At 71.2% G+C, this 94319-nt stretch carries 71 protein-coding genes and 6 pseudogenes (1 of these 77 cut by a window edge); 36 read left to right on the top strand and 41 right to left on the bottom strand.

The features are described 5' to 3' along the window. Window positions 1-409: 409 nt before the first annotated feature. Together ACFYM2_RS26455 and ACFYM2_RS26450 are read right to left on the bottom strand one after the other, a co-directional pair. Window positions 410-1801, bottom strand: a complete 1392-nt coding sequence (locus tag ACFYM2_RS26455) for a sensor histidine kinase (RefSeq protein WP_388839647.1) — start codon at window positions 1799-1801, stop codon at window positions 410-412. A 103-nt stretch (window positions 1802-1904) separates the two neighbouring features. Then, window positions 1905-2600 carry a response regulator transcription factor gene (locus ACFYM2_RS26450; protein WP_358999179.1) on the bottom strand — a complete coding sequence of 232 codons (696 nt, stop codon included), beginning with the start codon at window positions 2598-2600 and terminating at the stop codon, window positions 1905-1907. A 63-nt stretch (window positions 2601-2663) separates the two neighbouring features. Between ACFYM2_RS26450 and ACFYM2_RS26445 the strand changes: the two genes are divergently transcribed. Both ACFYM2_RS26445 and ACFYM2_RS26440 read left to right on the top strand, forming a co-directional pair. After that, window positions 2664-3809: a glycosyltransferase gene (locus ACFYM2_RS26445; RefSeq protein ID WP_388839644.1), complete on the top strand. Its 1146-nt coding sequence runs from the start codon at window positions 2664-2666 to the stop codon at window positions 3807-3809. Continuing rightward, complete coding sequence (locus ACFYM2_RS26440) at window positions 3806-4804, top strand: SDR family NAD(P)-dependent oxidoreductase (protein WP_358999185.1); 999 nt, start codon at window positions 3806-3808, stop codon at window positions 4802-4804. Before ACFYM2_RS26445 ends, ACFYM2_RS26440 begins: the two co-directional genes overlap by 4 nt. Window positions 4805-4808: 4 nt before the next feature. Here ACFYM2_RS26440 and ACFYM2_RS26435 read toward each other — a convergent pair whose 3' ends face one another. Further along, on the bottom strand, window positions 4809-4976 hold the full coding sequence (locus tag ACFYM2_RS26435; RefSeq protein WP_350232721.1) for a hypothetical protein: 168 nt from the start codon (window positions 4974-4976) through the stop codon (window positions 4809-4811). Between the two features lie 114 nt (window positions 4977-5090). Next, window positions 5091-5738 carry a TetR/AcrR family transcriptional regulator gene (locus ACFYM2_RS26430; RefSeq protein WP_388839641.1) on the bottom strand — a complete coding sequence of 216 codons (648 nt, stop codon included), beginning with the start codon at window positions 5736-5738 and terminating at the stop codon, window positions 5091-5093. 295 nt (window positions 5739-6033) lie between these two features. Here ACFYM2_RS26430 and ACFYM2_RS26425 point away from each other — a divergent pair, with 295 nt between their 5' ends. The 4 genes from ACFYM2_RS26425 to ACFYM2_RS26410 all read left to right on the top strand — a co-directional run bounded on the left by ACFYM2_RS26425 (window position 6034) and on the right by ACFYM2_RS26410 (window position 10423). Then, window positions 6034-7002: a tetratricopeptide repeat protein gene (locus tag ACFYM2_RS26425; protein ID WP_358999189.1), complete on the top strand. Its 969-nt coding sequence runs from the start codon at window positions 6034-6036 to the stop codon at window positions 7000-7002. 645 nt (window positions 7003-7647) lie between these two features. Beyond that, window positions 7648-8349, top strand: coding sequence for a DUF6230 family protein (locus tag ACFYM2_RS26420; protein WP_358999192.1), 702 nt, complete (start codon window positions 7648-7650; stop codon window positions 8347-8349). 114 nt (window positions 8350-8463) lie between these two features. Continuing rightward, window positions 8464-8991, top strand: a complete 528-nt coding sequence (locus ACFYM2_RS26415) for a DUF6114 domain-containing protein (RefSeq protein ID WP_358999195.1) — start codon at window positions 8464-8466, stop codon at window positions 8989-8991. Then, window positions 8981-10423, top strand: a complete 1443-nt coding sequence (locus ACFYM2_RS26410) for a hypothetical protein (protein ID WP_388839637.1) — start codon at window positions 8981-8983, stop codon at window positions 10421-10423. The genes ACFYM2_RS26415 and ACFYM2_RS26410 overlap by 11 nt, the downstream gene beginning before the upstream one ends. 71 nt (window positions 10424-10494) lie before the next feature. Here the strand turns inward: ACFYM2_RS26410 and ACFYM2_RS26405 are convergent, their stop codons facing one another. From ACFYM2_RS26405 to pta, 4 genes are all read right to left on the bottom strand, one after another. Further along, a complete protein-coding gene (locus ACFYM2_RS26405; protein ID WP_358999201.1) occupies window positions 10495-11727 on the bottom strand; it encodes a D-alanyl-D-alanine carboxypeptidase in 1233 nt (410 codons plus the stop codon). A gap of 236 nt (window positions 11728-11963) precedes the next feature. Next, window positions 11964-13394, bottom strand: a complete 1431-nt coding sequence (gene pyk, locus ACFYM2_RS26400; protein ID WP_350232728.1) for a pyruvate kinase — start codon at window positions 13392-13394, stop codon at window positions 11964-11966. Between the two features lie 122 nt (window positions 13395-13516). Beyond that, the gene (locus ACFYM2_RS26395) at window positions 13517-14734 is read right to left on the bottom strand and encodes an acetate kinase (RefSeq protein WP_388839634.1); all 1218 of its coding nucleotides are present in this window, start codon (window positions 14732-14734) and stop codon (window positions 13517-13519) included. Beyond that, entirely contained in the window at window positions 14731-16818 is a 2088-nt protein-coding gene (gene pta, locus ACFYM2_RS26390; protein WP_358999206.1) for a phosphate acetyltransferase, read from the bottom strand. The genes ACFYM2_RS26395 and pta overlap by 4 nt, the downstream gene beginning before the upstream one ends. Before the next feature lie 295 nt (window positions 16819-17113). Between pta and ACFYM2_RS26385 the strand changes: the two genes are divergently transcribed. Then, window positions 17114-18139 carry an ATP-dependent 6-phosphofructokinase gene (locus tag ACFYM2_RS26385; RefSeq protein WP_350232731.1) on the top strand — a complete coding sequence of 342 codons (1026 nt, stop codon included), beginning with the start codon at window positions 17114-17116 and terminating at the stop codon, window positions 18137-18139. Between the two features lie 78 nt (window positions 18140-18217). Here the strand turns inward: ACFYM2_RS26385 and ACFYM2_RS26380 are convergent, their stop codons facing one another. The 6 genes and pseudogenes from ACFYM2_RS26380 to ACFYM2_RS26355 all read right to left on the bottom strand — a co-directional run bounded on the left by ACFYM2_RS26380 (window position 18218) and on the right by ACFYM2_RS26355 (window position 24543). Next, a complete protein-coding gene (locus ACFYM2_RS26380; RefSeq protein WP_358999209.1) occupies window positions 18218-18892 on the bottom strand; it encodes a helix-turn-helix domain-containing protein in 675 nt (224 codons plus the stop codon). Window positions 18893-19016: 124 nt separating this feature from the next. Then, window positions 19017-19853, bottom strand: a complete 837-nt coding sequence (locus tag ACFYM2_RS26375) for a carbohydrate ABC transporter permease (protein WP_388839631.1) — start codon at window positions 19851-19853, stop codon at window positions 19017-19019. Beyond that, a complete protein-coding gene (locus ACFYM2_RS26370; protein WP_358999214.1) occupies window positions 19850-20746 on the bottom strand; it encodes a sugar ABC transporter permease in 897 nt (298 codons plus the stop codon). Before ACFYM2_RS26370 ends, ACFYM2_RS26375 begins: the two co-directional genes overlap by 4 nt. After that, window positions 20743-22134, bottom strand: a complete 1392-nt coding sequence (locus ACFYM2_RS26365; RefSeq protein WP_388461106.1) for an extracellular solute-binding protein — start codon at window positions 22132-22134, stop codon at window positions 20743-20745. Before ACFYM2_RS26365 ends, ACFYM2_RS26370 begins: the two co-directional genes overlap by 4 nt. 119 nt (window positions 22135-22253) lie before the next feature. Further along, window positions 22254-22939, bottom strand: a pseudogene (locus ACFYM2_RS26360) (response regulator). After that, window positions 22936-24543 (bottom strand): ATP-binding protein, encoded by a 1608-nt coding sequence (locus tag ACFYM2_RS26355; protein ID WP_388839628.1) that lies wholly within the window; start codon window positions 24541-24543, stop codon window positions 22936-22938. Before ACFYM2_RS26355 ends, ACFYM2_RS26360 begins: the two are co-directional and overlap by 4 nt. Before the next feature lie 309 nt (window positions 24544-24852). Here ACFYM2_RS26355 and ACFYM2_RS26350 point away from each other — a divergent pair, with 309 nt between their 5' ends. Continuing rightward, window positions 24853-26160 carry a cation:dicarboxylate symporter family transporter gene (locus tag ACFYM2_RS26350; RefSeq protein ID WP_358999451.1) on the top strand — a complete coding sequence of 436 codons (1308 nt, stop codon included), beginning with the start codon at window positions 24853-24855 and terminating at the stop codon, window positions 26158-26160. On the opposite strand, the gene ACFYM2_RS26345 is transcribed toward ACFYM2_RS26350, so the two are convergent. Further along, complete coding sequence (locus ACFYM2_RS26345) at window positions 26153-26866, bottom strand: hypothetical protein (RefSeq protein ID WP_358999223.1); 714 nt, start codon at window positions 26864-26866, stop codon at window positions 26153-26155. The genes ACFYM2_RS26350 and ACFYM2_RS26345 overlap by 8 nt on opposite strands. Before the next feature lie 119 nt (window positions 26867-26985). After that, window positions 26986-27306, bottom strand: a pseudogene (locus ACFYM2_RS26340) (transposase family protein); the annotation flags it as partial. A 99-nt stretch (window positions 27307-27405) separates the two neighbouring features. Here ACFYM2_RS26340 and ACFYM2_RS26335 point away from each other — a divergent pair. After that, a pseudogene (locus ACFYM2_RS26335) lies at window positions 27406-28322 on the top strand (transposase); the annotation flags it as partial. 18 nt (window positions 28323-28340) lie between these two features. Here the strand turns inward: ACFYM2_RS26335 and ACFYM2_RS26330 are convergent. Further along, complete coding sequence (locus ACFYM2_RS26330; protein WP_388839665.1) at window positions 28341-29111, bottom strand: hypothetical protein; 771 nt, start codon at window positions 29109-29111, stop codon at window positions 28341-28343. Further along, entirely contained in the window at window positions 29101-29829 is a 729-nt protein-coding gene (locus ACFYM2_RS26325) for a hypothetical protein (protein ID WP_388839625.1), read from the bottom strand. The genes ACFYM2_RS26330 and ACFYM2_RS26325 overlap by 11 nt, the downstream gene beginning before the upstream one ends. A 648-nt stretch (window positions 29830-30477) precedes the next feature. On the opposite strand from ACFYM2_RS26325, the gene ACFYM2_RS26320 reads away from it, so the two are divergent. Beyond that, entirely contained in the window at window positions 30478-30675 is a 198-nt protein-coding gene (locus ACFYM2_RS26320) for a hypothetical protein (RefSeq protein ID WP_358999232.1), read from the top strand. A gap of 51 nt (window positions 30676-30726) precedes the next feature. On the opposite strand, the gene ACFYM2_RS26315 is transcribed toward ACFYM2_RS26320, so the two are convergent. Both ACFYM2_RS26315 and ACFYM2_RS26310 read right to left on the bottom strand, forming a co-directional pair. Next, complete coding sequence (locus ACFYM2_RS26315) at window positions 30727-31179, bottom strand: phospholipase (RefSeq protein WP_388839621.1); 453 nt, start codon at window positions 31177-31179, stop codon at window positions 30727-30729. A 145-nt stretch (window positions 31180-31324) separates the two neighbouring features. After that, window positions 31325-31888, bottom strand: a complete 564-nt coding sequence (locus ACFYM2_RS26310) for a TetR/AcrR family transcriptional regulator (RefSeq protein ID WP_358999454.1) — start codon at window positions 31886-31888, stop codon at window positions 31325-31327. 257 nt (window positions 31889-32145) lie between these two features. On the opposite strand from ACFYM2_RS26310, the gene ACFYM2_RS26305 reads away from it, so the two are divergent. Beyond that, window positions 32146-33783: an MFS transporter gene (locus ACFYM2_RS26305; RefSeq protein ID WP_388461220.1), complete on the top strand. Its 1638-nt coding sequence runs from the start codon at window positions 32146-32148 to the stop codon at window positions 33781-33783. Between the two features lie 113 nt (window positions 33784-33896). On the opposite strand, the gene ACFYM2_RS26300 is transcribed toward ACFYM2_RS26305, so the two are convergent. Then, a complete protein-coding gene (locus ACFYM2_RS26300; protein WP_388839619.1) occupies window positions 33897-34766 on the bottom strand; it encodes an aldo/keto reductase in 870 nt (289 codons plus the stop codon). A 1-nt stretch (window position 34767) separates the two neighbouring features. Then, a complete protein-coding gene (locus tag ACFYM2_RS26295) occupies window positions 34768-35682 on the bottom strand; it encodes an NAD-dependent epimerase/dehydratase family protein (RefSeq protein WP_388839616.1) in 915 nt (304 codons plus the stop codon). Between the two features lie 85 nt (window positions 35683-35767). Between ACFYM2_RS26295 and ACFYM2_RS26290 the strand changes: the two genes are divergently transcribed. The 4 genes and pseudogenes from ACFYM2_RS26290 to ACFYM2_RS26275 all read left to right on the top strand — a co-directional run bounded on the left by ACFYM2_RS26290 (window position 35768) and on the right by ACFYM2_RS26275 (window position 39820). After that, entirely contained in the window at window positions 35768-36298 is a 531-nt protein-coding gene (locus ACFYM2_RS26290) for an Lrp/AsnC family transcriptional regulator (RefSeq protein WP_358999244.1), read from the top strand. Window positions 36299-36428: 130 nt separating this feature from the next. After that, window positions 36429-36824, top strand: a pseudogene (locus ACFYM2_RS26285) (MerR family transcriptional regulator); the annotation flags it as partial. A gap of 173 nt (window positions 36825-36997) precedes the next feature. Beyond that, complete coding sequence (gene trxA / locus ACFYM2_RS26280) at window positions 36998-37330, top strand: thioredoxin (protein ID WP_388839613.1); 333 nt, start codon at window positions 36998-37000, stop codon at window positions 37328-37330. A 216-nt stretch (window positions 37331-37546) separates the two neighbouring features. Further along, window positions 37547-39820 carry a HelD family protein gene (locus ACFYM2_RS26275; protein ID WP_388839611.1) on the top strand — a complete coding sequence of 758 codons (2274 nt, stop codon included), beginning with the start codon at window positions 37547-37549 and terminating at the stop codon, window positions 39818-39820. A 77-nt stretch (window positions 39821-39897) separates the two neighbouring features. On the opposite strand, the gene ACFYM2_RS26270 is transcribed toward ACFYM2_RS26275, so the two are convergent. Next, window positions 39898-40971 carry a LacI family DNA-binding transcriptional regulator gene (locus tag ACFYM2_RS26270; RefSeq protein WP_388839662.1) on the bottom strand — a complete coding sequence of 358 codons (1074 nt, stop codon included), beginning with the start codon at window positions 40969-40971 and terminating at the stop codon, window positions 39898-39900. A 210-nt stretch (window positions 40972-41181) separates the two neighbouring features. Between ACFYM2_RS26270 and ACFYM2_RS26265 the strand changes: the two genes are divergently transcribed. Genes ACFYM2_RS26265 through ACFYM2_RS26240 form a run of 6 tightly spaced genes read left to right on the top strand, consistent with a single transcriptional unit; the run spans window position 41182 to window position 50753 of the window. Then, complete coding sequence (locus tag ACFYM2_RS26265) at window positions 41182-42477, top strand: ABC transporter substrate-binding protein (protein ID WP_388461127.1); 1296 nt, start codon at window positions 41182-41184, stop codon at window positions 42475-42477. 2 nt (window positions 42478-42479) lie between these two features. After that, window positions 42480-43445, top strand: coding sequence for a sugar ABC transporter permease (locus tag ACFYM2_RS26260; RefSeq protein ID WP_358999256.1), 966 nt, complete (start codon window positions 42480-42482; stop codon window positions 43443-43445). Next, window positions 43445-44311, top strand: a complete 867-nt coding sequence (locus tag ACFYM2_RS26255) for a carbohydrate ABC transporter permease (RefSeq protein ID WP_388839608.1) — start codon at window positions 43445-43447, stop codon at window positions 44309-44311. Before ACFYM2_RS26260 ends, ACFYM2_RS26255 begins: the two co-directional genes overlap by 1 nt. Before the next feature lie 59 nt (window positions 44312-44370). After that, entirely contained in the window at window positions 44371-45612 is a 1242-nt protein-coding gene (locus ACFYM2_RS26250; protein ID WP_358999262.1) for a glycosyl hydrolase, read from the top strand. Between the two features lie 22 nt (window positions 45613-45634). Next, the gene (locus ACFYM2_RS26245; RefSeq protein ID WP_388839606.1) at window positions 45635-47665 is read left to right on the top strand and encodes an endo-beta-N-acetylglucosaminidase; all 2031 of its coding nucleotides are present in this window, start codon (window positions 45635-45637) and stop codon (window positions 47663-47665) included. A 43-nt stretch (window positions 47666-47708) separates the two neighbouring features. Then, a complete protein-coding gene (locus tag ACFYM2_RS26240; protein WP_388839604.1) occupies window positions 47709-50753 on the top strand; it encodes an alpha-mannosidase in 3045 nt (1014 codons plus the stop codon). Between the two features lie 64 nt (window positions 50754-50817). Here the strand turns inward: ACFYM2_RS26240 and glgB are convergent, their stop codons facing one another. The 4 genes from glgB to ACFYM2_RS26220 all read right to left on the bottom strand — a co-directional run bounded on the left by glgB (window position 50818) and on the right by ACFYM2_RS26220 (window position 58472). Then, window positions 50818-53112: a 1,4-alpha-glucan branching enzyme gene (gene glgB / locus ACFYM2_RS26235; RefSeq protein ID WP_388839601.1), complete on the bottom strand. Its 2295-nt coding sequence runs from the start codon at window positions 53110-53112 to the stop codon at window positions 50818-50820. 38 nt (window positions 53113-53150) lie between these two features. Beyond that, entirely contained in the window at window positions 53151-54518 is a 1368-nt protein-coding gene (locus ACFYM2_RS26230; protein ID WP_388839599.1) for a maltokinase, read from the bottom strand. 142 nt (window positions 54519-54660) lie between these two features. Then, window positions 54661-56376, bottom strand: a complete 1716-nt coding sequence (gene treS, locus ACFYM2_RS26225) for a maltose alpha-D-glucosyltransferase (protein WP_358999277.1) — start codon at window positions 56374-56376, stop codon at window positions 54661-54663. Beyond that, complete coding sequence (locus tag ACFYM2_RS26220; protein WP_388839596.1) at window positions 56373-58472, bottom strand: maltotransferase domain-containing protein; 2100 nt, start codon at window positions 58470-58472, stop codon at window positions 56373-56375. The genes treS and ACFYM2_RS26220 overlap by 4 nt, the downstream gene beginning before the upstream one ends. Before the next feature lie 367 nt (window positions 58473-58839). On the opposite strand from ACFYM2_RS26220, the gene glgP reads away from it, so the two are divergent. Beyond that, window positions 58840-61473, top strand: a complete 2634-nt coding sequence (gene glgP / locus ACFYM2_RS26215; RefSeq protein WP_388839594.1) for an alpha-glucan family phosphorylase — start codon at window positions 58840-58842, stop codon at window positions 61471-61473. A 125-nt stretch (window positions 61474-61598) separates the two neighbouring features. Here the strand turns inward: glgP and ACFYM2_RS26210 are convergent, their stop codons facing one another. Together ACFYM2_RS26210 and ACFYM2_RS26205 are read right to left on the bottom strand one after the other, a co-directional pair. Continuing rightward, window positions 61599-63635, bottom strand: a complete 2037-nt coding sequence (locus tag ACFYM2_RS26210) for a M4 family metallopeptidase (protein ID WP_358999285.1) — start codon at window positions 63633-63635, stop codon at window positions 61599-61601. Window positions 63636-63839: 204 nt separating this feature from the next. Continuing rightward, the gene (locus ACFYM2_RS26205) at window positions 63840-64745 is read right to left on the bottom strand and encodes a TetR/AcrR family transcriptional regulator C-terminal domain-containing protein (protein WP_358999287.1); all 906 of its coding nucleotides are present in this window, start codon (window positions 64743-64745) and stop codon (window positions 63840-63842) included. Between the two features lie 113 nt (window positions 64746-64858). On the opposite strand from ACFYM2_RS26205, the gene ACFYM2_RS26200 reads away from it, so the two are divergent. Then, a complete protein-coding gene (locus tag ACFYM2_RS26200) occupies window positions 64859-66346 on the top strand; it encodes an MFS transporter (RefSeq protein ID WP_388839592.1) in 1488 nt (495 codons plus the stop codon). 285 nt (window positions 66347-66631) lie between these two features. Here ACFYM2_RS26200 and ACFYM2_RS26195 read toward each other — a convergent pair whose 3' ends face one another. The 4 genes from ACFYM2_RS26195 to ACFYM2_RS26180 form a co-directional block, all read right to left on the bottom strand. Then, complete coding sequence (locus ACFYM2_RS26195) at window positions 66632-67783, bottom strand: DUF1266 domain-containing protein (RefSeq protein WP_388839589.1); 1152 nt, start codon at window positions 67781-67783, stop codon at window positions 66632-66634. A gap of 154 nt (window positions 67784-67937) precedes the next feature. Then, on the bottom strand, window positions 67938-68387 hold the full coding sequence (locus ACFYM2_RS26190; protein ID WP_388461147.1) for a DUF523 domain-containing protein: 450 nt from the start codon (window positions 68385-68387) through the stop codon (window positions 67938-67940). Between the two features lie 180 nt (window positions 68388-68567). After that, window positions 68568-70424 (bottom strand): ABC transporter ATP-binding protein, encoded by a 1857-nt coding sequence (locus ACFYM2_RS26185; RefSeq protein WP_388461149.1) that lies wholly within the window; start codon window positions 70422-70424, stop codon window positions 68568-68570. Continuing rightward, on the bottom strand, window positions 70421-72289 hold the full coding sequence (locus tag ACFYM2_RS26180; protein ID WP_388461151.1) for an ABC transporter ATP-binding protein: 1869 nt from the start codon (window positions 72287-72289) through the stop codon (window positions 70421-70423). Before ACFYM2_RS26180 ends, ACFYM2_RS26185 begins: the two co-directional genes overlap by 4 nt. Before the next feature lie 238 nt (window positions 72290-72527). Between ACFYM2_RS26180 and ACFYM2_RS26175 the strand changes: the two genes are divergently transcribed. Genes ACFYM2_RS26175 through ACFYM2_RS26160 form a run of 4 tightly spaced genes read left to right on the top strand, consistent with a single transcriptional unit; the run spans window position 72528 to window position 76210 of the window. Beyond that, window positions 72528-73430 (top strand): ABC transporter ATP-binding protein, encoded by a 903-nt coding sequence (locus ACFYM2_RS26175; RefSeq protein WP_388839586.1) that lies wholly within the window; start codon window positions 72528-72530, stop codon window positions 73428-73430. Continuing rightward, a complete protein-coding gene (locus ACFYM2_RS26170; protein ID WP_388839583.1) occupies window positions 73427-74203 on the top strand; it encodes an ABC transporter permease in 777 nt (258 codons plus the stop codon). The genes ACFYM2_RS26175 and ACFYM2_RS26170 overlap by 4 nt, the downstream gene beginning before the upstream one ends. A 59-nt stretch (window positions 74204-74262) precedes the next feature. After that, window positions 74263-75531, top strand: coding sequence for a sensor histidine kinase (locus tag ACFYM2_RS26165; protein ID WP_358999457.1), 1269 nt, complete (start codon window positions 74263-74265; stop codon window positions 75529-75531). Continuing rightward, on the top strand, window positions 75521-76210 hold the full coding sequence (locus tag ACFYM2_RS26160) for a response regulator (protein WP_388839580.1): 690 nt from the start codon (window positions 75521-75523) through the stop codon (window positions 76208-76210). The genes ACFYM2_RS26165 and ACFYM2_RS26160 overlap by 11 nt, the downstream gene beginning before the upstream one ends. Here the strand turns inward: ACFYM2_RS26160 and glgX are convergent. Next, window positions 76194-78467, bottom strand: a complete 2274-nt coding sequence (glgX, locus tag ACFYM2_RS26155) for a glycogen debranching protein GlgX (RefSeq protein ID WP_388461157.1) — start codon at window positions 78465-78467, stop codon at window positions 76194-76196. The genes ACFYM2_RS26160 and glgX overlap by 17 nt on opposite strands. A gap of 140 nt (window positions 78468-78607) precedes the next feature. Here glgX and ACFYM2_RS26150 point away from each other — a divergent pair, with 140 nt between their 5' ends. The 6 genes from ACFYM2_RS26150 (at window position 78608) to ACFYM2_RS26125 (ending at window position 85410) form a co-directional block, all read left to right on the top strand. Beyond that, a complete protein-coding gene (locus ACFYM2_RS26150; RefSeq protein WP_358999312.1) occupies window positions 78608-79837 on the top strand; it encodes an Ig-like domain-containing protein in 1230 nt (409 codons plus the stop codon). Between the two features lie 264 nt (window positions 79838-80101). After that, complete coding sequence (locus ACFYM2_RS26145) at window positions 80102-81343, top strand: Ig-like domain-containing protein (RefSeq protein ID WP_358999315.1); 1242 nt, start codon at window positions 80102-80104, stop codon at window positions 81341-81343. Between the two features lie 109 nt (window positions 81344-81452). After that, window positions 81453-82220 (top strand): enoyl-CoA hydratase-related protein, encoded by a 768-nt coding sequence (locus ACFYM2_RS26140; protein ID WP_358999318.1) that lies wholly within the window; start codon window positions 81453-81455, stop codon window positions 82218-82220. Between the two features lie 285 nt (window positions 82221-82505). Continuing rightward, the gene (locus ACFYM2_RS26135) at window positions 82506-83009 is read left to right on the top strand and encodes an ATP-binding protein (RefSeq protein WP_350232770.1); all 504 of its coding nucleotides are present in this window, start codon (window positions 82506-82508) and stop codon (window positions 83007-83009) included. Between the two features lie 407 nt (window positions 83010-83416). Further along, on the top strand, window positions 83417-84226 hold the full coding sequence (locus tag ACFYM2_RS26130; RefSeq protein ID WP_350234781.1) for a polysaccharide deacetylase family protein: 810 nt from the start codon (window positions 83417-83419) through the stop codon (window positions 84224-84226). Then, on the top strand, window positions 84226-85410 hold the full coding sequence (locus ACFYM2_RS26125; protein WP_358999324.1) for a YncE family protein: 1185 nt from the start codon (window positions 84226-84228) through the stop codon (window positions 85408-85410). The genes ACFYM2_RS26130 and ACFYM2_RS26125 overlap by 1 nt, the downstream gene beginning before the upstream one ends. Before the next feature lie 55 nt (window positions 85411-85465). Here ACFYM2_RS26125 and ACFYM2_RS26120 read toward each other — a convergent pair whose 3' ends face one another. The 3 genes and pseudogenes from ACFYM2_RS26120 to ACFYM2_RS26110 all read right to left on the bottom strand — a co-directional run bounded on the left by ACFYM2_RS26120 (window position 85466) and on the right by ACFYM2_RS26110 (window position 88220). Further along, window positions 85466-86656 (bottom strand): cytochrome P450, encoded by a 1191-nt coding sequence (locus ACFYM2_RS26120; protein ID WP_388839576.1) that lies wholly within the window; start codon window positions 86654-86656, stop codon window positions 85466-85468. Continuing rightward, entirely contained in the window at window positions 86653-87321 is a 669-nt protein-coding gene (locus ACFYM2_RS26115) for a tRNA-dependent cyclodipeptide synthase (protein WP_388839659.1), read from the bottom strand. Before ACFYM2_RS26115 ends, ACFYM2_RS26120 begins: the two co-directional genes overlap by 4 nt. 228 nt (window positions 87322-87549) lie before the next feature. Further along, window positions 87550-88220: pseudogene (locus tag ACFYM2_RS26110) on the bottom strand (GNAT family N-acetyltransferase). Between the two features lie 199 nt (window positions 88221-88419). Here ACFYM2_RS26110 and ACFYM2_RS26105 point away from each other — a divergent pair. Then, complete coding sequence (locus tag ACFYM2_RS26105; protein ID WP_053726211.1) at window positions 88420-88632, top strand: EF-hand domain-containing protein; 213 nt, start codon at window positions 88420-88422, stop codon at window positions 88630-88632. A 52-nt stretch (window positions 88633-88684) separates the two neighbouring features. Beyond that, window positions 88685-89422 (top strand): annotated as a pseudogene (locus ACFYM2_RS26100) (NADPH-dependent F420 reductase); the annotation flags it as partial. A gap of 289 nt (window positions 89423-89711) precedes the next feature. Here the strand turns inward: ACFYM2_RS26100 and ACFYM2_RS26095 are convergent. The 4 genes from ACFYM2_RS26095 to ACFYM2_RS26080 form a co-directional block, all read right to left on the bottom strand. Then, window positions 89712-90902 (bottom strand): amidohydrolase family protein, encoded by a 1191-nt coding sequence (locus ACFYM2_RS26095; RefSeq protein WP_358999333.1) that lies wholly within the window; start codon window positions 90900-90902, stop codon window positions 89712-89714. A gap of 15 nt (window positions 90903-90917) precedes the next feature. After that, complete coding sequence (locus tag ACFYM2_RS26090; RefSeq protein ID WP_388839573.1) at window positions 90918-92039, bottom strand: MAB_1171c family putative transporter; 1122 nt, start codon at window positions 92037-92039, stop codon at window positions 90918-90920. Beyond that, on the bottom strand, window positions 92036-92425 hold the full coding sequence (locus ACFYM2_RS26085) for a hypothetical protein (RefSeq protein ID WP_358999339.1): 390 nt from the start codon (window positions 92423-92425) through the stop codon (window positions 92036-92038). Before ACFYM2_RS26085 ends, ACFYM2_RS26090 begins: the two co-directional genes overlap by 4 nt. Before the next feature lie 203 nt (window positions 92426-92628). Next, the gene (locus ACFYM2_RS26080) at window positions 92629-93084 is read right to left on the bottom strand and encodes a helix-turn-helix domain-containing protein (RefSeq protein ID WP_388461168.1); all 456 of its coding nucleotides are present in this window, start codon (window positions 93082-93084) and stop codon (window positions 92629-92631) included. Between the two features lie 898 nt (window positions 93085-93982). Here ACFYM2_RS26080 and ACFYM2_RS26075 point away from each other — a divergent pair. Beyond that, window positions 93983-94319: the start of an AAA family ATPase gene (locus ACFYM2_RS26075; RefSeq protein ID WP_388839570.1), read on the top strand. It continues 2474 nt past the right edge of the window; only the first 337 of its 2811 coding nucleotides appear in the window; its start codon is at window positions 93983-93985; the stop codon falls past the right edge of the window.

The raw sequence follows: 94319 nt of genomic DNA, 5'->3' as shown, positions 1-94319 counted from the left end.
ACCCCCCAGGTCATCCGTTCGACAGAGGGAACACAGTCATACCGGGCCCGGAGGCCAGCGGCCCCATTGCAGGACCGCGAAAAACATAACGGGGGGGGGGAGCTGGTGCTGGCCCGCATGGGCAGCCTCGGTCCGTCCGGCGGGCGGCGTTCTACCGGGGTGGGGCCCCATGAGTCCCGGCTGTGGGCCGTGCGTGGCTGGTCGCGCAGTTCCCCGCGCCCCTGGCGGGCTGGTGCTGGCCCGGCTGGTTCGCCTCAGCCCGTCCGGCGGTCAGCGTCCCACCGGGGCGGAGTCCCACGAGCCCCGGCTGTGGGCCGTGTGTGGCCGGTCGCGCAGTTCCTCGCGCCCCTGGCGGGCTGGTGCCGGCCCGCATGGGCGGCCTCAGCCCGCCCCCCCACGGGGACCCGGGTCACCCCCGCGGCAGGGTCAGCCGGAACAGGGCGCCGCCCCCCGCCGCCCGATGCGCCGACAACTCCGCCCCATGCGCCCGCGCGATCTGCCGCGCCATCGCAAGGCCGAGCCCGGACCCGGGGAGCGCCCGCGCCTGTTCGGCCCGGTAGAAGCGGTCGAAGACATGAGGCAGATCGGCCTCGGCGATCCCGGGCCCGTGATCCCGCACCGTCAACTCACCGGTCCGCAGGGCGACTTCGACCGGCGCCCCGGGCGGACTGAACTTCGCCGCGTTGTCGAGCAGATTGGAGATCAGCCGCGCGAGCCGCCCGGGCACCCCGGGCAACGTAACCCCCGCGTCCTCCAGCTCCAGCTGAAACGGCGTCGCCGGCCAGTGCGCCCGGGCCCTGTCCACGGTGTGCGCGAGCAGCGGAGCGAGCCGCACCTCCTCCAGGAGCGGTACGGGCTCCTCGTCCCGCGCCAGGTCGATGAGGTCGTTGACCAGGACGGACACCTCCCGGATCTGCCGCCCCAGCGCTCCTGAGGCCCGATCGCGCTGGGCCGCGGTCAACCGGTCGGCCCGCGCCAGCAGCTCCGCGTTGGTGCGCAGCGCGGTCAGCGGCGTCCGCAGCTCGTGCGACGCGTCCGCGACCAGGCGGCGCTGGGCCGTCACGGACTGCTCCAGCTCGCCCAGCATCGTGTTGAAGGACGCCGCGAGCCGGGTCACCTCGTCCTCCTTGACGGGCCCGCCGGGCTTCCCCGGCGGCAGCTCGATGCGGTGGCTCGGGTCACGGGTCGCCGCGATGTGCTCGGCCGTCCCGGTGAGCCGGGCCAGCGGCGCGAGCCCGGTCCGCGACACCCAGTAGCCGAGCCCGGCGGCGAGCAGCACCCCGGCGGCCCCGACCGCGCTCAGGAGCCAGGCCGCCTGGCTCACCCCTTCGCGTACGGTGTCCGAACGCAGCGCCACCTGAAGGGACTTGGCGCCGCCGAAAGGGGTGGTGAGCATGCGGGCCGGCTTGCCACCGGCCAGAGCGATGTTGGTGAAGTACGGCTGGCGCGCCCCGGTGGCGACCTCCCGCACGGGCCGGCTCACCGGCAGGAGATAGGGCTCGCGCGGATCGAGCGCCGGGTTGGCGGGGACGATCTGCGCGCACGCGGGGGCGGACAGGAAGCGGCACTCCCCGGCGAGCACGCCCGCACCCGCGTTCCGGTTCTGCTGGATGGCCAGGGTCGCGGACTGGGTGAGGTTCAGATTGAGCTGGTGGTAGAGCTCGTAGCGGATCACGAAGAACGCGGCCGCGCACACCCCGACCGCGACCAGCGCGACCGCGGCGGACGCGGCCATGGTCAGCCGGGTCCGCAACGGGCGGTGGCGCCGCCACCGCGCCCCGAGCCGCCGCCGGGCGCTCACCGGACCCCCACGTGACGCCGCCCCGGACCTCGCGCCGGCCCCCGCGCCCGGCCCCGCGCCGGCCCCCAAATCCGGTCCCGCGCCTCACCCACCCGCACCCCCCTCATGACGCATCGAGGCGGTAGCCGACGCCGTGCACCGTGTGGACCAGGCGGGACTCGCCGGCCGCCTCCAGCTTGCGCCGCAGATAACCCACGTACACCGCGAGCGAGTTGGAGTCGGGACCGAAGTCGCGGCCCCAGACCAGTTCGTGGATCAGCTCCCTCGGCAGGACCTGCCCCGGGTTGCGCACGAGCAGTTCGAGCAGGGCGAACTCGGTGCGTGTGAAATCGATGGGGCGCTCACCCCGGCGGGCGGTGTGGGCCGTGGGGTCGAGGACCAGATCCGCGTACCGCAGCTCCTGCGGCCCATCCGGATCGGGAGCGGCCCGGCGCAGCAACGCCCGTACGCGCGCGATCAGTTCGTCCAGGGCGAAGGGCTTGACCAGATAGTCGTCCGCGCCCGCCTCGAGTCCGTCCACCCGCTCGCTCACCGCGTCCAGCGCCGTCAGGACCAGGACCGGGGTCCTGTCACCCATCGCGCGCAGCTGGCGGCAGACCCCGAGGCCGTCGAGGACCGGCATCATCACATCGAGGACGATCGCGTCGGGCCGCCAGGCGGCGACGTCGGAGAGCGCCGCGAGTCCGTCCGCCGCGCCCCGCACCTCGTACCCCTCCACCGTGAGGCCGTCCTCGACGGCCGCCCGTACCTCCGGTTCGTCGTCGACGACGAGAATTCTGACCGCGCGCGTGGTGCTCATGGGCAAAGCCTGCCAAACGCGGCTCTTAGAACCCTCTTAAGGCGCCCCGTGAACCTCGGTGCCATGCGCACACCATTGTCAGTAGTGATCGGGGCGGGCGGTACCGGCGGACACATCTACCCCGGGCTCGCGCTCGCCGAGGCACTGCGGGGGGCCGTCCCCGACGCGGTGATCTCCTTCGTCGGCACGACCCGGGGCCTCGAGGGCGAGCTCATACCCCGCGCCGGGTACCGGCTGCACACCGTCGACATGATCCCCTTCGACCCCTCGCTCGGCGCCAAGCGCTATCTGCTGCCCGCCGCCCTGCTGAGGTCGGGCGCGCAGTGCCGGGCCATCCTCAAGGCGCAGGGCGCCCAGGTCGCGGTCGGCATGGGCGGCTATCCGAGCGCGCCGGTCATCGTCGGCGCGAAGCTGGCCGGGCTGCCCAGCCTGATCCACGAGTCCAACGCGGTGCCGGGCCGCGCCAACCAGTTCGCGGCCCGGCTCACCCCGAACATCGCGGTCGCCTTCGACCGCAGCCGCGCCCACCTCTCCGGCGGCCAGGACGCCCTCACCACCGGCATGCCCATCGCCGCCTCGCTCGCCACGCTCGACCGGCCGACGCTGCGCGCCGAGGCCCGCCGGGCGCTCGGTGTGCCGCCAGGGGCGCGGCTCGTCCTCGTCAACGGCGGCAGCCTCGGCGCGGCGCGGCTCACCTCGGCGGCGATCGGCCTCGCGCACCGCTGGCGCGACCGGGCCGACGTCCACCTCCTCATCAAGACGGGCCCGGCCCAACTGGCGGACGCGGCAGACCAGTTGAGCGGCCTGCCCGGCGCCCGCGCCGTGCCCTACCTCGACCGGATGGACCTCGCCTACGCCGCCGCCGATCTCGTCGTGTGCCGGGCGGGCTCCGCCACCGTCGCCGAACTCGCCACGACCGGGGTGCCCGCCGTCCTCGTGCCCTACCCGCACGCGCCCGGCGACCACCAGACCCACAACGCGCGAGTCCTCTCCGACACGGGCGCGGGCCTGCTCGTCCCGGACGCCGAGACCACCGCGTTCCGCCTGGCCGGAACCATCGAGCCCCTGCTCGCCGACCCGGCCCGGCTCGCCGCGATGAACGGCGCCGCCGACCCCGGCAACCACGCCCGGGCCGCAGGCCTGCTCGCCGCCCGGGTCCTCGAACTCGCCTCCCACCCCACCACGTCCATCAAGGAGTACGCAGCATGAGCACCACCACCGTCTGGCAGGGCCGCACCGTTCTGGTCACCGGCGCCGAGGGCTTCATCGGCTCCACCCTGGTCGACCTGCTCCTCGAACTCGGCGCCGAGGTCCGGGCGTTCGTGCACTACAAGCCGTACGCCGAGAAGGGCCACCTCGCGCATCTGATGGACCACCCCTCGGTGGAGATGATCGCCGGGGACGTCCGCGACGCGGGCCGGGTCTCGGACGCGGTCGCCGGCTGCGACACCGTCTTCCACCTGGCCGCGCTCATCGGCATCCCGTACAGCTACGACTCGCCGGGCGCCTATGTGCAGACGAACGTGGTCGGCACCGAGAACATCGCCGAGGCCTGCCGCCGCCACGCGGTGCGCCGCCTCGTGCACACCTCCACCAGCGAGGTGTACGGGACCGCCCTGACCGCGCCGATCAGTGAGCAGCACCCGCTCCAGCCGCAGTCGCCGTACTCCGCGTCCAAGATCGGCGCCGACATGATGGCGCTCTCGCACTGGCACGCCTTCGAGCTCCCGGTCACCGTCGTGCGGCCCTTCAACACCTACGGCCCGCGCCAGTCCGCCCGCGCCGTGATCCCGACCATTCTGGCCCAACTGCACGCGGGCGTACGGGAGATCAAGCTCGGTTCCCTGACCCCGACGCGGGACTTCACCTATGTCACCGACACCGCGCGCGGCTTCCTCGCCGTCGCCGAGTGCGACCGGGCGCTGGGCGAGGTCGTGAACCTCGGCACGGGCCGTGAGATCGCGATCGGCGACCTGGCGCGGGCGCTCATCGCCGCGTCGGGCCGCGAGGCATCGGTGGTGGTGGACCCGGCCCGCCTGCGCCCCTCGGGCAGCGAGGTGGAACGGCTGCTTTCGGACAACACCCGGGCCCGCGCGTGGGCGGGCTGGCAGCCGGAAGTCGCCCTGGAGGACGGCCTGAAGCGGACCTCGCAGTGGGTGGCGGACAACCTCGCCCTGTTCGCCCCGGGGCGGTACCAGGTCTGAGCGCTCAGAACACGAATCCGGGGGGTGCGTGGGCGAGATCCCACCACACCCACGCCATCAGGCCGAAGACGAACAGCAGGACGGAGATCAGGCAGCACGCAACCTCGTTGCCGGGCTTGCCTTCTTGGTGCACTCCGTCGGGCTCGTCGGGCCACCCCGGTGTTCTCCCCATCCGCCGAGCTTCGCAGGAAAGGAGCACGGGGCGGAGCCGGGGAGATCACGGTCCGGCCACGTCGGCCTGCCTCAGGCGGCGTCGCTCACGCCGGGCTGACCCGGGCGGCGTCGCTCACGCCGTCGCCGCCAGCCCCGAGCAGATCAGCAGGGTGAAGTCGCGGGCCCACTCCTCGTCGACCGGTTCCGCGCTGACCAGGGCGCGGTGCACCACCGCGCCCGCCACCACGTCGAAGATGAGGTCGGTGTGGCGGGCGGAGATCTGCGGGTCGGCCTCATAGGGGAGTTCACCCCGGGCCTGGGCGCGTTCGCGGCCGACCAGAACCAGCCGCTTCTGACGGTCGACGATGGCCGACCGTATCCGCCCGCGCAGCGCGTCGTCGCGGGTGGATTCGGCCACCACCGCCATCAGCGCCGTCTTCGTCTCGGGGCGCTCCAGCAGGGCCGCGAACTGGAGGACGACCCCCTCCACATCGGCCACCAGGCTGCCAAGGTCGGGGAGTTCGAGTTCGTCGAAGAGGACCGCGACCGCGTCCACGACCAGTTCGTTCTTGCCCGCCCAGCGCCGGTAGAGCGTCGTCTTGGCCACTCCGGCCCGCGTCGCCACGTCCCCCATCGTCAGCTTCGACCAGCCCAGCTCCACCAGCGCCTCCCGGGTCGCCAGCAGGATCGCGGCGTCGGCCTCGGCGCTGCGGGGCCGGCCCGTACGACCCGTACAGGAAGGTCTCGCGGCGTGGGATGAAGAACGCATGACGGCGACCATACCGGCCGGTAGCAATCGCGCCAGGGGGCGTGCGCTGTGCGCGAGATCACCCTGTGCGCCCGGCCCCGGACCAGTTACGCTACGACTCGTAGCGAAAGCCTTGAGCGGCCTTCCGCGACAACCACAGCGACAACAGCGGCACAGGCGCCCGGGTGGGGACCCGGACGCCGACGTAACGAACCGGCGGCGCCATTCGTGCCGCCCGACGTCTCGCAATCCGGCGGGAGACCTCGGGCGTGCCCGGATCCTGCCACCGGCGCACCACGCACCTGCGCGGAAGGGGGAGGATGTACGCATGCAGCCTAGGAACATGTCCATGAGCGGCGTCGTCGACCTCGCCGCGGTGAAGGCGGCCGGTGAGGCCAAGAGCAAGGCGGAGCAGGCGCGAGCCGAGGCCGCCCGGCAGGGCGGGGTCCCGGCGGTCGCGCCGTCCGCGCTCGTCATCGATGTCGACGAGGCCTCCTTCGAGCGCGACGTCCTGACCCGCTCCGCCGAGGTGCCGGTCGTCATCGACTTCTGGGCCGAGTGGTGCCAGCCCTGCAAGCAGCTCGGCCCGCTGCTCGAACGCCTCGCCGTCGAATACAACGGCCGTTTCCTGCTCGCCAAGATCGACGTCGACGCCAACCAGATGCTGATGCAGCAGTTCGGGATCCAGGGGATCCCGGCTGTCTTCGCGGTGGTCGCCGGCCAGGCGCTCCCGCTCTTCCAGGGCGCGGCTCCCGAGGCGCAGATCCGCGAGACCCTGGACCAGCTGGTGCAGGTCGCCGAGGAGCGCTTCGGCCTGACCGGCATCGCGGTCGACCCGGACGCGGCGGCCCCCGCCGCCGAGGCGCAGGTCCCGGCCGGCCCCTACGACGCCCTGCTCGAAGCGGCCGTCGTCGCTCTAGACTCGGGCGATCTGGCCGGCGCGACGCAGGCGTACCGCAGTGTCCTGAACGACGACCCGGGCAACCCCGAGGCCAAGCTCGGCCTCGCGCAGGCCGAACTGCTCCAGCGCGTCCAGGACCTCGACCCCCAGCAGGTCCGCAAGAACGCCGCCGAGAACCCGGCCGATGTGGCGGCCCAGATCGCGGCGGCCGACCTCGACTTGGTCGGCGGTCATGTGGAGGACGCGTTCGGGCGGCTCGTCGAGACCGTACGGCGTACGTTCGGTGACGACCGGGATGCCGCCCGGGTCCGTCTCCTGGAGCTCTTCGAGGTGATCGGCGGGGACGACCCGCGCGTCACGGCCGCGCGAACGGCGCTGGCGAGGGTGCTGTTCTGACCTACGTGTGAACGTCCGCGGGCGTTCACCCACCTGTCACCGAATGAGTGTCCGAGCGGGGTATCCGGCGGGCGATTTGGCGACACAGAGACAAGCGGCGGCCGCGTTTTGCCAAAAATTGGGTAAACGCGGCCGCTGTTACTTCCAGTAAGTTGAGCCCCTTCTTACGTCCGCTTTTCTGCGGCGATTTCCCCTTCTGTCCGGTCACTCCGCGGCACCCTGCGTGCCCACGCGATGCCCGCCGGTCGTGGCTCGGTTATCAGGCCGTTACTGGCTAGTAATGACCCCCCTTGTGCCCCGGCCCGGAATGGACCACGATCGGCCACGCTCGGTCCAATAACGCACCAGCCCGACAGCCACTCGGCGCGGCCGCTGACTTGGGTCCCCACCGGGCCGGCCGGTGACAGTGGCACCGGCCGTGGACAGGGGGGTCCCTGCTTCCCGCAGGGCCTGTCCGGAGGTTGCGCGAACGCGTGGCCAGTGGTTGTCGCTCGGGGGTGATCGCCGGTGTCGGACGAAGTGCGCGAGTCGCACCTGATCGACCTCCCGTGCGCTCCCCTTCCCGAGGACGTAGCACTTCTCCCATCCCGTGACAGCCCTTGAGGGGTCCGTCCCGGAGATGTACGTCCGAGAAGGAGGAAAGTCATGGAGTCCCAAGTACGTGGCGGGACCAGATGGAAGCGGTTCGCTCTGGTCATGGTGCCGAGCGTGGCCGCGACGGCCGCGATAGGCGTCGGCCTTGCACAGGGCGCGCTCGCGGCGTCGTTCAGTGTGTCGGGTGTCGACTTCAAGGTGACGGCCGAGCAGCTGGACGGCCAGAACCTGTTGCAGTACGGCAGTGTGGCCACCGGGAAGTCCCTCGACGGTGGGGACGCGAACCACCCGGTCGTGGTGTCGGGCTTCAGCCATGCCGACATCAGCAAGATGTGCCAGTCGGTCGTGCAGCCGCTGCCGATGGGCCTCGGTTACGTGACGATGAAGCTGAAGGCGGGTGGCGGTCAGGAAAAGATCGCCGCGGACAACATCTACCTCGATGTTTCCGACCTCTCGACAGACGCGCAGTTCGAGCACATCGACATCGGTGTCGCGGCGGGCGAGGGCAAGACCGGTGGCAAGTACCCCGGTTCGACGCAGATCCAGCCCGGAGCAAACGGAAAGATCGCCGACGGTGCGGGGCTCGGATTCGCCCAGCGTGCCGACCGGGCGCTGCTGAACAACGTGCAGCAGCGCGCCTGGGCCACCACGGCCGGTTCGTTCAAGCTCCCCGGCCTCAAGCTCAGCTTGGCCGTCGACAAGGACCCGAAAAAGAACGAATGCGGGACCTGGCAGGACGAGTGGAAGCAGTAGGCACTTCCTCCAGTGGCCGCTGAGCGCCCCCGGCGTCCAGTGGCCACTGGGACCCCTCCACCTTCCCTCTCCATCCTTCTTCACAGCAATTGCGGTACCAGGGAGCTGTTTTCCATGAGCGCCGAGACCACGGGTTCCCGCGACTTCCGATACTGGCGGCTTCGCTTCCGGGCGTGGAGGGGCCGCCGGCCGTTCTGGGCCGGGCTGTTCACCATCGCCGGCGGCGTGCCCATCATGTACTTCCCGTACGCCAACATGCACCTCGGGAACGTCACGCTGGCCATGTCGACCACGGCCGGCGCGGGCTCGCTCATCATCGGCGTTCTGTTGATCACGCTCGGCCTGACCATGTGGTTCCACAGCGTGGTGCGGACGTTCGCGGGCATCGCGGCGATCCTCCTGGCGCTGATATCGATCCCGATCGCCAACATCGGCGGGTTCGTCGTCGGCTTCCTGCTCTCCCTGTTCGGCGGCGCGCTCGCCTGCGCCTGGGTGCCGGCCAAGCCGCGGCGGCGGGACAAGCAGACGGAGTCGACGGACGCCACGTCTTCGGGTCCCGCGCCCGAGGAAGTGACCGCCCCCGGAACCGCCGCCACCGAAACGACAGTTGACGCCAACGGCGGGAGGAACAGTGCGGGGTGACGAGACGCAGCTGGACTCGACCGGAGGCGGCGACCCGCGGGAACGAAGAGGGCCGCGCCACGCGGCCCCGAGGAAGTCGCTGCTGACCAAGTGGCACATGCCCGCGGGCAAGGCGATGGCGCTCGCCGCCATGCCCACGGCCGTGCTGGTCGGGATGAGCCTCACGCCCAAGCTCGCGATGGCCGACGAGCGGACGGACATCCCGTTCGCCCCGGGCCCCTGTGTGACCCGCTCGGACGCCCCCTCGGCCTCACCGAGCCCGTCGAGCAGCGCTTCGGGCAAGGCGTCGCCGAGCCCGTCGGCGTCGAAGCCGGCCGACAAGACTTCGACCGACAAGACTTCGACCGACAAGACTTCGACCGACAAGACTTCGGACGACAAGAAGTCGGACGACAACGCGACGCCGGACACGAAGACGCCCACGCCCACCGCCTCCGGTTCCGCCGGTGACGCCGTCGACAAGCTCCTGAAGCCCGCCACCCAGCCTTCGGACACGACGTCCACGGCGAAGGCACCCGTGAGCCAGGCGCCGACGCCCCCGCCCGCCAAGAAGACCAACCCGCTGGACCCGCTCGGCCTGGGTGACGCGCTCAAGGGGCTGTTCGGCATCCACGACACGCCGGCCCCGACGCCCACCCAGAGCACGGCGGCGCCCACCCCGGCCGCGCCGCAGCCCTCGGCGAGCACGGCCGCGCCGAAGCCCTCGACGCAGCCTGCCACCAAGCCGGACGCGAAGACGGACGCGAAGCCGGCCAAGCCGAGCGCGCCCGCAGCCAAGACCGGCGACCCGACGCTCGACAAGACGGCCGAGGCGATCAAGAAGGCGGCCGACGAGGCGGGCCAGAAGGTCACCGAACTCCCGGACTCCGTCAAGGGGTTGGACCCGAAGGCGGACACGGCCATACCCGACGGCGCCAAGCCGCCGTTCCCGTGCCCGACCGCCGACCCGAAGGCGCTCGCGGCGGCGAAGCTGGACAGCGGTGTGCCGGTGCTGCCCTCGCAGCCGTGGATCCTCAAGAGTTCGATGCTCGCCCTCACGGGCCTCAACTACGAGGGCATCGTCGAGGTCAAGGCGGGCGACACGACCAAGAAGGTCCTCAAGTTCACGGCCTCGTCGGTCGACATCGACAACCTGGACCAGCAGGTGTACGGACCCCAGGTGAACGGCAAGCCCACCACGGCCCATGTGGTGGCGCGCTCCGGCTCGACCTCGACGATCCGCAACGGCACGGTGACGATGTACACGGAGGAGCTGAAGGGCAACCTCCTCGGCATCATCCCGATCACCTTCAGCCCGCAGACCCCGCCCCCGCTGAACATCCCGATCGTCTTCTTCACCAACGTGACGATCCGTCAGGCCGGCCAGTTCGGCGGCACCTTGACCGTGCCCGGCCTGCACAACTACATCACGGAGGGCGACCCGAAGGTGTGACGCCACGTCACTTCGGGCGAGCCCGGTCCGGCCGGTGGTCCGCATCCCCGAGGGGGTGCGGACCACACGGCTCAGATGCCCCTGGTGCCCCGGGGCGCGGCCTTGCGCCGACGCGTCAGGACCAGCACCCCCGCACCCCCGACCACTATCACCGCCGCGCCGATCCCGGTCCAGCCGAGCGCTCCGATGCCGGAGTCCGCCGAGCCCTCCGCCGTTTCCGCCGAGGGGCCCGCCTGGTGTCCGGTGGCCCGCGGCGTCGGGTCGAGGGTGCCGACCGGCTTGGCCTTGCCGGTGGCCGTGAAGCCCCAGTCCAGGAGCTGGCGCATCTCGGTGTAGACCTTGTCCCGCTTGTTCTCCTGCGGGTTCATCACGGTCACCAGGATGGTGTGGCCGTCGCGCTGTGCGGCCTCGGCCAGGGTGTTCCCGGCGTTGGTGGTGTAGCCGTTCTTGCCGCCGATGAGGCCGGGGTACTTGGCCACGCCGTCGACGCCGGACAGCAGGCGGTTGGTGTTGGAGATGCCGAACGGCTTGCCCTTGGTGTTGGGGCCGCCGGGGAAGTCGGCCGACGCGGTGCCGCAGTACTCCTTGAAGTCCTTGTTCTTCAGGCCGGCGCGCAGGAACAGCGTCAGGTCGTACGCCGATGACACCTGCCCGGGCGCGTCGTAGCCGTCCGGGCTCAGCACATGGGTGTCCTTGGCGCCGAGGGCGTCGGCCCTCTTCTGCATGTCGGCGACCGTCTTGTCGACGCCGCCGTTCATCGCCGCCAGCACGTGCACCGCGTCGTTGCCCGAGCGCAGGAACACTCCGCGCCACAGGTCGGGCGCCTGGTAGGTCTGGCCGGGCACGATGCCCACCGCGCTGCTGCCGTCGCCCATGCCCTTGAGGTCTTCGTCGCTCACCTTGCGGCTCGCGTCGTGCGGGACCGCGGGCAGCACGGTGTCGGCGAAGAGCATTTTGAGGGTGCTGGCCGGCGGGAGCGGCCAGTGCGCGTTCCTCGCCCCGAGCACCTGGCCCGTGTCGGCGTCCGCCACCACCCACGAGAGCGCGGACAGATCCGGTGGCAACGCCGGTGCGTCCGCGCCGAGTTGATCGCCCGGCTTGCCCAACTGGGCGCCGCCCGCCTGCGACATGTCCGCCGGTGGCTCCTTCTTGGCCTCGCCACCAGGCGCTCCCGGCGTCGCCCTGGGCGGTTTCGCGGGACTGCCGCTCGCCACGGCCGGGCCTGCGGCGGTGGCCGCGGCGACCACGGTGGTGGCCAGGGCGACCAGTGCGCGACGGACCTGCGGCGATATGGGGAGACGCATGCACGTGAACGTACCTCAGGAGCCGGCGCGGAGCGGAGCCGTCCCCCCGTGGAATTCGCCACGCCCGGCCGGTGGAACGGCCGGGCGCCCAGGACCGTCCACCGCCTCTTCCACCGCTCCGTCCACCGTTTCCGTCCGCCGCCGAGCGGGCGGGTGGCGCCGGGCGCGCCGGAGGGCGGCCCCCGTACGGGACGGGGTGCCGCCCTCCGAGCGGTTGACGCGGGTTCAGCGCGCGGTTACTCCTGCTCGGAGCCGCCGAGGTGGTGCACCCGGACCATGTTCGTGGTGCCGGGGACGCCGGGGGGCGAGCCGGCCGTGATGACCATGGTGTCGCCCTTGTTGTAGCGCTTGAGCTTCAGGAGCTCGGCGTCGACCAGGTCGACCATCGCGTCGGTGGAGTCCACGTGCGGCACGACGTGCGTCTCGACGCCCCAGCTCAGCGCCAGCTGGTTGCGGGTGCCCGCGTCCGTGGTGAACGCGAGGATCGGCTGGCAGGTGCGGTAGCGCGACAGACGGCGGGCGGTGTCACCCGACTTGGTGAACGCGACCAGGGCCTTGCCGTTGAGGAAGTCCGCGATCTCGCAGGCGGCGCGGGCCACCGAGCCGCCCTGGGTGCGCGGCTTCTTGCCCGGGACCAGCGGCTGGAGGCCCTTGGACAGCAGCTCCTCCTCGGCCGCCTCGACGATCTTCGACATCGTCTTGACCGTCTCGATCGGGTACGCGCCCACCGAGGACTCGGCGGAGAGCATGACCGCGTCCGCGCCGTCCAGGATCGCGTTGGCGACGTCCGACGCCTCGGCGCGCGTCGGCCGCGAGTTGGTGATCATCGACTCCATCATCTGGGTCGCCACGATCACCGGCTTGGCGTTGCGGCGGCACAGCTCCACGAGGCGCTTCTGCACCATCGGGACCTTCTCCAGGGGGTACTCCACCGCGAGGTCGCCACGGGCCACCATCACGCCGTCGAAGGCGGCGACGACGCCCTCCATGTTGGCGACGGCCTGCGGCTTCTCGACCTTGGCGATGACCGGCACGCGTCGGCCGACCTCGTCCATGACCTTGTGGACGTCCTTGACGTCGTCGGCGTCGCGCACGAAGGAGAGCGCGACCAGGTCGCAGCCCATGTTCAGGGCGAACCGCAGGTCCTCGATGTCCTTCTCGGACAGGGCCGGGACGTTCACCGCGGCGCCGGGCAGGTTGATGCCCTTGTGGTCGGAGATGACACCGCCCTCGATGACGATGGTCTTCACCCGGGGGCCCTCGACCGCGACGACCTTGAGTTCGACGTTGCCGTCGTTGATCAGAATCGGGTCGCCCTTGACGACGTCGCCCGGCAGCCCCTTGTAGGTGGTGCCGCAGATCGACTTGTCGCCCGGGACGTCCTCGGCGGTGATCGTGAACTCATCACCCCGGACCAATTCGACCGGCCCCTCGGCGAATTTCGCCAGCCGGATCTTGGGGCCCTGGAGGTCGGCGAGCACGCCCACCGCGCGCCCCGTCTCCTCGGCGGCCTTGCGGACCCGGTCGTAACGGGCCTGGTGCTCGGCCTGGGAGCCGTGGCTGAAGTTGAAGCGGGCCACGCTCATGCCGGCCTCGATCAGCGCGACGAGCTGATCGTGAGAGTCGACGGCGGGGCCCAGTGTGCAGACGATTTTGGAACGGCGCATAAGGCGGATCCTATCGGTTTGTTTCGCTGCGGAATATTCCGTCTGGTGGAATGTACAAATGGGCGGCATGACGCTCAGGTGTCGTCCAGGCAAACCGGAAAACCCCTCAAACGGTCAGGAATTCAGAGCCGCACCAGCTCATACGTCTGCTGGGCGATTTCCAGCTCCTCGTCCGTCGGTACGACCGCCACCGCGACCCGGGCGTACTCCGGCGAGATCAGCCTCGGCCGTTCGGACCGTACGGCGTTGAGCTCACCGTCCACCGCGAGGCCCAGCTCCTCAAGACCGGCGATCGCCGCCTCGCGGACCGGCGCGGCGTTCTCGCCGACCCCGGCCGTAAACGCGATCGCGTCGACCTTGCCGAGCACCGCGTAATAGGCGCCTATGTACTTCTTCAGACGGTGAATGTAGATGTCGAAGGCGAGCCGCGCGCGCTCGTCGCCCTCGTCGCAGCGGCGGCGGATCTCCCGCATGTCGTTGTCGCCGCACAGCCCCACCAGGCCGCTCCGCTTGTTGAGCAGGACGTCGATCTCGTCCACCGACATGCCCGCCACGCGGTGGAGGTGGAAGGTCACCGCCGGGTCGATGTCACCGGACCGGGTCCCCATGACCAGGCCCTCAAGGGGCGTGAGCCCCATCGAGGTGTCCACGCAGCGGCCGCCACGCACCGCCGACGCGGAGGCGCCGTTGCCCAGGTGCAGCACGATCACGTTGACGTCCTCGGGCGCCCTGCCGAGCAGCCTGGCCGTCTCGCGCGAGACATAGGCGTGCGAGGTGCCGTGGAAGCCGTAGCGGCGGATGCGGTGGGCGTCCGCCGTCTCGATGTCGATCGCGTAGCGGGCCGCGGACTCCGGCATCGTGGTGTGGAAGGCGGTGTCGAACACGGCGACCTGCGGCAGGTCGGGGCGGAGCGCCTGGGCGGTGCGGATGCCGGTGATGTTGGCCGGGTTGTGCAGCGGGGCGACCGGCACCAGGCGCTCGATCTCCGTCATCACCTCGTCGGTGATCACGGTCGGCGCGCTGAACTTCAGGCCGCCGTGCACCACCCGGTGGCCGATGGCCGCCAACTCCGGTGAGTCCAGGCCCAGTCCGTCGGCCGCGAGCTCCGCCGCGACGGCCTTGAGCGCCGCCGCGTGGTCGGCGATCGGACCGTTCTGCTCCCGGGCGTCACCACCGGTCGCCAGCGGGGTGTGCTTGAGCCGCGAGGTCTCCTCGCCGATCCGCTCCACCAGGCCCACGGCCAGGCGCGAGGCGTCGCGCATGTCGAGGAGCTGGTACTTCACCGACGAGGAGCCGGAGTTGAGCACGAGGACGCGGGTGCCCTGGCTTGCGGTGGTCATGCGGAGGCCTCCTGCCCCTGCGCCTGGGCCTGGATGGCCGTGATGGCGACGGTGTTGACGATGTCCTGGACGAGGGCGCCGCGCGAGAGGTCGTTGACCGGCTTGCGCAGCCCCTGGAGCACCGGGCCCACGGCCACGGCGCCGGCCGAGCGTTGCACGGCCTTGTAGGTGTTGTTGCCGGTGTTGAGGTCGGGGAAGATCAGCACGGTCGCCTGCCCGGCCACCTCCGAATCCGGCAGCTTGGTCGCGGCCACCGAGGGCTCCACGGCCGCGTCGTACTGGATCGGGCCCTCGATCCGCAGATCGGGGCGGGCCTGGCGCACCAGCTTGGTGGCCTCGCGCACCTTGTCCACGTCCGCGCCCGAGCCCGAGGTGCCCGTCGAGTACGACAGCATCGCGATGCGCGGGTCCACGCCGAACTGCTGGGCGGTGGCGGCCGCCTGGGCCGCGATGTCCGCGAGCTGTTCCGCGTCCGGGTCCGGGTTGACCGCGCAGTCCCCGTACACCAGGACCTTGTCGGCCAGGCACATGAAGAAGACCGACGAGACGATCGAGGCCTCCGGCTTGGTCTTGATGATCTCGAAGGCCGGGCGGATGGTCGCCGCGGTGGAGTGCACCGAGCCCGAGACCATGCCGTCGGCCAGGCCCTCCTGGACCATCAGCGTGCCGAAGTAGTTCACGTCCGCCACCACGTCGTACGCCAGCTCCACGGTGACGCCCTTGTGGGCGCGCAGCTGGGCGTAGCGCTCGGCGAAGGACTGGCGCAGCTCGGAGGCGGCCGGGTCGATGATCTGGCACTTGGTGACGTCGATGCCGAGGTCGGCGGCCTTCTTGCGGATCGCCTCCACATCACCGAGCAGGGTCAGCTCGCACACGTCGCGGCGCAGCAGCACGTCGGCCGCGCGCAGCACCCGCTCCTCGGTGCCCTCCGGCAGCACGACCCGGCGGCGGTGGGCGCGGGCCTGCTCCAACAGGTCGTGCTCGAACATCATCGGGGTGACCCGGCCGCTGCGGGCCACCGAGACCCGCGCCAGCAGGTCGGCGGTGTCGACATGCCGCTCGAACAGGCCGATCGCCGTCTCCGCCTTGCGCGGGGTGGCCGCGTTCAACTTGCCTTCCAGGGCGAACAGTTCGGCCGCCGTCGGGAAGGAGCGCCCGGCCACCGCCACCACCGGGGTGCCCGGCGCGAGCCGGTCGGCCAGCGTCAGGATCTCCGGCCCAGGCCGCTCGTCCAGGGTGAGGAGCACCCCGGCGATCGGCGGGGTGCCGGCGCTGTGCGCGGCGAGCGAGCCCACCACGAGGTCGGCGCGGTCGCCCGGGGTCACGACCAGGCAGCCCGGGGTCAGCGCGTTCAGGAAGTTCGGCAGCATCGCGCCGCCGAAGACGAAGTCCAGGGCGTCGCGCGCGAGCCCCGAGTCGTCGCCGAGCAGCACCGTGCCGTCCAGGGCCGCCGTGATCTGGGCCACGGTGGGCGCCGAGAGGGCCGGCTCGTCCGGCAGCACATAGCAGGGCACCGGCAGCCGCGCCTTGAGGCGTTCCTCGATCTCGTGCCGGTCGGCAGGGGCGACCCGGTTGACGACCATGGCGAGCACGTCGCAGCCGAGCCCGTCGTAGGCGCGGTGCGCGTTGCGCGCCTCGGCCCGGACGGACTCGGTGGTCTGGCCTCTGCCGCCGACCACGGGTATCACCGACGCGCCGAACTCGTTGGCGAGCCGCGCGTTGAGCGCCAGCTCGTCGGGGAGCTGGGTGTCGGCGAAGTCGGTGCCGAGGACCAGGACGACCTCATAGGCGCGGGCCACCCGGTGGAAGCGCTCGACGAGCCGCGAGACGAGTTCGTCGGTACCCTGCTCCGCCTGGAGCGCGGACGCCTCGTAGTAGTCCATCCCGTACACCGTGGCCGGATCCTGGCTCAGCCGGTAACGGGCCCTGAGCAGGTCGAACAGGCGGTCCGGTCCGTCGTGCACCAAGGGGCGGAAGACGCCCACCCGGTCCACCTGGCGGGTCAGGAGCTCCATGACTCCCAGCTCGATGACCTGGCGGCCGTCTCCCCGGTCGATCCCGGTCACGTACACGCTGCGCGTCACGCGTGCTCTCCTGTTCTCGTCGGTTCTACGTCGCAGGAAATTGCCCCCGTAAGCCCTATAGGTCCCATAGGGGCGGCCTTGCCCTCTTGACAATACCTCTGCGGATGGATACGACGCCCGCCGGACGCAGGGCCCGGCGGGCGGGGTCGGAAGGCGCCTTCCCACCGTGATGGCCATGATGGGGGAGTAGCCGGGTGGGCGGCCGGGCCGGGGTGCGTGGGACAATCTGAATTGCTCACGTTATGGGGGATACGGGCGTGGCGTCCCAGACCAGCGAAGCAGGAGATCGAGCACGATGCGCATCGGAGTACTCACCGCAGGCGGCGACTGCCCCGGCCTGAACGCAGTGATCCGGTCGGTCGTGCACCGGGCCGTGGTCGGCCACGGCGACGAAGTCATCGGATTCGAGGACGGGTTCAAGGGCCTGCTCGACGGCCACTTCCGCCCGCTCGACCTCAACGCGGTCAGCGGCATCCTGGCGCGCGGCGGCACCATCCTCGGCTCCGCCCGCCTGGAGCGCGACCGGTTGCGCGAAGCCGCCGAGAACTGCGCGGAGTTGGCGACGCGGTACGGCATCGACGCGCTCATCCCGATCGGCGGCGAGGGCACGCTCACCGCGGCCCGCATGCTGGCCGAGGCCGGGATGCCCGTCGTCGGCGTGCCCAAGACCATCGACAACGACATCTCCGCCACCGACCGCACCTTCGGCTTCGACACCGCCGTGGGCGTGGCCACCGAGGCCATCGACCGCCTCAAGACCACCGCCGAGTCCCACCAGCGCGTGATGGTCGTCGAGGTCATGGGCCGGCACGCGGGCTGGATCGCGCTGGAGTCCGGCATGGCCGGCGGCGCCCACGGCATCTGCCTGCCGGAGCGGCCCTTCGAGGTGGACGACCTGGTCAAGATGGTCGAGGAGCGCTTCGCGCGCGGCAAGAAGTTCGCGGTCATCTGCGTCGCGGAGGGTGCGCACCCCGCCGAGGGCTCGATGCCGTACGAGAAGGGCGCCATCGACCAGTACGGCCACGAGCGCTTCGCCGGCATCGGCAACCGGCTCGCGGTCGAGCTGGAGCGGCGCCTGGGCAAGGAGGCCCGCCCGGTCATCCTCGGCCACGTCCAGCGCGGCGGCGTGCCCACCGCGTACGACCGCGTGCTCGCGACGCGGTTCGGCTGGCACGCGGTGGAGGCGGTGCACAACGGCGCCTTCGGCAACATGACGGCGCTGCGGGGCACGGACATCGTGATGGCCCCGCTGGCCCACGCGGTGACCACGCTCAAGACGGTGCCGGACAACCGGATGTACGAGGCCGAGTCGGTCTTCTAAGCCGTCGCGGGTCGCGGGTCGCGGGTCACCGGTCGCCCGGGCCCGGCCGGGTTGTTCCCCGCACCCTTCCGAGGGCGCTCAGCCGTGCGCAAGCTCCCAGAAGCGGTCCACGATGCGGTCGAGGAAGTCCCGCCCCGCGTCACCCGTGTCGGCCTGCGCGCTCCAGTTGAGCGTGGCGACCATGTGCGACTGGTACTCGCCGTGCAACTGCTCCAGCACCGTCTCCAGCTGCCGCTTGGACAGCGGGAGCAGCTTCGCCGTCGGCTTGACGTAGGCCTGCCAGCGCGTGGAGACCGCGCCGCGCAGCAGCTCGGCGAGGTCCGTGTTCTGGCCGGTCGCCGTCACATAGTCGCGCAGCGGCAGCCGCAGCAGGTCGGCGAGCGCCGCCGACTGCCGCTCGTTGCCGCGCCAGCGTCCCGCGTCCTCCATGCGCCGGTAGGCCCCGGCGTCGAGACCCACCCGGCGGGCCATGTCCTCCAGGGTGAGACCGCGCGCGAGCCGGTGTTCGCGCAGGGTGGACGCGGCCGCCATGAGATCGCCGGGGGAGCACCACAGGACCCCCGCGAGCGCTGTCAGCTCCCGCGCCTCGGGCGCCGCGAGCCCCCGCTCCCACGCCATCACGGTGTCCGGGGAGACCTGGAGGCCGTACTGGGCGCGCATGCCGTACGCGACGTGGCCGGGAGCCATGCCGAGCGCTTCTCGCAGTCGGCGGGCCGCAAGCGAGTTGAAGGGAGGGGTGGGGTGCACGCGCACACCGTAGGACGGTAAGTGACATCTGCCTACGGTGTGTTCCACCAAAGAACGTGAATTGGAGGAAAGTACGGTTTTGGTGGCGTCCGGGTTACCTAAGGGTTGGGTAAGCGCCCGCTCGCCCACGCTAACCCTTCACCGCTCCGGCCGGCGCGAAACCTCCGCCGAGCCGCCGTGCGATCAGCACGTAGAGGAGCAGGACCGGCGTGGAGTACAGAATCGAGAACGCCGCGAGTTGGCCGTACACCACCGAGCCGTAATTCCCGAAGAACGTGAAGATCGTGACCGAGGCCGGCAGCTGGTCGGGGGAGAGCAGCAGCATGAAGGGGACGAAGAAGTTCCCCCACAGCATGATGAAGGTGTAGACCGTCACGACGCCCACGCCGGGACCCATCAGCGGCAGCACCACCCGCACCAGGGTCTGGAGCATCGAGGCGCCGTCGGTCCAGGCGGCCTCCTCCAGGGCGCGGGGCACGGAGTCCATGAAGTTCTTCATCAGCCAAATGGCGAAGGGGAGTTGGGCGGTGGCGAGGAACAGGGCCGTGCCGTACACCGTGTCGATGAGATCGACGCGCACGAAGAGCGCGTACACCGGGATCATCACCGCCGTGATCGGCAGACATGTCGTGAACAGGATGGCCAGCAGGTAGGGGCGGGTCACGCGTGAGCGGTGGCGCGAGAGCGGGTACGCCGCGAGCGCCGCGCACACCACCGTCAGGAGTGTCGAACTCCCGCACAGCACGAGGCTGTTGAGCATGGGTGTCCAGGTGATGTCGGGGGTCAGGACGGCCGAGAAGTTGTCGGCGCTCACCGAGCGGGGGACCCGCACCCGCAGATCGGCCCCGGGGTCCAGGGACGCCAGCAGCAGCCACAGGAGCGGCACCGCGAACGCGGCCGCCACCGCGAGCAGCGCCACGTCCGCGGCGAGCCGCCGCCGCACCCGGCGCGCCCGGCCCGCCCTCACACCTCCACCCTGAGCAGTCGCAGATACACCGCCGAGAACAGCGCGCCGACCAGGAGCAGCAGCAGCGCGACCGCCGTGCCGTACCCGATCAGGCTCTTCAGGAACGCCTGGTCGTACATGAAGACCGGAAGCGTCTGGCTGCGATCGCCCGGGCCGCCACGGGTCATCGCCCAGATCAGCCCGAAGACGGACAGCGTCTGGAGGGTGTTGAGCATCAGGGTGGTGGCGATGGAGCGGCGGATCATCGGCAGCGTGATGTGCCAGAACCGGCGCGCGCCGCCCGCCCCGTCGACCTCCGCGGCCTCCTCGACGTCCCTGGGGATCCCGGCGAGCGCCGCCGAGTAGATCAGCATCGAGAACGCGGTGCCGCGCCACACGTTGGCGAACGACACCGCGAGGACGGGCAGCGTGAACAGCCAGTTCTGGGTGGGCAGATGGCACCAGGCGAGGATCGCGTTCAGGGTGCCGTCGCGGCGGAAGAAGGCGTACAGGAGGAAGGCCGCCACGATCTCCGGCAGCACCCACGCCGTGATGACCAGCGCCCCCGTCACGGTCCGCACCGGGCGCGACGCGCGGCGCATGAGGGCGGCCAGCGCGAGCCCGAGCGTGTTCTGCCCGGCCGGCGCGGACAGCACCGTGAAGACGATGGTGAGCCACACCGCGTTGCGAAAGGCCGGGTCGGCCAGGGCGCGCCGGAAGTTGGCGAAGCCGACGAAGTCGACCGCCGACGAGCCGGTCAGGCGCATGTCCGTGAACGCGATGAAAGCGCAGTAGCCGATCGGTCCGGCGAGGAAGAGCAGCAGGAGCAGGGTGGCGGGGGCGATCGGGAGCCAGCGCGCCGCGCCGGCCACGCGCCGCCCGCCGCGCCCCGCCCGCGCGGCCGGAGCGCTCACGGCGTGACCGACCCGAGCTGGTCGTCGTACGTCTTGGCCGCCGAGGCGGCGGACCGGCCGGTCGTCACGGCCTCCATCGCCTCACCGATGGCCGATGACACCTGCGGGTACGCCGCGAGGGCCGGCCGGTAGTGGGTGAAGGGGACCAGGGCGGTGAAGAAGGCGATGCCCGGCATGGAGCGCAGATACGCCGGGTCGGCGGCCACGTCCCGGCGCACCGCGATCTGGGCGTCCACCACGTCCCACCGCACCGCGTTGTCCTTGGTCTGGAGCGTCTTGACGAAGTCGAAGGCCAGGGCGGGGTTGGCCGCCTTCGCGGGGATCGCCCACGTCCAGCCGCCCGACAGCGAGACCTTGCCCGGCGCCTGGCCGTACTGCGTCGGCATCGCGGCCTGCCCGAGCGTCGCCGACCAGGCGGGCCACTCCTTGGGCCCCTTGGCGATCCAGTTCTGGCCGAGCCACGACCCGTCAAGGGCGATGGCCAGCTTGCCGTTCGGCATCCAGTCGGTGGCCAGGCGCGTACCCACATTGGGGTCGAGGGCGTCGGAGGGATCGGGCCCCAGTTTCTCCTCGTACACGGTCCTGACGAAGTCCAGAGCGTCCTTGAACCCCCGCGATCCCGTCACCCACTTCTTGGCGGCCGGGTCGTACAGCGGGTTCGGCCCGGTGCCGTACAGCAGCATCTCCAGGCCCTGCATGGCGGCCGCCTCACCGGCCGCCTTGCCCGTGTAGACATTGAGCGGGATGACGCCGGGCACCTTCGTCCGCACGGCGCGGGCCGCGTCCAGGATCTCCGCCCAGCTCCTGGGCTGCCAGTCGGCGGGCAGCCCCGCCTTCGCGAAGATCTGTCGGTTGAACCACAGCCCCCGGGTGTCGGTGCCGTCCGGCACGCCGTACGTCCGGCCGTCCTCGGCCTTCGCCGCCGCCTTCGCGGTCTCGGCGAACTGGCCCCACTGGTCCCACTGGGACAGATAGTCGTCCAGCGGACGAAGATAGCCCGCCCCGATGTCGGCGCTGACGCGGAACGTGTCCTCGTACACCAGGTCGGGAGCGGTCTTGGGGGAGCGCATCATCTGCTGGACCTTGGCCGCGTAGTCGTTCTCGGCGGCCTGAATCGGCACCAGCTCGGCCTTCTTGCCGGGGTGGGCCCGCTCGAACTGCTTCTTGACGTCCGCGAGGAACGCGTCCTTGAAGCGGATCTTGTTGTCGGTGGAGCGGTTGTAGGCGATCGTGACGGTGTCGGCGTCGTGGCCGGGGCCGCCGCCGCACGCGGTGAGCGCGCCGGTGGTGAGAAGGGCCGCGAGGAGCAGGCGGAGCGGGCGTCCGTGTCGCGTCGAGCGGGGCCGGGACGGCGGGGCGGTGAGGGCTGCGGGGGCGGTGGGGCGCACGGGCACGACCTCCTCGGGCCGGGCGTGCGGCCGAGGTGGCGGCCGCACAGGGCTGCCCGGTGAACGTAAGGGCGCCCCGTGCCGGGGTCAACCCCGCCCCACGTCCCCTCCCGTCCGCCTCAACTGCCATGACCGCGCGGCGAGTTGATCCACCGGTACTGGAGCTCCGGTCGCCCGATCTGCCCGTACTGCGGGGTGCGCTCGGCCCGGCCCGAGGTGACCAGGTGCTCCAGATAGCGGCGCGCGGTGATCCGCGAGATGCCGACCGCCACGCCCGCCTCCGTCGCCGTCACCCCCTGGGGCGCCGCACGCAGCGTGCGCGTGACGGCCTGGAGCGTGGGCGCGCTGAGCCCCTTGGGCAGCGCCGAGGGCTGCGGGGCGCGCAGCGCGGCGAGCGCCCGGTCCACCTCCTCCTGTCCGCTCGCCTCCCCGGCCGTGGCCCGGAACTCGGCGTACCGCACGAGCCGGTCGCGCAGCGTGGGGAAGGTGAACGGCTTCAGTACGTACTGCACGACCCCGAGCGAGACGCCCTCGCGCACCATCGTCAGGTCCCGGGCCGAGGTGACCGCGACGACGTCCGCGCCGTGCCCGGCCGCGCGCAGCGACCGCACGAGCTGGAGCCCGTGCCCGTCGGGCAGATACAGGTCGAGCAGGAGCAGATCCACCTCGGTACGCTCCAGGGCGCGCAGCGCCTCGGCCCGCGAGTGGGCGAGCGCCACGGCGGTGAAGCCGGGCACCGGCCGACATGGAGCCGGTGCGCCTCCGCGGCGACGGGATCGTCCTCGACGACCAGCACCCTGATCATGCCGGCACCTCCTGTTCCAGCCGCTTCAGAGGCAGCCGTACGGTGAACTCGGCGCCGCCGTAAGGGCTTTGCTCCACGGCGATGGTGCCCCCGTGCCGCGCGGCGGTGAGCCGGACCAGCGCGAGGCCGATGCCGCGCCCCGGGCTCTTGGTCGACCAGCCCCGCTCGAACACGGCCTCGGCGGCCCCCGCGTCGATGCCGGGCCCGCTGTCCGCGACCCGCACCAGGAGGTGCCCGTCCTCGGTGGCCAGCGTGACGGCGACCTCGGCGGCCGCGCTGCCCTGCGCCGCCTCCACGGCGTTGTCCAGGAGGTTGCCGAGGACGGTGACCAGATCGCGGGCGGGCAGGGGCGCCGGCAGCAGACCGTCACCGATCGCGCTGCCCTCGGTCAGGACCAGCTCCACGCCGTGCTCGTTGGCCTGCGCCGCCTTGCCGAGCAGCAGCGCGGCGAGCACCGGCTCGCCGACCGCCGTGACCACCTGGTCGGTGAGCGCCTGGGCCAGCTCCAACTCGGCGGTCGCGAACTCCACGGCCTCCTCGACCCGGCCCAGCTCGATGAGCGAGACCACGGTGTGCAGCCGGTTCGCGGCTTCGTGCGCCTGCGCCCGCAGGGCCTGGGTGAAGCCGCGCTCGGAGTCCAATTCGCCGGACAGCGCCTGGAGTTCGGTGTGGTCGCGCAGCGTCACCACGGTGCCTCGGCGGCCGCCGGACGAGACCGGACGGCTGTTGAGGACCACGATCCGGTCGGCCGTCATGTGCACCTCGTCCACCCTGGGCTCCGCGGCGAGCAGCGCGCCGGTGAGCGGGGCGGGCAGGCCGAGGCCGGTCACGGTGCGGCCCACGGCGTCCTCGCCGAGTCCGAGCAGCGCCCGTCCGCCGTCGTTGATGAGCGCGATCCGGCGCTGTCCGTCGAGCATCAGCAGGCCCTCGCGCACGGCGTGCAGGGTGGCCTGGTGGTAGTCGTGCATGCGGCTCAGCTCGGCGGCGTTCATGCCGTGGGTGTGCCGGCGCAGCCGCGCGTTGATCACGTAGGTGCCGAGCCCGCCGAGTGCGAGCGCGCCGCCCGCCATCGCGGCGAGGGCGGCCAGCTGCTTGTGCACCTGCTCGGTGATCCGGTCGATGGTGATGCCCGCGCTGACCAGCGCCGTGATCCGGCCATGATCATGAGGGTCGCGCACCGGCGCCACGACCCGTACGGAGGGGCCGAGCACCCCCATGTGCGTCTCCGTGAACGTCCGCCCGCGCAGCGCGGGGCCGATGTCGCCGAGGTAGGTCCTGCCGATCTCACCCGGCACGGGGTGCGTCCAGCGGGTGCCGTCCGGCGCCATGACCACGACGAAGTCGACGCCGGTCGTGGTGCGCAGGGTCTCCGCGTACGGCTGGAGGGCGGCCGTGGGGTCCTCGGTGCGGGCCGCGGCGATCACGGCGGGCGACGCGGCGACGGAGGTCGCGGTCGCGATCGCCTGGCGCCGCGCGGTCTCCTCTGCCTGGCGGCGGTCGGTGACGTAGGAGAAGAGCGCGCAGCCCGCCACGATCGCGGCGACCAGGACCACGTGCATGGCGAAGAGCTGGCCGGCGAGGGAGCGGGGTCTTGGCAGACGCATCCGGCAAGTGTGCTGGCTGGATCCGTATGAACGAAATGCACGTAAGGGTGACCGGCGTCACAGCGTGCTGGATAGTCGCGGGGATCGCTGAATCGGCCATCGGGACCTGGCCGCAGCGACAGCCGCTATCTAGGAGGACCCCCCGTGGCAGAGCCCGCCACCGAACCCAGCGAACTTCCCCGAGACCGAAAGGGGCAGGGAGGCACCCCCGCCCGTGGCCGAAAGGACGCGGGGGGCGCCCCTGCCCAAGGCCAGCAGGGCCAGAAGGGGCAGAAGGGTCAGGGCGGCGGCCGCACCCATTACCTCTACCTGGCCGTCATCGGCGCCGTGGTGCTCGGCATCGTCGTGGGCTTCGCGGCGCCGGGGGTCGCCGTCCAGCTGAAGCCGATCGGCACCGGGTTCGTGAACCTGATCAAGATGATGATCTCGCCCGTCATCTTCTGCACGATCGTCCTCGGCGTCGGCTCGGTGCGCAAAGCCGCCAAGGTCGGGGCCGTGGGCGGGCTCGCGCTCGGCTACTTCCTCCTCATGTCCACGGTGGCGCTCGCCATCGGCCTCCTGGTCGGCAACGTCCTTGAGCCCGGCAGCGGTCTGCACCTGACCGAGGCCGCCCGGCACGCGGGCGCCAAGCAGGCCGCGGGCGCGAGCGAGTCCACGGCGGACTTCCTGCTCGGGATCATCCCCAAAACCATGGTCTCCGCCTTCACCGAGGGCCAGGTCCTGCAAACCCTGCTCATCGCCCTGCTCGCCGGCTTCGCCCTCCAGGCGCTCGGGTCGGCGGGACAGCCGGTGCTGCGCGGTGTCGAGCACATCCAGCGGCTCGTCTTCCGCATGCTGGCGATGGTGATGTGGGCGGCGCCGGTCGGCGCGTTCGGCGCGATCGCGGGGGTGGTCGGCGAGACCGGCGTGGACGCCCTGAAGGCGCTGGCCGTCATCATGATCGGCTTCTACATCACCTGCGCGCTGTTCGTGTTCGTGGTGCTCGGCGCGATCCTGCGTCTGGTGACCGGCGTGAACATCTTCAGCCTCCTGAAGTACCTGGCCAGGGAGTTCCTGCTGATCCTGTCCACGTCCTCCTCGGAGTCGGCGCTGCCGCGTCTGATCGCGAAGATGGAGCACCTGGGGGTGAGCCGTTCGGTGGCCGGCATCACGGTGCCGACGGGGTACTCGTTCAACCTGGACGGCACCGCGATCTATCTCACGATGTCCTCGCTGTTCATCGCCAACGCGCTCGGCAAGCCGCTGAGCGCGGGCGAGCAGATCTCGCTGCTCCTCTTCATGATCATCGCGTCGAAGGGCGCGGCGGGCGTGACGGGCGCGGGCCTGGCCACGCTGGCCGGCGGCCTCCAGTCGCACCGGCCCGAACTGGTCGACGGCGTCGGCCTGATCGTCGGCATCGACCGCTTCATGAGCGAGGCGCGCGCACTGACCAACTTCGCGGGCAACGCGGTGGCCTGCGTGCTGGTCGGCACATGGACGAAGGAGATCGACAAGGCCCGGGTGGAGGAGGTTCTTGCGGGCCGGCTCCCGTTCGACGAACAGATGCTGGCGGTGGGGGAGCCGGAGGTGCCCGAGCAGCGCGAGGAGACCAAGTCGGTATCGGCGGCGACTACTTGAGGATATTGACGGCACGGGCGACCACCAGCGCCACCGTCAGGAGCGAGACCGCCGACTGGAGCATCATCAGCATCTTCGCCCACCGGTTCAGCGGCATGACGTCCGTCGGGCTGAACGCGGTGGCGTTGGTGAACGACAGGTACAGATAGTCGGGGAAGGCCGGTTCCCAGTGGGGCGGGGCCAGTTCGGGGCTCTGCATCTGCGGGAAGAGGAAGTCGGGGTACACGCGGTCGGCCCGCATCCGGGCGAGCGGGCCGCCCCGGTCCCACTCCCAGTACCAGAGCGCGAAGACGATCACGTTCGTCAGCCAGATGCCGCCGCCCGTCTCCAGGAGGGCGGCGGCATCCGCGCCCTCCTGGCCCCGCACGAGCCCGACCACGAGCCGCACCGCCGACCAGCCGTTGGCGGCGCTGACGCACGCGATCAGGACGAGCCCGGCCGGCCGGTAGAAGCGCGCGGGCCGCTCGATGCGGACGGGGTTGGCCGCGATGAGCGCCCCCGTGAGCGCGACCTCCAGCGCGGGCAGCAGCCACCCCGGACGCATGGTCAGCCGCGCGGGCAGCGTCCACTGCAAGGCGATCGCGACGAGCACGGCAACGGTCGAGGCCCACCGTGACTCCCCCCGGGTCACCCGCAACCAGGCAGGCACGGGCCGGCCGGCCCCGGGATCGGACTCGGGCTGCGGTACATCCGGTACGTGCGTCACGCCCCCATGCTCCCGCGCACCCCACCCGACCGGCGACCCGGCTCACCCGCCGGGGCCGGCCGGGTACTCGTAGCGCACCTCGTACAGGTGCCCCGCCTTGACCAGGACACTGAGGTCTTTCAGCGTTGCCGCTCCAGGGTGAGGACTGCTGCTGCGATTGACGTCATTCGATTCGGGCTGCACCGGGCTCTGCGGAAGATCCGCCAGGACTTCAGTCGGGCGACTCCCCGCTCGACCGGCGCCCGGGCCCTGGACAGCGCCTGGTTGACGGTCTGTTCGGTGAGCGACAGCTCACCTCCCGCAGGCCGTCTGGCCGGTGTGGTCACCCATGCACCGCCACCGAGGCGGTTGCACTCGGCCAGGGTGCCGTCCAGCAGAACGAACTCGGGGTCCGCCTCCCGCAGAGCACGCAACAGACCCGGGGCACGGGCCGCCAGCAGCTCGATTTGAGAACTCCGGTCATCGCTGGTTGAGGGCTTGGCGGCGTAGTGCTCCTCGGACCCGGAGAGTGTGGGTATCTCGGGAACGGAACGATGGTGGTGACGGAACGGCACGAGCAGGCCTGGGTCGGAATCGACGCAGGCAAGGCCCATCACTGGGCGGTCGGAGTCAATGCCGGCGGAGAAAAGGTGTTCTCGAGGAAGGCCGTCAACGGTGAGGACGAGATCCTGTCCTTGATGGCGGCGGCGTGCGAGACGGCCCACGAGGTGCGGTGGGCGGTGGACATCTGCGGCCGGGCTCCTACGGCTTGCGGACGAGACCGTGGCCAATCTCCAACTGCTCACCGCCCACCGGGCCGACCTGATCGCCGACCGGGTACGGCTGATCAACCGCCTGCGTGATGCCCTGGTGGGCATCTGCCCTGCTCGGGAACGGGACTTCGACTATTCGGCGGCCAAGGGACCGGTCGTCCTGTTGACCGAGTAGCAGAGCCCAGCCGCCCTGCGGTGGACCGGTGCCAAGCAGCTCGCGGACTGGCTGGCACGGCGTTCGGTCCGCAGCGGAGCCGAGGTCGCCGCCCGCGCGATCGCGGCAGCTCAGTCCCAGGTGACCTCGCTGCCGGGCGAAGAGCGCGTCGGCAAACTCGTGTGCGACCTCGCTCCCTGGCGGGCATGGGCCCCGTCCTCGGGCCCGAGTTCCGCGCCCTCGTCGGAGTCCTGTCCACCTACGCAGACGCCGGCCGCCTGGCCGCCCACGCCGGACTGGCCCCGGCCTCGCGCGACTCCGGCCGCCGGGCCGTTAACCACCACCGGCCCAAGCGCTACCACCGCCGCCTGCGGCACGTCTTCTACATGGCTGCCCAAACCGCCATGATGCGCTCCGGGCCCGGGACTACTACCTCAAGAAGCGCGCCGAGGGACTGATCCACGTCCAGGCAGTGCTCGCCCTCGCCCGCCGCCGAGTCGACGTCTCATGGGCCATGCTCCGCGACAGAAGGCACTTCACCCCCCACCCCGCCGGTCCCTCAATCTGTCTACCAAGGGCGTGGATCTCCGATGCGGTAGCTGACCGTGTTGGCGAAGCAGGTACTGAGCCGGATGTTGCCGATATTGCGCGCGGTCTGGGTGACGACCACCGGCACAAACGGTTTGGCATTTTCGGCGAGATCGCCTTCGAGTTCGGCGCACACCTGGTATGGGGAGTGGAACAGCAGGTGGTTGGGGTCGGTGTTGTAGCGGTCGAACTGGCCGAACTCGTAGGCACCCACTCCGTGGGCGTAGTAGTAGTCGCACTGCCCGTTGCTGCAGCCGCCGATGTGGCTGCTGGAGAAATTGTGTTTGTGCTGCCAATGATGCCATGACTCATGGAGGAGAACCGAGGCACGGTTCCCGGTCGAGTCGGAGGGGCTACCGAGATTGAACAGCGGGCAGTGCAGGTTTGTGCGGTCCCTGGCTGCGACGCGTCCGACCTCGGAATCCGCCTCGCTGGCGCCGTTGTATTGGATGAACCGCTGGTAGAAAGGCCCATGGAACCGGTTGTCGGCTGCTCGGGACGAGCTCGCGTAGTCCTCCGTTGAGTGCCATTGCGAATTGCGGTTGTCTGCGAGGCAGTAGTTGATCAGATAGGCGCTATTGACGACCTTGGCAAAAGGAAGCCGCACATTGCAAGCGTCGCTGAGACCGGCGGGATTCCAGGAGTCGTCAGTCAACGCGTATGCCTGCCAAACCCAGTTGTACAGATCTGCCCAGCAGCCGTAGAGGGATTGCACCGCCGTCTCTTCCGCGTTGCTTCCGTCATTGCACATCTGGCCCAGCCTCCTCCGACGGTCGGGTGCTTCCACGCCTACGGGGCGACGGTGGCTCCTCGCGCACGCCGGGATCGGGGCCACCTTGCGGCAGTGGCGGACGTTCCTCCGGATACCGTTCATAGAACGCGTTCACGTTACGGTCGAACTCGGCGGCGTCCATGTCCGCGGTGAGCCGCGGCAGTCCGACCAACTTCACGTCTTCGGCCCGTATAACCGACAGCACCTCCTGCACGGCCTCAGCGGTGTCGCCGTGGTTGTATAGGTGCGCGTCGATCGCCGCAGCCCGCACCGCACGCTCCGGGTGGTCGGCCGCGATACGCAGAGTGGCACGCCTTGCCTCATCTGTGGCCAGGTAAGACAGCATCTCCGCTGCCCGTGCCTGCAACAGCGCCTGGAAGTTCAGTACCGAGTGCCCGTCGTCCTCTGATACGCCGCCAGCCTCGTTCGGCTGCGGGAACAACCGCGCCCGCGACCAAACGAATGCTTCCAGTCGGGGAACCGCTCTTGCATCCCGCAACTCGCCAATCGTCGACAACAGAATGAGATGCCGCCCGAGGTCGGGCACCGGCTGCTCATCCAATGCCATCAACAGGCTTTCAGTCAAGGCTTCGTCTCTCGCCCTGGAAATCTGGCGGCGTACGTTTCCTGCCTCGCCATGGGGTACCTGTGCAGCCCATTCAAGGAACTCGTTGATGTTGCCACTGCTGAGAGTCACCGGTGGAGTGGCTTCACGTGGTACCAAGCTGCGCGTTGGCGGAGCGTCGCCAGGGGGTAGGGAACTGACACTCCTCGGCGTTGCATCTTCACTCGGATGTCCCATACTTATCAGGCTAAGGAGAGCCTTGGGATTTCGCACATCGGGTGAGGATGCTCGGTAATTCAAAGTGGCAAGATCTTGCTCTCGTGCAAGCTGCAGATCATTAGTGCTCCAGCCGGGGATCGTGATCTTTATGCTTGAGCGGCTTGTCGCCGGGAGCAACTGGCGGCGCAACAGCGCCGTTGCGTCATCGGGGAGGCCCAGAGCGGCGCGCACATCCGAGGGCGGCACCACTTGGGCAACCTCCGGCGAGGCGTAAGCGGCTCGCGTGCCGTGTGCGGCGGCTTCGGCCAGCCAGGGATACGGCTCTCCAGGTCGGGCCCGGCGGCCCAGGCTTCGGCTGCGGACTGACCGCGCGGAGCCAGATACGGCATCGAGCTGCCTGACTGCCCGTGACGGTCCGCTGCCCACGTTAAGCGATACGGGCGGTCATGCCCTGGTGGCGAGGAGGCGCCCGCGACCATGGCCGCGAGACTGCTTCCCTGGGCGGGGCCCGATGGGAAACCGTGTTATTTGAGCACTGACGGCAGGGGCTACGTCGCGCGTGTGGCCGACCGGATGGAGGCAGTGCAGCTCGCCATGGCGGCCGAAGTGGTCGCGTGCTCCCGCTCGTTGATCGCGGCGCCCGCGGTGACCGTGGCTGAATTGCGGTTCACCGCCGTGCGTCTGTCGGAATGCCTCATCGACGTCATGCGCATCGCGGAAAGCCGAGGGGGTCGCCTTGGAGTGCGGCCTCCGCGCTGAGAAAAAGCGCCCCCCGTCCGGCCACGGGCGGGACCGGTATGGCGGGCCGGGTCACGTGCCCAAATTCTTCACCGCCTGGTAATACGTCCACGCCGTCGCGTCGCACGACGTCTTCTTCGCGCCGCCGTACGCGCCGCACACGCGTTTCAGGTCCTCGTACAGCGCGCTGTCCAGGCGGGGCTTGTTGGCGGGGAACTGGGCGGCCGCCTTGTAGTTGCGGTAGCCGAAGTCGTGGCGGGCGCAGGAGGACTTGAAGGGGAAGCCGAAGGGGTTGTCGGGGGATTTCGAGCAGTAGTCGGTCGACCAGTCGAAGCCGTAGGTCGACCAGTGGGACTGGTCGGCGCGGGCGGCCTGGAACGCGTTGGAGCTGGCCGCGTCGGTCTGGGTGAAGGAGGCGAGTACCCGCGCCTTGTCGGCCGGGGCGGCCTGGGCCGGGGCGGTGGCCAGTGCGGCGAGCGTGAGGGCCGTGGCGGCGGTCATGCTGAGGGTGGTACGACGGCGCATTGCGAATCTCCGTGCGGCGCGGGGAAGTTGATGTGCCGTCACTGTGGCCCACCGGCCGTGCGCGCGCTACGGATTCAGTTGAAGAGAAGGTGTCGGGCGCGCGAAGGTCGCGGTCAGCACCGGCGTGATCGCGGCCCGCGCCGGGCTACCGGTTCAGGGCCCCCGTCACCACCTCGGCCGTCCGCTCCGGCGGGACGCCCGCCGACAGGAGCAGGGTCGTGGCCGCCGCGCGGCCGGCCTCGGACGCGGGCAGGGCGCCCTCGTTGACCGCCTCCATGAGCCCGAACAGGGACTGCTCGTGGACGTAGGCGAGCGCGGCGGGCGGCAGGTGGGAGGCGAACACGCCCTTGAGGAAACCGAGTTGGAGCAGGTCCACGCACTCCTTGCGGACCGGGGCCAGGCGCTGCTTGATGCCGGCCATGGTGACGCTGCGCTGGGCGAGGGCGACCAGGAGCCGGTAGCGGTCGGCGATCTCCCAGACCGCGAGGGTCGCACGGGCCAGCGCCTCGGCCGGGTCGGCGATGCCCTCGCGCCCCTCGCGGTGCGCCTCGGCGACCGTCTGCGCCGCCTCGTCCACGAGCGCCGCGATCAGCGCGTCCCGGCTCGGGAAGTGCCCGTACACCGTGCGCCGTACGACCCCCGCCGACCGGGCGATCTGGTCCATCGAGGCATCCGGGTCGCGGACCAGCTCGGCGAAGGCCACCTCCATGATGCGGCGGCGGTTCGCGTCGGCGCGGCCCCCCGAGGGGGCGGCAGGGGTAGCAGTCACAGCCCCATTTTGCACAGTGCCGTGCAGAGGCGTAAATTGCACAGCAGTGTGTAATTGCACATCGTTGTGCAATTGGATCTTCCCGGCTCGGATCCCGGTGGACGCCGAAGGACACCGGGCCGGGGAGCGCCGAACCGAAGCAAGGCACAGGAAGGGTGAGACGCGTGAGTCTCGTCATCAATCAGCCCGTCGAGCAGATGGGGACGCCCTACCGGCGGCGCTGGTGGGCGCTGCTCGTGCTCTGTCTCAGCCTGCTGATCATCGTGATGGCGAACACCGCCCTCACCGTCGCCGCCCCCGACATGACCAAGGACCTGGGGCTCAGCAGCTCCGACCTCCAGTGGGTCATCGACGGCTACACCGTCCCCTACGCCGCCCTGATGCTGCTGCTCGGCGCGATAGGCGACAAGTACAGTCGCCGGGGCGCGCTCGTGCTCGGCCTCCTCGTCTTCGCCGGCGCCTCCGTGGCCGGCTCGCTGGTCGACAGCTCCACCGGTGTCATCGCCTCCCGTGCCGTCATGGGCGTCGGCGCCGCGCTGATCATGCCCGCGACCCTGTCGCTGCTCGCCTCCACGTTCCCGCGCGCCGAGCGCGCCAAGGCGATCCTGCTGTGGACCGCGACCGCCGGCATCGCCATCGCCGCAGGACCGCTGGTCGCGGGCGCGCTCCTGGAGAACCACGGCTGGGCCTCGACGTTCCTCATCAACGTGCCGATCGCGCTGGTCGCGGTCGTCGGCGCGTTCGTCCTCGTACCGCCGTCCAAGGCCGCCCACCACGACCGCATCGACTACGTCGGCGGCCTGCTCTCGGTGGTTTCCGTGGGCGCCCTGGTCTACATGATCATCCAGGGCCCGCACTTCGGCTGGGACGCCAAGGCGATCGGCGCCGCCGTCATCGCCGGTCTCGGCCTCGTGGTCTTCGTCGTGTGGGAGCTGCGCCACCCCCGGCCCGTCCTGAACGTACGCCGCTTCGCGCACCGCATGTTCTCGGGCTCGCTGCTCGCCGTCGCGCTGTTCTTCCTCGCCGTCTTCGGCGCGTTCTACTACCTCACCCAGCACCTCCAGTTCGTGCTCGGCTACACCCCGCTGGAGACCGGCGTCCGCATGCTGCCGCTGGCCGGCGCGGTCTTCGTGGGCTCGGCCCTGACCGGGTTCCTCACGCCCCGGCTCGGCATGAAGGTCACGGTCACCGCCGGCATGGTCGCGGGAACCGTCGCGCTCGCGCTGCTCACCCGCGTCGACTCGGCCTCCGGCTACGGCGACTTCCTCGCCCCGCTGATCATCCTCGGCGTCGCGATCGGCCTCGCCCTTTCGCCCTGCACCGACGCGATCATGGGTGCCTTCCCCGAGGCCGAACTCGGCGTCGGCGGCGCCGTCAACGACACCTCGCTCGAACTCGGCGGCTCGCTCGGCATCGCCATCCTCGGCTCGGTGCTCGCCAAGTCGTACTCCTCGCACCTCGCGGACGCCACCGCCGGTACGAAGCTGCCCGCCTCCGCGCTCAGCACCGCCCAGGACTCGGTCGGTGCCGGATACGCCGTCGCCCAGGGCATCGGCGACCAGGCCAAGCAGCTCGGCGCCCAGGCCCTGCACGCGGGCACCCCGCAGCAGGCCGCCCAGCTCAAGGCCCAGGCCGAGCAACTGGCCGCCGGGGCCCAGCAGATGAGCCACGCCGTCGGCTCCGCCTTCTCCGACGCGGTCGCCCGCACCAGTCTCGTCGGCGCCGTGATCCTGGGCGTCGGCACGGTCCTGGTCGCCGTGCTCCTGCCGCGCCGCGGCAAGGGCGAGGAGCAGGCCGGGCAGAGCGCGGAGGAGCGCGAGAGCGTCACGGTCTGACCCGCACCGCTCAGCGCCCGGGCCGTACGGTTCAGGACCCGGCCGTACGGTTCAGGACCCGGCCCGCGCGGCCGAGTACCCGCCCGTACGGCTCGGCGCCCGGCCCGTACGGTTCAGCCCAGCAGCGCCAGCTCCGCCCCGCTCAGTACGAGATCGGCCGCACCGGCCGAGTCCCGTACCGACGCGGGGCGGCTGCCGCCCGGGATCGGCAGCACCACCGGCGCCAGGCGCAACAGCCAGGCCAGTACCACCTGTTGAGGGCTCACGCCCCGCTCCCGCGCCACCGTGTGGAAGGGCGACTCGGGCGCCGGGGCGCCGCCGGGGCCTTCGAGCGCGCTGCGCGAGATCCCCCCGAGCGGGCTCCACGGCAGGAACGCGAGCCCGAGCTCCGCGCAGAGCCGCAACTCGGGCTCGCTGTCGCGGACGGCGGGCGAGAAACGGTTCTGTACGCTGACGAGCCGGTCGCCCAGGATCTCCCGCGCCTCGCGGATCTGCTCACTGTCCACATTGGAGAGCCCCACCGCCCGGACCTTGCCCTCCTCGGCGAGCTCGCGCAGTGCGCCGACGGACTCCGCGAACGGCACCCCGGGGTCGGGCTTGTGCAGCTGGTAGAGGCCGATCGCCTCGACGCCGAGCCGCTTCAGGGAGGCCTCGGCGGCCCGCCGCAGATGACCCGGGTCGGCCCGTACCGTCCAGTCACCGTCGTCGGTGCGCCCCCGCCCGCCCTTCGTGGCGACCAGGACCTCATCGCTCGCGCCACCGTAGGCCGCGAGGGCCCGGGCGATCAGGAGCTCGTTGTGGCCCGGCTCGCCGCCCGGCGCGTAGTAGGAGTCGGCGGTGTCGATGAGCGTGATCCCCGCGTCCAGCGCGGCGTGCACGGTGGACAGCGCCCGCGCCTCGTCCGGACGCCCCTCGATGGACAGCGGCATCGCCCCGTATCCGATCGCGCCGGCCTTGAAGGGCCCAATGGTGCGGTAGATCATGTCAGTTGGCTCCGATCGTCTCGGTGACGGCGCGCGTCAGCCAGTCCTTGGTGTGGGAGAAGGTGAAGCCCAGCGACTCGGCGCGGGCGTTGTCCATCGCGTACGAGCGGCCGAAGGAGAACGGCGACACCGCCCCGACCTCGACGGGCTGGTAGCGGACGGCGGGGTGGCCGCCACCGAGCGCGCCGGCGACCGCCGCCACGATGTCCTCGGTGCCCAGCGGTCCGTGCGAGGCGGCGTTCACCGGGCCGGTGAAGTCCTGGCGGGTCACCCAGAACAGGAACGCGGCGATCTCCTCGACGTCGATGTACGTCGCCGGACAGTTGGGCACGGCGACCGCGACGGGCTCCCCGGCGCGGATCCGGTCGGCGTAATGCGGCAGGCGTCCGGTGAAGTCGTCGGCCCCGCCCAGGACATGGGCCACCCGCACCGCGACATGAGGGAACGGGGGGCCGGCGGCGAACACCGCCTCCGCCTGCCGCTTGCCCTCGCCGTAGTACTCGGCGACGAACTCCCGCTCGTGCCAGGGCAGTTCCCCGGTGACCACCACCGTCGACGCGTCGAGCGCGCTCTCGGACACCGGCTCCGCGCAGTCCTCGTACTCGTACACCTCGACCGTGGAGGTCATGACGTACCGCGCGGTGCGGCCGGTGAACACCCGCCGGGCGATCGCGGCCTGGCGGGGGGTGTAGCAGACCTGGTCGACCACGACGTCGAAGACGCGCTCGCCCACGGCGGCGGCCAGCGAGGCCTCGTCGTCGCGGTCGGCGATCAGCTGCCGCACGCCCGGCGGTGGCGGGGTCGAACCCCGGTTCAGGACCGTGACCCGGTCACCCGCCGCGAGCAGCCGGGCGATGAGCCGCTTGCCGAAGTAGCGGTTCCCCCCGATGACCAGAACCTCACGCGTCTTCTCCATCTCCATCCCCTTCCCACCAGCTTCCCACCTGCGGTTTTCCCGATACCAGTGTTACGTTGACGGCCCATGGACTGAAGGGGGAAACATGGGAGATCTCGCGGCGGTACCGAAACAACCACGGCATTCGCGCGCCATCGCCAACGATTCGTCAGCGGGCTTCGACGCGGTGGACCGGCAGTTGCTCGAAGTCGTCCAGCGGGAGGGCCGGATCAAGCTCAGCGAGCTCGGCCGGCGGGTGCGGCTGAGCCCGGCCGCGGTCACCGAGCGGCTGCGCCGCCTGGAGGCGGGCGGCGCGATCACCGGGTACGGGGCGCGGGTCGATCCGGCCCGGCTCGGCTACGGCATCCAGGCGTTCATCCGGGTCAGTCCGCACGGCGGCTACAGCCTGAAGCACCCCAGGACCCTGGAGCTGATGGAGCGCCCGGAGATCATCGAGGTGCACCACGTGGTGGGGGAGGACTGCTGGATCCTCAAGGTGGCCGTCGCCGACACGGTCCATCTGGAGGAGGTCCTGGAGCAGACGTCGGCGCTGGGGCGTACGACGACGTCGATCGTGCTGTCGTCGCCGGTCGGCGGCCGCGAGGGGAAGCCGCTGCTGCCGCCGGTGGCGGGCTGACGCTCGGCGCGGGGGCGGGCCGAGGCGGTGCGGGCCGGGGTGAGGCGGGCCGGTGCGGTGCGGGGCGCCGGCACCCGGGACTGCCCTCGTGCTTGCCTTGCCGTCGGCGTCAAGGATTACCGTCCTTGTCATGCGCATCGGCGAGCTCGCGGCGCGGGCAGGGACGACCACCCGCACGCTTCGGTACTACGAGTCGCGCGGCCTGCTGGCCGCGCGGCGGACCGACAACGGCTACCGCACGTACGACGAGAACGACCTGCGGCTGCTCCAGCAGATCAAGACGCTTCAGGACTTCGGGTTCGACCTGGAGGAGACGCGGCCCTTCGTGGAGTGCCTGCGGGCCGGCCACCCGGCCGGGGACACCTGCCCCGCCTCGCTCGCCGTGTACCGCCGCAAGCTGAGCGACCTCGACGCGCTGATCGGTGAACTCACCGCCGTACGCGCCCAGGTGGGCGAGGAGCTGGCGCGGGCCGAGGTGATGGCGGCGGCGCAGGTCCCCGGCGGCCCGGACCCGCTCTGCGAACTGAGCCCGCCGCACACGCGGCAGCACGCGGAACCGCACACGCGTCAGCACGCGCAACCGCACACCGAACGTCACGCGCAACCGCACACCGAACGTCACGCGGAACCACCCGCCGAACGGCACAGCCAACGGCACGCGCCACAGCACGCGGGGCCGGCGACAGGGGAGACAAGACAGTGATCAAGGCAGCACACGTGGACGAGGTCACCGACGAGACCTTTCACGCCGAGGTGATGGAGGCCGAGCTTCCGGTCCTGGTCGAATTCACGGCGGACTGGTGCCCGCCGTGCCGGCAGATCGCGCCCGTTCTGAGCGCCCTCGCCGTGGAGGAGGCGGACCGGATGAAGATCGTCCAGCTGGACGTGGACTCCAACCCGGTGACGACCGCGCGGTATGGCGTCCTGTCGATGCCCACCCTGATGGTCTTCCGCGCGGGCGAGCCCGTGAAGGCGATGGTGGGCGCACGGCCCAAGCGGCGACTGCTCCAGGAGCTGGCAGACGTGATCTGAGCCCGCCCAGGGCGCGCGGGGCGCGACACCGCGCGCCGCGCCCCGCGCACACAAAGCCCTAGCCCTAGCCACAGCCACAGTCATAGCCATAAAGAAAATGCCCCGGATGAATTGGCATCCGGGGCATTCTCCTGCGTATATTGGATGTTTCGCGTCCGGGTGCAACCGAGACACGAACAAGACTTATGAATGCACTGTATCGCGTCAGGAGTGGAATTGTCAACCGAGGAATTCCGGAAGGAACAGCAATTCATCACCGGTCTCTACGCCCGCCTCGACGACCTGCGGACCCAGGCGGAGGGCGCGGTGCGTTCGGCGTTGTCGCAGGCCGGCACGGGTCTCCAGGCCCGGCTGGAACGAGACGTGCTGGTCGCCGAGCAGTCCGGGCTGCTCGGCGCGCTCAACGCGGGCGAGAACGGGCTGTGCTTCGGGAGGCTTGATTTCCGGGACGGCGCGACGCACCACATCGGCCGTATCGGAATCCGCGACGACGACGGAGAACGCACGCCTCTGGTGCTCGACTGGCGGGCCGAGCAGGCCCGTCCCTTCTATCTCGCGACCGGGCATTTCCCGATGGGATTGCGCCGCCGCAGGCACATCAGCACCGAGGGGCGCACCGTCACGGGGCTCCATGACGAACTCCTCGACCTGACGGACACCGAGCGCACCGGACACGAGGGCGCCGACGCCGACGAGGTGCTGCTCGCCGCGCTCGACGCCGCCCGCACCGGCCGGATGCACGACATCGTGCGGACCATCCAGGCCGAACAGGACCGCATCATCCGCGCCCCGCACCGCGGCGTGCTCGTCGTCGAGGGCGGCCCCGGCACCGGGAAGACCGTCGTCGCGCTTCACCGGGCGGCGTATCTCCTCTACGAGCACCGGGAGTCGCTGGCCCGGCGGGCGGTGCTCGTCGTCGGCCCCAACCCGGCGTTCCTCGGCTACATCGGCGACGTGCTGCCCTCGCTCGGCGAGACGGGCGTCCTCCTGTCGACCATGGGCGAGCTGTTCCCCGGCGTACGTGCCACCGGCACCGACACCCCTGGGGCGGCCGAGATCAAGGGCCGCGCCGCGATGGCCGAGGTCCTTGCGGCGGCCGTACGCGACCGCCAGACCGTGCCCGGGACGGCCATGGAGATCCCGCACGAGGGCTATGGCACGCTCACGCTCGACCGGGCGATGGCCGAGGACGCCCGGTGGAAGGCGCGCGGGAGCGGACTCCCGCACAACCTGGCCCGGCCGCACTTCGCCTTCCACATCATCGACGCGCTCACCGCCCAGCTCGTCGAACGCATCGGCGCCGACCCCTTCGGCGGGCCGAACCTCCTCGGCCCCGACGACGCGGCGCAGATGGGCAAGGAGATCGCGACGAGTTACGAGGTGCACGCGGCGATCGCGGAGCTCTGGCCGCAGCTGACGCCCGAGGAGTTCGTGACGGACTTCCTCGCGGAGCCGACCCATCTCCCTTCCTCCGAGGCCGAGTTGATCCGGCGCGAGGGCGGCGCGTGGACGCCGGGTGATGTGCCGCTCCTGGATGAGGCGGCCGAACTCCTCGGCGAGGACGACAGCGCGGCCCGCGCGGCCGCCGAGGCCGAACGCCAGGAGCGGATCGCCTACGCGCAGGGCGTGCTCGACCTCTCCGAGGGCTCGGAGTCCTACGAGTTCGAGGACGAGGAGTCCGAAGTGCTGGCCGCGCACAACATCATCGACGCCGAGCGGATGGCGGAGCGGCACGAGGAGGCCGACCACCGGAGCGCGGCCGAGCGGGCGGCGGCGGACCGGGAGTGGGCGTTCGGGCACATCATCGTGGACGAGGCGCAGGAGCTCTCGGCGATGGCGTGGCGCCTGCTCATGCGACGCTGCCCGACGCGTTCGATGACGCTGGTCGGAGACCCGGCGCAGACCGCGGACCCGGCGGGCGTCGGGTCCTGGGAGCGGATCCTTGAACCGTACGTCGCCGCCGGGCACTGGGAGCACGTCCGGCTGGGCGTCAACTACCGCACGCCGGCGGAGATCATGGAGGTGGCGGCGGAGGTGTGCCGGGCGGCCGACCCGTCCTTCGTGCCGCCGCGCTCGGTGCGGTCCACGGGGGTGCGGCCGTGGGCGCGACACGTCGAGCCCGGCGAACTGGCCTCGGCGGTGGCGCGGGCGGTGGCCGACGAACGGGGCACGGGGCGCCTCGCGGTGATCGCCCCGGCCCGCCTGCACGCGACGCTCCGGCCCGCACTGCCCGACGCGGCACACGGAACCACGCCGGACCTCACATCCGAGGTCGTCCTGCTCGACCCCCGCCAGGCGAAGGGGCTCGAATTCGACGTGGTGCTGGTGGTGGAGCCGGGGGAGTACGGCGTGAGCGACCTGTACGTCGCGCTGACGCGGGCGACGCGGCGGCTGGGCGTGCTGCACACGGGAGCCCTGCCACCAGCCCTGTCCGGCCTGGCGCCGCGGGTTTCCTCCACCCCGTCCCTTCCCGAAACCCGCCGGGGGTGAATGGCCTGCGGGGCGTGGGTGGTTGAGCGTGCCGTTCCCATGCCCCTGGCAGGGCGGCTGCCGGCCCGCCTGGCCCGTCACCCCGCCGGCGCCGGGCCCGTGCTCTCTCGTGGGAGCAACCTCGGCAAGGGGTCCTGGAGTTGGCGGGGTGGGGTGCCGTCCAGGAGGGACAGGAGTTGCGTTGCCGCGCGGTGTCCGAATTCGTCTGCCTCGCGGACCAGCGCGGTCAGTTGGGGGTGCAGCGTGTGGCAGATGACGGAGTCCTCCCATGACACCACCGATACGTCCCGGGGGATCAGCAGCCCCCGCTCCGCCGCGACGCTGACCGCCGCCACCGCCATCACCTCGTTGTCGCAGATGAGGGCGGTGGGCGGGGTGGCGGCCGAGAATAGGCGGCGGGCCGCCTTCGCGCCCTGGCGGTCGGTGAAGTCCGTGGTCACGGAGACCGCGTGGTCGAGGCCGAGGCGCCGCGCCGCCGCCCGCAGCGAGGCGATCCTGCGAGCCGTGTGGGCGAAGCCGGGCGTCCCCGCGATGTGCCCGATGCGGCGGTGCCCGAGCGCGTACAAATGACGCACGATCAGGTCCATCGCGCCGGAGTCGTCCGCCCAGATGTTGGAGATCCTTGCCCGGCGCGGGAGTTGGGGCGCGTCGGGGCTCCCTGGCGCCTCCATGCCGCCGATGACCACGGCCGGCAGGCCGAGGACCGCCAGGGTCTCGGGGCGCGGGTCCGAGACGCGGGGGTCGACCACGATGACCCCGTCGACCCGTCCCTCCGCCCACCAGCGCCGGTACAGCTCGCACTCGGCCCGGACGTCGTCGACCATCTGGAACACCAGCGCCTGGTCGCGCGGCGCGAGGCTCGCCTGGATGCCCGAGACGAGCTGGAGGAAGAACGACTCCCCGCCCAGGCTGTCCGCCGGGCGGGCGAGCACGAGCCCGATCGCCCCCGCGTTCTCGCCGGACAGAGCCCGCGCCGCGGAGCTCGGACGCCAGCCGAGCCGGTCGGCGACCCGTATGACCCGGCGCCGGGTCGCGTCGGAGACACCGGGCCGGTTGTTGAGGGCGAAGGAGACCGCGCTCGTGGAGACGCCCGCCTCCCTGGCCACGTCTTTCATGGTCGGGCGGCGGGGCGGCGGCGCATCGGTTTCGATCTCGCTCATGGCGTGATGGTAACGCGGTTTAGTGGAAGGTCACTAAACCGCCTTAGTTGGCAGACAACATTCAGGTCTTTAGTCCTTTTTAGCGGCGCTGACCTGCGAGTTTAGTGAATTCGGTCGCGTATCCGGTATTGACGTCCATTTCAAGCGCGCTGCATGGTGTGCCGCAACGTCATCGGGACGAGGCGAAGGAGTCAGCCACTCATGTCCATTCATCGCAGTGTCGCGATCCGGACGGCCGTCGGTCTCGGCGCGGCCCTCTCGCTCACCCTGCTCACGGCGTGCGGTGGCGGCGGTGACGGCAAGGGTTCGGCCACCGACGGGAAGGTCGAGGGCGAGATCAAGTTCCAGACCTGGAACCTCCGCGCCAAATTCAAGGACTACTTCGAAGGCCTGATCAAGGACTTCGAGAAGGCCAACCCGGGCACCACGGTGAAGTGGGTGGACCAGCCCGCCGACAACTACGCCGACAAGCTGAGCGCGGACGCCACCGCCGGGACGCTGCCCGATGTCGTGAACCTCTCCCCGGACCTCGCCTATCCGCTGGCCAAGGCGGGCACCCTGCTCAACCTGGACAAGGACAAGGCCGCCGCCAAGTTCAAGCCCGAGTACCTGGACGGCGCCTGGCACGGCTTCGACATGCCGGGGCTCGACGGCTCGTACGCGCTGCCCTGGTATCTGAACACCGGCCCGCTCTTCTACAACAAGACCATGTTCAAGGACGCCGGTCTCGACCCCGAGAAGGCGCCGAAGACGTTCGACGAACTCTTCGCCGACGCCGCCCAGTTGGCGAAGAAGGGCAAGGCCACGCTGGCCCAGCCGCCGACCGTGGAGGACTTCGGGCGCTACGGCGTCGACATCATGAGCAAGGACGGGACGAAGTTCACCTTCAACGACGCCAAGGGCGTCGAGTTCCTGACCAAGTATCAGACGATGTTCAAGGAAGGCGGCCTGCACAAGCAGGCGCTCACGCTCACCGCGGAGACGGCCGGGCAGAAGTTCCTACAGCAGGAAGTGGCCATGAACCCGGGCAGCGCCCACGACCTCGACACCTTCAAGAAGAACGCCCCCTCGCTCTACGGCAGCCTCGGCATCACCGACGTGCCGACCAACACCGGCAAGCAGAACATGTACTTGCAGGGTCTGTCGGTCAACTCCCAGAGCAAGCACGCCGCGGCCGCGCTCGCCTTCGCGCACTTCGTCACCGACCAGAAGAACCAGGAGGACTTCGGGCACAAGGTCGCCGTCTTCCCCAGCACCAAGGGTTCGCTGGACAAGGAGTACTGGACCACCGCCGACGGCAGCGAGGAGGGCAAGATCCGGGTCGCATCGGCCAAGATGCTGCCGACCGCCGTCAACTACACGCCGGTGCTGTTCAGCGACGAGATGAAGACGATCCTGCGCAACGAGACAGCCAAGTGCCTCCAGGGCAAGGAGTCGCCCAAGGAGGCCCTGGACAGCGCGGCGAGCCAGATGACCAAGCTGATCCAGCAGAAGTGACGATGAGTACGTCGACTTCGGCCGTCGCGGCCAAGAACGACGCGGGGCGGCCAGAGGTGGCCGGCCCCGCGCGGCGCCCGGGGCGGCGTCGCCCCGCCGGGCGCACCCACCGCGCCCTCAGCCCCTGGCTGTTCCTGGCGCCCGGGCTCCTGGTCACCCTCGCCTTCAACCTCTACCCCTTCCTCGCCACGGTGTGGAAGTCGTTCACCGACGCCCGCACCCTGACCCCCGGCACCTTCGTCGGGTTCGACAACTTCACCGCGCTGCTCCACGACGACCAGTTCTGGGTGGCCCTGCGCAACAGCGCGCTGTACGTGGTCCTGGTCGTGCCCTGTCTCGTACTGCTGCCGCTGCTGCTCGCGCTCCTGGTCCAGCGGCACATCCCCGGCATCGCGTTCTTCCGGTCCGCCTACTACACGCCGGTCGTGGCGTCGGTGGTCGTCGTCGCCCTGATGTGGGTGTGGATGCTGGACGACCGGGGGTTCATCAACGGCGTACTGCGCGCGCTGGGCGTGGACCCGGTGCCGTTCCTGTCCAACCAGTGGCTGCTGCTGCTCAGTTCGATGGCCCTGACCGTGTGGAAGGGCCTCGGCTACTACATGATCATTTACCTGGCCGCGCTCGCGAACGTACCCCGGGAGCTCCACGAGGCCGCCGAGGTCGACGGCGCGGGGCCGCTGCGGCGCTTCGTGTCCGTCACGATGCCCTCGGTGCGCTCCACGATGGTCCTGGTCGGCGCGCTCTCGGCGGTCTCCGCGTTCAGGGTCTTCAGCGAGGTCTTCATGATCGCGGGGCCGACCGGCGGGCCCGGCGGCGCCGACACCACGCTCGTCATGCTCATCCAGCGGGCCGGCACCGGGCTCCAGGGCCGCACCGGCTACGCCTCCGCCCTGTCGATCGTGCTGTTCCTGCTGACCCTGGTCCTGATGCTGCTCGTGCTGCGGGCCGACCGGAAGGACAAGGACTGATGGCCGCCGTCGCCCAGCGCCCCACCGGGCCCCGCCGCGTCCGCGCCCGCCGCTGGCGGGTGGCCCTGCGCTACCTGGCTCTCGTCGTCGTGCTGCTCGTCATGACCGGCCCGTTCCTGTGGCAGCTGTCCACCTCGCTCAAGGGCGCCACCGAGGACATCTACACCTCACCGCCCCGGCTGCTGCCCCAGCACCCCACGGTCGACAGCTACCGTCACGTCGCCGAGATCATCCCGGTCTGGGACTTCGTCTGGAACTCCGTGAAGGTCGCGCTCAGCAACGTGGCGACCAACGTCGTCGGCGCCGCGATGGCCGGCTACGCGCTCGCCCGGCTCCGCTTCAAGGGCCGCGCCGCCGCCAAGACCGTGTTCGTCCTGGCCCTCCTGGTGCCGATGGAGGCCACGATGCTGGCCCAGTTCGCCACCATGCGCTCGCTCGACCTCAACAACACCCTGGTCGCCGTGGTGCTGCCGGGCTGTATCGGCGCGATGAACGTGCTCCTGATGCGCAACGCCTTCAGCGCCATCCCGTACGAGATCGAAGAGGCGGCCATCGTGGACGGCGCCAACGTATGGCAGCGCTTCACCCGCATCGCGCTGCCCGCCGTCAAGGGCACGCTCGCGGTCGTCGCGATCTTCTCCTTCATGGGCGCCTGGGACGACTTCCTGTGGCCCCTGATCGTGCTCTCCGACTCCGAACACTTCACGCTCACCGTCGGCCTGAACTACCTGCACGGCACGTTCTCCGACAACCAGCGCGTCGTCGCGGCGGGCACCATCATCGCCGTCGCCCCGCTGATCGTGATGTTCGCCTGCCTCCAGCGGCTCTTCTTCCGCGGTGTCGGCGAGGGCGCGGTCAAGGGCTGACCACCGCGCCGCTCCCGCCCGCCAACTCACCCTTCCCAGAACGACCTTGGAGTCCATCCATGGCAGCCCCGCGCTTCGGCGTCAACTACACGCCCAGCCAAGGCTGGTTCCACCACTGGCTCGACTACGACCCGGACGCCGTGCGCGCCGACCTCGACGCGATAGCCGCGCTCGGCCTCGACCACATACGGGTCTTCCCGCTCTGGCCCTACTTCCAGCCCAACCGCACCCTGATCAGGCCCCGCGCGATCGACCACCTGCTCGACCTCGTGGACGCCGCCGCCGAGCGCGGCCTCGACGTCAACGTGGACGGGCTCCAGGGGCACCTGTCGAGCTTCGACTTCCTGCCCGCCTGGACCCGCACCTGGCACCGCCGCAACCTGTTCACCGACCCCGAGGTGGTCGAGGGGCAGGCCGCCTATCTGCGCACCCTGGCCGCCGCGCTCGCGGGCCGGCCCAACTTCATCGGCATGACGGTCGGCAACGAGATCAACCAGTTCTCGGCCGGGCCCCACCCCGACCCCGACCGCGCCGGCCCCGACGAGGTGGACGCGTGGCTCGCGCGGATGCTGGCGGCCTGCGAGGAGGGCGCGCCGGGCCGGCTCCATCTGCACGCGGAGTACGACGCGTGCTGGTACCAGGACGACATGCCGTTCACCCCGGCCCAGGCGGCCCGGCGCGGCGCGGTGACCGCCGTGCACTCCTGGGTCTTCAACGGCACCGCGCAGCGCCACGGACGCCTCTCGGTGCCGGTCGAGCACCACGCCGCCTACCTGGTGGAGCTGTCCAAGGCCTGGGCGCTGGACGCGCACCGTCCGGTCTGGCTCCAGGAGGTCGGCGCGCCTGCGCCCCTGGTGCCGCCCGCGCACGCGGCCGCCTTCACCGAGGCGACCGTCGAGAACACCCTGGACTGCCCCGGCCTGTGGGGCATCACCTGGTGGAGCTCGCACGACGTCTCGCGCGACCTCGCCGACTTCCCCGAACTCGAATACGGTCTTGGCCTGTTGACCAACGACGGGCAGCCCAAGGACACCGCGCGGGTGTTCGCCGGGACCGCCAGGGCGCTGCGGGAGGGCGCCCGCGCCTACGCCCCGGCCCCCCGGTCCACCGCCCTCGTGGTGCCCGACGCCCCCGCATCCCGCTCCTCGTGCGCGCCCGGCGGCGCCGTCTTCGAGGCGTTCTTCCGGCTCACCGCCGACGGCGCCCGCCCCACCACCGTCCTCGCGAGCCGCGCCGAGGACCGGGCCCACCTGGCCGCGCGCGGCATCACCGACGTCCTCACCCCCGACCAGGTCCGGTAACGCTCCCGCCAGGAGGCACCCCGTGCACCACCACCCCACCAGACGCGCCGTGGTCATCGCCGGCGCGGCCGCCGCCCTCACCCCGGCCCTGCCCGCGCACGCCACCCCCAGGGACGCCACCGCGCCGGGCTCCCCAACTGCCGCCAAACCCCTGCCCGTTCAGCCGTACGCCTCCTACTGGTACCCGGACTCGCTGCCCCCGGGGAGCCCGGGCGAGGGCATCACCTGGCGCAGTCTGTCGTCCTGGCGGGCGGCGGACGACGCCGACCTGGCGTTCAACGCGGCGTCGGTCCCGCTGGCGCGGCGCTTCACACCCACCCCGGTGAACACCACCGCCCGCGCGGGGCAAGCCCGCGTCCAGTCGCTGGTCTCCTTCGGGCCCACCGCCTCCAACCCGTCGCAGGGCTCACCCACCGCCGACTACTACGCCCTCACCCACTGGGCCTACCTGGACGAGCTGGTCTTCTGGGGCGGCTCGTCCGGCGAGGGCCTGATCCTCGCGCCGAACGCGCCGGTCGTGGACGCCGCCCACCGGCACGGCGTGCCCGTGCTCGGCACCGTCTTCCTGCCGCCGGCCGCCTACGGCGGTCAGCTCCAGTGGACCCGCGACCTCGTGCGCAAGGACGCCGCCGGGCACCACCCGCTGGCCGAACGGCTCGTCGCGGTCGCCGCCGCGTACGGCTTCGACGGGTGGTTCATCAACGCCGAGACCGACGGCGGCAACACGGCGCTCGCCCTGGACGCGCGCGGTTTCGTGGCCGAGCTGAAGAAGCTCGGCGCCGCCAAGGGGCAGCGCGTCACCTGGTACGACGCGATGACCGCGAACGGCTCGGTGAGCTGGCAGGGCGCGCTCAATGAGCGCAACGAGACGTTCTTCCGGGCCGCCGACACCATGTTCCTCGACTTCCGCTGGACGGCCGCCACGCTTGCGGCGTCCGGTGCCGAGGCGGAGCGACTGGGCCGCGACCGCTACGAGTTGTGGGCCGGCGTGGACGTGGAGTCCCGCGGTTACGACTCGTCCGTGGACTGGGCCGCCATCGCGCCGGCCGGGAAGCCGCACACGGCCTCGATCGGCTTCTACCGGCCCGAGTGGACCCGCGGCCACCTGCCCGACGGCCATACCCCGGGCGACTTCCACGCGGCGGACGACCGCTTCTGGACCGGCGCCTCACTCGACCCCTCACGTCCCGCGACAAGCGAGTGGCGGGCGCCCGCCACCCTCGTCGCCGACCGCTCCACCGTCACCGCGCTGCCCTTCGCCACCACCTTCAACACCGGCCACGGTGTGCGCTGGTACGAGGGCGGCAAGGTGACGTCCACTACCGCGTGGAACCACCTGGGCCTCCAGGACCGCCTCCCCTCCCGGCGCTGGGTCACCCGCACCAGCGGCCACCACCCCGCCGTCACCTTCGACTTCGAGGACGCCTGGCGAGGCGGCAGCAGCGTCCTTGTCGCGGGGGAGCCGGGCGCCCCGGTCACACTCGACCTCTACACCACACGGCTCGCGCTCTCGCGGCGTACCGTCGTCGAACTCACCCACCGCGCCCGGGCGGATGTCACCGTCGAGCTGGCCGTCGCGACCGCCGAGCCCGCCCGGCCGGGCGACCCGTACCCCTACCGCCTGCTGCCCGCCGGGACGCTGAAGGCGGGTGACTGGACCACCACGCGCATCTCTCTGGCCGGCCTGTCCGGCACCCTACGCGCGATCGGGGTGCGTCTGACCGCGCCGGGCGCGCTCGACTACCGCATCGGCGCGCTCGCGGTCCGCGATCAAGCTCAAGTACCGTGCGAACCAGCCAAGTTGAGGGTCCGTGCGGGCTCCGACGGGCTGCGCTTCACCTGGCGCCCCGCGTCCGGTCACGTACGCCACTACGAGCTGCACCGGGTGCTGCCCGACGGCTCCCGGCGCTTCGCCGGCGGCACCTGCCAGAGCGCCTACTTCGTGCCGGGCGTGCTACCCGAACCGGGCGAGAAGTCGGCATGCTTCGAAGTGCGGGCGGTGGGCGAGCTCTACACCGTCTCCGCTCCCGCCACAGCCGTCCACCCCTGGTAGTTCCACCCCGGCAGTCCCACCCCCTGTGAAACGGAGCACCCCCATGCATGACGACCGCGGCTTGGTCGAAGCCCGTCTCAAGCGCGTTCTGGACGAGCGCGTCCGTCCCGCCGTGTATCCGGAGTCGGTGCCGCTGGACGTCGCCGTGTGGGTGGCGCCGGGTGTTGGGGCCTCCCCTGCTCGAGCGGAGTCGAGAGCTCGGGGAACGGTGCCGGTGGAGGAAGGGCTCGCGGCGAAGGGCGTGTCGATCGCGGTCGGTGACCCGTGGGGCGCGCCGTGGGGGACCAGCTGGTTCCGGGTGAGCGGGCGGGTGCCGAAGGAGTGGGCCGGGCGCCACGTCGAGGCCGTCCTCGACCTGGGCTTCGACGAGAACATGCCGGGCTTCCAGTGCGAGGGCCTGGTGTACCGGCCCGACGGCACCCCGGTGAAGGGCCTCAACCCGCGCAACCAGTGGGTGCGTATCGGCGCCCCCGCCGAGGGCGGCGAAGAGGTGTGCCTGCACATCGAGGCCGCCTCCAACCCGGTCCTGCTCGACTACCACCCCTTCGTGCCCACCCGGCTCGGCGACATCGAGACCGCGCACCACGACCCGCTCTACCGGCTGGCCCGGATGGACCTCGCGGTCTTCGACGAGACGGTGTGGGCGCTGGTCATCGACCTGGAGGTGCTGGGCGAGCTCATGCACGAGCTGCCCGTCGGATCGGGGCGGCGCTGGGACATCCTGCGCGCCGTCGACCGCGCCCTGGACGCACTCGACCTCCAGGACGTCAACAGCACGGCCGCCGCCGCCCGCGACCGGCTCACCGAGGTCCTGGCAAGCCCCGCCGAGCCCTCGGCCCACCGCGTCAGCGCCGTCGGTCACGCCCACATCGACTCGGCGTGGCTGTGGCCGCTGCGCGAGACCGTACGCAAGGTGGCGCGCACCACCTCCAACATGACGGCGCTCCTGGAGGACGAGCCCGAGTTCGTCTTCGCGATGTCGCAGGCCCAGCAGTGGGCGTGGATCAAGGACCACCGGCCCGAGGTGTGGGCCAAGGTCGTCAAGGCGGTCGCCGACGGCCGGTTCGTGCCGGCCGGCGGCATGTGGGTGGAGGCCGACACCAACATGCCGGGCTCGGAGGCGATGGCCCGCCAGTTCGTGCACGGCAAGCGCTTCTTCATCGACGAGTTCGGCGTGGAGAACGAGGAGGCGTGGCTGCCCGACACCTTCGGCTTCGCCGCAGGTCTGCCGCAGATCATCAAGGCGGCCGGCTCGAAGTGGCTGCTCACCCAGAAGATCTCCTGGTCCCAGACGAACACGTTCCCGCACCACACCTTCCTGTGGGAGGGCATCGACGGCACCCGGATCTTCACCCACTTCCCGCCCGTGGACACCTACAACTGCGCGATGAAGGGCAGCGAGATCGCGCACGCGGCCAGGAACTTCAAGGACAAGGGTGTCGCCCGGCACTCGCTCGCGCCGACCGGCTGGGGCGACGGGGGCGGCGGCACCACGCGCGAGATGATCGCGAAGGCGGCGCGCCTGCGCAACCTTGAGGGCAGCGCCCGGGTGGCCTGGGAGACCCCGGCCGACTTCTTCACGAAGGCCGAGGCGGAGTACGCCAACCCTCCGGTGTGGGTGGGCGAGCTGTATCTGGAGCTGCACCGGGCCACCCTGACCAGCCAGGCCAAGACCAAGCAGGGCAACCGCAGGAGCGAGAACCTGCTGCGGGAGGCCGAGCTGTGGTCGGCGACCGCCGCCGTGCGGGAGCCCGAATTCACTTACCCCTACGAGGAGTTGGACCGGATCTGGAAGACGGTCCTGCTGCACCAGTTCCACGACATCCTGCCCGGCTCCTCCATCGCCTGGGTGCACCGCGAGGCCGAGCAGACGTACGCGGCGCTCGCCGGCGAACTGACCGCCCTCATCGAGCGGGCCCAGCGCGCACTGGCCGGCGAGGGCACCCAGGCCCTGGTCTTCAACGCCACCCCCCACCGGCGGCACGGCGTGGCGGCGGGCGGCGCGGCGGTCCGGGCGAGGGGCGAGAAGCCGGCGCTCTCCCCGCGCCCCGGCGGCGGGTTCGTCCTGGCCAACGAGCGGCTGCGGGTGGAGATCGACGGGCGTGGCCTGGTCGTCTCGGCGTACGACCTGGCCGCAGGACGCGAGACGATTCCGCCGGACCGCCCCGCGAACCTGCTCCAGATCCACCCCGACTTCCCCAACATGTGGGACGCGTGGGACGTCGACGCGTTCTACCGCAACACCGTGACGGACCTCGTCGAGGCGGACGAGGTGGTGGTGGGCGAGGGCGCGTCGGTGCGGGTGACGCGCTCCTTCGGGTCCTCGAAGGTCACCCAGACCCTGACCCTGGAGCCGGATTCCGCGCGCCTGGACATCGTGACCGAGGTGGACTGGCACGAGACGGAGAAGTTCCTGAAACTGGCCTTCCCGCTGGACGTGCACGCCGAGCGGTACGCCTCGGAGACCCAGTTCGGCCACTTCCACCGGGCCACGCACACCAACACGAGCTGGGAGTCGGCCAAGTTCGAGGCCTGCAACCACCGTTTCGTGCACCTGGAGGAGCCCGGCTGGGGCGTCGCCCTGGTCACCGACTCGACCTACGGCCACGACGTGACGCGTACGGTACGGCCCGACGCGGGCACGACCACCACCCTGCGCGTCTCGCTCCTGCGGGCCCCCCGCTTCCCCGACCCCGAGACCGACCAGGGCCCGCACCGCTTCCGGCACGCCCTGGTGCCGGGCGCGACGATCGGTGACGCCGTGCGCGAGGGGTACGGGGTGAACCTGCCCGAGCGGACCGTGCCCGGGGCCGGCCCGGTCGCGCCGCTGGTCACCGTCGACAACGACGCGGTGGTGGTGACGGCGGTCAAGCTCGCGGACGACGGGAGCGGCGACGTGGTGGTCCGCTTCCACGAGGCACACGGCGGCCGGGCCCGGGCGGCGCTGACACCCGGCTTCGCCGCCGCGAGCGTCACGGTCACGGACCTCCTGGAACGCCCCCTGTCCCAGGGCGAGTTGAAGGACGGCGCCGTCGAGGTCGAGCTGAGGCCGTTCGAGCTGCGCACGCTGCGGCTGCGGCGGGCCTAGGGGGTGTCCACCGCGCCCCGGCCCGCCCGAAAAGGGCCGGCCGGGCGCGCGGTGTCAGCCGGTCTCACGCCGGCCGGAACCACACCGTGGCGAGCGGTGGCAGGGTCAGGCCGAGGGAGACCGGGCGGCCGTGGGACGGCGTCGGCTCGGGCTTCAGCGGCCCCGGGTTGCCGACGCCGCCCCCGCCGTAGCGGGCCTCGTCGGTGTTCAGCAGCTCCTGCCAGGCGGAGACCGTGTCCGGCACACCCAGGCGGTACTCCGCCCGGACCACGGGCGAGAAGTTGGACACCGACAGCAGCGGCGAGCCCGCCGCGTCGTGGCGCAGGAAGGCGAAGACGTTGTCCTCCGCCGCGTCGCCCGCGATCCAGGAGAAGCCCGCAGGGTCGGTGTCGCGCTCCCACAGCGCGGGCAGGTCCGCGTACACCCGGTTCAGGTCGCGCACCAGATCCCGTACGCCGCGGTGGTCGGGCTCGGCGCCGTAGGACGGGTCGAGCAGCCACCAGTCGGGGCCGTGCTCCTCGGACCACTCCGCCCCCTGCGCGAACTCCTGCCCCATGAACAGGAGTTGCTTGCCGGGGTGGGCCCACATGAAGCCCAGGTAGGCGCGGTGGGTGGCGCGCTGCTGCCACCAGTCGCCCGGCATCTTCGACACCAGGGCCCGCTTGCCGTGGACCACCTCGTCGTGCGAGATCGGCAGCACGTAGTTCTCGCTGTACGCGTACACCATGGAGAAGGTCATCTCGCTGTGGTGGTACTTGCGGTGCACCGGCTCGTGCTGGACGTAGCCGAGCGAATCGTGCATCCAGCCCATGTTCCACTTCAGGCCGAAGCCGAGACCGCCGTGGTCGGTGGGCCGGGTCACGCCGTCCCACGCGGTGGACTCCTCCGCGATGGTCACGACGCCGGGGCAGCGCCGGTAGACCGTCGCGTTCATCTCCTGGAGGAAGGCCACCGCGTCCAGGTTCTCGCGGCCGCCGTGCTCATTGGGGCTCCACTCGCCGTCCTCGCGCGAGTAGTCCAGATACAGCATCGAGGCGACCGCGTCCACGCGCAGGCCGTCGACGTGGAACTCCTCGCACCAGTACGTCGCGTTCGCCACCAGGAAGTTGCGCACCTCCTTGCGGCCGTAGTCGAATTCGAGGGTGCCCCAGTCGGGGTGCTCGGCGCGGGTGGGATCCTGGTGTTCGTACAGGGTGCGCCCGTCGAATTCCGCGAGCGCCCAGTCGTCCTTGGGGAAGTGCGCCGGCACCCAGTCCACGATCACACCGATGCCCGCCTCGTGCAGCGCGTCGACCAGGTGGCGGAAGTCGTCGGGGGTGCCCATGCGGGAGGTGGGCGCGTAGAAACCGGTGACCTGATAGCCCCAGGAGCCGCCGAAGGGGTGCTCGGACACCGGCAGGAACTCCACGTGCGTGAAGCCCAAGTCCTTGACATAGGCAGGGAGTTGGTCGGCCAGCTGACGGTAGGTCAGGCGGGGGCGCCAGGACGCGAGGTGGACCTCGTAGACCGAGAAGGGCGCCTCGTGCACCGGGCGCGCGCCGTGGCGCGCCATCCACGCCTCGTCGCGCCAGACGTGGTGGGACTCGGTGACGATGGAGGCGTTGGCCGGCGGCACCTCGGTGCGCCGGGCCATCGGGTCGGAGCGCAGGGTGTGGCTGCCGTCGGGGCGCATGATGTCGAACTTGTAGAGTGCGCCGTCGCCGACGCCGGGCAGGAACAGCTCCCACACACCGGTCGAGCCCAGCGAGCGCATGGGGTGCGCGGCGCCGTCCCAGTAGGTGAAGTCGCCGGTGACCCTGACCCCCTGGGCGTTGGGCGCCCACACCGTGAAGCGGGTGCCGCTCACGCCCTGGTGCGTCATCGGGCGGGCCCCCAGCGCCTTCCACAGCTCCTCGTGGCGGCCCTCGCCGATCAGATGCAGATCGAGGTCGCCGAGCGAGGGCAGGAAGCGGTAGGGGTCGTGGACCTCGATCTCGTTGTCGTCATAGGTGACGAGCAGCGTGTAGTCCGGGACCGTGCGCAGCGGCAGCACCCCGGAGAACAGGCCGTCCCCGTCGTCGTGCAGCTCGGCCCGCAGCCCCTTGCCGAGCACGGTCACCGCCTGCGCGTAGGGGCGCAGGGCGCGGATCGCCACACCGCCGCGCACCAGGTGCGCGCCGAGCAGGGAGTGCGGATCGTGGTGGCCGCCCGAGAGCAGACGCCCCCGGTCCGCCGAGGTGAGGGCGGGAGCGGGCCGTACGCCGCGACTCGCGGCCCGGCGCGGCGCGGGGGGCGCCTTGGCCGGCTTGGCCGCCGTGGCCGCGGGGGCCCCGGCGCGCGGGGCGGGTTCGGAGGAGTTGCGGGCGGAGCGGGGGGTCACGGGGACTGCCTCCTCGAGGGCGTCGTGCGCGGGTGGGTTCAGGCGCCGGCCAGGCGGTCGATCGCCGCCATCGGCACGGGCAGCCAGTCGGGACGGTGCCGGGCCTCGTAGAGCACTTCGTAGACCGCCTTGTCGGTCTCGTACGCGCGCAGCAGCTCGGGCGATTCGCGGGGGTCGCGGCCCGAGCGCGCCGCGTAGCCCGCGCAGTACGCGGCCCGGCACTCCCCGGCCCAGGCGGGGTTGACCGGACGGGCGGAACAGGACGCGTAGTCGAAGGAGCGCAGCATGCCGGCGACATCGCGCACCGGCGGCTGCGGACGGCGGCGCTCGGCGAGCGGGCGGCTCGGTTCCCCCTCGAAGTCGATCACCGACCAGGGACCCGTACCGGCCCGCAGGGCCTGGCCCAGATGGAGATCGCCGTGGACGCGCTGCGCCGTGCCGGCCGAATCGAGCCCGGCGACCGCGTCGAAGGCGGCCCGCAGCCCCGGCACGTAGGGCGCGAGCGCGGGCACCGCCTGGGCGGTGGCGTCAAGGCGCTCGGTCATCGCGGCCGCGATCAGCGCGGTCTGGGGGCGGCCGAGCGAGACGGTGGGGAAGGCGTCGGCGAGGGCGAGGTGCACATCGGCGGTGGCCCGACCCAGTTCGTACGCCTCGTCGGTGAAGGCGCGCTTGTCGGCGAGCGAGGCGAGCGCGAGCGTCCAGCCGTCGTCGGCGCCGCGCAGATACGGCTGGAGCACGCCGAGCGTGGTCTCCTGGGGCTCGGCGGTCCTGAACCAGGCGGCCGGCGCGGGCACCCGGTCGCAGCCCTGCCGGGCCAGCGCCCAGGGCAGCTCCAGGTCAGGGTTGACGCCCGGCTGCACCCGCCGGAACACCTTGAGAATGAACGTATCTCCGTACACCAGCGAGGAGTTGGACTGCTCCACGCCGAGCAGCCGCGGCACGAGGCCCGGCGGCACCGTCACCTTCGGGTCGCGCTCGAAGCACAGCGGGCCCACGGCGCCGGGGTTGCGCAGCCGCTCCAGGAGCAGCCCGGCGGACTGGGGGTCCTGGAGCGCGTCGTACACCGTGCGTCCGGCGAGCGGGCCCTGGCTCGCGCGGCCGATCAGGGCGGGCGCGAGGCGGGGCGGCAGCTGGTCGCGGACGCCGATGAGGAGCTGGTAGCAGTCGGCGGGCGGCGCGGCGCCGTCGTGGGGTGGCGGGGGCGCGGAGTGTTCGGTGCGCAGGAGCAGATGGAGGAAGCCCGGCAACAGCTCCGTCGCGGTGAGCAGCGCGAAGTCGGCGACGGGGCGCCCCTTGCCGGCGAACCAGCGCTGCCGGGGCAGCCATTCGTGCAGCAGCGGGGCGAGCGAGGTCAACAGCCTGGTGAGGGGGAGGCCGGTGGTACGGGGCGGTGCGGCCTTCGGCATGGCGGCGCGTCCTTTCCCCGGGCACACAATCAAGTTGCGCAGAGTGTCCCGGATTGCAACAGAAGCTGTCCGGCGGCGCGCGGGGGTCGGGGTTCAGAGTGCCCCGGGCGGAGCGCTGGAAACCGCTCCGCCCGGGCTCCGGTCAGACGGTGACGGGAGGGGTGGGGTCCTTCCGCAGCCGGAACCAGTAGAAACCGTGCCCCGCCAGGGTGAGCAGATACGGCAGTTCGCCGATGGCGGGGAAGCGCACCCCGCCGATCAGCTCCACCGGGTGCATCCCGCTGAACGCCCGCAGGTCCAGCTCGGTGGGCTGGGGGAAGCGCGAGAAGTTGTGCACGCACAGGACGAGGTCGTCGCCGTGTTCGCGCAGGAAGGCCAGGACGGCCGGGTTGGAGGAGGCGAGCTCGGTGTAGGAGCCGAGTCCGAAGGCGTGGTTCTGCTTGCGGATCTCGATCATTCGCCGGGTCCAGTGGAGCAGCGAGGACGGCGAGGCCATGGACGCCTCGACGTTGGTCACCTGGTAGCCGTAGACGGGGTCCATGATCGTGGGCAGGAAGAGCCGGCCCGGGTCGCAGGAGGAGAACCCGGCGTTGCGGTCGGGGGTCCACTGCATCGGGGTGCGCACCGCGTCACGGTCGCCGAGCCAGATGTTGTCGCCCATCCCGATCTCGTCGCCGTAGTACAGGATCGGCGAGCCGGGCAGCGAGAGCAGCAGCGCGGTGAACAGCTCGATCTGGTTGCGGTCGTTGTCCAGGAGCGAGGCGAGGCGGCGCCGGATGCCGATGTTGGCCCGCATCCGGGGGTCCTTGGCGTACTCGGCGTACATGTAGTCGCGCTCTTCGTCCGTGACCATTTCGAGGGTGAGCTCGTCGTGGTTGCGCAGGAAGATGCCCCACTGGGCGTTCTTCGGGATGGCCGGGGTCTTGGCGAGGATTTCCGAGACGGGGTAGCGGGACTCGCGGCGCACCGCCATGAAGATGCGCGGCATGACCGGGAAGTGGAACGCCATGTGGCACTCGTCGCCGCCCTTGGCGTAGTCGCCGAAGTAGTCGACGACGTCCTCCGGCCACTGGTTGGCCTCGGCGAGCAGCACGGTGTCCGGGTAGCTCGCGTCGATCTCGGCCCGCACCCGCTTGAGGAATTCATGCGTTGCCGGAAGGTTTTCGCAGTTGGTTCCCTCCTCCTGGTACAGGTAGGGCACCGCGTCGAGCCGGAAGCCGTCGATGCCGAGGTCGAGCCAGAAGCGCAGCGCGGAGACGATCTCCTCCTGCACGGCCGGGTTCTCGTAGTTGAGGTCGGGCTGGTGGGAGAAGAAGCGGTGCCAGTAGTACTGCTTGCGGACCGGGTCGAAGGTCCAGTTGGACGTCTCGGTGTCCACGAAGATGATCCGGGCGTCCTGGTACTGCTTGTCGTCGTCGGCCCAGACGTAGTAGTCGCCGTAGGGGCCCTCCGGGTCCCGGCGCGACTCCTGGAACCACTCGTGCTGGTCGCTGGTGTGGTTCATCACGAAGTCGATGATCACGCGCATGCCGCGCTGGTGGGCGGCGTCCACGAACTCCACGAAGTCGGCGAGGTCGCCGAACTCGGGCAGCACCGCGGTGTAGTCCGAGACGTCGTAACCGCCGTCGCGCAGAGGGGATTTGAAGAACGGCGGGAGCCAGAGACAGTCGACACCCAGCCATTGCAGGTAGTCCAGCTTGGCGGTGATGCCCTTGAGATCCCCGACGCCGTCGCCGTTGCTGTCCTGGAAGGACCGCACCAGCACCTCGTAGAACACCGCGCGCTTGAACCACTCGGGGTCGCGGTCCTTGGCCGGGGTGTCCTCGAAGGTGTCGTGGACGGGCTCATTGACGATCATGGTGTGGGTGACCCTCCGATCGGCGGGGACGGTCGCAGGACCAGGATGTGCGCGGGCGCTCGGCCCGGTTCCAGGCGCACGTAGTTGGCCCTGCCCCAGTGGTAGGTCTCTCCGGTGAGCTCGTCGCGCACCGGGAAGGACTCGTCCCGGGCGAGGCCGAGCGCCGGCATGTCCAACGAGACCGTGGCCTCCTGGGTGTGGTGGGGGTCGAGGTTGGCGACCACCACAACGGTGTTCGATCCCGAGCGTTTGCTGTACGCGATCAACGCGTCGTTGTCGGTGTCGTGGAAGTGGACCGAGCGCAGCTGGCGCAGCGCCGGATGGCGGCGCCGGACGCGGTTGAGCGTGGTGATCAGCGGGGCGATGGAGCGGCCCTCGCGCTCGGCCGCCTCCCAGTCGCGGGGGCGCAGCTGGTACTTCTCGGAGTGCAGGTACTCCTCGCTGCCCGGCCTGACCGGGGTGTTCTCGCACAGCTCGTATCCGGCGTAGACACCCCAGGAGGGGGAGAGCGTCGCGGCGAGCACGGCGCGCACCTCGAAGGCGGGGCGGCCGCCCTCCTGGAGGTAGCCGTGCAGGATGTCCGGGGTGTTCACGAAAAAATTGGGCCGCATGTAGGGCGCGGTCTCGGTGGCCAGCTCGGTGACGTAGTCGGTGAGCTCGTGCTTGGTGGTACGCCAGGTGAAGTAGGTGTAGGACTGCTGAAAACCGATGGTGCCCAGGGTGCGCATCATCGCGGGCCGGGTGAACGCCTCGGCCAGGAAGATCACGTCCGGGTCGGCGCCGTTGATCTCGGCGATGACCCGCTCCCAGAAGGCGACCGGCTTGGTGTGCGGATTGTCGACGCGGAAGATCCGTACGCCGTGCCCCATCCAGAACCGCAGCAGCCGCACGGTCTCCTCGATCAGGCCCGGCATGTCCCGGTCGAAGGCGATGGGGTAGATGTCCTGGTACTTCTTCGGCGGGTTCTCGGCGTACGCGATCGTCCCGTCCGCCCGGTGGTGGAACCACTCGGGGTGCTTGTCGACCCAGGGGTGGTCGGGGGAGCACTGGAGGGCGAAGTCGAGGGCCACCTCCAGGCGCAGGTCGCGGGCGGCGGCCACGAAGTCGTCGAAGTCGTCCAGGGTTCCCAGATCGGGGTGGACGGCGTCGTGTCCGCCCTCGGCGGAGCCGATCGCCCAGGGCACGCCCACGTCCCAAGGCCCGGCCTCCAGGCTGTTGTTGGGGCCTTTGCGGTAGGTGGTGCCGATGGGGTGGATGGGTGGCAGGTAGACAACGTCGAAACCCATGGCGGCGACGGCGGGCAGACGCGCGGCGGCCGTGCGGAAGGTGCCGGAGACCGGCGGCCTGCCCTCGGCCAGGACGGCGCCCTCCGAGCGCGGGAACAGCTCGTACCACGACCCGTACAGGGCCCGCTGGCGCTCCACCAGCAACGGCATCGGCGCCGACGCGGTCACCAGATCGCGCAGCGGATACGCCGCGAGGGCAGCGTCCGCCTCGGGCGACGCGGCGGCGGCGAGGCGGTCACCGGGGGAGCGGGAGGTGTCGCGCAGGGCGTCCGCCACCGCGAGGACCGCCTCGCGCCGCCCCTTGGCCTTGGGCACCCCGGCCGCCGCCCGCTCGTACAGCGCCGCGCCCTCGGTCAGGACGAGCTCGGTCTCCAGCCCGGCCGGGATCTTGATGTGGGCGTGGTGGCGCCAGGTCGTGAGCGGATCGCCCCACGCCTCGACCGTGTACGTCCAGCGGCCCTCGGAGGTCGGGGTGACCTCGGCGCCCCAGCGGTCGGTGCCGGGAGCCAGTTCGCGCATCGGGGTGAAGGGGCGCCGGCGGCCCCCGGGGTCACGCAGGACGACATTGGCGGCCACGGCGTCATGGCCTTCGCGAAAGACGGTGGCGGTCACCTGGAACGTCTCCCCGACCACCGCCTTCGCCGGCCTGGTGCCGCACTCGACGGCGGGGCGCACGTCGAGAACGGGGATGCGTCCGATGGACGGGTTCGGGTTCACGGGTTCACCTGCGGATGATTGGTATGGTTTGCCGCGTTTGCGGGAGTCTGTCCTTTTTAGCTGCTCCCTTGGCGACTGACCGGCTGCGGGCATGGCCGCTCCTGTCCGCGTTCACTCGAATGGCGTGCGGGAAACACTGCGGGAAGGTGTTACCGAGTGAGCCTTCCACGGTGTACGGGTGGGCATTCCGGCAGGTTGTTAACTACCTGCGCGTAACGGTTGAGACAAGGAATCCGCCCGTCCTTGGGCCGACAACGGCGCAAACTTTGCCTCCCCCAAGGTGAGGTGACGCCGTATCAGGGAAAGGCGCGACGCGGGGGCGCCCGGACATTCCGACCGCGCCCGACCGCGGGGCACAGTCGTGGCAGGGGGCGCACCGGCACTACCTTCGGGAGTGAAGGAGGGGCGCACATCGCGGTGTGGCCGCCCCGCTCTGTACGTCCCCTGCGAAGGTGGAAGCGTGAAGGCAATCCGTCGATTCACCGTACGCCCCGTCCTGCCCGACGCCCTTCGTCCGCTCAGCGACCTCGCGCGCAACCTGCGCTGGTCCTGGCACCCGGAGACCCGAGACCTCTTCCAGTCCCTGGACCCCGACGGCTGGCGGGCGGCGGGCGAGGACCCCGTCCGGCTGCTCGGCGCCGTCAGCGCCGCCCGGCTCGACTCGCTCGCCCAGGACCGCCGCTTCCTGCGCCGCCTCACCGCGGCCGCCGACGACCTCGACGACTATCTGCACGGCCACCGCTGGTACCAGGACCACGGCGGTGAACTCCCGTCCGCCATCGCCTACTTCTCGCCCGAGTTCGGTGTCACCGCCGCCCTTCCGCAGTACTCCGGCGGCCTCGGCATCCTCGCCGGCGACCATCTGAAATCCGCCAGCGACCTCGGCGTACCCCTCATCGGGGTCGGCCTGCTCTACCGGCACGGCTACTTCCGCCAGTCGCTCTCGCGCGAGGGCTGGCAGCAGGAGCACTACCCCCTGCTCGACCCCAACGAGCTGCCGGTCCAGCTGCTGCGCGAGCCGGACGGCGCCCCCGCCAAGGTCGCGCTCGCGCTGCCCGGGGGCCGGGCCCTGCACGCCGCCATCTGGCAGGCACGGGTCGGCAGGGTGCCGCTGCTCATGCTCGACTCGGACGTCGAGGACAACGGCCCCGGCGAACGCGACGTCACCGACCGCCTCTACGGCGGCGGCAGCGAACACCGCCTGCTCCAGGAGATGCTGCTCGGCATCGGCGGGGTGCGCGCGGTGCGGACGTACTGCCGCCTCACCGGCCACCCCGCGCCCGAGGTGTTCCACACCAACGAGGGCCACGCCGGATTCCTCGGCCTTGAGCGCATCCGTGAACTCGCGGGCGAGGGGCTCGAATTCGACGCCGCGCTCGAATCGGTGCGGGCCGGCACCGTCTTCACCACCCACACCCCCGTACCGGCCGGCATCGACCGCTTCGACCGCGAGCTGGTCGCCCGCCATCTGGGCGACGACGGCGAATTGCCCGGCGTGGACGTCGAGAAGATCCTGCGGCTCGGCATGGAGACCTACCCCGGCGGCGAGCCGAACCTGTTCAACATGGCCGTGATGGGCCTGCGCCTCGCCCAGCGCGCCAACGGCGTCTCCACCCTGCACGGCGCCGTCAGCCGGGAGATGTTCGCCGGTCTGTGGCCCGGTTTCGACGCCCAGGAGGTGCCGATCACCTCCGTCACCAACGGCGTGCACGCGCCCACCTGGGTGGCGCCCGAGGTCTTCCGGCTCGGCGCCCGCCAGATCGGCGCGGGCCGCACCGAGGACGCGCTGACCGTCGGCGCCTCCGATCGCTGGGACGTGGTGCGCGGCGTCGCGGACGCGGAGATCTGGGAGCTGCGCAGGGAACTGCGCGAGCAGCTGGTCACCGAGACCCGGGAACGTCTGCGCGCCTCCTGGCGCCAGCGCGGCGCCGGTTCGGCCGAACTGGGCTGGATCGACTCGGTGTTGAGTCCCGACGTGCTCACCATCGGCTTCGCCCGCCGGGTGCCCTCCTACAAGCGGCTCACTTTGATGCTGCGCGACCGCGAGCGCCTGATGGAGCTGCTGCTGCACCCGACCCGGCCGGTGCAGATCGTGGTGGCGGGCAAGGCGCACCCCGCCGACGACGGCGGCAAGCGGCTCGTGCAGGAGCTGGTGAAGTTCGCCGACGACCCCCGGGTGCGCCACCGCATCGTGTTCCTGCCGGACTACGGCATGAGGATGGCGCAGAAGCTCTACCCCGGCTGCGACGTGTGGCTCAACAACCCGCTGCGCCCCCTGGAGGCGTGCGGGACGAGCGGGATGAAGGCGGCGCTCAACGGCTGCCTCAACCTGTCGGTCCTGGACGGCTGGTGGGACGAATGGTTCGAGCCGGACTTCGGCTGGGCCATCCCCACCGCGGACGGCGCGGCCACCGACGAGGACCGCCGCGACGAGCTGGAGGCCAACGCCCTGTACGACCTCATCGAGGACCGGGTGGCCCCGCGCTTCTACGACCGGGGTCCCTCCGGGCTTCCCGACCGCTGGATCGAGATGGTCCGCCGGACGCTGACCACGCTGGGGCCCAAGGTGCTCGCGGGGCGGATGGTGCGGGAGTACGTCACCCGCCTGTACGCGCCGGCCGCCGCCGCCCATCGCGCCATGGACGCCGGCACGGCGCGGGAGCTCGCGCAGTGGAAGGCGCGGGTGCGGGGTGCCTGGCCACGGGTGGCCGTCGACCACGTGGAGGCGGTGGCGCCCGACGCGGCGGCCCCGAACGGCACCGCGGAGCTCGGCTCCACGCTGGCGCTCCGGGTGCGGGTCGCCCTGGGCGAGCTCGGCCCCGAGGACGTCGAGGTGCAGGCGGTGGCCGGCCGGGTGGACGCGGCCGACGCCATCGCGGACGCGGCGGCCTTCGCGCTGAAACCGGCGGGCGGCCCCGACCTGGAGGGCCGCTGGATCTACGAGGGTCCGCTCGCCCTGGACCGCACCGGCCCGTTCGGCTACACCGTCCGGATCCTGCCGGCGCACCCGCGGCTCGCGACCCACGCGGAGCTCGGCCTGGTCGCCGGCCCGACGGAGGCCACGGGGGAGGGCGCGGGCGTGCTGATGCGCTGAGTCCGCTCCGCGCGGACGCGGACATGGGCGGTGCCCGGAGCCTCAAGGGCTCCGGGCACCTTCACTTTCCGGCCAGCCGCCTGGTCAGAAGGTGAGCCTTCGGGGCGGTGCGGTCACGGACGGGCTCAGAAGCTGAGCTTGAAGTCCGTGACGGTGCCGGTGTCGTACCGGCCCATGTCCTGGACCTTCAGCTTCCAGACGCCGTTGGCCGCGACACTGGAGGCGTTGACGGTGAACGTCTTGTCCATGTTCGCCGTCGAGTCCGAGGACGAGTTCTGAAGGCGGAACGACTTGCCGTTCGGGGCCACCAGGTCGATCTGGAGGTCACCGATGTAGGTGTGGGTGATCTTCACCCCGACCTTGAGGGCGCTCGGCGCGTTGCCCGAGATGCCGGAGACGGTGACCGGGTCGGTGATGGCGTTGCCCGGGTAGTCCGGGATGGCCACGCTCGCGGTGTTCTCGAAGACCTTGCCGCCGGGGTCGGTGCCGCCGCCGTGCCGGGCGCCGACGTTGATGGCCGCCCACGCGTCGGTGATGTTGTTGACCTCGGCGCTGTTCGCGCCGTACAGCTCGGTCGCCGCCGCGATGGTGCCCGCGCGGGCCCCGGCGTAGTCCGTACTGGAGTTGAACTTGGTGGTGAGGGCCTTGTACCAGATGAGCTGGGCCTTGTCGCGGCCGATGCCGGTGACCGGCAGGCCGTCGGAGGTCGGCGAGTTGTAGCTCACGCCGTTGATGACCTTGGCGCCGCTGCCCTCGGACGCCAGGTAGAACCAGTGGTTGGCCGGGCCCGAGGAGTAGTGGACGTCGAGGTTGCCGACGCCGGAGTACCAGCTGTCGGCGGAGCCGCCGTCCTTGCTCGGCTTGTCCATGTAGCGCAGCGGGGTGCCGTCGCCGTTGATGTCGATCTTCTCGCCGATGAGGTAGTCACCGGGGTCGGAGGCGTTGTTGGCGTAGAACTCCACCGACGTGCCCATGATGTCGGAGGTCGCCTCGTTGAGGCCGCCCGACTCGTCCGCGTAGTTCAGGCCCGCGGTGGCGGCCGTGACGCCGTGCGACATCTCGTGGCCGGCCACGTCGAGCGCGGTCAGCGGGTCGTTGTTGTTGGACCCGTCGCCGTACGTCATGCAGAAGCAGCTGTCGTCCCAGAACGCGTTCACGTACGAGTTGCCGTAGTGGACGCGGGAGTACGCCGCGACGCCGTCGCCCCGGATGCCGGAGCGGCCGAAGACGTTCTTGTAGAAGTCCCAGGTGACCCCGGCGCCGTAGGCGGCGTCGGCGCCCGCGGTCGCGGCGTTGGTGTTGGTGCCGTCACCCCAGGTGTCCGTGGACTGGGTGAACAGCGAACCCGTGCCGGACGTGCCGTGGTTGAGGTTGTACGTCTTGTGCCCGCCGCGGCCGGTGTCGTTCAGCGTGTAGCTGGAACCGGACTGCGAGGTGCCGAGGGTGACCTGCCCGCTGTAGCGGGTGTTGCCCACGCCGGTCTCGATGCCCTGCCACTGGTGCAGCTTGGCGCCCGTCTTGGCGTCCGTGATGACGTGCAGCTGGTTGGGCGTGCCGTCGTCCTGGAGCCCGCCCACGACCGTCTCGTACGCGAGGGTCGGCGCGCCCTTGACCATCCAGATGACCTTGCGGGCGCTGTCGGCCTTGTCCGCCTTGGAGCCGGCGGCCTTGGCGGCCTTGAGGGCCTGGGCGCCGGCGGTGGCGGCGGCGTCGGACGGCGCGGCGGTGGAGACGCCCTTGAGCTGGGCGCTGTTCGCCTTGATGACGTCCTTGGTCTTGCCGGCCGCGGAGTCGACCATCAGGTCGCCGCCGAGCACGGGCAGGCCCTGGTAGGTCCGCTCGTAGCGGGTGTGGACCGTGCCGTCCTTGTCCTGGGACACGTCGTGGACGACGAGCTTCTCCTGCGCGCTGAGGCCGAGCGTCTTGGCGGTGTCCGCCGTGGTCGCCGTGGCCTTGCGTATGAGGTCGGCCCGCTGGGACGGGGTGAGGCTCACGGGCAGGGCGCCCGGATTGCGTACCGCCTGGGCCTTGAGGGCCGCGGTGGCCGCGGAGTCGTCGGGCTGTGCGCTGGCCGACCCGGCCTGGAAGCCGACGCTGAGCATGGCGGCCGCGGCGAACAGGGCGCCGGTGGCGGTGGCGCGACGACGATGCGTGGATCTCACGCGAACTCCTTCTGCGAGGGGGATCCGGTCCGACTGGGTGGGGTCGGCCGGGCAGAGCAAAGCGGAGCAGGTGCGGCAACGAGATGTTGTGCGGGAAAACTGTGTGCGTGGAACGGGGGAAGAGTGCCAGCAGCGGAGAACGTCTGTCAGGAGCGCGTCAACAAGTTGGCCGAAAAACGTCCGTTGTCCGAAGGTCGTCGTTCGTTAAGCGGACGTTTCGCGGATGCTCACCGCGATACCGTCGAGGAGACGGCCGAGCCCGAAGGCGAAGAGCGAGTCCAAGTCCATGCCGAACGGCTCGTGTTCGAAAATGGTCGCAAGGACGGGGTAGCGGCCGCTCGACACGATGGCCGCAAACCGCCCCCCGTTGCGGTCCATCCACTCGTCGTTGGACACGCCGGTGTCCTCAAGGGCGTGGCCCTCCATCTCCATGGCCATGCCGAGGCCCTGGACGAAGGCGATGAGGGTGAGATGCGTGAGCATCACCTGGTGCACGCTCAACGGCGTACCGCGCAGGGCCCGCAGCACCCACTCGGTGTACGTCATCGCCTCCGGCATCGGCTCCGGCCGGATGAAGGAGGCCATCGCGCGGGCCATCCAGGGGTGGCGGCGGTAGACGCCCCACAACTGGTGCGAGGCATGGGTGAGTTGGGCCCGCCAGTCGCCGGCGGGGCGCCGCAGGTCCGCCTCGTCGAAGGCCACGTCCGTCATCAGCCGTACGAGCTCGCCCTTGCTCGGCACATGCCGGTACAGGGCCATCGTGGACGTGCCGAGGTCCCCGGCGACCCGGCGCATCGAGAGCCCGGCAAGCCCCTCGGCGTCCGCGATCCTGAGCGCGGCGGCCACGACGGCCTCGCGGCTGAGCGCCGCCCCCTGCGGCCCGCGCGCCGAGCCGGCCTCCGCGACCACCGTGCCCACCCCCGGCACCGCCCGCACCACGCCCTCCCGCGCGAGCACGGCGAGCGCCTTGGTCGCGGTCGCCATCGCCACGCCCGACTCCCGCACGATGGCCCGCGTCGAGGGCACCCGGTCGCCCGGGGCGAGCTCGCCCGAGGCGATGCGGCGCCGGATGCCGGCGGCGATGGACAGGTAGGGCGGATCCACGGTCACGGCGGGCAGTGTACTAGTGCGCCGTACGCCGTCCTGGCCCGTCACCCGGAGTACGGGGCCGGTGCACTAGGCCGCCGGTAGCGGCGTACGCGGGCCCCTGCTTCGCTCCCCGCATGGACACCACCCTCGGCCCCGTCACGGGCCGCGCCGACCCCGCCCCGTCGCGTGCCGGGCGCCGGGAATGGACCGCGTTCGCCGTCCTCATGCTGCCGCTGCTCCTCGTCTCCATGGACGTCTCCGTCCTCTACTTCGCCATCCCCTTCATCAGCCAGGACCTCGCGCCCAGCTCCACCGGGCAGCTGTGGATCCTCGACATGTACGGCTTCGTGCTGGCCGGACTGCTCATCACGATGGGCGCGCTCGGCGACCGGGTGGGGCGGCGCAGGCTCGTGCTCGCGGGCGCCGCCGTCTTCGGCCTCGCCTCGGTCGCCGCCGCCTACGCGGACTCGGTCCAACTCCTCATCGCAGCGCGGGCGTTGCTCGGCCTCGGTGGGGCCGCGCTCATGCCCTCCACGCTCGCGCTGATCCGCAACCTCTTCCACGACGAGCGCCAGCGCGCCAAGGCGGTCACCGCCTGGACCGGCGTCATGACCGTGGGCATCTCGTTCGGTCCGGTCGTCAGCGGCGCGCTGCTCGAACACTTCTGGTGGGGCTCGGTGTTCCTCATCAACCTGCCCGCCATGCTCCTGCTGCTCGTCCTCGCGCCGTTCCTGCTGCCCGAGGTGAAGCAGCCGGTGCCGGGCCGCTTCGACTGGCCGAGCGCGGTGCTGTCGCTCGCCGGGCTGCTGCCCGTGATCCAGGGCGTCAAGGAACTCGCCCGCGACGGCCTTGAGTTGCTGCCCGCCGTCTTCGTCCTCGGCGGGCTCGCCCTCCTGTACGTCTTCGTACGCCGCCAGTCGCGCCTCGCCCACCCGCTGGTCGACCTGGTGCTGCTGCGCCGGCGTGCCTTCGGTGGCGCGGTGCTGGCCAACCTCTTCGCCATCGCGGCGACGGTCGGCATGGCGGTCTTCCTCACCCAGTACCTCCAGACGGTGCTCGCCAACAGCCCCCTGCGCGCGGCGCTGTGGAGCCTGGTGCCCGCGGTGGGGGCGTTCGCGGGGGCGCCCGGCGGGGCGGCGCTCGCGCGGCGCTTCGAGCGGGGTTACGTCATGGCGGCCGGCTTCGCCGTCTCCGCCTGCGGGTTCCTCGCGCTGTCCCAGGTCCGCACCCACACGCCGCTGTGGTTCACGCTCACCGCCTGCGCCGTCTACACCTGTGGGCTCGTCGCGGCGATGGCCCTGGCCAACGAACTCGCCCTCGGCGCGGCGCCGCCCGAGCGGGCCGGATCGGCGGCGGCGGTCCTGGAATCCGGCCAGGAACTGGGCGGCGCGCTCGGCATGGCGCTGCTCGGCTCCCTCGGCGCGGCGGTCTACCGCCACGGCATGGCCCACGCGCCGGCGTCGGCGCGCGAGACGCTGGGGGGTGCGGTGGCGTCACTCCGGGGCGCCGACCTGACGGTCGCGTTCGCGTCGTTCACGCGGGGCCTGGATGCGGCGGCGGTGGGGGCGGCGGCGCTGATGGCCGGGGCGGCGGTGCTGTCGTTGAGGGTGCGACAGGGGTGAGGGGGTGCGTTCGGGTGCGGGTGGTTGTGGGTTGCTCGCGCAGTTCCTCGCGCCCCTGGGGGGCTGTGGTGTGTTGGTCCGCGCTCCGGTTGGGGGCGCTTGTGTGCTGGGGGTGGTGGTCCCGTCAGGGGCGCGGGGAACGGCGCGACCAGCCACGGATCACCTGCGGGTAGAGGGTCCTGGGGCGGGCCCCGAGCCGTCGGAGCGCAGCTTCGGGTTCTGGAGGGGCGCGGGGCACCGCGCGAGCGGACCGGGGCCGACCTCCACGCGGCGCGGTGGCCCGGGTCAGCGCCAGGGGAGGTTGCGCCAGGGGCTGCCCTCGTGGTCGGTGAGGATGCGGTGCGCGGTTACGTTCTGGTGGTAGTAACTCCCGTACGACTCCTCATCGAAGCGCAGCACGCGCCCGAGCGCGTACCCCGCCGAGAAGTCCTCCCAGGAGCGGTAGGCCGCCTTGCTCAGGGCGCCCGCGTGCACGATCACCTGCTCCGCCTCGTGCGGTGTGCACAGCCGGGCCGACAGCCCCCAGCGCGCCAGGTTCACCGCGCGCCCGTAGTCGTAGGCGACGGCCGAGGTGACCCGGCCGTCCGGCGGGAGCAGGCCGTCCGCGCGGAACCGGGCCTCGTAGCGCATGACGCGCCGCACCAGCTCCTCGATCTCCATGACGGCGGCGTGCCCCACCCCGATGTCCTGGGCGTGCCCGGCGGCCGTCTCGCGCCACAGCTCGGGCGGCGGCGCCTCACCGAGCCCGGCCCGCAGCTCCTCGCGCACGCGCAGCACGAAACCGTGCTCGGGCGGGCTGTTGCGCGCGTCGAGCAGGGCGTCCACCTGCCGGCGCCAGCTCGCCGGGTCGGTGATGCCCCAGGAGTCGCGGAGCATCCGGACCTCGGCGGTGTACTCCTGGTAGAGGGAGCCCACCTCGTTCCACGGCACGTCGTGGGTGACCGCCAGATGCGCGCCGCAGGCCAGCCCGTAAGCGAGCGGGCCGTGCAGCGCGCCGTGCCGCAGGCCGGTCAGCCGCTCGGGGCGCTCGGCCTCCGCGTGGAGCCGGCGCCACCGGGCCAGCTGGTCGGCGCCGGTCGGCAGGAACAACTGGGCCGGGGTGCCCGCGTTGACCGCGAGCAGCGTACGTCCGCCGAGCAGACCCGACCCGGCGATCCACCCGAGCGTGACCCCGTGGAAGACCCAGTCCGGGTGCCACGGAGGGAGCATGCCTCGGGTGAGCACCGGCTTGCAGGGGCGCCCCGCCGCGTCCCGGTAGGCGGGCCAACGGACCCGGTCGGGGCTCGCGTCGACCTCGGCCTTCGGCGCGGCGATGTACAGCACCTCGCGGGCCAGCACCCGCAGCTGCGCCTCCATGTCGCCGCGCAGCCCCGCGGAGTGCAGCAGCCACTCCGTCTCCGTCGGTGCCGCCCAGCTGATCCCCGTTGCCGTTGCCACGCCCCGATCCTACGAAACCGCTCCCGGCCGGCGCGGCGGCAGGTGGGTGCGGGGCGGCAACCCGTCCGAAGGCCGAGCGTTCCGGAAGGCACCGTCGTTCCCGCTGCCGCTCACGGTCAGTGGCTGGTTGAGGTAGGGCCGGCTCGTGATCGCTTCACACCCCGGGTGCGGGCCGCACGGTGATCCCGTTCCGCTCGAGCAGCGCCGCCGTCACCCCGTCTCCTGGCACCAGCTCCCCCGCGAACGAGCCGTCGTGGACCGCGCCACGTCCGCACGACGGACTGCGCGGCATCAACAGCGCCTCCGTGCAGCCTCCGTGCCGTGCTGCCGCCAGTGCGCGCCGCGCTCCGTCCACGAACTCCGCTGTCACGTCACGTCCCGTGTCCTCAACGACCCGTGCCGCCCCGTCGAGCACGTCGTGCCCGTCGCCGCCCACCAGCTCCGCGGGCCGCCGAGGCGTCGCGAGCCCACCCGCCACTTCGGGGCAGAAGGAGACGACTTCGCGACCTGCCACCACTTCCTCGATCTCCGAAGACGCCTTGTGCCGCCCGTCGAATCGGCATGGCACCCCGCGCAGACACGCGCTGACCAGGATTGCTTGCATGCCGCCAGGCTAGGGGGTGTCTGGTGGACCATGGCCGGGGGCCGACCCTGATCCACCAGACACCCCCTAGCCCCAGCCGTCGTCACGGACCGTTGCCCATGATCGTCCGGAGCTACCCGGACCGTGCTCATGATCCGCCGACAGTGCGCACGAAGCCGCGGACCCGCGTCCCGGGGGGTGTCAGGCCAGGCTGTCCCGCCAGGCCCGGTGCAGATCGGCGAAGCGGCCCGTGCCGGTGATCAGGTCGGCGGGGGCGCCGTCCTCCACGACGCGGCCGTGCTCCATCACCAGGACCCGGTCGGCGATCTCGACCGTGGACAGCCGGTGCGCGATCACCACCGCCGTCCGGCCGCCCAGGACCGTGTGCATGGCGCGCTGCACCGCGCGCTCGCCCGGGACGTCGAGCGAGCTGGTCGCCTCGTCGAGGATCAGCACCGCCGGGTCGGCGAGCAACGCCCGCGCGAACGCGACCAGTTGGCGCTGCCCGGCGGAGATCCGGCCACCCCGCTTGCGTACGTCCGTGTCGTACCCCTGCGGCAGCCCCGCGATGAAGTCGTGCGCGCCGATCGCCTTCGCGGCCTGCTCGATCTCCTCGCGGGAGGCGTCCGGGCGGCCGATGGCGATGTTCTCGGCGACCGTGCCGGAGAACAGGAACGCCTCCTGGGTGACCATGACCACCCCGCGCCGCAGCTCGCGCACGGACAGCTCGCGCAGGTCCGTGCCGTCGAGCAGGACGCGGCCGGTGGTGGGGTCGTAGAAGCGGGCCAGGAGTTTGGCGAGGGTGGACTTGCCCGCGCCCGTCGAGCCGACCACCGCCACGGTCTGGCCGGCCGGGATGGTCAGATCGAACCGGGGCAGCACCTCGCCGCCGGTGCGGTAGGAGAAGCCGACCCCCTCGAAGTCGACGCGCCGGCCCGGCAGATGGCCCGCCGGCTCCGGCAGTGCCGTCGGCCGCTCCGGCTCGGGGACGGACGGCACCTGCGAGAGCAGGCCGGCCACTTTCGCCAGGGAGGCGGCGGCCGACTCGTAGGAGTTGAGGAACATGCCGAGCCGGTCGATGGGGTCGTACAGACGGCGCAGGTACAGGACCGCCGCCGCGAGCACACCCAGGGCGAGGGTGCCGTCCGCGACCCGCGTCGCGCCCCACAGCACCATCGCCGCGACCGCGGTGTTGGCGACGAGCCGTGAGCCCACCACATAGCGCGCCATCTCAAGGAGCGCGTCACCGTTGCTGCGTTCGTGCCGCCGGTTCAGCTCCTGGAACTCGGCGTCGTTGGCCCGCTCGCGCCGGAAGGCCCGCACCGGACGGATGCCGTTCAGGGTCTCCGCGAACTTGACGATCACCGCGGCCATCGCCGTGGACCGGACCCCGTAGATCTCCCCGGCCCGGCGCCGGTAGCTCCGGATCAGGAAGTGCAGCGGCAGGTAGGAGGCGACGGCGAGCGCGCCGATGCCCCAGTCGAGCCAGAGCAGCATCGCGCAGATGTAGACCGAGGAGAGGACCACCCCGATCAGCTCCTGAAGCCCCTCGCTGAGCAGTTCCCGCAGCGATTCGACGTCCGTGGTGGAGCGCGATATCAGCCGGCCCGATGTGTAGCGCTCGTGGAAGTCCACGCTCAGCGCCTGCGCGTGCCGGAAGATGCGCCCGCGCAGGTCGAGCAGCACGTCCTGGTTGACGCCGGCGGAGATCCGGATGAAGGCGTACTGGAAGAACCCCGAGGCCAGCGCGCACAGCAGATAGCCGGCGCCCACGCCGACGAGCGGGCCGTAGTCGTGCGCGCGCAATGCCGGTACGCCCCGGTCGATGGCGTACGCCACGAGCAGCGGGCCCGCCTGGGCCGCCGCCTGCTGCACCACGAGCGTCAGCGTCGCGAGCACCACGCGCCGGCGCAGCGGCGCCAGCAGGGACCGCAGCAGCGCGCCGGTCGCGCCGGGCGGCGCGGGCAGCTCGTCCCGGTCGAACGGGTCGGTGCGCGCGCCCGGTTCGGCCACCGCCTCGTCGCCGGTGGCCACCTCCTTGCCGACCGTCGTGGTCATCGGGTGTCCTTCGGCTCGTCGTGGTGGTGGTCGTCCGCGCCCGACATCAGCCAGGCGTATTCGGCGTTGTCGCGCAGCAGTTCCTGGTGGGTTCCGACGGCCGCGACGCGTCCTCGCGAAAGGAGCGCCACCCGGTCGGCCAGCATCACCGTCGAGGGGCGGTGGGCGACGACCAGCGCGGTGGTGTCCTGGAGCACGCGGCGCAGCGCGGCTTCGACCAGGGCCTCCGTGTGGACGTCGAGCGCGGAGAGCGGGTCGTCCAGGATCAGGAACCTGGGCCGCCCCACGACCGCCCGCGCCAGCGCGAGCCGCTGGCGCTGCCCGCCCGACAGGCTCAGCCCCTGCTCGCCGACCTGGGTGTCGAGGCCCTGCGGCAGCCGCCGTACGAACTGGGCCTGCGCGATGTCGATGGCCCGCTCCACATCGGGTGAACTCCCGCCGCCCATCGCGACGTTGGCGCCAACGGACGCCGAGAACAGGGTGGGTTCCTCGAACGCCACGGAGACGAGCCCCCGCAGCCGCTCGCGTGGCATCGTGGCGATGTCCTGCCCGTCCAGCGTGATCCGGCCGCCGCAGACCTCGTAGAGCCGGGGCACGAGCGCGGTGAGCGTGGTCTTGCCCGATCCGGTCCCCCCGACCAGCGCCATGGTCTCGCCGGGCCGTATGTGCAGATCGACCCCGTCGAGCACGGGCACGCTGCCCGGCGGCGCGTCGGGATACGAGAACACCACCCCTTCGAACCGGACCCCGTCCGATGCCGCCGCGGCGCAGTCCGGCCCCGACGCGGCTCCCTGTGGGACTTCCTGCGGGGCTCCTTCAGCCGCTCCCTCGGATTCCTCCGCTTCCTCCGCTTCCTCGGATTCCTCGGCCTCCTCCCCGTCCTCGTCCATCGCCTCGAAGAACCGCGCCGTCGCCGTCGCCGCCTCCTGGCTCATCGCCAGCAGGAAGCCGATCGACTCCACCGGCCAGCGCAGGGCCAGTGCCGTGGACAGGAACGCCACCAGCGTGCCCGCCGAAAGCTCCCCGTCCGCCACCCGCACCGTGCCCAGCACCAGCGCCGCTCCGATGGCCAGTTCGGGGATCGCGGTGATCACGCCCCAGATCCCGGCCAGCAGCCGCGCCTTGGCGAGCTCGGTGCCGCGCAGCCGCCGGGCGAGTTCGCCGAAGGCCACGGCCTGGGCGCGGTGCCGGCCGAACCCCTTGATGATCCGGATGCCGAGCACGCTCTCCTCGACCACCGTCGTCACGTCGCCCACCTGGTCCTGCGCCTGCCGGGCGACCAGGGCGTACCGCGTCTCGAAGAGCGAGCAGACGACCACCAGCGGGACGACTGGGACCAGCAGCACCAGGCCGAGGGTCCAGTCCTGGGAGATGAGGATCGCGAACCCGGCCAGGATCGTGACCCCGTTGACGATCAGGAACGTCAACGGGAAGGCCAGGAACATCCGCAGCAGCATGAGGTCCGTGGTGCCGCGCGACAGGAGCTGGCCCGAGGACCAGCGGTCGTGGAAGGAGACCGGCAGGCGCTGCACGCGCCGGTACAGATCGGCCCGCATGTCCGCCTCGACCCCCGCGAGCGGCCGCGCCACCAGCCAGCGCCGCAAGCCGAACAGAAGCGCCTCGGCGAGCCCGAGCAGCAGCAGATACAGCGCGCCGAGCCACACGCCACCGGGGTCGCGCTCCGCGACCGGCCCGTCGACGATCCATTTCAGGACGAGCGGGATCACCAGGCCGAGGCAGGAGGCGACGACGGCGATGAAGGCCGCGCAGAACCAGCGCGTTCGCACAGGTCGCACGTACGGCCAGAGCCTCAGGAGCGAGCGCGTGGCCGACTGGTCTTGGGTGGCTGCGTGTGTTTCGGACATCAGGGCTGAGCCTACGGACGGGCACGGACAGTGCCCACCGAGTTTCGGACGGGCGCCGCTGGTCCGCTGGTCCTAGGACCGACGCCGACGGTCCGCCGGTCCTGGGACGGACGCCGCTGGTCCGGTCCTGGGACCGGGCGCCGCGCCGGGGTCGTAGCGGCCGTCAACCGATCGGTTGATCGCGGGTCGAGCGCGATGGCCGATGCGGTGGGCCCCGGCCGACCGGGATTCTCAAGGCATGGCAATCATCGAAGTCAACGAGCTGCGCAAGGCGTACGGCCGCAGGGCCGCGGTCGACAGCGTCAGCTTCACCGTCGAGGAGGGCGAGATCTTCGGGATCCTCGGCCCCAACGGTGCCGGCAAGACGACCACCGTCGAGTGCGTCGAGGGGCTGCGCGTCCCGGACGCCGGGGCGGTCAAGGTGGCCGGGTACGACCCGGTCGCCGACCACGACGAGGTGACCCGAGTCCTCGGCGCCCAGCTCCAGGAGAGCGAGCTCCAGCCCAAGCTCACCGTGCGCGAGGCGCTGGAGCTGTACGCCGCCTTCTATCCCCGCCCGGCCGACTGGCGCCCGCTCGCCGAACGGCTGGGGCTCACCGAGAAGTTGTCCACCCGCTTCGCCAAGCTGTCGGGCGGCCAGAAGCAGCGTCTGTCCATCGCGCTCGCCCTGATCGGCAACCCGCGCGTGGTGGTGCTCGACGAGCTGACCACCGGCCTCGACCCCCGGGCCCGGCGCGACACCTGGGAGCTGATCGAGGACGTGAGGCGCGGCGGGGTCACCGTCCTGCTCGTGACCCACTTCATGGAGGAGGCCCAGCGGCTGTGCGACCGGGTCGCCGTCATCGACCAGGGGCGGATCGCCGCGCTTGACACGCCCTCGGGTCTGATCCGGCGCGCGGCCGGCTCCACCGTCATCTCCTTCACGCCCTCCGCGCCCCTGGACGACCTCGCGCTGCCCGCGCTGCCGGGGGCCGCCGCCGTGGAGGAGAAGCACGGCCGGGTGACCATCCACGGCACCGACGACACCGTCAACGCCGTGATCACCCTGCTCGCCCGGCACCACATCACCGCCCACCAACTGCGCGTGTCCGAGGCCACCCTCGACGACGCGTTCCTCGACCTGACGGAGGCCCCGGCATGACCAGCAGCACCCTCACCCCGCCGCGCCCCGCCCGCCCGGCCGCCGCGGCCGTGCTGCGGACCGAGGCCACGCTCTTCAGGCGCGAGCCCGCCGGCCTCTTCTGGATCATGGTCTTCCCGACCGTCCTGTTGGTGGTCCTCGGCTCGATCCCGGGCTTCCGCGACCCCGACAAGGCGCTCGGCGGCATCCGCTTCGTCGACGCCTACGTACCCGTCGCCGTCCTCCTGTCCATGATCATGGCCGGGCTCCAGGCGATGCCGCCGGTCATCACCGGCTACCGCGAACGCGGCATCCTGCGCCGGATGTCGGCCACCCCCGTACGTCCCTCCGCCGTGCTCGGCGCGCAGGTGGGGCTGCACGGAGCGGCCGCCCTGGTCTCCGCCGTCCTGTCCCTCACGGTCGGCAGGCTCGCCTTCGACGTGGCGCTGCCCCGCCAGCTCTTCGGGTACGCCCTCGCGCTGCTGCTCGCCGTCCTGAGCGCGCTCGCCTTCGGCGCCCTCGTCGCCGCGCTCTCCCGTACCTCCAAGATCGCCAACGCGGTCGGCTCCGCGGTGTTCTTCCCGATGATGTTCAGCGCGGGCGTCTGGCTGCCCGTCCAGGCCATGCCCGACACCCTGGGCCGGATCGTGGAACTGCTGCCCTTCGGCGCCGCCGCCCAGGCGCTGACCGAGGCCGCGGCCGGCGGCTGGCCCGGCTGGGACCACCTCGGCATCCTGGCCCTGTGGAGCGTGCTGCTCTCGGTGGCCGCGACCCGCTGGTTCCGGTGGCAGTGACGGCGGCGCCCGGATGGGGCGAGGCGGTGGCCGGGCCCGCCGTGGACGAGACTGGGGCCATGAACGACGGGGCGAGCACGGCGAAGCGGGACACGGTGGAGGAACGCTGGGAGACGTTCCACCGCTGGGGTCCCCATGGACTCCTGTTCATCGGCTGCCTCGCCGCCGCCGCCACGGCCGACCTGCTGATGAGCCCCGCCACCCGCTGGGCCGCCGTCGCCCTGGCCGGCGGCGCCCTGCTGCTCCAGACCGGCTGGGACCGGGTGCGCAGGACGCGGCCGGGGCCGAGCGCCGCGGGCGCCGTCTACTACTTCCTGCGCTGGGCCTTCGCCTTCGCCCTTACCTGGCTCAACCCGTTCTTCGCCTTCTACGCCGTGTGCGGCTACTTCGGGGCGCAGGCGCTGCTGCCCCGCCGCCTGGTGCGGGTCGGCCTGTTCTCGACCGCCGTCATCATGGCCGGCTCGCAGTCCGGTGGGCTGCCGCCCAAGGGGACCATGGGGTGGGTGGTGTTCGGCGCGGTGCTCGTCATCAACTGCGTCCTGCTCACCGTGTTCAGCCATCTCGCCGCCCAGGAGGACGAGCGGGCCCGCGTGCAGGGCGAGACCATCGCCGAGCTGGAGACCACCAACGCCCGCCTCCAGCAGGCCCTCGACGAGAACGCCGCCCTGCACGCCCAACTCCTGCTCCAGGCAAGGGAGGCGGGCGTCGCCGACGAACGGCGCAGGCTCGCCGCCGAGATCCACGACACCATCGCCCAGGGCCTGGCCGGCATCATCGCCCAGCTCCAGGTGGTCGCGGCCGCCACCGACCCCGCCCTCGTGCGGGGCCACCTCGCCAGCGCCCAGTCACTGGCCCGGCACAGTCTGGGCGAGGCCCGCCGCTCGGTGCAGAACCTCAGCCCCCTCGACCTCGAACACGACGCCCTGCACGAGGCGCTGAAGAAGACCGTCGCCGAATGGGGCGCCCGGCACGGAGCGCGCGCCGACTTCACCGTGACCGGCACCGCCGTCCAGCTCCACGACGAGATCGAGGCCACCTTGCTGCGCATCGCCCAGGAGGCCCTGGCCAACGCGAGCCGGCACGCCCACGCCTCCCGCGTCGGCGTCACCCTCTCCTTCATGGGCGATGAGGTCTCCCTCGACATCCGCGACGATGGCCAGGGCTTCGACCCGCTCGGCCTGCCGGCCCGTTCCGGCGCCGGCGGTTTCGGCCTCGACGGCATGCGGGCCCGCGCCGAACGCATCGCGGGCGCCCTCACCGTGGAATCCGAGCCCGGCCATGGCACCGCCGTCTCGGCCCGCGTACCGTTGGTCCCCCATGACCACTGACGTCACCATCACCCTCCTGATCTGCGACGACCATCCCGTGGTGCGGGACGGTCTGCGCGGCATGTTCGCCTCGGCCGACGGCTTCGACGTCCTCGGCGAGGCATCCGACGGCGTCCAGGGCGTCGACCTCGCGCAGGAACTCGACCCGGACGTCGTCCTGATGGATCTGCGGATGCCCGGCGGCGGGGGAGTGGCCGCGATCGCCGAGCTCACCCGGCGCGGTCTTCGCTCCAAGGTCCTCGTCCTGACCACGTACGACACCGACTCCGACACGCTGCCCGCGATCGAGGCGGGCGCCACCGGGTATCTGCTCAAGGACGCCCCACGCGAGGAGCTGTTCACCGCGGTGCGGGCCGCCGCGGAGGGACGCACCGTGCTCTCGCCGGCCGTCGCCTCCCGGCTGGTCACGGCGGTGCGCACGCCCCCGGTCCCGGTCGGCGAACCGCTCTCGGCCCGTGAGCGCGAAGTGCTCCAGCTGGTCGCGAGGGGCACCTCCAACCGGGAGATCGCCCGGGCCCTGTTCATCAGCGAGGCCACCGTGAAGACCCATCTGACGCACATCTACGGCAAGTTGGGCGTCAAGGACCGGGCCGCGGCGGTCGCGGTGGCGTACGAGCGCAAGATCCTCGGCCAGGCCCTGCCCCAGCCCCAGCGCCCGGGATCTACTCCACCACTTTGAGGACAAGGAGCGACCGGGCCGGCAGCGTCACCGTCCGGCCGCCCCGGTGCACCTGTCCGGGTGCCCGGTCCTGCCGCTCCAGCGAGGTGTCCACGACCAGCTCGTAGGAGGCGGCCCAGGGCGGGCCCGGCAGCACACACTCGCGCGGGCGGTCCCCGGAGTGCAGCAGGATCAGGAAGCTGTCGTCGACCACGGGGGCGCCCCTGGCGTCGCGCCCGGGGATGTCACGGCCGGACAGGTACAGGCCGATGGTGGCGGCCGGCGCGTACCAGTCCCGCTCCGTCATCTCCTCGCCGAGCGGGGTGAACCAGGCCAGGTCCCGCAGCCCGTCGGCGCCCCGCGAGCGCCCCGAGAAGAAGGCGCGGCGGCGCAGGACGGGGTGGCGGTGGCGCAACTCCACCAGCCGCGTGGTCAGTTCGAGCAGCGCGCGGGGGCCGGGCTCGTCCAGGAGCGACCAGTCGACCCAACTCACCTCGTTGTCCTGGCAGTAGGCGTTGTTGTTGCCGCCCTGGGTGCGGCCCATCTCGTCGCCCGCGACCAGCATCGGCACGCCCGTGGAGACCAGCAGCGTGGTGAGGAGGTTGCGCAGCTGGCGGCGGCGCAGCGCGGTGACATCGGGGTCGTCGCTCTCGCCCTCCGCCCCGCAGTTCCAGGCCCGGTTGTCGTGGGTGCCGTCCCGGTTGCCCTCGCCGTTGGCCTCGTTGTGCTTGCGTTCGTACGTGACGAGGTCGCGCAGGGTGAAACCGTCGTGTGCGGTGATGAAGTTGATCGACGCGTACGGGCGCCGGCCGCCCCAGGCGTACAGGTCGCTGGAGCCCGAGAGCCGGTAGCCGAGGTCGCGCACGTCCGGCAGCGCGCCGCGCCAGAAGTCGCGTACGGCATCGCGGTAGCGGTCGTTCCACTCCGTCCACAGCGGCGGGAAGGAGCCCACCTGATAGCCGCCGTTGCCCACGTCCCACGGCTCGGCGATCAGTTTCACCCGGCGCAGGACCGGGTCCTGGGCGATCACGGCGAGAAAGGGGGAGAGCATGTCGACGTCGTGCATCGAGCGGGCGAGCGCGGCCGCCAGATCGAAGCGGAAACCGTCCACGCCCATCTCGGTCACCCAGTAGCGCAGCGAGTCCGTGATCAGCCGCAGCACCTGGGGCTGGACCACGTGCAGGGTGTTGCCGCAGCCCGTGTAGTCGGCGTAGCGGCGGGCGTCGGCCTGGAGGCGGTAGTAGCCGCGGTTGTCGATGCCGCGCAGCGACAAGGTGGGCCCCAGCTCGCCGGCCTCGGCGGTGTGGTTGTAGACCACGTCGAGAATGACCTCGATGCCGGCGGCGTGCAGCGCCCGCACCATCCGCTTGAACTCGCCGACCTGCTGCCCCGTGCTCCCGCTCGCCGAGTACGCGGCGTGCGGGGCGAAGTATCCGATGGAGTTGTAGCCCCAGTAGTTGCGCAGGCCCCGCCGCAGCAGATGGTCCTCGTGGGCGAACTGGTGCACAGGAAGCAGTTCCACCGCCGTCACGCCGAGCCGTACCAGGTGCTCGACGGCGGCCGGATGGGCCAGGCCCGCGTAGGTGCCGCGCAGATGCTCGGGGACGCCCGGATGGAGGCGGGTGAAGCCGCGCACGTGCAGCTCGTAGATGACGGAGTCGGACCAGGGCGTCTTGGGCCGGTGGTCGTCGGCCCAGTCGTCGTCGTCCTGCACGACCACGCCCTTGGGCACGTGCGGCGCCGAGTCGCGGTCGTCGCGCACGGTGTCGGCGACGTGCTGCTGCGGCCAGTCGCGCACATGCCCGTACACCTCGGGCGGCAGCGTGAAGTCGCCGTCCACGGCCCGCGCGTACGGGTCCAGGAGCAGCTTCGCCGGATTCCAGCGCGCGCCCGTCCACGGGTCCCAGCGCCCGTGCACCCGAAATCCGTAGCGCCGGCCGGGCTGGACGCCCGGCACGAAGCCGTGCCAGATCTCGTGGGTCAGCTCGGTGAGCGCGAGCCGGATCTCGGTGCCCGCCGCGTCGAACAGGCACACCTCGACCGCCTCGGCGCCCCCCGCCCACAGCGCGAAGTTGGTGCCCGCCACCCCGTCGGGGCCGACCCGGTAGCGGGCGCCGAGCGGGGTGGGCGCGCCCGGCCACACAGGGGGGCGCAGGGCCCCCGGTTCACCCCGGTGGCCGTTCACCCTCCGGCGCGCCTCCACGCCGGGCGCGCCCTTGAGATCGGGCACCCCCTCGGGGCCACCCCGCACTGCCTCCTGCTCGGCTGCGCTCGACACCTGACGGCCTCCCGCGGCTCGGCACAGGGCAGCCGCGGCGTCCCGGCTGCGGCTCCCCGTGCGTGTCCCTGCACCTGTTCTTCCCGCAACAGCCCTCGTACTCACGTTTCCCTGGGCGGGGCGCGGTCGTTGGGCCGGTCGTGACAGACGTACTGAAGCGGGCAGGGGCGGGCACGGCCGCCGCCCTGGCATGGGCAGGACTGACGGCGGTCCTGGTGGCCGCGCTGACCGGGTGCTCGGGGGGCACCCTGGACATCGGTGACATCGGCGGCAAGCCGCTGACACCCCGGGAGGCGATCCTGGTGACCCCGGACGACGGCGCCAAGGGCGTCGCGGCGGACCAGAAGGTGCGGGTGCGGGTGCCGAGCGGGCGCCTGGAGCGGGTCAAGGTGATGAAGACGGAGGACGCGCAGCCCGAGGAGGTGCCGGGGAAGATCTCCGAGGACGGGCTGACGTGGACGCCGACGGCGGGGGCGCTCCAGCTGGCCGCGCTGTACACGGTGGACTCCGTGGCGCTCGACGGGCACGGCCACCGCCAGGCCCGCCACACCACCTTCACCACGTTCGTGCCGGAGCACCGGTTCATCGGTTACTTCAAACCCGAGAACCGCTCCACGGTGGGCGTCGGCATGATCGTCTCCTTCAACTTCAACCAGGCGATCAAGGACAGGGCGGCCGTCGAGCGGGCCATCAGGATCACCTCGCAGCCGCCGGTGGAGGTGCGGGGCCACTGGTTCGGCAAGGACCGGCTCGACTTCCGGCCCGCGCGGTACTGGGCGCCCGGCACCAAGGTCACCGTCGACCTGCGCCTGCGCGACGTCCTGGCGGCCCCCGGGGTGTACGGCATCCAGGACAAGACGATCGGCTTCACCGTGGGCCGCGACCAGCAGTCCCTGGTGGACGCGGAGGCGCACACCATGGAGGTGCGGCGCGGCGGCGAGCTCGTGTCCACGCTGCCCATCTCCGCGGGGTCGCCGAAGAACACCACCTACAACGGCAAGATGGTGGTCAGCGAGATGTACGACGTGACGCGGATGAACAGTCAGACCGTCGGCTTCGGCGGCGAGTACGACATCCCCGACGTTCCGCACGCCATCCGGCTGACCAACACCGGCACCTTCCTGCACGGCAACTACTGGGCTCCCTCCAGCACGTTCGGCAACACCAACACCAGCCACGGCTGTGTGGGGCTGCGCGATGTGAAGGGCGGCAGCTCGGACACCCCGGCGGGCTGGTTCTTCGACCGGACCCTCATCGGCGATGTCGTCGAGGTGGTCAATTCCCATGACCGCCAGGTCGCTCCGGACAATGGGCTCGGTGGCTGGAACATGGACTGGGCGAAGTGGAAGGCGGGCTCCGCGCTCTCCTGAATTCCGCCCGCGCATCCATCGCCCCCACGGCACACGGCCCCCGACCGTTCTCGGTCCCTGCAACCGTTCCCGGTTAAGCAACCGGGAACGGTTTCTGTGTTTCACCTGAGGGTTCCAGGAAGATTTGGGACTGAACGGTGACATGGGAAGGGAGATCGGGTCCCATCCGGTGTGATTATCTAGCGCCGTGTGCGCGCGAGGACGCGTACGGGGGTGCGTGAGTGCGGCGGTGGCGAGGCCACGCCGCGCGAGGGGAGAACAGTCTTGAACGGGCAGCCTATTTCGGGGGCATCGGCCGGATCCGGTCGGCGCGGGCGCCGGGGCAGCGCACTGCTGGCCCTCATCTTCGGGGCGGTGCTGCTGCTCGTCACCGCCTGTGGCGGCGGTGACGGCGGCTCCAAGTCCAAGGCGGGCAGCGCGGGCGCCGGCGAGGATACCAAGGCGTCGGAGGCCGTGGTCACCATCGCTCCGGCCGACAACGCCAAGGACGTGGCCACCAACGGCGCGCTGAAGATATCCGCCGACAAGGGGAAGCTGACCGCCGTCGCGGTGGCCGACAGCAAGGGCAACGCGGTCGCGGGGAAGATATCCCCCGACGGCGTCGGCTGGGTTCCCGACCAGCACCTCGCCTCCGCCACGCAGTACAAGGTCCACGCGGTCGCCAAGGACGCCAAGGGCCGTGAGTCCGCCAAGGACACCACCTTCACCACGCTCGTCCCGAAGAACACCTTCATCGGCCAGTACGTGCCCGAGGACGGCTCCACCGTCGGCGTCGGCATGCCGGTCTCGCTCAACTTCAGCCGGGGCATCACCAATCCGGAGGCCGTCGAGAAGGCGATCACCGTGACGGCCGAGCCGTCCGTGCCGGTGCAGGGCCACTGGTTCGGCAACGACCGCCTGGACTTCCGCCCCGAGAACTACTGGGCGCCCGGCACCAAGGTCACCGTCACGATGAACCTGGACGGCGTCGAGGGCCGCCCCGGGGTCTACGGCAAGCAGACCCGCACGATCCACTTCACCATCGGCCGCTCCCAGGTCTCCACCGTCGACGCGAGCGCCCACACGATGACGGTCGAGCGCGACGGCAAGACCCTCAAGACCATCCCGATCAGCGCGGGCTCCCCGCAGAACACCACGTACAACGGGCAGATGGTCATCAGCGAGAAGTTCGAGGTGACCCGGATGAACGGCGCCACCGTGGGCTTCGGCGGCGAGTACGACATCAAGGACGTGCCGCACGCGATGCGCCTGTCCAGCTCGGGCACCTTCATCCACGGCAACTACTGGGGCGACCCCTCGGTCTTCGGCTCGGCCAACACCAGCCACGGCTGCGTCGGTCTGCGGGACGCGCGCGGCGCGGGCGACCCGTCCACCCCGGCGGCCTGGTTCTACAACAACTCCCTCATCGGCGACGTGGTCGTCGTGAAGAACTCCAAGGACAAGACCATCCAGCCCGACAACGGTCTCAACGGCTGGAACCTGTCGTGGTCGGAGTGGACCAAGTAGTCCGTCGACGCGCGGCGGCCCACGGGCCCGGGGCGTGCGGTGGCCGGGGGAGAACCCCGATCGCCCACGCGCCGGGCCCGCCGCCGTTAGTGACCGTTAACCTGCCTGCATGACTGTGAACCTCGAAGTTTCCGAAGGCGTCGGCACGATCCGCATCGACCGGCCCCCGATGAACGCCCTGGACGTCGCGACGCAGGACCGGCTGCGCGAGCTGGCCGAGGAGGCGGGCCGGCGCGAGGACGTGCGGGCCGTGGTCCTGTACGGCGGCGAGAAGCTGTTCGCGGCGGGCGCGGACATCAAGGAGATGCAGGCCATGGACCACGCGGCCATGGTCGCGCGCGGCGGCGCGCTCCAGGACGCCTTCACCGCCGTGGCGAACATCCCCAAGCCCGTCGTGGCGGCCGTCACCGGCTACGCGCTCGGCGGCGGCTGCGAGCTCGCGCTCTGCGCCGACATCCGCGTCGCGGGCGACAACGCCAAGCTGGGCCAGCCCGAGATCCTGCTCGGCCTCATCCCGGGCGCGGGCGGCACCCAGCGCCTGGCCCGCCTGGTGGGCCCCTCCAGGGCCAAGGACCTCATCTTCACCGGGCGGCAGGTCAAGGCGGACGAGGCGCTGGCCATCGGCCTGGTCGACCAGGTGGTGCCCGCCTCCGAGGTCTACGAGCGGGCGCACGCTTGGGCCGCGCGGCTCGCCAAGGGTCCGGCCATCGCGCTGCGCGCGGCCAAGGAGGCGATCGACGCCGGCCTCGAGACGGATCTGGGCACCGGGCTCGCCATCGAACGCACCTGGTTCGCGGCGCTGTTCGCTACCGAGGACCGCGAGCGGGGCATGCGCAGCTTCGTCGAGGACGGCCCGGGCAAGGCCAAGTTCCTCTGAACGCGGGGCAGTTGAGGGGCGGCGTCAACGGGCGCTGTACATGTGAGGGCGGGGTGTACACCCTGTGGGGGGATTAGCACGGCCTTAAGGCAACCTTAAGGAAAACCTCTGCGGAACGCTTCGTGATCATGCGAACGCGTCACGTCATCGCAGGTCAACGATGGTGCGTACGCCTCTCCGCTGCCTCTGTCATATGCCACGACGCCCCTGCGGAATGTCACGTTCCGCAGGGGCGATTACCTCGGAACGCCCCCGGAGTCCGCCCCGGGCCGCCATGATGGTGGCATGGCGGGGCTGGAGGGTGTGGAACAACCGGCGCAGCGCGTGAGCGCGACCGCGGCGCGATGGATGCCGTCCGCCGACGACGAACTGGCGCTCAAGGCGCTGGAGTTGTTCGGGAATCCGACGGAGGGCGAGGTGCGGCTGCCCTCGCGCCCCGAGTCCGCCGCGAGCGCCCGCCGGATCACCCAGTCCGTGGTGCTGCGCCAGTGGGCGCTGTCGCCCACGCTCGCCGAGCACGCGGTGCTCCTGGTCTCCGAGCTCGTCGGCAACGCGGTGCGCCACACCGGGGCCCGCGTCTTCGGTCTGCGCATGCTGCGCCGCCGGGGCTGGATCCGGATCGAGGTGCGCGATCCCTCGCGCGGGCTGCCCTGTCTGATGCCGGTGCGCGAACTCGACGTGAGCGGCCGGGGGCTGTTCCTCGTCGACAAGCTGTCCGACCGCTGGGGCGTGGATCTGCTGCCGCGCGGCAAGACCACCTGGTTCGAGATGCGGGTCGCCGACCGCTGACGTCACGGAAAAGCCCCTGGCGGGACATCACAGAAGCCCCCTGGCGGCCGGATGCGGCGCCTCGGGGGCTTCTGTGGGGCGCCGGCGATCTGAAGGGGGGTGTGATCACCGGCGCTGAAGACGACCTGGCCCGGGTCAATGGGGGTCGTGGCTCCGACTATGACAGATGGGCGGCCCATCATCAAAAGTCCGTATACGGACATAGCCCCACGAACCCTCACAGTTTAGCTGTGAATCGTAGGTGAGCTACAGCACGCACCTTCTAAAGCATGAATAACTATCGACCGGGATGAGTGAATCATCGAGTGGCAGGGCTCGGGGCGGGGCCCGGCGGGCGCGACCCGCAAAGGTCCTTAAATGGGTCAATCATTACGAACCGCACGTCGGCGCACTTAAATGTCCATGTGCTGAATCCATCACCCCGCGCGGTCGACCGCCGCGGCGCCCTGCGCGCCGGGGCGGGCGCGGCCATCGCGGGGGCGCTGACGGCAGGCTGTTCGCGGGAGGCGGAGGGCCGTCGGCCGTCCGGCTCCCCGACGCCGCCGTCCGCCTCCGCGGCGGCCGCCGCCCGCCCCCACGCGCCCCGCCCCGCGCCCGCCCCGCGCGCCTTCCCCGGGCAGCCGGTCCAGATCAGCAGCGGACCAAGGGGCCGGCCCCAGGTCGCGCTCACCTTCCACGGCCAGGGCGACCCGAAGATCGCCACCACCCTGCTCGGCGAGGCCGAGAAGGCCGGCGCCAAGGTCACCGTCCTGGCCGTCGGCACCTGGCTCGACGAGCAGCCCGCGATGGCCCGCCGCATCCTGGACGGCGGCCACGAACTGGGCAACCACACCCTGCACCACACCGACATCTCCGCCATGGACGAGGAGGAGGCGTACGCCGAGATCACCGGCTGCGCGGACCGGCTGCGCCGCCTCACCGGCTCCATCGGGACCTGGTTCCGGCCCTCCCGCACCCAGTACGCGACGCCGCTCGTCCAGAAGCTGGCCCGGCGGGCCGGCTACCCGCACGTGCTGTCGTACGACGTCGACTCGCTCGACTTCACCTCGCCCGGCGCCTCGGCCGTCACCCGCAACGTCACCGGGCAGATCCGCGACGGATCGGTGGTGAGCCTGCACTTCGGCTATGCGGACACGGTCGCCGCGCTCCCCGTCCTCCTCGCCGAACTGGAACGCCGCCGACTGCGCGCGGTCACGACCACGGAGCTGCTGATCTGATGCCGACCGTAACGAAGACGACCACCGCGCTGCTCTCGGCGGCCGCCCTGCTCGCGGCACTCGCCGGCTGCGGGTCGGGGTCGGGCCACAAGGACGAGGCGATGAGCACCAAGGCGGCCCCGCCGCCCGCCGTCGCCAAGAAGACCGTGCCGCAGGGCCTGCCCGGGATGCCGCCCGTCCTGGACCCCAAGGACGCCTACGCGGCGGACCGGCCGAACGCGCTCCAGCCCGCGGTCAAGAACTTCCTGCCGCGCGTGTACGTGCCCAACACCAACTCGAACACGGTCTCCGTGATCGACCCGGCCACCTACAAGGTCATCGAGACCATTCGCGTCGGCCACCAGCCGCAGCACGTCGTGCCGTCCTGGGACATGAAGACGCTGTGGGTCAACAACGACCTCGGCGACTCGCTGACCGCCATCGACCCGGCCACCGGCAAGACCGGACGCACGGTGCAGGTCTCCGACCCGTACAACCTCTACTTCACGCCCAACGGCAAGTACGCCGTCGTGATGGCCTCGATGGACCGCGAGCTGGTCTTCCGCGACCCGGTCACCATGAACCGCGTCAAGACCGTCCCGGTGAGCTGCGCGGGCGTCAACCACGCGGACTTCTCGATGGACGGGCGGTACTTCATCGTCTCCTGCGAGTTCTCCGGCGAACTGCTCAAGGTCGACACCGAACAGATGAAGATCGTGGGGCAGCAGAAGCTCCCCTTCGACGGGGCGATGCCGCAGGACGTGAAGATGTCCCCGGACGGCAGAACGTTCTACGTCGCCGACATGATGGCGCACGGCATGTGGGTCCTGGACGGCGACAAGTTCTCCAAGCCGACCCTGCTGCCCACCGGGAAGGGCTGCCACGGCCTGTACGTCAGCCGCGACTCCAAGGAGATGTACATCTCCAACCGGGGCGAGGGCACCATCTCCATCTTCGACTTCACCCGGAACAAGCTGACCAAGAAGTGGGAACTGCCGGACGGCGGCAGCCCCGACATGGGCGGCGTCTCGGCCGACGGCAAGGTGCTGTGGCTCTCGGGGCGCTACAACGCCGAGGTGTACGCGATCGACACCGCCACCGGCAAGGAACTGGCCCGCATCCCGGTGGGCTCGGGCCCGCACGGGCTCGCCGTCTACCCCCAGCCCGGCCGGTACTCGCTCGGCCACACCGGCATCTTCCGCTGAGCGCGGCGGGACCGTGCGGCGCCCCGGAGTCCCTGAGCCCCGGGGCGCCGCACGCTCACCACAGCACCGGCAGCCGCTCGGGCAGGCGCTTGATGAAGCCCGTGCGCCACACCAACTGCTCGGCCGGGACCGCGAGGCGCAGCCCCGGCAGCCGCTCCACCAGGGCCGCGAGCGCCGTCCGCGCGTGCAGCCGGCCGAGACCGGTGGCCGGGCAGAAGTGGCGCCCGGCGCCGAACGACAGGTGCGGGTTGTGCGCGCGGTCGAGGTCGAGGCGTCCGGGATCGGTGAAGACCTCCGGGTCGAAGTTGGCGCCTTCGACCAGGACGAGCACCAACTCGCCCTTCTTGACGAGGACTTCACCCAGCCGCACGTCCGCGAGCGCGAGCCGGGGCAGTCCGTCGCCGATCGACAGGTTCCAGCGCAGCAGCTCCTCCACGGCCCGGTCCATGCGCTCGGGGTGCTCGCGCAGATACCCGATCAGCTCCGGGTGCTGGAGCAGGGCGAGCACCGCGAGGACCAGGAAGGAGGAGGTGGACACGGCGCCCGCGCCGAACAGGGAGACCGCGACCGTGGCCAGCATCTCGTCGGTCAGGTGCGCCGACTCCCGGTCCTCGCGCAGCGCGCCGAGCCGGCCGAGCAGGCTCTCCGGCGGCACGTCGGGCGCGTTCAGCCGCTCCACCATGTAGCCGAGGTCCTTGTACCAGTTCAGGCCCGCGCCCTCGAAGGTGTGGGCGCTGGTCATGAAGGCCACGTCGAGCCCGGACATGAGCCGGCGCCAGTCGCTGAAGGAAACCCCCACCACGTCGCAGTGCAGGGCCGCGGAGAAGGGGTCGGCGAACCCCGCCCGCAGATCGGCCGGCGGTCCCTCGGCCAGCAGCGCGTCGGCCAGGGAGTCGGCCCGCGCGCGCATCCGCCCGGCCAGGCCATCCGCGCGCGGGCTGAGGGACTTCATCACGGCGTCGCGCAGCCCGGCGCTGTTGATGTTGCCCATGTTGTTGACGACCTCGGGCGGGATCGTCAGCGCGTACTGGCGCGGGACCCCGGGGCCCGCGGTGTCCTTGAGGCTGAAGCGTTCGTCCTCCAGGACCTGACGGGCCAGCGCGTGGCTGCTCACCAGCCAGGCCGGGTCGCCGGTGAGGGTGCGTACCCGGGCCACCGGCTGCTTGTCGCGCAGCCATGCGCACTCCTCGGGCAGCACGTCGCCGCGCCGAGAGAGCGGGAAGTCCAGGACGGGCTCGGGGCTCATGCGGCGATTCCTTCCGGGCGCACCACGGCGTAGGCCTGGTTGCGGGAGGCGAGGAGGCCGCCGCCCTTGGCGTAGAGGAGGTCGGTCAGCGGGATCGGCGCGTGGTAGCACGACACCGACGAGGGGACGCCGAGGATGCCGGGGGTGTCCAGGAAGAAGGGGAGTTCCGCGGCGATGTAATCGAGGCAGGCGGAGAGCTGGCGCTCGCTCGGGCCCGGGCCGCCCGCCTTCGTGGACAGGAAGTGCGCCGCCATCCGCTCGCAGGCCGCGCGGAAGGCCGGCTCGGTCGCCAGGACGTGCCGCACCCGGCGGTGCAGCAGCTGGTACACCGGGTTCCCCGCGAACTCCGAGAGCCCGTGCACGCCGACCGGGGTGCCGTGCGGGCCGGCCTCCTCGACGCCGCGCACGATCCGGCGGCGCACCGCCTTCAGCTCCTTCGAGGCGCGGCGTGCCGCGTGGTCCTCCTCGTAGCCGAGCGCGCCGAACAGCTCGGCGACGTGGAGGTCGGCGTACACGACGTCGATCCGGGAGAACCGTGCCGAAGCCCAGCGGACGAGTTCGGTGATGCGGCCGGCGCTGAAATAGCTGTTCCCCGGACTCACACCGATGAGGACGTGATCGCCCTCGTCCCATATGTGGTGGCAACTTCGTGTGAACGGCCGCACGGTGAATGCTTCAGTGGTGATGGCCACGGCTGTAACGCCCCAGCGCCGCTAGTCCCTGGGAGCCCTGTGCTCCCGGTGTGGCGGCGACAGCGAGAAGTTATCCCGTGGTGGCGGAGCGTGAGGAAGCGGCGATGTGAGGTTGGCGCGAATTCCTCTTTGACGGGCGGAAAACCGTCCTCCGTGTATGGCGAACAGTCAGGTCAGGGGCCCCTCGGGCGGCGCGGACGGTCAGTGCGCGAGGAGCAGGGCCTCCGAGCCGACCGGCCGGAAACCGGCGTCCTGGAAGGTGCGGACGCTGCGCGCGTTGCCCGGCGACTGCTGCGCCCACAGCACGTCGTCCGGCACCAAGTGCCGTGCGGCGAGGGCGAGTTGGACGCCGAGTCCCCGGCCCCGCGCCTGCTCGTCCAGCTCGACGGCGACCTCCCAGCGGCCCGCGACCCCGCGTCCGAGTATCAGGACGCCGCCGTCCGCCGCCCACACCCGTACGTCGTCCCGGAACTTCAGGGCCCGCGCGACCCGGGGGTGCGCCGGATCCTCGATCTCCCGCAGCGCCAGGGGCGGTTCGCCCGGCAGCGCGGGGGCGCAGGTCAGCAGGTCGACACAGTTCATCGACCGGCCGGTGCGGGCCATCAGGGCGGCCAGGAAGCCGGGGTTCATCGAGGCGCCGAGCGGATCGGCGTGCGTCCGGGCCAGCGTGTCCCTGACCCTCCCCCAAGCTCTTAAGGAGCAGGGGGGACCCCCATCTGATCCTCGTCCAGAAAGATCACCGAATGGGCGGTGAAGGCGAGGACCCCGGCGTCGCGCGGCCCCGGCTGCGCCACCAGCGTCGTGCCGCCGTCCGTAGGCGGGAACCGGCCAGCGGCCGCCGCCGCCAGAATGTCCCCGAGCGCTTCACGCATCGCCGTCCCCGTTCCTCTGCTCGTACCGGTGAGCCCCCGCCCACCGGAAACCCAACTTTCCCACGCGTCACCGCGCGGGCTTGCGGCGCGGTGGGCGCCCGCCAAGGGTCGGCCGCCGCGTCGAGCGGTCGGATGGGCGGCTAATCTGACCCGCGTTAGAAACGCACCAAGCAGTAGCACCAACAAAGGGGTGGACCCAGTGGCGGACATCGAAGAGGCGCGCAAGGCGTTCGCGAAGCTCGACATCGACGGCGACGGACGCGTCACCGCGAGCGAGTACAAGGCGGTCATGGCGCAGCTGGGCGACTTCCACGTCACCGAGACGGTGGCCCAGGCCATCATCAAGGCCAAGGACGCCAACGGCGACGGCAAGCTCTCCTTCGAGGAGTTCTGGGCGTCCCTGAACAAGTGATCCCCACCGGCTCCGGTGGCGTACGTCCGCCCGTGCGGCGCGCCACCGGTGCCGGGCCGGAATAACCCGCCGTACCCGCCGGTTTCCGGAGCGTGTCAACGCACATCTCCGGAAAGGCCAGCTCATGAAGATCGGCATCATCGGCGCGGGCAACATCGGCGGCAACCTCACCCGCCGCCTCACCGCGCTCGGTCACCAGGTATCCGTCGCCAACTCCCGTGGCCCACACACCCTTTCCGCGCTCGCCGAGGAGACCGGCGCCACCGCGGTCACCGTCGAGGACGCGGCCGACGGCGCCCGGGTCGTCGTGGTGACCGTCCCGCTCAAGAACGTTCCCGACCTGCCCAAGGGCCTGTTCGACAAGGCCGCCGACGACGTCGTCGTCATCGACACCGGGAACTACTACCCGAAGGAGCGCGACGGCCGGATCGACGCGATCGAGGACACCGACGGCCTCACCGAGAGCCGCTGGACCGAGCAGCACCTCGGCCACCCGGTCGTCAAGGTCTTCAACGGCACGTACGCGCAGGACCTCCTGGAGCGCCCGCGCCCTGCGGGCGACCCCGAGCGCGTCGCCCTGCCGGTGGCCGGCGACGACGCGGCGGCCAAGCAGCTCGTACGCGAACTCGTCGACGAGCTGGGCTTCGACTCCGTGGACGCGGGCGGCATCGACGACTCCTGGCGCCAGCAGCCCGCGACCCCGGTCTACGGCCTGCGCGGCGGCGTCAAGGAGGTCACCGAGGCCCTGGCGGCGGCCCCCAGGGAGAGGCCGGCCGCTCACAGCTTCTGAACGGGGTGAGCGGTGGGGCGGATCTCAGCGCTCGATGATGTTGCCGGCGAGGCCGCGGCGGCCGTCTTCCCGTACCGGCCGCCAGCGGCGCGCCGCGATCAGGCGCCGCCATCCGGTCCTGAGGCCGGAGGGACTGTGAGCCGGCGGCAGCTCAGCTCGGGGAGGGTCCAGGTCGCCGCAGCTCGCGGCAACAGTCGTACGCGTGCCGGGGTCCTCATCCACGCAGATCAGACGGCATCGTGGTCTCATCGGCCCAACAGACTCCCACCCCGACCCTCTCCCGCGCGCGTCAGCTCCGGAAGGGCCGGCCTCCAGCCAGGACGAGGCGTACGCGCCGGAGGGCGTCCAACTCGTCGAGGGGATTGCCGTCGACGACGAGGACGTCGGCTCGACACCCCACGGCCAGTCGGCCGGTCTCGGCTCCGATACCCAGAGCCCGCGCGGCGTCGACCGTGGCCATGTCGATGATCTTCGCGACGGGGATGCCCAAGTACTGGTAGAACTCCAGGCTGTTGACGAACTTGTCGAAGACGGCTCGCGTCACGCCGGCATCCGTGCCGGCGATCATCGGCACGCCGAGCTTCGCCATCCAGCGCATGGACGTGAAGAGTTGTTCGGCGCGTTCGTGGCCGACCCGCTCGGCGAATGCCCGCCAGTTGGGGCTCGTGGCGGTGCAGACGTGGATCCCGGCGGCCTTGATCTTGTCCACAAGTTCTTCGCGGAGGTCGAAGCCGCCGTCCTCGGCCATCCACGTGCAGTGCTCGATGGTGCTCACGCCCGCGGCCACGGCTGCCTCGATGCCCGCGGTGCCGTGGGCGTGGACGGCGACGGGCAGCCCGGCCCGGCGGGCCTCCTCGACGACGAGCCGGAGTTCGTCCTGGCTGAACTGGTTCTGCCAGATCGCCGGTCCGCCGCGGGTGTGCCCGCCACCGGTGGCCATCACCTTGATGACATCGGCCCCGGCCTCCACGTTGCGCCGTACCAGGGCACGGATGGCGTCCGCCCCTTCGACCTCGCCGCCGAGGAACCAGCAGTGACCTCCGGGCGAGGTCACTGGCGTCGCTGCCGAGAGGATGCGCGGACCGGGCAGGGCGCCCTCCGCGATCGTGTCGCGCAGGTGCAGGGCGAGGCCGTTCCGGTCGCCCAGGTCGCGCACCGTCGTGACTCCGCTGCCGAGCAACTGCCGTGCTCGTACGGCCATGCCCTCCAAGAGGGCTTCGTCGTCGGTGTCCTGCAAGGCCGCCACAGGGTCCGAACTCGCGTCGAATGCCAGGTGGGTGTGACAGTCGATGAGGCCGGGCAGCACCGTGGCGTCCCCGAAGTCCTGCCTCGCGACGCCATTGGGTGTCACGGCCTCGACCGCGGCGCGCGGACCGACGGCCGTGATGGTCCCTGCCCGCACCAGGACGGCGCCGTCCTCGACATGCTCTCCACCGGGGCCGGTGAGCACTCGGGCTGCTGTGATCAGTACGTCACTCATGAACTCTTCGAACTCCTAAGCCGTCTTCACCAAAGCGTCGGCCACGGCAACCAGCTGTTGTGCGTCGGCGTCGATGCTGTCCTCGCCCGGAAGCGCTACCGCCAGCGCCTCGGTCGTCGCGGGAATGCCCGCTGCTTGCGCGCTCAGGGCTGTGCGCAGGTGCGCTGCCACGGCCCGGGGCGTGGCCCCGTCCTCGATGCCCACTTGTGCCAGGTACGGGCTCACCCGGACCAAACCGTCACGGCACTCGATGACGCGTCGGTAGTAACTGCGGTGCACCCCCCGCACGCGTATCGCCTCGCGCCACCTGCCTCCCGGCGTCCGGCTCAGGGCGTCCTGCGGAAACGCGTCGTGCAGCAGGACCCACAGCGGGCGAAGGTTCCGATAGGTCCGGCGGTGCTGTCGCCAGATCCGGAAATTCGCCAGGCGCATGGCGATGCCGGGGTAGCTCAGCCCGGCGACGAAAGCCGGCACCGCGAGCAGGAACAGCAGCGCCGCGCTGTGGGACAGCCCCGCCGGAGCAGAACTGCCCCCCAGGCCGATCAGGTCCATCACTACACGGAGAGCATTCCCTGTGGCCATGCCTGCCAGGGAGCCGGCGGTCATCCACAGGCCGATGGTGGCGGGTCGCTGCGACATCCGTGCATAGCGGGCGGTCCACAGGGCGGTGGTCGCGAACGCGTAGACCAGATACAGCTGGGCGGCGGTGAAGAACACCGCCACTTGTGGTGTGCGCAGGTCGGCTTGTGCGTAGGGGAGGCCGCGCACCTCGGCCGGAGTGGTGAGGGTGGCGACCGTGATGACGACCGCGGTCACCACCAGGGGCACTGCTTCGAGACGGGCACGGCGAGCCGCCCGGCCTCGGTTTGCGGCGGAGTGCAGGTAGAACGTCAGCAGGGAGTACACCGCGGCGAGGAGCAGTACGTTCGACAACAGGCTTGCCGCGCCGGCCCCCAGCGCTGCGTTGAGGGCGCGCTTCTCGGGCGGAAACCCCGTGGAGAATGAGCCGGCCGCGCAGATGAGACAGGCGGTAACCGCTTGGAGCGTGCGGTCGCGGGGGGCTTGGGCGAGCTGGTAGACCTTCCAGAGCACCGCCAGCAGGAACAGCCCGGCCGTCAGGAACATCACGGCGGTCACAGCCACCCCCACCGGTCGCCCAGGGCGGTCTGAACGCGGTTCACCGATGGATCGGCGACGGGGCGGGGCGTCACCCGGTCCAGGACCGAGGCCCATTCGAGGATGATCGTGGCGACCAGCTCCGCCTGGCGCTCGTGCTCCTCGTCGTACGAGGTGCGTCGCAGAGCGCGGGTGACGGTGTCCGGCGAGAGCCCGGACATGGCCGTCTGAAGGAAGTCGGCGTCGGTGTCGACGCCTTCGTGGTCGGCCAGGATGTGACCCACTTCGTGCAGGATGATGTGGTCCTGGTGGGTCTTGCTGGTTTCCCGTTGGTACAGGATGTAGTCGGTCGTGGGCGTCGCGATCCAGCAGCCGAACGGGCCCGGCATGGGAAGCGGATGAGGCACGAGCCGAATGGGGCGCCCTCGTTGCTCGCCGAGCTCCTGGCACAGTGCGTCCACTCGGAGTGGCGGTTGTATGTTCAGGGCCCGCAGTTCCCGTTTACAGCGGCGTCGAAGCTCTCGCTCCTTCAAATGGATCTCTCCTGACTGAATGCGGCATGAATCCCCCTTTCCTGCCTTACTGTCAACAACGGTTCGTTCCGGTGCTGTCAGCCGCTCATGTCGTCACCGCGCTCTACCTGCTCCAACTTGTAGACGACATCCAGGAGGTCCATCACCTGCTTGCGCCGCTCGGGAGAGAGCTCGCCGGCCCGCATTGCCATGAGCTTCACATCGCCACCGCCCATGGCCTCTTTCATACGGGCCTGTTGGGCTTCCAGAGCCTTGAGCTTCCCCTCGACCTCGCCGGCCGCCCCGTCGTCGAAGAAGTAGGCGACGGGAACTCCGAAGAAGTCCGCCAGTGCCCGGAGGTGGCTGATGGTGGGGTTGGTCTTCTTCCCCTTGCGCAGCTGCCAGACGTAGCTCTGGGAGATCGTGGTGAGCCCCTGCCTGCTGATGCCGTCCGCCACCTGTTCGTTGCTGTACTCGTGGCCGTCGGGCGGCCTGATGCTCTCGAACAGCCGGTTGAGCTTGTCGGCAAGGCTGCGGGGCGTCTGCTCGCTCACGCCTCCCCCTCTCCACTGGACGTACCCCTCCACAGTACCTGAGTGGAATTTTGGGCTCCGAGCTAGATTCATCACAGTGGAGATGGTGGCCGTAGCTTCCACTGACGTGAGAAGATCTGGGTGCAGCGGCATTCACGTGAGTGAAAATGACCGTGCCTGTCGACGGGTGTCCGGGGCTGGGCCAACGGGGGTGTCCAGCGCCGGGCGCTGTCGCGGTGCCGGGTCGGCGCGGGGGTGAACTCCGGTGCGGGGTCCGGCCGTACAGTGAACGGCCGCGCCCGTGCCGACACCGGCTGACACCCTGGGGAAATTGGGGCCGGGTCGTGTTGGGCCGACGGGTGATCGGCGGTCGCTCCGGTCGGAGGCCACGAGATGGCGCCCCGGCCGTACCCCGTGTCCGGGGTCGTTGAACTCCGGAAAAGGTGCTGCGGCCAACACAAGTGAAGAAGTGTGAAGTACTGGAGGGGCAGGCGGGGCGGGGAGCCCCCGGAGCCTTCGGTGGCCGGTCGGGTCGCGGGGCAGTGGTGGGGCGTCGAAGTCCCCTCGCGAGGAAGGCCGCTCTGCTTGATCTCCGCCATGACGTCGATGGGCGTGGGCGGGCAACTTGGCGGAAGGGGCTGCCGGCCCGGGCGCCGCTGGGCGCCGACGCGGCGGCACCTCCGGTGCGGGCGGAGAGGCGAGAAAGCGAAGACCCTCCACCACCTGAGCGGTGATCTCGCCGCTGTGGAAATAGGAGCGGCTCACAACGCAAGTCAAGGACTCCATTTCCTTTGTGGCCGAGTTGACTCGCGCGATCGCCCTCAATAGGCTTGATCCCGACCATAAATTGCAGTAATTTTTTCTGCCCAAATTGACCGAAGGGGACGGGGCAATGGGGGTAATTGCATGGGGGAGACCGATGATCGGTGAGGTTTCCGATCCGGCTCTTGCCGGCCGGGATGGAGAGCTGGCGGAGCTGCTGTCCATGCTGGAGGACGCGCAGGCGGGGAGGCCGGGGGTCGCCCTGGTCGAAGGCGCCTCGGGGATGGGTAGAACTGCCCTGCTGGACCGTCTGGCCCGGCACGGACAGGCGCAGGGAATGACGGTGCTGCGTGCGCAGGGAAGTGTGCTGGAACGAGAGTTCACGCTCGGGCTCGCCCGTCAGTTGTTCCGGACGGCATCTGCGGCGAACCGTGTCGACGAACCGCTTTCGCCGGCCGGGCTTTTCGGTGTTTTCGACGAGCTGTTCCAGCAGT

Origin of the sequence: Streptomyces sp. NPDC006711 (assembly GCF_042869775.1) — a bacterium.
In the GTDB taxonomy this organism is placed as follows: domain Bacteria; phylum Actinomycetota; class Actinomycetes; order Streptomycetales; family Streptomycetaceae; genus Streptomyces.
This window is presented reverse-complemented; position numbering and strand designations above follow the sequence as displayed.

Excerpts from the sequence above, each read along its gene's own strand:
- ACFYM2_RS26450 (WP_358999179.1), bottom strand. The coding sequence starts at position 2,600 with ATGAGCACCACGCGCGCGGTCAGAATTCTCGTCGTCGACGACGAACCG.
- ACFYM2_RS26445 (WP_388839644.1), top strand. The coding sequence starts at position 2,664 with ATGCGCACACCATTGTCAGTAGTGATCGGGGCGGGCGGTACCGGCGGA.
- ACFYM2_RS26440 (WP_358999185.1), top strand. The coding sequence starts at position 3,806 with ATGAGCACCACCACCGTCTGGCAGGGCCGCACCGTTCTGGTCACCGGC.
- ACFYM2_RS26435 (WP_350232721.1), bottom strand. The coding sequence starts at position 4,976 with ATGGGGAGAACACCGGGGTGGCCCGACGAGCCCGACGGAGTGCACCAA.
- ACFYM2_RS26430 (WP_388839641.1), bottom strand. The coding sequence starts at position 5,738 with ATGGTCGCCGTCATGCGTTCTTCATCCCACGCCGCGAGACCTTCCTGT.
- ACFYM2_RS26425 (WP_358999189.1), top strand. The coding sequence starts at position 6,034 with ATGCAGCCTAGGAACATGTCCATGAGCGGCGTCGTCGACCTCGCCGCG.
- ACFYM2_RS26420 (WP_358999192.1), top strand. The coding sequence starts at position 7,648 with ATGGAGTCCCAAGTACGTGGCGGGACCAGATGGAAGCGGTTCGCTCTG.
- ACFYM2_RS26415 (WP_358999195.1), top strand. The coding sequence starts at position 8,464 with ATGAGCGCCGAGACCACGGGTTCCCGCGACTTCCGATACTGGCGGCTT.
- ACFYM2_RS26405 (WP_358999201.1), bottom strand. The coding sequence starts at position 11,727 with ATGCGTCTCCCCATATCGCCGCAGGTCCGTCGCGCACTGGTCGCCCTG.
- pyk (WP_350232728.1), bottom strand. The coding sequence starts at position 13,394 with ATGCGCCGTTCCAAAATCGTCTGCACACTGGGCCCCGCCGTCGACTCT.
- ACFYM2_RS26395 (WP_388839634.1), bottom strand. The coding sequence starts at position 14,734 with ATGACCACCGCAAGCCAGGGCACCCGCGTCCTCGTGCTCAACTCCGGC.
- ACFYM2_RS26385 (WP_350232731.1), top strand. The coding sequence starts at position 17,114 with ATGCGCATCGGAGTACTCACCGCAGGCGGCGACTGCCCCGGCCTGAAC.
- ACFYM2_RS26355 (WP_388839628.1), bottom strand. The coding sequence starts at position 24,543 with ATGCGTCTGCCAAGACCCCGCTCCCTCGCCGGCCAGCTCTTCGCCATG.
- ACFYM2_RS26330 (WP_388839665.1), bottom strand. The coding sequence starts at position 29,111 with ATGTGCAATGACGGAAGCAACGCGGAAGAGACGGCGGTGCAATCCCTC.
- ACFYM2_RS26315 (WP_388839621.1), bottom strand. The coding sequence starts at position 31,179 with ATGCGCCGTCGTACCACCCTCAGCATGACCGCCGCCACGGCCCTCACG.
- ACFYM2_RS26310 (WP_358999454.1), bottom strand. The coding sequence starts at position 31,888 with ATGGAGGTGGCCTTCGCCGAGCTGGTCCGCGACCCGGATGCCTCGATG.
- ACFYM2_RS26305 (WP_388461220.1), top strand. The coding sequence starts at position 32,146 with ATGGGGACGCCCTACCGGCGGCGCTGGTGGGCGCTGCTCGTGCTCTGT.
- ACFYM2_RS26300 (WP_388839619.1), bottom strand. The coding sequence starts at position 34,766 with ATGATCTACCGCACCATTGGGCCCTTCAAGGCCGGCGCGATCGGATAC.
- ACFYM2_RS26295 (WP_388839616.1), bottom strand. The coding sequence starts at position 35,682 with ATGGAGAAGACGCGTGAGGTTCTGGTCATCGGGGGGAACCGCTACTTC.
- ACFYM2_RS26290 (WP_358999244.1), top strand. The coding sequence starts at position 35,768 with ATGGGAGATCTCGCGGCGGTACCGAAACAACCACGGCATTCGCGCGCC.
- ACFYM2_RS26265 (WP_388461127.1), top strand. The coding sequence starts at position 41,182 with ATGTCCATTCATCGCAGTGTCGCGATCCGGACGGCCGTCGGTCTCGGC.
- ACFYM2_RS26260 (WP_358999256.1), top strand. The coding sequence starts at position 42,480 with ATGAGTACGTCGACTTCGGCCGTCGCGGCCAAGAACGACGCGGGGCGG.
- ACFYM2_RS26255 (WP_388839608.1), top strand. The coding sequence starts at position 43,445 with ATGGCCGCCGTCGCCCAGCGCCCCACCGGGCCCCGCCGCGTCCGCGCC.
- ACFYM2_RS26250 (WP_358999262.1), top strand. The coding sequence starts at position 44,371 with ATGGCAGCCCCGCGCTTCGGCGTCAACTACACGCCCAGCCAAGGCTGG.
- ACFYM2_RS26240 (WP_388839604.1), top strand. The coding sequence starts at position 47,709 with ATGCATGACGACCGCGGCTTGGTCGAAGCCCGTCTCAAGCGCGTTCTG.
- ACFYM2_RS26230 (WP_388839599.1), bottom strand. The coding sequence starts at position 54,518 with ATGCCGAAGGCCGCACCGCCCCGTACCACCGGCCTCCCCCTCACCAGG.
- treS (WP_358999277.1), bottom strand. The coding sequence starts at position 56,376 with ATGATCGTCAATGAGCCCGTCCACGACACCTTCGAGGACACCCCGGCC.
- ACFYM2_RS26220 (WP_388839596.1), bottom strand. The coding sequence starts at position 58,472 with ATGCCCGCAGCCGGTCAGTCGCCAAGGGAGCAGCTAAAAAGGACAGAC.
- ACFYM2_RS26200 (WP_388839592.1), top strand. The coding sequence starts at position 64,859 with ATGGACACCACCCTCGGCCCCGTCACGGGCCGCGCCGACCCCGCCCCG.
- ACFYM2_RS26190 (WP_388461147.1), bottom strand. The coding sequence starts at position 68,387 with ATGCAAGCAATCCTGGTCAGCGCGTGTCTGCGCGGGGTGCCATGCCGA.
- ACFYM2_RS26185 (WP_388461149.1), bottom strand. The coding sequence starts at position 70,424 with ATGACCACGACGGTCGGCAAGGAGGTGGCCACCGGCGACGAGGCGGTG.
- ACFYM2_RS26180 (WP_388461151.1), bottom strand. The coding sequence starts at position 72,289 with ATGTCCGAAACACACGCAGCCACCCAAGACCAGTCGGCCACGCGCTCG.
- ACFYM2_RS26175 (WP_388839586.1), top strand. The coding sequence starts at position 72,528 with ATGGCAATCATCGAAGTCAACGAGCTGCGCAAGGCGTACGGCCGCAGG.
- ACFYM2_RS26170 (WP_388839583.1), top strand. The coding sequence starts at position 73,427 with ATGACCAGCAGCACCCTCACCCCGCCGCGCCCCGCCCGCCCGGCCGCC.
- ACFYM2_RS26165 (WP_358999457.1), top strand. The coding sequence starts at position 74,263 with ATGAACGACGGGGCGAGCACGGCGAAGCGGGACACGGTGGAGGAACGC.
- ACFYM2_RS26160 (WP_388839580.1), top strand. The coding sequence starts at position 75,521 with ATGACCACTGACGTCACCATCACCCTCCTGATCTGCGACGACCATCCC.
- ACFYM2_RS26140 (WP_358999318.1), top strand. The coding sequence starts at position 81,453 with ATGACTGTGAACCTCGAAGTTTCCGAAGGCGTCGGCACGATCCGCATC.
- ACFYM2_RS26135 (WP_350232770.1), top strand. The coding sequence starts at position 82,506 with ATGGCGGGGCTGGAGGGTGTGGAACAACCGGCGCAGCGCGTGAGCGCG.
- ACFYM2_RS26125 (WP_358999324.1), top strand. The coding sequence starts at position 84,226 with ATGCCGACCGTAACGAAGACGACCACCGCGCTGCTCTCGGCGGCCGCC.
- ACFYM2_RS26120 (WP_388839576.1), bottom strand. The coding sequence starts at position 86,656 with ATGAGCCCCGAGCCCGTCCTGGACTTCCCGCTCTCTCGGCGCGGCGAC.
- ACFYM2_RS26095 (WP_358999333.1), bottom strand. The coding sequence starts at position 90,902 with ATGAGTGACGTACTGATCACAGCAGCCCGAGTGCTCACCGGCCCCGGT.